This is a genomic window from Pseudomonas sp. CNPSo 3701 (genome assembly GCF_028674975.1).
GTDB classification, from domain to species: Bacteria; Pseudomonadota; Gammaproteobacteria; order Pseudomonadales; family Pseudomonadaceae; genus Aquipseudomonas; species Aquipseudomonas straminea.
This window is the reverse complement of the sequence record NZ_JAQZSI010000001.1, coordinates 566,818-680,169: the sequence shown is the minus strand read 5'-3', so window position 1 is coordinate 680,169 and position 113,352 is coordinate 566,818. Positions and strand designations below refer to the sequence as shown.

At 64.5% G+C, this 113,352-nt stretch carries 104 protein-coding genes, 1 other RNA gene and 3 pseudogenes (2 of these 108 cut by a window edge); 61 read left to right on the top strand and 47 right to left on the bottom strand.

Annotated elements, in window-relative coordinates; genetic code table 11:
- Both PVA39_RS03105 and PVA39_RS03100 read right to left on the bottom strand, forming a co-directional pair.
- Positions 1 to 618: the beginning of an inorganic phosphate transporter gene (locus PVA39_RS03105; RefSeq protein ID WP_274122782.1), read on the bottom strand. 648 nt of this gene lie to the left of the window's left edge; only the first 618 of its 1,266 coding nucleotides appear in the window; it begins with the start codon at positions 616 to 618; its stop codon lies off the left edge, out of view.
- Between the two features lie 38 nt (positions 619 to 656).
- On the bottom strand, positions 657 to 1,337 hold the full coding sequence (locus tag PVA39_RS03100) for a TIGR00153 family protein (protein WP_274122781.1): 681 nt from the start codon (positions 1,335 to 1,337) through the stop codon (positions 657 to 659).
- 299 nt (positions 1,338 to 1,636) lie between these two features.
- Here PVA39_RS03100 and PVA39_RS03095 point away from each other — a divergent pair, with 299 nt between their 5' ends.
- The 6 genes and pseudogenes from PVA39_RS03095 to PVA39_RS03075 all read left to right on the top strand — a co-directional run bounded on the left by PVA39_RS03095 (position 1,637) and on the right by PVA39_RS03075 (position 7,741).
- Positions 1,637 to 3,007: a CYTH domain-containing protein gene (locus tag PVA39_RS03095; protein ID WP_274122780.1), complete on the top strand. Its 1,371-nt coding sequence runs from the start codon at positions 1,637 to 1,639 to the stop codon at positions 3,005 to 3,007.
- A gap of 55 nt (positions 3,008 to 3,062) precedes the next feature.
- Positions 3,063 to 3,794 (top strand): DUF502 domain-containing protein, encoded by a 732-nt coding sequence (locus tag PVA39_RS03090; protein ID WP_274122779.1) that lies wholly within the window; start codon positions 3,063 to 3,065, stop codon positions 3,792 to 3,794.
- 90 nt (positions 3,795 to 3,884) lie between these two features.
- Complete coding sequence (locus PVA39_RS03085; protein WP_274122778.1) at positions 3,885 to 5,669, top strand: GspE/PulE family protein; 1,785 nt, start codon at positions 3,885 to 3,887, stop codon at positions 5,667 to 5,669.
- Positions 5,670 to 5,718: 49 nt separating this feature from the next.
- Positions 5,719 to 6,471 (top strand): annotated as a pseudogene (locus PVA39_RS23340) (HAMP domain-containing protein); the annotation flags it as partial.
- Positions 6,463 to 7,326, top strand: coding sequence for a methyl-accepting chemotaxis protein (locus PVA39_RS23335; protein WP_443200940.1), 864 nt, complete (start codon positions 6,463 to 6,465; stop codon positions 7,324 to 7,326). The pseudogene PVA39_RS23340 and the gene PVA39_RS23335, both read left to right, overlap by 9 nt.
- 112 nt (positions 7,327 to 7,438) lie before the next feature.
- On the top strand, positions 7,439 to 7,741 hold the full coding sequence (locus PVA39_RS03075) for a DUF2388 domain-containing protein (RefSeq protein ID WP_013789627.1): 303 nt from the start codon (positions 7,439 to 7,441) through the stop codon (positions 7,739 to 7,741).
- Positions 7,742 to 7,815: 74 nt separating this feature from the next.
- On the opposite strand, the gene gcvH is transcribed toward PVA39_RS03075, so the two are convergent.
- From gcvH to PVA39_RS03030, 9 genes are all read right to left on the bottom strand, one after another.
- The gene (gene gcvH / locus PVA39_RS03070) at positions 7,816 to 8,199 is read right to left on the bottom strand and encodes a glycine cleavage system protein GcvH (RefSeq protein WP_013789626.1); all 384 of its coding nucleotides are present in this window, start codon (positions 8,197 to 8,199) and stop codon (positions 7,816 to 7,818) included.
- An 82-nt stretch (positions 8,200 to 8,281) separates the two neighbouring features.
- Positions 8,282 to 9,376 carry a glycine cleavage system aminomethyltransferase GcvT gene (gcvT, locus tag PVA39_RS03065; RefSeq protein ID WP_274122774.1) on the bottom strand — a complete coding sequence of 365 codons (1,095 nt, stop codon included), beginning with the start codon at positions 9,374 to 9,376 and terminating at the stop codon, positions 8,282 to 8,284.
- 205 nt (positions 9,377 to 9,581) lie between these two features.
- Positions 9,582 to 11,135 (bottom strand): ABC transporter permease, encoded by a 1,554-nt coding sequence (locus PVA39_RS03060; RefSeq protein ID WP_443200939.1) that lies wholly within the window; start codon positions 11,133 to 11,135, stop codon positions 9,582 to 9,584.
- A gap of 169 nt (positions 11,136 to 11,304) precedes the next feature.
- Positions 11,305 to 12,306, bottom strand: coding sequence for an extracellular solute-binding protein (locus tag PVA39_RS03055; RefSeq protein ID WP_274122772.1), 1,002 nt, complete (start codon positions 12,304 to 12,306; stop codon positions 11,305 to 11,307).
- Positions 12,307 to 12,400: 94 nt separating this feature from the next.
- The gene (locus PVA39_RS03050) at positions 12,401 to 13,618 is read right to left on the bottom strand and encodes a 2-octaprenyl-3-methyl-6-methoxy-1,4-benzoquinol hydroxylase (RefSeq protein WP_274122771.1); all 1,218 of its coding nucleotides are present in this window, start codon (positions 13,616 to 13,618) and stop codon (positions 12,401 to 12,403) included.
- A gap of 13 nt (positions 13,619 to 13,631) precedes the next feature.
- Positions 13,632 to 14,114 carry a DUF4442 domain-containing protein gene (locus PVA39_RS03045; RefSeq protein ID WP_274122769.1) on the bottom strand — a complete coding sequence of 161 codons (483 nt, stop codon included), beginning with the start codon at positions 14,112 to 14,114 and terminating at the stop codon, positions 13,632 to 13,634.
- Entirely contained in the window at positions 14,111 to 15,301 is a 1,191-nt protein-coding gene (gene ubiH / locus PVA39_RS03040) for a 2-octaprenyl-6-methoxyphenyl hydroxylase (protein WP_274122768.1), read from the bottom strand. The genes PVA39_RS03045 and ubiH overlap by 4 nt, the downstream gene beginning before the upstream one ends.
- Positions 15,302 to 15,305: 4 nt before the next feature.
- A complete protein-coding gene (gene pepP / locus PVA39_RS03035; protein WP_274122767.1) occupies positions 15,306 to 16,640 on the bottom strand; it encodes a Xaa-Pro aminopeptidase in 1,335 nt (444 codons plus the stop codon).
- Between the two features lie 34 nt (positions 16,641 to 16,674).
- Positions 16,675 to 17,229, bottom strand: a complete 555-nt coding sequence (locus PVA39_RS03030; RefSeq protein WP_274122766.1) for a YecA/YgfB family protein — start codon at positions 17,227 to 17,229, stop codon at positions 16,675 to 16,677.
- Positions 17,230 to 17,373: 144 nt separating this feature from the next.
- Here PVA39_RS03030 and PVA39_RS03025 point away from each other — a divergent pair, with 144 nt between their 5' ends.
- From PVA39_RS03025 to PVA39_RS03010, 4 genes are all read left to right on the top strand, one after another.
- Entirely contained in the window at positions 17,374 to 17,583 is a 210-nt protein-coding gene (locus PVA39_RS03025; RefSeq protein WP_013789617.1) for a TIGR02449 family protein, read from the top strand.
- A complete protein-coding gene (locus tag PVA39_RS03020; protein ID WP_274122765.1) occupies positions 17,580 to 17,891 on the top strand; it encodes a cell division protein ZapA in 312 nt (103 codons plus the stop codon). The genes PVA39_RS03025 and PVA39_RS03020 overlap by 4 nt, the downstream gene beginning before the upstream one ends.
- A 33-nt stretch (positions 17,892 to 17,924) precedes the next feature.
- Positions 17,925 to 18,104: non-coding RNA, 6S RNA (gene ssrS / locus PVA39_RS03015), on the top strand.
- Between the two features lie 103 nt (positions 18,105 to 18,207).
- Positions 18,208 to 18,804, top strand: a complete 597-nt coding sequence (locus PVA39_RS03010) for a 5-formyltetrahydrofolate cyclo-ligase (protein WP_274122764.1) — start codon at positions 18,208 to 18,210, stop codon at positions 18,802 to 18,804.
- Between the two features lie 10 nt (positions 18,805 to 18,814).
- On the opposite strand, the gene PVA39_RS03005 is transcribed toward PVA39_RS03010, so the two are convergent.
- A complete protein-coding gene (locus PVA39_RS03005) occupies positions 18,815 to 18,976 on the bottom strand; it encodes a hypothetical protein (protein WP_155953370.1) in 162 nt (53 codons plus the stop codon).
- Positions 18,977 to 19,014: 38 nt separating this feature from the next.
- On the opposite strand from PVA39_RS03005, the gene PVA39_RS03000 reads away from it, so the two are divergent.
- Positions 19,015 to 19,464: an EVE domain-containing protein gene (locus PVA39_RS03000; protein WP_274122762.1), complete on the top strand. Its 450-nt coding sequence runs from the start codon at positions 19,015 to 19,017 to the stop codon at positions 19,462 to 19,464.
- On the opposite strand, the gene PVA39_RS02995 is transcribed toward PVA39_RS03000, so the two are convergent.
- Positions 19,465 to 19,884: a flagellar basal body-associated protein FliL gene (locus PVA39_RS02995; protein ID WP_274122761.1), complete on the bottom strand. Its 420-nt coding sequence runs from the start codon at positions 19,882 to 19,884 to the stop codon at positions 19,465 to 19,467.
- Between the two features lie 149 nt (positions 19,885 to 20,033).
- Between PVA39_RS02995 and PVA39_RS02990 the strand changes: the two genes are divergently transcribed.
- Positions 20,034 to 21,014, top strand: a complete 981-nt coding sequence (locus tag PVA39_RS02990) for an NADPH:quinone oxidoreductase family protein (RefSeq protein ID WP_274122759.1) — start codon at positions 20,034 to 20,036, stop codon at positions 21,012 to 21,014.
- Between the two features lie 53 nt (positions 21,015 to 21,067).
- On the opposite strand, the gene PVA39_RS02985 is transcribed toward PVA39_RS02990, so the two are convergent.
- The 4 genes from PVA39_RS02985 to trxA all read right to left on the bottom strand — a co-directional run bounded on the left by PVA39_RS02985 (position 21,068) and on the right by trxA (position 25,447).
- Positions 21,068 to 22,036, bottom strand: coding sequence for a CDP-6-deoxy-delta-3,4-glucoseen reductase (locus PVA39_RS02985; protein WP_274122757.1), 969 nt, complete (start codon positions 22,034 to 22,036; stop codon positions 21,068 to 21,070).
- Positions 22,036 to 23,502, bottom strand: coding sequence for a 4-hydroxy-3-polyprenylbenzoate decarboxylase (gene ubiD / locus PVA39_RS02980; RefSeq protein ID WP_274122756.1), 1,467 nt, complete (start codon positions 23,500 to 23,502; stop codon positions 22,036 to 22,038). The genes PVA39_RS02985 and ubiD overlap by 1 nt, the downstream gene beginning before the upstream one ends.
- A gap of 119 nt (positions 23,503 to 23,621) precedes the next feature.
- Positions 23,622 to 24,881, bottom strand: a complete 1,260-nt coding sequence (gene rho / locus PVA39_RS02975; RefSeq protein ID WP_013789609.1) for a transcription termination factor Rho — start codon at positions 24,879 to 24,881, stop codon at positions 23,622 to 23,624.
- 239 nt (positions 24,882 to 25,120) lie between these two features.
- Positions 25,121 to 25,447, bottom strand: coding sequence for a thioredoxin TrxA (gene trxA / locus PVA39_RS02970; RefSeq protein WP_013789608.1), 327 nt, complete (start codon positions 25,445 to 25,447; stop codon positions 25,121 to 25,123).
- 255 nt (positions 25,448 to 25,702) lie between these two features.
- Between trxA and ppx the strand changes: the two genes are divergently transcribed.
- The 8 genes from ppx (at position 25,703) to PVA39_RS02930 (ending at position 39,297) form a co-directional block, all read left to right on the top strand.
- Positions 25,703 to 27,208 (top strand): exopolyphosphatase, encoded by a 1,506-nt coding sequence (ppx, locus tag PVA39_RS02965; RefSeq protein ID WP_093501197.1) that lies wholly within the window; start codon positions 25,703 to 25,705, stop codon positions 27,206 to 27,208.
- A 122-nt stretch (positions 27,209 to 27,330) separates the two neighbouring features.
- Entirely contained in the window at positions 27,331 to 29,085 is a 1,755-nt protein-coding gene (locus tag PVA39_RS02960; protein WP_274122755.1) for a potassium/proton antiporter, read from the top strand.
- A gap of 137 nt (positions 29,086 to 29,222) precedes the next feature.
- Positions 29,223 to 32,567, top strand: coding sequence for a mechanosensitive channel MscK (mscK, locus tag PVA39_RS02955; RefSeq protein ID WP_274122754.1), 3,345 nt, complete (start codon positions 29,223 to 29,225; stop codon positions 32,565 to 32,567).
- Positions 32,564 to 34,027 (top strand): protein adenylyltransferase SelO, encoded by a 1,464-nt coding sequence (selO, locus tag PVA39_RS02950; protein ID WP_274122752.1) that lies wholly within the window; start codon positions 32,564 to 32,566, stop codon positions 34,025 to 34,027. The genes mscK and selO overlap by 4 nt, the downstream gene beginning before the upstream one ends.
- A gap of 90 nt (positions 34,028 to 34,117) precedes the next feature.
- The gene (locus PVA39_RS02945) at positions 34,118 to 34,531 is read left to right on the top strand and encodes a GFA family protein (protein ID WP_093500240.1); all 414 of its coding nucleotides are present in this window, start codon (positions 34,118 to 34,120) and stop codon (positions 34,529 to 34,531) included.
- Between the two features lie 70 nt (positions 34,532 to 34,601).
- Entirely contained in the window at positions 34,602 to 35,066 is a 465-nt protein-coding gene (locus PVA39_RS02940; RefSeq protein ID WP_147175583.1) for a hypothetical protein, read from the top strand.
- A 70-nt stretch (positions 35,067 to 35,136) separates the two neighbouring features.
- Positions 35,137 to 37,338, top strand: coding sequence for an OsmC domain/YcaO domain-containing protein (locus PVA39_RS02935; RefSeq protein WP_274122749.1), 2,202 nt, complete (start codon positions 35,137 to 35,139; stop codon positions 37,336 to 37,338).
- A 219-nt stretch (positions 37,339 to 37,557) separates the two neighbouring features.
- Complete coding sequence (locus PVA39_RS02930) at positions 37,558 to 39,297, top strand: BCCT family transporter (protein ID WP_274122748.1); 1,740 nt, start codon at positions 37,558 to 37,560, stop codon at positions 39,295 to 39,297.
- 158 nt (positions 39,298 to 39,455) lie between these two features.
- Here the strand turns inward: PVA39_RS02930 and PVA39_RS02925 are convergent, their stop codons facing one another.
- Complete coding sequence (locus PVA39_RS02925; protein ID WP_274122747.1) at positions 39,456 to 40,910, bottom strand: alpha/beta hydrolase; 1,455 nt, start codon at positions 40,908 to 40,910, stop codon at positions 39,456 to 39,458.
- 147 nt (positions 40,911 to 41,057) lie between these two features.
- Here PVA39_RS02925 and trxC point away from each other — a divergent pair, with 147 nt between their 5' ends.
- On the top strand, positions 41,058 to 41,492 hold the full coding sequence (gene trxC / locus PVA39_RS02920; RefSeq protein ID WP_274122745.1) for a thioredoxin TrxC: 435 nt from the start codon (positions 41,058 to 41,060) through the stop codon (positions 41,490 to 41,492).
- Positions 41,493 to 41,596: 104 nt separating this feature from the next.
- Positions 41,597 to 42,394, top strand: coding sequence for a universal stress protein (locus PVA39_RS02915; RefSeq protein ID WP_274122743.1), 798 nt, complete (start codon positions 41,597 to 41,599; stop codon positions 42,392 to 42,394).
- A 99-nt stretch (positions 42,395 to 42,493) separates the two neighbouring features.
- On the opposite strand, the gene PVA39_RS02910 is transcribed toward PVA39_RS02915, so the two are convergent.
- Positions 42,494 to 43,264: a ParA family protein gene (locus tag PVA39_RS02910; protein ID WP_274122742.1), complete on the bottom strand. Its 771-nt coding sequence runs from the start codon at positions 43,262 to 43,264 to the stop codon at positions 42,494 to 42,496.
- Between the two features lie 501 nt (positions 43,265 to 43,765).
- On the opposite strand from PVA39_RS02910, the gene PVA39_RS02905 reads away from it, so the two are divergent.
- The 22 genes and pseudogenes from PVA39_RS02905 to PVA39_RS02800 all read left to right on the top strand — a co-directional run bounded on the left by PVA39_RS02905 (position 43,766) and on the right by PVA39_RS02800 (position 62,577).
- Positions 43,766 to 44,479 (top strand): beta-ketoacyl synthase chain length factor, encoded by a 714-nt coding sequence (locus PVA39_RS02905; protein WP_274122740.1) that lies wholly within the window; start codon positions 43,766 to 43,768, stop codon positions 44,477 to 44,479.
- Positions 44,452 to 45,261, top strand: coding sequence for a lysophospholipid acyltransferase family protein (locus tag PVA39_RS02900; protein ID WP_274122738.1), 810 nt, complete (start codon positions 44,452 to 44,454; stop codon positions 45,259 to 45,261). Before PVA39_RS02905 ends, PVA39_RS02900 begins: the two co-directional genes overlap by 28 nt.
- Entirely contained in the window at positions 45,242 to 45,502 is a 261-nt protein-coding gene (locus tag PVA39_RS02895) for a phosphopantetheine-binding protein (protein WP_013789590.1), read from the top strand. Before PVA39_RS02900 ends, PVA39_RS02895 begins: the two co-directional genes overlap by 20 nt.
- An 11-nt stretch (positions 45,503 to 45,513) precedes the next feature.
- A complete protein-coding gene (locus tag PVA39_RS02890) occupies positions 45,514 to 45,771 on the top strand; it encodes an acyl carrier protein (protein WP_027903856.1) in 258 nt (85 codons plus the stop codon).
- Positions 45,768 to 46,313, top strand: a complete 546-nt coding sequence (locus tag PVA39_RS02885) for a hypothetical protein (protein ID WP_274122736.1) — start codon at positions 45,768 to 45,770, stop codon at positions 46,311 to 46,313. The genes PVA39_RS02890 and PVA39_RS02885 overlap by 4 nt, the downstream gene beginning before the upstream one ends.
- Positions 46,310 to 47,968: an acyl-CoA synthetase family protein gene (locus PVA39_RS02880; protein WP_274122735.1), complete on the top strand. Its 1,659-nt coding sequence runs from the start codon at positions 46,310 to 46,312 to the stop codon at positions 47,966 to 47,968. The genes PVA39_RS02885 and PVA39_RS02880 overlap by 4 nt, the downstream gene beginning before the upstream one ends.
- Entirely contained in the window at positions 47,965 to 48,708 is a 744-nt protein-coding gene (locus PVA39_RS02875; RefSeq protein ID WP_274122733.1) for a glycosyltransferase family 2 protein, read from the top strand. The genes PVA39_RS02880 and PVA39_RS02875 overlap by 4 nt, the downstream gene beginning before the upstream one ends.
- The gene (locus PVA39_RS02870) at positions 48,708 to 49,643 is read left to right on the top strand and encodes a glycosyl transferase (protein ID WP_274122731.1); all 936 of its coding nucleotides are present in this window, start codon (positions 48,708 to 48,710) and stop codon (positions 49,641 to 49,643) included. Before PVA39_RS02875 ends, PVA39_RS02870 begins: the two co-directional genes overlap by 1 nt.
- Positions 49,624 to 51,084: pseudogene (locus PVA39_RS02865) on the top strand (HAL/PAL/TAL family ammonia-lyase); the annotation flags it as partial. The gene PVA39_RS02870 and the pseudogene PVA39_RS02865, both read left to right, overlap by 20 nt.
- 41 nt (positions 51,085 to 51,125) lie before the next feature.
- Complete coding sequence (locus PVA39_RS02860; RefSeq protein WP_093500269.1) at positions 51,126 to 51,551, top strand: acyl-CoA thioesterase; 426 nt, start codon at positions 51,126 to 51,128, stop codon at positions 51,549 to 51,551.
- Positions 51,548 to 52,156 carry an outer membrane lipoprotein carrier protein LolA gene (locus PVA39_RS02855; RefSeq protein WP_274122728.1) on the top strand — a complete coding sequence of 203 codons (609 nt, stop codon included), beginning with the start codon at positions 51,548 to 51,550 and terminating at the stop codon, positions 52,154 to 52,156. Before PVA39_RS02860 ends, PVA39_RS02855 begins: the two co-directional genes overlap by 4 nt.
- Entirely contained in the window at positions 52,146 to 54,482 is a 2,337-nt protein-coding gene (locus tag PVA39_RS02850; protein WP_274122727.1) for an MMPL family transporter, read from the top strand. The genes PVA39_RS02855 and PVA39_RS02850 overlap by 11 nt, the downstream gene beginning before the upstream one ends.
- Complete coding sequence (locus PVA39_RS02845; RefSeq protein WP_274122726.1) at positions 54,479 to 55,627, top strand: sodium:proton antiporter; 1,149 nt, start codon at positions 54,479 to 54,481, stop codon at positions 55,625 to 55,627. Before PVA39_RS02850 ends, PVA39_RS02845 begins: the two co-directional genes overlap by 4 nt.
- On the top strand, positions 55,614 to 56,858 hold the full coding sequence (locus PVA39_RS02840) for an NAD(P)/FAD-dependent oxidoreductase (RefSeq protein ID WP_274122724.1): 1,245 nt from the start codon (positions 55,614 to 55,616) through the stop codon (positions 56,856 to 56,858). The genes PVA39_RS02845 and PVA39_RS02840 overlap by 14 nt, the downstream gene beginning before the upstream one ends.
- Before the next feature lie 10 nt (positions 56,859 to 56,868).
- Positions 56,869 to 57,591 (top strand): class I SAM-dependent methyltransferase, encoded by a 723-nt coding sequence (locus PVA39_RS02835; RefSeq protein WP_274122723.1) that lies wholly within the window; start codon positions 56,869 to 56,871, stop codon positions 57,589 to 57,591.
- Positions 57,588 to 58,067, top strand: coding sequence for a DUF3261 domain-containing protein (locus PVA39_RS02830; protein WP_274122721.1), 480 nt, complete (start codon positions 57,588 to 57,590; stop codon positions 58,065 to 58,067). The genes PVA39_RS02835 and PVA39_RS02830 overlap by 4 nt, the downstream gene beginning before the upstream one ends.
- Positions 58,064 to 59,257, top strand: coding sequence for a beta-ketoacyl-[acyl-carrier-protein] synthase family protein (locus PVA39_RS02825; protein ID WP_274122720.1), 1,194 nt, complete (start codon positions 58,064 to 58,066; stop codon positions 59,255 to 59,257). The genes PVA39_RS02830 and PVA39_RS02825 overlap by 4 nt, the downstream gene beginning before the upstream one ends.
- Positions 59,254 to 59,718: a hotdog family protein gene (locus PVA39_RS02820; RefSeq protein ID WP_274122719.1), complete on the top strand. Its 465-nt coding sequence runs from the start codon at positions 59,254 to 59,256 to the stop codon at positions 59,716 to 59,718. The genes PVA39_RS02825 and PVA39_RS02820 overlap by 4 nt, the downstream gene beginning before the upstream one ends.
- The gene (gene fabG / locus PVA39_RS02815; protein ID WP_013789574.1) at positions 59,718 to 60,446 is read left to right on the top strand and encodes a 3-oxoacyl-ACP reductase FabG; all 729 of its coding nucleotides are present in this window, start codon (positions 59,718 to 59,720) and stop codon (positions 60,444 to 60,446) included. The genes PVA39_RS02820 and fabG overlap by 1 nt, the downstream gene beginning before the upstream one ends.
- A gap of 16 nt (positions 60,447 to 60,462) precedes the next feature.
- Positions 60,463 to 61,689 carry a beta-ketoacyl-ACP synthase gene (locus PVA39_RS02810; protein WP_274122718.1) on the top strand — a complete coding sequence of 409 codons (1,227 nt, stop codon included), beginning with the start codon at positions 60,463 to 60,465 and terminating at the stop codon, positions 61,687 to 61,689.
- 27 nt (positions 61,690 to 61,716) lie between these two features.
- Positions 61,717 to 62,118, top strand: a complete 402-nt coding sequence (locus tag PVA39_RS02805; protein WP_274122717.1) for a hypothetical protein — start codon at positions 61,717 to 61,719, stop codon at positions 62,116 to 62,118.
- 18 nt (positions 62,119 to 62,136) lie between these two features.
- The gene (locus PVA39_RS02800) at positions 62,137 to 62,577 is read left to right on the top strand and encodes a hypothetical protein (RefSeq protein WP_013789571.1); all 441 of its coding nucleotides are present in this window, start codon (positions 62,137 to 62,139) and stop codon (positions 62,575 to 62,577) included.
- A 541-nt stretch (positions 62,578 to 63,118) separates the two neighbouring features.
- Here the strand turns inward: PVA39_RS02800 and PVA39_RS02795 are convergent.
- On the bottom strand, positions 63,119 to 63,646 hold the full coding sequence (locus PVA39_RS02795; protein WP_274122716.1) for a methyltransferase family protein: 528 nt from the start codon (positions 63,644 to 63,646) through the stop codon (positions 63,119 to 63,121).
- An 85-nt stretch (positions 63,647 to 63,731) separates the two neighbouring features.
- Between PVA39_RS02795 and PVA39_RS02790 the strand changes: the two genes are divergently transcribed.
- From PVA39_RS02790 to PVA39_RS02765, 6 genes are read left to right on the top strand one after another with little or no spacing between them, the layout of a single operon-like run.
- Positions 63,732 to 64,139 (top strand): beta-hydroxyacyl-ACP dehydratase, encoded by a 408-nt coding sequence (locus PVA39_RS02790; protein WP_274122715.1) that lies wholly within the window; start codon positions 63,732 to 63,734, stop codon positions 64,137 to 64,139.
- Complete coding sequence (locus PVA39_RS02785) at positions 64,132 to 65,016, top strand: ABC transporter ATP-binding protein (protein ID WP_274122714.1); 885 nt, start codon at positions 64,132 to 64,134, stop codon at positions 65,014 to 65,016. Before PVA39_RS02790 ends, PVA39_RS02785 begins: the two co-directional genes overlap by 8 nt.
- Entirely contained in the window at positions 65,013 to 66,200 is a 1,188-nt protein-coding gene (locus tag PVA39_RS02780) for an ABC transporter permease (RefSeq protein ID WP_274122713.1), read from the top strand. Before PVA39_RS02785 ends, PVA39_RS02780 begins: the two co-directional genes overlap by 4 nt.
- The gene (locus tag PVA39_RS02775; RefSeq protein WP_013789565.1) at positions 66,182 to 66,448 is read left to right on the top strand and encodes an acyl carrier protein; all 267 of its coding nucleotides are present in this window, start codon (positions 66,182 to 66,184) and stop codon (positions 66,446 to 66,448) included. Before PVA39_RS02780 ends, PVA39_RS02775 begins: the two co-directional genes overlap by 19 nt.
- Positions 66,445 to 67,551 (top strand): beta-ketoacyl synthase N-terminal-like domain-containing protein, encoded by a 1,107-nt coding sequence (locus tag PVA39_RS02770; protein ID WP_274122712.1) that lies wholly within the window; start codon positions 66,445 to 66,447, stop codon positions 67,549 to 67,551. The genes PVA39_RS02775 and PVA39_RS02770 overlap by 4 nt, the downstream gene beginning before the upstream one ends.
- Positions 67,548 to 68,099 (top strand): hypothetical protein, encoded by a 552-nt coding sequence (locus PVA39_RS02765; protein WP_274122711.1) that lies wholly within the window; start codon positions 67,548 to 67,550, stop codon positions 68,097 to 68,099. The genes PVA39_RS02770 and PVA39_RS02765 overlap by 4 nt, the downstream gene beginning before the upstream one ends.
- 421 nt (positions 68,100 to 68,520) lie before the next feature.
- On the opposite strand, the gene PVA39_RS02760 is transcribed toward PVA39_RS02765, so the two are convergent.
- Genes PVA39_RS02760 through PVA39_RS02745 form a run of 4 tightly spaced genes read right to left on the bottom strand, consistent with a single transcriptional unit; the run spans position 68,521 to position 72,011 of the window.
- The gene (locus PVA39_RS02760; RefSeq protein WP_274122710.1) at positions 68,521 to 69,522 is read right to left on the bottom strand and encodes a BtrH N-terminal domain-containing protein; all 1,002 of its coding nucleotides are present in this window, start codon (positions 69,520 to 69,522) and stop codon (positions 68,521 to 68,523) included.
- Positions 69,519 to 69,926: a hypothetical protein gene (locus PVA39_RS02755; protein WP_274122709.1), complete on the bottom strand. Its 408-nt coding sequence runs from the start codon at positions 69,924 to 69,926 to the stop codon at positions 69,519 to 69,521. The genes PVA39_RS02760 and PVA39_RS02755 overlap by 4 nt, the downstream gene beginning before the upstream one ends.
- Positions 69,916 to 71,073 (bottom strand): beta-ketoacyl-ACP synthase III, encoded by a 1,158-nt coding sequence (locus tag PVA39_RS02750; RefSeq protein WP_147175528.1) that lies wholly within the window; start codon positions 71,071 to 71,073, stop codon positions 69,916 to 69,918. The genes PVA39_RS02755 and PVA39_RS02750 overlap by 11 nt, the downstream gene beginning before the upstream one ends.
- 20 nt (positions 71,074 to 71,093) lie before the next feature.
- Entirely contained in the window at positions 71,094 to 72,011 is a 918-nt protein-coding gene (locus tag PVA39_RS02745) for a dialkylrecorsinol condensing enzyme (protein ID WP_274122707.1), read from the bottom strand.
- 84 nt (positions 72,012 to 72,095) lie between these two features.
- Here PVA39_RS02745 and PVA39_RS02740 point away from each other — a divergent pair, with 84 nt between their 5' ends.
- Positions 72,096 to 72,497 carry a DUF2141 domain-containing protein gene (locus PVA39_RS02740; RefSeq protein WP_167363080.1) on the top strand — a complete coding sequence of 134 codons (402 nt, stop codon included), beginning with the start codon at positions 72,096 to 72,098 and terminating at the stop codon, positions 72,495 to 72,497.
- 6 nt (positions 72,498 to 72,503) lie between these two features.
- Here the strand turns inward: PVA39_RS02740 and hemE are convergent, their stop codons facing one another.
- The 11 genes and pseudogenes from hemE to PVA39_RS02685 form a co-directional block, all read right to left on the bottom strand.
- Positions 72,504 to 73,571 (bottom strand): uroporphyrinogen decarboxylase, encoded by a 1,068-nt coding sequence (gene hemE / locus PVA39_RS02735; protein ID WP_274122705.1) that lies wholly within the window; start codon positions 73,569 to 73,571, stop codon positions 72,504 to 72,506.
- 133 nt (positions 73,572 to 73,704) lie between these two features.
- Positions 73,705 to 75,123, bottom strand: coding sequence for an FAD-dependent oxidoreductase (locus PVA39_RS02730; RefSeq protein ID WP_274122704.1), 1,419 nt, complete (start codon positions 75,121 to 75,123; stop codon positions 73,705 to 73,707).
- Between the two features lie 101 nt (positions 75,124 to 75,224).
- Positions 75,225 to 79,673, bottom strand: a complete 4,449-nt coding sequence (gene gltB / locus PVA39_RS02725; protein ID WP_274122703.1) for a glutamate synthase large subunit — start codon at positions 79,671 to 79,673, stop codon at positions 75,225 to 75,227.
- A 203-nt stretch (positions 79,674 to 79,876) separates the two neighbouring features.
- On the bottom strand, positions 79,877 to 81,493 hold the full coding sequence (locus tag PVA39_RS02720; RefSeq protein WP_274122702.1) for an AAA family ATPase: 1,617 nt from the start codon (positions 81,491 to 81,493) through the stop codon (positions 79,877 to 79,879).
- A 7-nt stretch (positions 81,494 to 81,500) separates the two neighbouring features.
- Positions 81,501 to 82,607, bottom strand: coding sequence for a 3-dehydroquinate synthase (aroB, locus tag PVA39_RS02715; RefSeq protein WP_274122700.1), 1,107 nt, complete (start codon positions 82,605 to 82,607; stop codon positions 81,501 to 81,503).
- Between the two features lie 51 nt (positions 82,608 to 82,658).
- The gene (gene aroK, locus PVA39_RS02710) at positions 82,659 to 83,177 is read right to left on the bottom strand and encodes a shikimate kinase AroK (protein WP_274122699.1); all 519 of its coding nucleotides are present in this window, start codon (positions 83,175 to 83,177) and stop codon (positions 82,659 to 82,661) included.
- A gap of 3 nt (positions 83,178 to 83,180) precedes the next feature.
- A pseudogene (gene pilQ / locus PVA39_RS02705) lies at positions 83,181 to 85,347 on the bottom strand (type IV pilus secretin PilQ).
- Positions 85,348 to 85,401: 54 nt separating this feature from the next.
- Entirely contained in the window at positions 85,402 to 85,920 is a 519-nt protein-coding gene (gene pilP / locus PVA39_RS02700; RefSeq protein ID WP_093500332.1) for a type 4a pilus biogenesis lipoprotein PilP, read from the bottom strand.
- Complete coding sequence (pilO, locus tag PVA39_RS02695) at positions 85,917 to 86,540, bottom strand: type 4a pilus biogenesis protein PilO (RefSeq protein WP_274122696.1); 624 nt, start codon at positions 86,538 to 86,540, stop codon at positions 85,917 to 85,919. The genes pilP and pilO overlap by 4 nt, the downstream gene beginning before the upstream one ends.
- Positions 86,537 to 87,109 carry a type 4a pilus biogenesis protein PilN gene (gene pilN, locus PVA39_RS02690; RefSeq protein WP_013789548.1) on the bottom strand — a complete coding sequence of 191 codons (573 nt, stop codon included), beginning with the start codon at positions 87,107 to 87,109 and terminating at the stop codon, positions 86,537 to 86,539. The genes pilO and pilN overlap by 4 nt, the downstream gene beginning before the upstream one ends.
- The gene (locus PVA39_RS02685; RefSeq protein ID WP_274122694.1) at positions 87,109 to 88,173 is read right to left on the bottom strand and encodes a pilus assembly protein PilM; all 1,065 of its coding nucleotides are present in this window, start codon (positions 88,171 to 88,173) and stop codon (positions 87,109 to 87,111) included. Before PVA39_RS02685 ends, pilN begins: the two co-directional genes overlap by 1 nt.
- A 184-nt stretch (positions 88,174 to 88,357) precedes the next feature.
- Between PVA39_RS02685 and PVA39_RS02680 the strand changes: the two genes are divergently transcribed.
- Complete coding sequence (locus PVA39_RS02680) at positions 88,358 to 90,793, top strand: penicillin-binding protein 1A (RefSeq protein ID WP_443200932.1); 2,436 nt, start codon at positions 88,358 to 88,360, stop codon at positions 90,791 to 90,793.
- Positions 90,794 to 90,908: 115 nt separating this feature from the next.
- On the opposite strand, the gene PVA39_RS02675 is transcribed toward PVA39_RS02680, so the two are convergent.
- The 4 genes from PVA39_RS02675 to rpmE all read right to left on the bottom strand — a co-directional run bounded on the left by PVA39_RS02675 (position 90,909) and on the right by rpmE (position 94,745).
- Entirely contained in the window at positions 90,909 to 92,177 is a 1,269-nt protein-coding gene (locus PVA39_RS02675) for a malic enzyme-like NAD(P)-binding protein (protein ID WP_274122689.1), read from the bottom strand.
- 101 nt (positions 92,178 to 92,278) lie between these two features.
- Positions 92,279 to 93,712, bottom strand: a complete 1,434-nt coding sequence (locus PVA39_RS02670) for a M48 family metalloprotease (protein WP_274122688.1) — start codon at positions 93,710 to 93,712, stop codon at positions 92,279 to 92,281.
- Positions 93,709 to 94,506: a thermonuclease family protein gene (locus PVA39_RS02665; protein WP_274122687.1), complete on the bottom strand. Its 798-nt coding sequence runs from the start codon at positions 94,504 to 94,506 to the stop codon at positions 93,709 to 93,711. The genes PVA39_RS02670 and PVA39_RS02665 overlap by 4 nt, the downstream gene beginning before the upstream one ends.
- A gap of 26 nt (positions 94,507 to 94,532) precedes the next feature.
- Complete coding sequence (gene rpmE, locus PVA39_RS02660) at positions 94,533 to 94,745, bottom strand: 50S ribosomal protein L31 (RefSeq protein ID WP_070885964.1); 213 nt, start codon at positions 94,743 to 94,745, stop codon at positions 94,533 to 94,535.
- 220 nt (positions 94,746 to 94,965) lie between these two features.
- Between rpmE and PVA39_RS02655 the strand changes: the two genes are divergently transcribed.
- From PVA39_RS02655 to PVA39_RS02615, 9 genes are all read left to right on the top strand, one after another.
- Positions 94,966 to 97,185, top strand: coding sequence for a primosomal protein N' (locus PVA39_RS02655; RefSeq protein WP_274122686.1), 2,220 nt, complete (start codon positions 94,966 to 94,968; stop codon positions 97,183 to 97,185).
- Positions 97,186 to 97,327: 142 nt separating this feature from the next.
- Positions 97,328 to 99,091: an arginine--tRNA ligase gene (gene argS, locus PVA39_RS02650; protein WP_274122684.1), complete on the top strand. Its 1,764-nt coding sequence runs from the start codon at positions 97,328 to 97,330 to the stop codon at positions 99,089 to 99,091.
- Complete coding sequence (locus PVA39_RS02645; RefSeq protein ID WP_093500349.1) at positions 99,092 to 99,796, top strand: SPOR domain-containing protein; 705 nt, start codon at positions 99,092 to 99,094, stop codon at positions 99,794 to 99,796.
- Between the two features lie 238 nt (positions 99,797 to 100,034).
- A complete protein-coding gene (hslV, locus tag PVA39_RS02640; protein WP_274122681.1) occupies positions 100,035 to 100,571 on the top strand; it encodes an ATP-dependent protease subunit HslV in 537 nt (178 codons plus the stop codon).
- Positions 100,572 to 100,595: 24 nt separating this feature from the next.
- A complete protein-coding gene (gene hslU / locus PVA39_RS02635) occupies positions 100,596 to 101,936 on the top strand; it encodes an HslU--HslV peptidase ATPase subunit (protein ID WP_274122679.1) in 1,341 nt (446 codons plus the stop codon).
- Positions 101,937 to 101,999: 63 nt separating this feature from the next.
- Positions 102,000 to 102,371 carry a DUF971 domain-containing protein gene (locus PVA39_RS02630; RefSeq protein ID WP_274122678.1) on the top strand — a complete coding sequence of 124 codons (372 nt, stop codon included), beginning with the start codon at positions 102,000 to 102,002 and terminating at the stop codon, positions 102,369 to 102,371.
- Positions 102,372 to 102,579: 208 nt separating this feature from the next.
- A complete protein-coding gene (gene phaC, locus PVA39_RS02625) occupies positions 102,580 to 104,259 on the top strand; it encodes a class II poly(R)-hydroxyalkanoic acid synthase (RefSeq protein WP_274122676.1) in 1,680 nt (559 codons plus the stop codon).
- A 32-nt stretch (positions 104,260 to 104,291) separates the two neighbouring features.
- A complete protein-coding gene (gene phaZ, locus PVA39_RS02620) occupies positions 104,292 to 105,152 on the top strand; it encodes a poly(3-hydroxyalkanoate) depolymerase (protein ID WP_027903906.1) in 861 nt (286 codons plus the stop codon).
- A gap of 30 nt (positions 105,153 to 105,182) precedes the next feature.
- Positions 105,183 to 105,806 carry a TetR/AcrR family transcriptional regulator gene (locus PVA39_RS02615; RefSeq protein WP_274122674.1) on the top strand — a complete coding sequence of 208 codons (624 nt, stop codon included), beginning with the start codon at positions 105,183 to 105,185 and terminating at the stop codon, positions 105,804 to 105,806.
- A gap of 51 nt (positions 105,807 to 105,857) precedes the next feature.
- Here PVA39_RS02615 and PVA39_RS02610 read toward each other — a convergent pair whose 3' ends face one another.
- The 8 genes from PVA39_RS02610 to hemC all read right to left on the bottom strand — a co-directional run.
- The gene (locus PVA39_RS02610) at positions 105,858 to 106,697 is read right to left on the bottom strand and encodes a phasin family protein (protein WP_274122673.1); all 840 of its coding nucleotides are present in this window, start codon (positions 106,695 to 106,697) and stop codon (positions 105,858 to 105,860) included.
- A 10-nt stretch (positions 106,698 to 106,707) separates the two neighbouring features.
- Entirely contained in the window at positions 106,708 to 107,136 is a 429-nt protein-coding gene (locus tag PVA39_RS02605; RefSeq protein ID WP_274122672.1) for a phasin family protein, read from the bottom strand.
- A 183-nt stretch (positions 107,137 to 107,319) separates the two neighbouring features.
- Entirely contained in the window at positions 107,320 to 108,447 is a 1,128-nt protein-coding gene (locus PVA39_RS02600; RefSeq protein ID WP_274122671.1) for an AlgP family protein, read from the bottom strand.
- Positions 108,448 to 108,586: 139 nt separating this feature from the next.
- Positions 108,587 to 109,048, bottom strand: coding sequence for an Rsd/AlgQ family anti-sigma factor (locus tag PVA39_RS02595; RefSeq protein ID WP_013789529.1), 462 nt, complete (start codon positions 109,046 to 109,048; stop codon positions 108,587 to 108,589).
- Positions 109,049 to 109,361: 313 nt separating this feature from the next.
- Complete coding sequence (locus PVA39_RS02590) at positions 109,362 to 110,639, bottom strand: heme biosynthesis HemY N-terminal domain-containing protein (RefSeq protein ID WP_274122670.1); 1,278 nt, start codon at positions 110,637 to 110,639, stop codon at positions 109,362 to 109,364.
- On the bottom strand, positions 110,636 to 111,772 hold the full coding sequence (locus PVA39_RS02585) for a uroporphyrinogen-III C-methyltransferase (protein WP_274122669.1): 1,137 nt from the start codon (positions 111,770 to 111,772) through the stop codon (positions 110,636 to 110,638). Before PVA39_RS02585 ends, PVA39_RS02590 begins: the two co-directional genes overlap by 4 nt.
- A gap of 16 nt (positions 111,773 to 111,788) precedes the next feature.
- Entirely contained in the window at positions 111,789 to 112,562 is a 774-nt protein-coding gene (locus tag PVA39_RS02580) for a uroporphyrinogen-III synthase (protein WP_274122668.1), read from the bottom strand.
- A protein-coding gene (gene hemC, locus PVA39_RS02575) for a hydroxymethylbilane synthase (protein ID WP_274122667.1) crosses the window boundary here: on the bottom strand, positions 112,559 to 113,352 show its 3' portion. 145 nt of this gene lie beyond the right edge of the window; the window shows 794 of its 939 coding nt (coding positions 146-939); its start codon lies beyond the right edge, outside the window; it ends in the stop codon at positions 112,559 to 112,561. Before hemC ends, PVA39_RS02580 begins: the two co-directional genes overlap by 4 nt.

Below are 113,352 nucleotides of genomic sequence, written 5' to 3'. Positions count from 1 at the left end.
GACGTGCTTGAGGCCCTTGGTGAAGGTCATCAGCGCCAGCATGAAGCCAGTCAGGAACATGTACACCGGAACCCAGCGCTTGGCGTTGCGGAACGGGTCTTCGGTGTCGATGATCAGCCACTGCACGCTCATGAACAGGCCGAATGCGACCAGACCGGAGATGAACGGGGTAACCACCCAGCTGGAGACAATGGGCACCAGGCCGCCCCAGTTCACCGCGTCGACCGACACGCTGACCGAGGCGAAGCCGATGATCGCGCCGACGATCGAGTGAGTGGTCGACACCGGCCAGCCGCGGGTGGAGGCGATCATCAGCCAGGTACCGGCGGACAGCAGCGAGGCCATCATGCCCAGCACGAACATGTCGGCAGGAATCACCGCCGCGTCGACGATGCCGTTCTTGATGGTTTCGGTGACCTGGCCGCCCGCCAGGTAGGCCCCGCAGAATTCGAAGACCATGGCGACCAGGATCGCCTGCTTGATGGTCAGTGCCTTGGCACCCACCGACGTACCCATGGCATTGGAAACATCATTGGCGCCAACGCCCCACGCCATGAACAAACCAAAGCAGCAGGCCAGCACGAGGAGTACGAAACCGTAGTCCGCGACAAGAGACATAGAGAATTACCTGTAAACCCAGAAAGGATGCTGGCGGCTCAGCGCGCCAGCAGTTGTTCCAGTCGGTTGCCCACGCGCTCGGCGCGATCGGCAATGTCTCCGACCCAGTCGATGATCCGATAGAGGAACATCACATCGACTGCGGGAAGATCCTTTTCCAGTTTGAACAAGGTGCGGCGCACCTCGATCTGCTGGCGGTCGGTTTCGCGCTCGATCTCCTCGAGCTCTTCGACCATGCGCTCGACCAGGGTGGCCTCACGACCGGCGAAACCGGCCTCGAGCAGCGAATCCAGCTCCTTCATTGCCTTGAGTGCCTGGGCACTGGCGTCCACGCAGCGCTGCACGTAAGCCAGCATCAGCGGCTGCAGATCGGTGGGAATGGTCATGGACCGGCCCAGCATCAATCCGGCGATATCCTTGGCGCGGTTGGCGACCTTGTCCTGAGTGCTCAGCAATTCCAGCAGGTCGGAGCGCGGCACCGGCAGGAACAGGCTCTTGGGCAGGTGCATGCGCACGTTCTTCTTGAGCTTGTCCGCCTCGTGCTCCAGACGCACCATCGCCTGTTGCACCTGCTCGACACGCGCCCAGTCTTCGGCCATCACCGCCTCGAAGAATGGCACCAGATTGGCGGCACATTCGTGAGCCTTGGCGATATGCTGTTGCATCGGCCCGATCGGTGAGCGGCCAAACAGGCTGCTGATGAACGGATTGCTTGGCATGGGGGTGACCCCTGTCTTTCAAAGAGGCGGCAAGTATACGGATGACATACAGACCAGACCAGCGCGTGTTATCGCTTGGTAATAAAGTCGTATTTAGTAGCCTATTTCCTGCGAAAAGCTGATCAAGATCAGCAAACATGGCGAGATGAATGTTACAGCCATGGAACCTTCGGGCGCTTGCGATGCGCGCCGACCTGCATCCGCCGCGCTTTTCCTCTACCCTGTACGGCCTGATGTGCGGGGCAACGCCTCGCACCGTGCAACCCCCGCCGCCGTCACCGCGTCACCGAGCCCTCGCAATGAATAAAGAAACCGAAATCAAACTGCGCGCCAGTCGCGAAACCCTGGCCGCCCTGCAAACCCATCCCCTGCTGAAGAAACGCAGCAAGGCCGGCTGGGAGACGAGCGAGCTGTTCAATCAGTACTTCGACACCGACACTCGCGACCTCGCAGGTGCCAAGGTTGCCCTGCGCCTGCGCAAGGATGGCGAGCAGATCATCCAGACCCTCAAGAGCCGTGGCCAGAGCGTGGCCGGGCTGTCCGAGCGCAACGAGTGGGACTGGTACCTGAGCAAGGCCAAACTGGACCTCAAGAAGCTTGATGACAGCTGCTGGCCGGCTGCCCTGGCCGAGCTGGACAAGAAGCAGCTCAAGCCGATCTTCACCACCGACTTCGTGCGCCAGCGCGCCGAGATCGCCTGGGGCCGCGGCAAGGCTCGGGTGGTCATCGAGGCGGCACTGGACCTCGGCAAGGTGATCGCTGGCAAGCAGCAGGAAGAGATCTGCGAGCTGGAGCTGGAGCTACGCCAGGGCGAGCCCGAAGCGCTGCTGGAGTTGGCCGCCGAACTGGCCGCCGATCTGCCGCTGATGCCCTGCGACATCAGCAAGGCCGAGCGCGGCTACCGCCTGTTCGACGAAACCAGCTACAGCCTGCAACTGCCCACTCCGCAACTGGAGGCCGAACAGAGCCTGGACGACACCGTGGCCGCCATCGGCTGGTTCCTGCTCGGCAGCAGCCAGCGCCTCGCCGAACAGTACCGCCACAACGGCCACTGGCGCCTGCTGGTCGACTGGCTGAACTGCCTGGTGGAGCTGCGCGCCCTGTTCGGCAGCCTTGGCCAGGCCGCACCGCGCGCCAGCACCAGCGAACTGCGCCAGGTACTCGACGCCCTCCTCGAAGACTGGCGCCCACGGGTGCAGGCCGGCCAGCAGGATGACGCTGCCCGCCAGCAAGCGCCCGCCCAGTTCGCCGCCGAGTTGGAGCAGACCCGCTGGGGCCTGTTCTCGCTGAACACTTCGCGCTGGCTGCTGACCCGCGCGTGGACCAGTGCCCGCAACAAGCGTGGCGATCGCCAGGGCGCGGCCGCCTTGCAAAGCTGGCTGCCGACCTTCTTCGCCGAGGAAGGCCGCGACCTGCAGCTCAAGCGCTACCAGCAGCAGCCCGAGGACCTGGCCGAACAGCTGCCGCGTATCGAGCGTCTGCTGCTCTGGCTGCACCTGGCCCGCGGCACCCTCGACATCGCCGAAACCGACCGCCTGTTCGGCGAGCTCAACAAACTGGCTGAACTGGCCAGGCGTCCGCTCAGTCCAGAAGAACTGGAAGCACGCATGACCCAGGCGCAGATCATCATGAGCCTCAAGCCCTGGAAAGCGCTGCTCAAGAACGGCTGAAGACACCGGCAGGTGGCGCACCCACCTGCCCCGCTCGACGACAGGACGCCCCTCGATGTTCAAACTCAGCCTGAAATCCATCGCCGCCACCTGGCTGACCGGCTTGCTGGCGCTGTTGCCACTGGCCCTGACCATGGTGGTGCTGGCCTGGCTGGTCAGCCTGCTCAACAACCTGATCGGCCCGTCCACGGCCATCGGCCGGCTGTTCGCCGCCCTCGGCACGCCCTTCGCCAGCAACCCGTACCTGGCCTATCTGCTCGGCACCCTGGTGCTGCTGATCAGCCTCTATCCCCTGGGCCTGGCGGTAAAGCTGGGCCTGCGCCGCCCGCTTGGCTGGCTGATCGACGTGACCCTGCGGCGCACGCCGCTGATCGGCAACTTCTACAACCTGGCCGACCGTTTCGTCGGCCTGCTCGACAAGAAGAACACCGATATCACCAGCATGCGCCCGGTGTGGTGCTTCTTCGGCGGCGGCGATGGCGTGGCGGTCCTGGCCCTGCAGCCGACCTCGGAAACCGTGGAGCTGGAAGGCCGTCCGCACCTGGCGATTCTGGTGCCTACCGCACCGATCCCGGTCGGCGGCGGTCTGCTCTACGTGCCGGCTGAATGGGTGAAGCCGGCCAATATGGGCGTCGATGCACTGACCAGCATCTATGTGTCCATGGGCCTCACGCCGCCGCCATCCTTGCCGGCGCAGAGCCTGGAAGATGGCCGCAACAGCGAGGCGCCAGCCACGCCGCAGCAGTTGCCGCCGGCTGACGAGCAACCGCCCAAGCCGCAGGCCTGATAGCCGAACCATGAACCGGCGCTTAGTCGGCGCCGGCGCAATCAGGCATGCTGCTAGCCTTATCCAAAGACGCCGCTATCAGGAGCCCGCATGTCCAGCCTTTCGCCTGCCGCCGCCGACCGCCAGCTGGACCTCAACGAGCTGTTGCGCGAACTGGTCGGCCAGGGCCGTATCGCCCAGGAAAGCGCCGAACAGTGCCTGGCGATCCGCCGCAGCGGCGCCAATACCGATCTGCACCCACTGGAATTTCTGGCTGCCCAGCAGCTGGATGACCTGACACGCCCCGGCCGCACTCTCGACCTGGAAACCCTGACCCAGTGGCTGGCACAGCTGGCCGGCCAGCCTTACCTGCGCATCGACCCGCTGAAGATCGACGCGGCGGCGGTCACCCCGCTGATGTCCTATGCCTTTGCCCAGCGTCACAAGATCCTCGCCGTGGCAGTCAGTGCCGAGGCGGTGACCATCGCCAGCGCCCAGCCGTTCATGCACAGCTGGGAAGCCAATCTCGTGCACGTACTCAAGCGGCCGATCAAGCGCGTGGTCGCCAACCCGGCGGACATCCAGCGCTTCACCGTGGAGTTCTATCGCCTGGCCCGCTCGGTCAGCGGTGCCACCAATACCGATGCGAAGATCAGCAACGTCGGCAACTTCGAGCAACTGCTCAACCTCGGTGCCCAGGACCAGGAACCGGATGCCAACGACGCCCACGTGGTGAACATCGTCGACTGGCTGTTCCAGTACGCCTTCCAGCAGCGCGCCAGTGACATCCACATCGAGCCGCGCCGCGAGCAGGGCAGCGTGCGTTTTCGCATCGACGGCGTGCTGCACACTGTCTACCAGTTCCCCGCCCAGGTCACCATGGCCATCGTTAGCCGCCTGAAGACCCTGGGCCGCATGAATGTCGCCGAAAAGCGCAAACCCCAGGACGGCCGGGTGAAGACCAAGACGCCGGCCGGCAACGAGGTGGAACTGCGTCTGTCGACCCTGCCCACCGCCTTCGGCGAGAAGATGGTGATGCGTATCTTCGACCCCGACGTACTGCTGCGCGGCTTCGACCAGCTGGGCTTCAGCCCGGACGACCTCAAGCGCTGGGAGAGCATGACCCGCCAGCCCAACGGCATCATCCTGGTCACCGGCCCCACCGGCTCGGGCAAGACCACAACGCTGTACACCACCCTCAAGCAGCTGGCCACCGAGGAAGTGAACGTGTGCACCATCGAAGACCCCATCGAGATGATCGAGGGCGCCTTCAACCAGATGCAGGTGCAGCACAACATCGACCTGACCTTCGCCAGCGGCGTGCGCGCGCTGATGCGCCAGGACCCGGACATCATCATGGTCGGCGAGATCCGCGACCTGGAAACCGCCGAGATGGCCATCCAGGCGGCGCTGACCGGCCACCTGGTGCTCTCCACCCTGCACACCAACGACGCACCGAGCGCCATCACCCGCCTGCTCGAACTGGGCGTGCCGCACTACCTGCTCAAGGCGACCCTGCTGGGCGTCATGGCCCAGCGCCTGGTACGCACCCTATGCCCGCATTGCAAGGCACCGGTGGAATTCGACGAGGCGGACTGGCAGGAACTCACGCGCCCCTGGAACGCCCCACTGCCGACCGGCGCGCACCGCGCCGTGGGCTGCGTCGAATGCCGGGAAACCGGCTACCGAGGGCGCGCCGGCGTTTACGAGATCATGCTGCTGAACGACAGCCTGAAACCGTTGATCAGCGCCGATACCGACCTCACGCCACTACGTCGCCAGGCGTTCAAGGATGGCATGCGCAGCCTGCGCCTTTCTGGTGCGCAAAAAATCGCTGCCGGGCAGACCACCCTTGAGGAAGTATTGCGCGTGACACCGCAAAGCGAGCAGCGCTAATCTCTGAAGACGCGGGCCTGGACGGCCCGTTCGTACCAGGAGCGCAGCCATGAATATCCGCCAGAAAATGCTCGCCTGTGGGGCCGTCAGCATCGTTGCCACGCTTCTGGTCGGAGGCATCGGCCTCTGGGGTCAGGCGCAGCTCAGCGAAGCCCTGGCCGCCAACGAAATCAACGCTAATGCCCTACGCCACCACATGGATGGCGACATGATGCACGACGCCCTGCGCGCCGACGTGCTGGCTGCCTTTTTGACCAACCCCGGCGATGCTGCCGCGGCGACCCAGGTGCGCGACGACCTCAAAGAACACAGCGAGCGCTTCCGAAAGGCCATGGCGGAGAATGCGGCCCTGCCACTGGCGCCCGAGATTCGCCAGGCCATCGACGGCGTCGGCCCGGTACTGGAGGCTTATATCCAGTCGGCCAGCCGCATCGTCGACCAGGCACTAGCCGACCCGGTTGCGGCGCGGGCGCTGATGGCCGACTTCGCGCGCAGCTTCACCGCGCTGGAAGAGCGCAACGAAGCGATCAGCGAGCAGATCGAGGCCGCCGTCGCCCAGACCCGCGCGCAAACCGAGACCACGGTGCAGCAGGCGTCCTGGTGGCAATGGGGCAGCCTGGGCCTGGCCTGCGTGCTGATCCTGGCAATCACCCGGCAACTGCTGCACTCGGTGTTGCGGCCGCTGGCGAAGATCATCAACGCCGCACGCAGCATGGCCCAGGGCAACCTGCGCGCGCCGATCAGTGTCGACAGCCACGACGAGGCCGGCCAGCTGCAACAGAGCCTGGCCGACATGCAGAACAGCCTGCGGCAGATGATCGAAACCATCCGCACCGAAAGCGAGGAGCTGCGCCGCGCCTCCCAGCACCTGAGCCAGACCTCCGGCGAGGTGGCGCGCGGCGCCAGCGAGCAGGCCGATGGCGCCACCAGCATGGCCGCTGCCATGGAAGAGATGATCGGCAACATCGCCCAGATCGCCGAGCACACACGCAGCGCTCGGGATATTTCCGAGCAGTCAGAGCAGCTGACCACCAGCGGCGGCCAGGTGATCGTCGGGGTGGTCGACGGCATGAATCACATCGCCGAGGCGGTGAGCCAGTCGTCTAAAACTGTCACCGTGCTGGGCCAGTCGTCCGAGGAAATCGACTCGATCATTCAGGTGATCCGCGGCATCGCCGAGCAGACCAACCTGCTGGCCCTCAACGCCGCCATCGAGGCCGCACGGGCTGGCGAAGCCGGTCGCGGTTTCGCCGTGGTGGCTGACGAAGTGCGCGGCCTGGCGGCGCGTACCGCGCAGTCGACCCAGGAAATCACCGGCATGATCCAGCGCATTCGCGAGTCCACCGCCCAGGCGGTGAAAAGCATGGACGCAGGGGTTAGCCGGGTCAGCGACGGCGTCGGCCTGGCCCGGCAAGCCAATGCCTCGATCACCGAGATTCGCCAGGGTGTGCAGCGCTCGGCGCAGATGGTCGACGAGATCGCCCACACCATCACCGAGCAGTCCAAGGCCAGCAACGAAGTCGCCGAGCGGGTGGAAATGATCAGCAAGGTGGCCCAGCGCAACAACCAGGCCATGCAGGAACTGGCGCACATGCTGGTGCAGATGGACAACTCCGCCCAGGCCATGCAGGCCTCGGTGCGGCGCTTCGAACTCTAGCTCTCTAGCGCGCAGGTGGCGGCAACCCTGGCTGTCGCCCTTGCAAGACGGTGGAACCACTGGCCCGTGGCCCGACTCTCAGAGAGAGGAAAACCCACAAGGAGTCATTGCCATGCGCCGTTCTAGTTCGCTGTTGATCGCCGGCCTGTTTCTGGCCGCTGCTACTCAAGCCCATGCCGTAAACCTGCGTGACGTACTGTCGTCGGGTGCGACCACGGCGTCGACCTACCTGACCTTCAAGGACAACAAGATGATCGTCCCCGCCCAGGATGATGCCAGCAGCTATATCGCCAGTAACGGCGAGATCCGCGGGCCATATCTTGAAGCGGCGCTGCAGAAGATCCGCACCGACAACCCGGATCTGCAAGCCAGCGACATGGAGCTGGCCACCGCGATTCTCACTGCTCAGCAGTAATCGATCGCCTCACTGCCCCGCAGTGACGAAAAAGCCGGCCCCAGGGCCGGCTTTTTCATGCCTCACATCACGGCTCAGCCGTCGATGCTCGCCTCGTAGCCTGCGCTGTCCAACAGCTTCTGCAGCTGCGACGCATCGCTGGGCTTGAGCTTGAAGAACCAGCTGCCGTACGGGTCGTTGTTGACGCTTTCCGGGCTGTCGGCCAGAGCTTCATTGATGGCGATCACTTCGCCGCCAACCGGCGCATAGATGTCGGAAGCGGCCTTCACCGACTCCACCACACCGGCTTCCTGGCCTGCATCGAGCACCTTGCCGATTTCCGGCAGCTCGATGAACACCACATCACCCAGCGCCTCCTGAGCATGATCGGAGATGCCCACGGTCACGCTGCCATCGGCTTCCAGGCGTGCCCATTCGTGGCTGGTGGCGTAACGCAGATCGGCGGGGATAGAGCTCATGTTGTCGTTCCTCATCTGACAGGACGGCGACCGCGCCGTCCGGGGAATTTAGCAGGTGCTTACGGACGCGTCAGCGTGGACGTCAGATCAGCACCTTGCCATGGCGTACGAAACTGGGCTGCACCACGCGCAGCGGGTACCACTTGCCACGAATCTCCACCTCGGCGCGGTCACCGGTCTTGGCCGGTACACGGGCTAATGCGATGGACTTGCCAAGGGTCGGCGAGAAACTGCCACTGGTGATCTCGCCTTCACCAACGCCGGCGACGCGCACCACCTGATGGGCGCGCAGCACGCCACGCTCTTCGAGCACCACGCCGACCAGACGCGGATAACCGCCGGCTTCGTGCTGACGCTGCAGCGCCTCGCGGCCAATGAAAGCACGCTCGCTCGGCTCCCAGGCCACCGTCCAGGCGAGGTTGCAAGTAAGCGGCGTGGACTGCTCGTCCATGTCCTGGCCGTACAGATTCAGGCCTGCTTCCAGACGCAGAGTGTCGCGCGCGCCCAGGCCGATGGGAGAAATACCGGCGCCGACCAGGTCGTTGAAGAACGCCACGGCTTCTCCAGCCGGCAGCATTATTTCCAGGCCATCTTCGCCAGTGTAGCCAGTACGGGCGATGAACCAGTTACCGTCGGGCAGGCCCTGGAAAGGCTTGAGTTCGTGGATCAGACTGGCGCGGGACTGGCTCACCAGCTCGGCAGTACGGGCGCGGGCCTTGGGGCCTTGCACGGCGAACATGGCGAAGTCGCTGCGCTCGCGCAGCTCGACGGCAAAGTCGGTGCTCTGCGCACGCAGCCAGACCAGATCCTTGTCGCGGGTGGCCGCATTGACCACCAGGCGGTAGGCCGGCACTTCAGGCGTGCCGAGCAGGTAGACGATCAGGTCGTCGATCACCCCGCCCTCTTCGTTGAGCATGGCGCTGTAGAGGGCCTTGCCCGGGCTTTGCAAGCGGCTCACGTCGTTGGCCAGCAAGCGCTGCAGATAGCGCTGGGCATCGGTGCCCTGCACGTCGACCACGGTCATGTGGGAGACGTCGAAGACCCCGCAATCGCGGCGTACCTGGTGATGCTCCTCGACCTGGGAGCCATAGTGCAGCGGCATGTCCCAGCCGCCGAAGTCGACCATCTTGGCGCCGAGCGCCAGGTGCAGGTCGTAAAGAGGTGTGCGCTGTCCCATGGGATCTCCTTCCGGGCGTTGCAAGGCTGGGCGCGCGTGGAGTGGGCCATTCCAGATGAATTTGGACATGGCTGCATGGCGGGCCGCAGCGAATGGCGCGCATTGTAGCCGCATGGTCGGGGCGGGTCATCTCGCACATTGGCAAGCGGTGTAACAAAGCGCCCGACAGACATCGGCGCGCGGCCCTGGGCCGCAGGCTGACCGCTTATCCGATTCGCTGCGCCGAGCGGCGAATCAGCAGGATCACCGGCAAAAGACCGACCAGCACCAGGGTCAGCGCCGGCAGCGCGGCACGTGCCCATTCGCCCTCGCTGGTCATCTCGAAGATGCGCACGGCCAGGGTGTCCCAGCCGAACGGACGCATCAGCAGCGTGGCAGGCATTTCCTTGAGCACGTCGACGAACACCAGCAGGGCCGCGGTCAGCACACCGGGCATCAGCAGCGGCAGGTACACACGCGCGAACAGCGGCAGGCCACCGACGCCGAGGCTACGCGAGGCCTGAGCAAGTGACGGGCGAATGCGTGCCAGGCTGGTTTCCAGCGGCCCATGAGCTACGGCCAGAAAGCGGATCAGGTAGGCGAGCAGCAAGGCGCCCAGGCTACCCAGCAACAGCGCCTTGCCGGCTCCGCCGAGCCATTTCGACAGGGGAATCACCACGCCGTTGTCCAGAGAGCTGAAGGCCAGCATGATCGCCACCGCCAGCATCGAGCCCGGCAGCGCGTAGCCGAGGTTGGCCAGGCCGACGGTAGCACCCATCAGGCGGTTCGGCGCCTGGCGCCGCGCGAAGGCCAGCAGCAGGGCGACGGCCACGGTGATCAGCGCCGCCAGGGCGCCCAGGTACAGGGTGTGCTGGATAAGCGCCAGGTAGCGCTCATCGAGATCAAAGCGCCCGCGCTGCCAGCACCACACCACGAGCTGCAGCACTGGAATCACGAAGGCGCAGGCGAACACCAGCAGGCACCACGCGCTGGCCGCCAGCGCGCGCAGGCCGGTCAGCCGGTACAGCGCGCCGCTGCGCGATCGCTCGACCGAGGGGCGCACGGCGCCGCGGGCCCGGCGCTCGCCATAGAGCACCAGCATCACCGCGAACAACAGCAGGCAGGCCAGCTGCGCCGCGCTGCCCAGGCTGTAGAAGCCATACCAGGTCTTGTAGATGGCGGTGGTGAAGGTATCGAAATTGAACACCGACACCGCACCGAAGTCGGCCAGGGTCTCCATCAGCGCCAGGGCCAGCCCAGCGCCGATAGCCGGCCGCGCCACCGGCAGGGCTACCCGCCAGAACGCCTGCAATGGCGTGAGGCCGAGTGTGCGCGCCGCCTCCGTCAGGCCCTTGCCCTGGGCCAGAAAGGCATTGCGCGCCAACAGGTAGACGTAGGGGTAGAACACCAGCACCAGAACGATGATCACCCCGGCGGTGGAGCGTACCCGTGGAAAGCGAATACCGCTGCCCAGCCACTCACGCAGCAGCGTTTGCAGCGGGCCGGAGAAATCCAGCAAGCCGACGAACACGAAGGCCAGCACGTAGGCGGGAATCGCAAAAGGCAGCATCAGCGCCCAATCCAGCCAGCGCCGGCCGGGAAACTCGCAGAGGCTGGTCAGCCAGGCCAGGCTCACACCCAACAGCGTCACGCCCACACCGACGCCGACCACCAGCGTTACGGTGTTGCCGATCAGCCGCGGCAGTTGGGTCTGCCACAGATGCGACCAGATCTGCAGATCCACCTCGTGCCAGCTCGCCAGCAACACCAGCAGCGGCATCAGCACCAGCAGGGCGACGGCAAAGGCGATGGGGTACCAGCGACGCTCGGTCGAATAGGCCACGCAAGCTCCAAAACGCGTAAAGCACGACGCCCCGGACAATGCCGGGGCGTCGCTTGCAGGCGCCTGGCTGGCCGCTAGCGGTTAGCTCGGGCGCAGCGGTCAGTGATCAGTTCCAGCCAGCGCGATCCATCAGGCGAATGGCTTCGGCCTGGCGCTTGCCGGCCACTTCGACGGCGATGCTGTCCGCCTTGAACTCGCCCCAGGACGCGACTTCCGCTGAAGGCTTCACCTTCGGGTTGGCCGGGAATTCCTTGTTGGCGTCGGCGAAGATGTTCTGCGCTTCGGCGCTGGTCATCCACTCGACCAGCTTCTGCGCGGCCTCGGGGTTCGGTGCATGCTTGGTCAGGCCGACGCCGGACAGGTTGACGTGCACGCCGCGGTCATTCTGGTTCGGCCAGAACAGCTTGGCTTTCAGGTCAGGCTTCTGCTCGTGCAGACGGCCGAAGTAGTAGGTGTTGACGATGCCCACGTCGCACTGGCCGGCGGCCACGGCGTTGATCACCGAGTTGTCGTCCGGGAACGGGTCGGTCGCCAGGTTGTTGACCCAGCCCTTGATGATCTCTTCGGTCTTGGCTTCGCCGTGGGTCTCGATCAGAGTGGCGGTGAGCGACTGGTTGTAGACCTTCTTGCTGGTACGCAGGCACAGCCGGCCTTCCCAGTTCTTGTCGGCCAGCGCTTCGTAGGTGGTCAGCTCGCCGTCCTTCACCCGCTCCGGCGAATAGACGATGGTGCGCGCACGCAGCGACAGACCAGTCCAGGCACCGCTGGCGGCGCGGTACTGGGCAGGAATGTTGGCCTCGACGACGCTGGATTTCATCGGCTGCAGAATACCCATCTGCTCGGCCTGCCAGAGGTTGCCTGCGTCAACGGTGATCAGCAGGTCCGCCGGGGTGTTCTCGCCTTCGGCCTTGATGCGCTCCATCAGCGGCGCTTCCTTGTCGGTGATGAACTTCACCGCGACGCCGCTCTTGGCGGTATAGGCGTCGAACACCGGCTTGATCAGCTCGTCGATACGCGAGGAATAGACCACGACTTCATCGGCGGCCTGCACCGCGCTGGCCAGCGTACTGAGAGTGAAAACGGCGAGAAGCGCACGGCGTACCGACATGACAGAGACCTTGTGATGAACGAGGGAGCGAGGATGATAGTGACTCGCATCTGCATCGCCCACCAGCAGGTCGTTGCCAGATATTACCGCGCCATCACGCCTTTGCCAGCTCCGGCAGGTCGCCGCTCAGGCCCAGGGCCTGGCGCACGAACAGCGCCTTGGCATCTTCCAGGCCGTCGACCAGATCCAGCCCAGCGTTGCGCACCAGGCGCAGCGCCAGAGAATCGCTCTGGAACAGGCGCTGAAAGCCTTCCATCGCCGCCATCATCGCCAGGTTGTGGGGCATGCGCCGGCGCTCGTAACGGCTCAGCACGCGCTCGTCGGCCAGGCGCTCGCCGCGTGCCGCCGCCTGCGCCAGTACTTCGGCGAGCACCGCGGCGTCGAGGAAGCCGAGGTTGACGCCCTGCCCGGCCAGCGGATGGATGGTGTGGGCGGCGTCGCCGATCAGCGCCAGCCCCGGTTCGACGTAGCGCTTGGCGTGCCGCTGGCGCAGCGGGATGCACAGGCGGCGATCCACCTGCAGCACCCGGCCCAGGCGATGCTCGAAAGCCTCGCCGAGGGCAGTGGAAAACCCGTCGTCACCCAGCACCATCAGCTGAGCGGCGTGCTCCGGCGTGGTCGACCAGACGATCGAGCACCAGTGCTCGCCATCGCGCTCGCCCAGCGGCAGGAAGGCCAGCGGGCCTTCGTCGGTGAAGCGCTGCCAGGCGGTGGCCTGATGGGCCTCGGCACAGCGCACGCTGGTGACGATAGCGTGGTGCAGGTAATCCCACTCGCGGGTTTCGCAGCCGGCCAGGCGGCGCACCGCGGAATTGGCGCCATCCGCCGCGATAATTAGTGACGTACGCAGCTCGCGGCCGTCGGCCAGGGTCAGCAGCCAGTCATCACCGGAGTGGCGCAAGCGCTCCAGGCGCGCATCGGCCAACAGCCCCACATCGCTGTCATGTAGGCGCTCGAGCAGGGCGTCCTGCACCACGCGGTTCTCGACGATATGGCCCAGGGTCAGCGCGTGCACGCTGCCGGCGCTAAAATGAATATTGCCGGTGCCGCTGCCGTCCCAGACATGCATGTCGCTATAGGGGCAGCTACGCCGCGCCAGCACGCCTGGCCAGGCGCCGAGGCGTTCGAGAATGCGCTGACTGGCCATCGACAAGGCGCTGACCCGCGGCTCGTAGCTTGCGCTGGCGTCGAACGGTTCGACCCGCATCGGGCCGCCATCGAGCACCAGGCATTCCAGGCCATGCCCGCGCAAGGCCAGTGCCAGGGCGCTGCCGACCATGCCGGCGCCCACGATGATAAGGTCTGCACGCATCTCGTTCATATCCTCAGGCTGCCTGTCGCACACGCGGCTTGAGCCGCACGTAGAGCGTCTTGTTGACCCGCGCCACCAGGGCGCCGCTGCCATCGCGCACCTCGACCGGCAATTCGGGCAGGTACTTGTCGCCACCGGCGGTGCGCTCGCGAACGTCGTCGATGAAGGCCTGATCGATGGCGAAAGAGGCGAATACGGGGCCGCGGCCCGGCGCGATGAAATCGATGCTGGCGGCCTTGTCCCAGACCACGTAATCGCCGCCCAGGTTCTCCATCAGCATCAGCATGTAGAAGGGGTCGGTCATCGAATACAGGCTGCCGCCGAACTGGGTACCGACATAATTGCGGTTGTACCAACCCAGACGCAGCTTCACGTCGACCTGACGGAAATCCGGAGCGATGCGGCGGATCCACACGCCAGCGCCCAGGTAAGGCGGATAAAGATTCATGATCCAGCGCAGCACACGGGCCTTGCGCGCCAGCCGGCGGGCGTTCATTGCGGGTTACCGCGGGTACCCATGCCCATGGCCTGGCGGGCGAACCAGCGCTTGGCCGGCGGCAGCAACTCCAGCCCGAGCAGGCCCAGGTTGCGGCCGGCGGCGAGCAACGGCTGGTCAGTGCTGAACAGCCGGGTGACCTGATCGGAAAAGGCCACGGTACGCGCCTGATCGCCGGCCTGAATGCCGGCGTAGCGCTGCAGGGTGGTCAGATCGCCCAGCGGCGCCGTGCTTGCCAGCAGCGTGTCGGCCAGGGCCCGCACGTCACGCAGCGACAGGTTGAAGCCTTGCCCGGCGATCGGGTGCAGGCTGTGGGCCGCATTGCCGAGCACCACCAGATTGGCGCGCACCTGCTCGGCGGCTTCGATCAGCACCAGAGGGTACGGCACCCGCGCGCCGACCTGTTTGAGCGCGCCAAGCCGATAGCCAAAAGCCTGCTGCAATTCGGCAAGAAAGGCGCGCTCATCGAGCTTGAGCAGCCGCTCGACCGCGCGGCTCGGGTGCGTCCACACCAGCGCACAGCGATTATCGGAAAGCGGCAACAGCGCCAGCGGGCCGGATTCGGTGAAACGCTCGAAGGCCTCGCCGCCATGGGCCCGCTCCGGGGTGATATTTGCGATCAACGCAGTCTGGTCATAGGGTCGCTGATTGACCACGATGCCCAGCTGCTCGCGCAACGACGAACGCCCGCCATCGGCGAGGATGGCCAGGGAGCAGTCGATCAGGGTTTCGTCGTCCAGGGTCAGGCGATAACCCTCTGCAGTGGGCTCCATGCGCTCGACTTGGGCCGGGCAGCGCCACTGGATCACTTCGGCGTCCAGTGCCTGCCACAGGCAGTGGCCGAGCCAGGCGTTTTCCACCACATAGCCCAGGGCCGGCACGTTTTCCTGATCGGCACTGAGCCGGGCTGCCGCGAAACGCCCACGGTCGGAGACGTGAATACGCTTGATGGCGGTGGCCTGTTCGGCAATCGCCGGCCACAGGCCGAGGCCTTCGTAAATCAGGCGCGAGCCATAGGACAACGCCGTGGAGCGGGCATCGTAACTGGGCTGGTAGCCGTCGCCAGGGGCGAACGGTTCGATCAGCGCGATACGCCAGCCGCGCTTGCGCGCCTCGCCCTGCAGCGCCAGCGCCAGGCTGGCGCCAACCAGGCCGCCACCGATGATCGCCACGTCGACTCGCAGCATGGCCTCAGGCTACCTGTGCACGGGCGGCGGCCATCAGTGCTTCGATCTCGTCGACGGCCTTGGGCACGTCGTTGGTGAGAATCTCGCAACCGGTCTTGGTCACCACCACGTCGTCCTCGATGCGCACGCCGATACCGCGCCATTTCTTGGCGACGTTCTGGTTGTCCACGGCGATGTAGATGCCCGGCTCGACGGTCATCGCCATGCCGACTTCGAGCACGCGCCATTCGCCGCCGACCTTGTATTCGCCGACATCGTGCACGTCCATGCCCAGCCAGTGGCCGGCGCGGTGCATGTAGAACGGCTTGTAGGCCTCGGCCGCGATCAGTTCGTCGACGTCGCCTTCCAGCAAACCGAGGTCGACCAGGCCTTTGGTGATGACCCGTACCGTGGCCTCGTGGGCCTCGTTCCAGTGGCGGCCGGGCGCGATGAACTTGAAGGCTTCCATGTTGGCGGCCAGGACGATCTCGTAGATGGCCTTCTGCTCGGGCGTGAATTTGCCGCTGACCGGAAAGGTACGGGTGATGTCACTGGCGTAGCAGTCGATCTCGCAACCGGCATCGATCAGCACCAGGTCGCCGTCCTTGAGCAGGGCGTCGTTCTCGCGGTAATGCAGGATGCAGGCGTTCTTGCCTGCCGCAACGATGGAGCCGTAAGCCGGCATCTTCGAGCCGCCCTTGCGGAATTCGTAATCGAGCTCCGCTTCCAGGTGATATTCGTAGAGCCCGGCGCGGCTGGCCTGCATGGCCTTGATATGGGCGCGGGCGGAAATCTGCGCCGCTTCGCGCATCACCTTCACTTCACCGGCCGACTTGTAAAGGCGCAGATCGTGCAGGAAGTGGTTGAGGGCGACGAACTCCTTGGGCGGCGACGCACCCTGGCGCGCCTTGGAGCGAATCACGTTGACCCACTCCATCAGGTGGCGGTCGAACTCGGGATTGGTGCCCACGGCGTAGTAAACGCGCTCACGGCCCTCGATCAGGCCCGGCAGGATGTCGTCGATATCGCCGATGGGAAAGGCATCGTCCGCCCCGTACTGGCTGATCGCCCCTTCCTGACCGGCACGCAAGCCGTCCCACAGTTCGCGCTCGGGGTCGCGCTCACGGCAGAACAGCACGTACTCGCCATGCTCGCGGCCGGGAATCAGGGCGATCACCGCCTCGGGCTCGGGAAAGCCGGACAGGTACTGGAAATCGCTGTCCTGGCGGTAGATGTGCTCGACGTCGCGGTTGCGAATGAACACCGGCGCCGCCGGCAGAATGGCGATGCTGTTCGGCTCCATCTGCGCCATCAGCGCCTTGCGACGGCGGGCGTATTCCGCTTTGGAGATGCTGGTCATGGGCAGGCTCGATTCAGGTCGGTGAAGGACGCGATCAGTGCAGCGAAGGCTTGGGCGCCGGGGCAGCCGGCTTGGCGCACTCGCTGAACAGCAGCAGCGGCGCCACGCGCAGGTACTCCATGACTTCCATGTAATCGTTCTCGCCGTCCTCGGACTCGTCCAGGGCATTCTGCACCTGGGCGATGGCGGACAAATCCTGCAGCACTTCCATGGCCTCGGCGCTCAACGCGGCGTCGCCGACGGTCAGCCCGAAGCCACCGAGAAAGCCCTGGCACCACTGACCCAGGGCCGCGGCGCGCTCGGCCAGGGGAGCCTCGTCGGAGGGCAGCAGCAGGACCACGGTGACGTCGTCACCGGTCAGCTCGCCACGCACCATTTCCTGCAGGCCGATCAGCGCCTGGCGGACGTTGTCCGGCGGTTCGACACCGAGCAGTTCGGTGGCGTCGACCAGCCAGGGGGCGGCTTCGAAGCCAGCGCCGGCGCAACTGCGACCCAGCAGCAGACCGTGCAATTCGGCAGGTGAAACGGAGGAGCCACCACTGGCGAGCAGGGCAGCGAAGGCAGCGTAGGGGGAACTGGAAGTCGGCATCGATCACTAGGCGCCAAGGGGCGCAATCACTAGAATGGAGGCTTTCTATCCTAGCACTGGCGCACGCGCCAAAACCATCGGCCGGTTTGCGCCGGCGAGCCGCTGGATCTATACACTGCGCACACCCTGCCAAAGCGAGAGCCAATGGAAGACGCCGATCTACACGCCCTGACGGCAAAGCTGGAACTGCTGATCCAGCGCGTCGAGCGACTCAAGGCACAAAACCGTCTCTTGCTGGAAAGCGAGCAGGCGTGGCGCGAAGAACGCGCTCATCTGATCGAAAAGAACGAAATGGCTCGGCACAAGGTCGAATCGATGATTTCGCGCCTCAAAGCCCTGGAGCAGGACTCATGACCCAATCGAATACCGTCACCGTTCAGATTCTGGACAAAGAATATTGCATCGCCTGCCCCGCCGATGAGCGTAGCAACCTGCAAAGCGCCGCCCGCTACCTGGACGGCAAGATGCGGGAGATCCGCAGCGGCGGCAAAGTCATCGGCGCCGACCGCGTCGCGGTGATGGCTGCTCTGAACATCACCCATGATCTGCTGCACAAGCAGCAGCACCTCGACAAGCAGGCCACCGTCACCCGTGACCACGTGCGCGACCTGCTCGGCCGGGTCGACAATGCCCTGCACGACGACACCGATGGGCGCGCCTGACCAACGGTCGGACTTTTTTGTTATACTCGCCGCAGCTCCCTGGAGTGTGCGCCAGTTGGTTGATGTCCCTGAGCCGATACGCACAACCCCGGGGGTTGTCAGTTGAGGCCGGTGTGCATGTCCGCTTGACGGAAAGCCTTAAGGTTTCCTGCAACCTCCACCTTGAACTTTCGGGTTCAAGGGCTAAACCGACAGCGGCATGCTGGGGAGTCATAAATTGCAGCCCGCTGCTGGCCAACGCCAGCAGCGGGCTTTTTATTGGCTGCGTGACAGCCATCGCGCCAGAATGCCGGGCTTGAAAATAAGGGATCTGCAGATGATCGAAGCCAGCAACCTGACCCGCGCCCAACTGCGCAAGACGCTGCGCAAAACCCGGCGCGAGCTGCCCAGATCAGCACAACGCCGGGCAGCCGCGGCGCTATATCGGCAGCTGGCGCAACATCCGGTATTTCGACGCGCGCGTAGCGTCGCTCTTTATCTGGCCAATGACGGCGAGATCGACCCGCACCTACTGATCAGAGCCGCCCATGCGCGCGGTAAGCAGATATTCCTGCCGGTGCTGAAATCCTGGCCGCGCACCAGCATGGTGTTCCAGCGCCTGGACGCGCACGAAAAGCTTGCCGCCAATCGTTTCGGCATCCCCGAACCGCGCCGCAACGCCAAGCGCCAGCGCAAGATCTGGACACTCGACCTGATCCTGCTGCCCCTGGTGGGCTTCGACAGACACGGCGGCCGCCTCGGCATGGGCGGCGGCTTCTATGACCGCAGCCTGGCCTACCGGGCACTGCGCAAAAATTGGCACAAACCGACCCTGCTTGGATTGGCCCACAGCTGCCAGCAAGTTGACCAACTGGCCATGGCCAACTGGGACGTACCGCTGGACGCCACCGTGACCGATGGCGGCTGGTACTGAAAAAACACCGTCAGCGCTCGGCTCGAAGCGCCTCGGCAATCGGTTTACCCTGTTGCCACTGGCTTTGCGTATAGCCAGTAGTCACCATGCCGAGGCCGAACACGAAGACCAGTACCCACAACAAATCAGGCTTGCGCCGCATACCCTTACCTCTTGCCAGATCATCCTTCACGCAGCCCCTGCAGCGCACCGACTCAGAGAGCAAAGTTCATGCCCTATTGGCTGATGAAATCCGAACCCGACGAACTGTCCATCCATGACCTGCAGCGCCTGGGCAGAGCTCGCTGGGATGGCGTGCGCAACTACCAGGCGCGCAACTTCATCCGCAGCATGCAGGCCGGCGATCAGTTCCTGTTCTATCACTCCAGCTGCCCGGAGCCTGGCGTGGCCGGCATCGCCCGCATCGAAGGCGTGCCCTATCCGGACCCAGCCGCGCTGGATCCGCAGAGCCACTACTTCGACGCCAAGGCCAGCGCCGAGAAGAATCCGTGGACGGCCGTCGACGTGAGCTTCGTCGAGGCGTTCAAGCAGGTCATCCCGCTCGCCGAACTGAAGGCGCAGACGGCGCTGGCGGAACTCTCGCTAATGCAAAAAGGCAGTCGCCTGTCGGTGATGCCTGTCACCGAGGCGCAGTGGACGGCGATCCTGCTGCTGAAGTGATCAGCCCTGCAGGATCAGGTTATTGAACAGCAGATCCTCGACCAGCGGCTTGCCTTCCTCGTCGGTGAGCACCTGCTGGACCTGCTTGAGGGCTTCCTGGCGCAGCTTTTCCTTGGCGTCCGGCGAGGCCAGGCTTTCCTCGGTCTGCTGGGAGAACAGCATCACCAGCTGATTGCGGATCAGCGGCTCGTGGTGGGTGACCTTGGCCTCGGCATCAGCGCCGGTGATGCGCAGCGCCACGTCGGCCTTGTAGTACTTGAGCTTGGGCCCGGCGCCATAGTTACCGACCAGCGCCGGTACCAAGCTGTAGTAGATCACCTGGGGCGCAGCGCCCTCACCTTCGCCTTCCTTCTTTTCCTCGTTGGCAAACGCCGGAATCGACAGTGCGCAGGCAAGCAGAAGCGTGATGAAGGTTTTCACAGGGCGATCTCCGTTGAGTTGCTGGCAAGCATAGCAACGCGCCGCGCAGATCCCAATGCTTATGGCGGCCTATCAGACCGGGCCATGCTCGTTGACCGACCGGGAGCCCCACCTAAACTGCAGGGCGACTCCGCTCAAGGTACATCGCGATGAAAGCACTGCTCTGCAAGGCCTTTGGCCCCGCCGAAACGCTGACACTGGAAGACATCGACAGCCCGCGCCCGAAAGGCAACGAAGTGCTGATCGAGGTGCAGGCTGCTGGAGTGAATTTCCCGGATACGCTGATCATCGAAGGCAAGTACCAATTCAAGCCGCCCTTTCCCTTCTCGCCCGGCGGCGAAGTGGCCGGCGTGGTTGGCGCCGTGGGCGACAAGGTCGCGCATCTGAAGACGGGCGAACGGGTGATGGCGCTAACCGGCTGGGGCGGCTTCGCCGAACAGGTCGCCGCGCCGGCCTACAACGTGCTGCCGGTGCCCGCGAGCATGGACCTGACCACGGCGGCTGCCTTCGGCATGACCTACGGCACCTCGATGCACGCGCTCAAACAGCGCGCAGCTCTCAAGCCCGGCGAAACCCTGCTGGTACTGGGCGCCGCCGGCGGTGTCGGTCTGGCAGCAGTAGAAATCGGCAAGGCCATGGGCGCTAAAGTAATCGCCGCGGCAAGCAGCGCCGAGAAGATCGAGGTAGCGCGCAGCGCTGGCGCCGACGAGCTGATCAACTACAGCGAGCAGAGCCTCAAGGACGAGGTGAAGAGACTCACCAATGGCCAAGGCGTCGACGTGATCTACGATCCGGTCGGCGGTCCGCTGTTCGAAGAGGCGTTTCGCTGCATGGCCTGGAACGGTCGTTTTCTGGTGGTAGGCTTCGCCGCCGGCGGTGGAATCCCGGCGCTGCCGGCCAACCTGCCGCTACTCAAGGGCGCCTCCCTGGTCGGCGTGTTCTGGGGCTCCTTCGCCCAGCGCCAGCCGGCGGATAACGCCGAAAACTTCCGTCAGCTGTTCGCCTGGCACGCCGAAGGCAAACTCAAACCGCTGGTCTCGCAAACCTTCCCGCTGGCACGCGGCGGCGAGGCGATCGATGCCCTCGGCCAGCGCAAGGCTGTCGGCAAGCTGGTGGTGACTATTCGCTGACGGGCGCACCAGCTCCTTAAAACAGCAAGCCGCCCGAGGGCGACTTTCTTCGTTCAGTCCCGCGGCGCGTAGGCGAATACGTCGGCGCGCATCTGGTGGGCGTCCATCCCCGCTTCGACCAGCGCATCCAGGGTCGCGTAGACCATGCTCGGCGAGCCGCTGGCGTAGACGCGCAGCGTGCTCAGGTCGGCGAAGTCCTCACACACCGCCTCATGCAGCAGGCCGCAGCGGCCCTGCCAGCCGCACTGGTCGCTGACCACCTGATGCAGAGACAGGTTGGGCAACGCCTGCCACTCGTCCCAATGTGGCAGTTGGTAGAAGTCCTCGGGCCGGCGTGCGCCCCAGTACAGATGCACCGGATGCTGGAAGCCGCGCGAGCGGCATTCTTCGATCAGGCTGTGCATCTGGGCCATGCCGGTGCCCGCGGCGATCAGCACCAACGGCCCGTCCGGCAGCTCGGCCAGGTGGGCGTTGCCGAATGGCAACTGCACCCGCGCAGTGCCCTGCTCGCGCAACTGCTGCAACAGGTTCAGCGCACTCGCTTCGCGCCCCAGAATATGCAGCTCCAAGTCGCGACCCTGCTGCGGCGCCGAGGCCAGGGAAAAGGCCGATTTCTCACCATCCAGACGCTCGATCAGCAGGTACTGGCCGGCGTGGTAACGCGGCGGCTTGCCGGCCGGCGCACGCAGCAGCACACGCCACACATCGCCGCCCACGTCGATGCAGTCCACCACCTGGCACCCCAGGCTGCGCACTGGTAGCTCGCCGGGCAGCAACACGCCGTCCCAGTGCAGCACGCAGTCCTGCAGGGGTTCGGCGATACAGGTGTACAGCTCGCCGTGGTCCAGCTCGGCGCCGTTCTGGCGCACGCGCCCCTCGATCAGCAGCGCGGCGCACACATGGCAATTCCCGTTGCGGCAGCTCTGCGGGCAGGTGTAGCCCAGGCGCCGCGCGGCATCGAGGATGGCTTCGCCGGCCTCGACATCGAGCACGGCGCCGGACGGTTGCAGGGTGACCTTCATCAATCGATTCCCAACTGGCGCCACATTTCATCGACCCGCTTGGTGACCGCTTCGTCCTTGACGATGGCGCGACCCCATTCGCGGTCGGTCTCGCCCGGCCACTTGTGGGTGGCGTCCAGGCCCATCTTCGACCCCAGGCCGGAGACCGGCGAGGCGAAATCCAAATAATCGATGGGCGTGTTCTCGATCATCACCGTATCGCGCTTGGGGTCCATACGCGTGGTGATGGCCCAGATCACGTCGTTCCAGTCACGGGCGTTGATGTCGTCGTCGGTGACGATCACGAACTTGGTGTACATGAACTGGCGCAGGAACGACCACACGCCCAGCATCACGCGCTTGGCGTGCCCTGGGTACTGCTTCTTCATGGTCACCACCGCCATGCGGTAGGAACAGCCCTCGGGCGGCAGGTAGAAGTCGGTGATCTCCGGAAACTGCTTCTGCAGGATCGGCACGAACACTTCGTTCAGCGCCACACCGAGAATCGCCGGCTCGTCTGGCGGCCGGCCGGTGTAGGTGCTGTGATAGATCGGGTCGCGACGTCGGGTGATGCGCTCGACGGTGAACACCGGGAAGGTGTCGACCTCGTTGTAGTAACCGGTGTGGTCGCCGTACGGGCCTTCCGGCGCGGTTTCGCCCGGATGGATAACGCCTTCGAGAACGATCTCGGCGCTGGCCGGCACCTGCAGCTCACTGCCGATGGCCTTGACCAGCTCGGTGCGATGGCCGCGCAAGAGACCTGCGAAGGCGTATTCGGAGAGCGTATCGGGCACCGGCGTCACGGCGCCGAGAATGGTCGCCGGATCCGCCCCCAGGGCCACGCACACCGGATAGGGTTTGCCCGGATGCTTCTGGCACCACTCGCGGTAATCCAGCGCGCCGCCGCGGTGGCTGAGCCAGCGCATGATCACCTTGTTGCGGCCGATCACCTGCTGGCGATAGATACCGAGATTCTGACGCTCCTTGTTCGGCCCCTTGGTGATGGTCAGGCCCCAGGTGATCAAGGGCGCCACGTCGCCCGGCCAGCAGTGCTGGATCGGCAACTTGGCCAGATCGACGTCGTCGCCCTCCTCGATCACTTCATGGCACGGCGCATCCTTGAGCACCTTGGGCGCCATGCTGATGACCTTCTTGAAGATCGGCAGCTTGCTCCAGGCATCCTTGAGCCCCTTCGGCGGCTCGGGCTCCTTGAGAAAGGCCAGCAGCTTGCCGATTTCGCGCAGCTCGGAAACGTCCTCTGCGCCCATGCCCAGCGCCACGCGTTTGGGGGTGCCGAACAGGTTGCCGAGTACCGGAACGCTGTGGCCGGTGGGGTTCTCGAACAGCAGTGCCGGGCCGCCCTTTTGCAGGGTTCGATCGCACACCTCGGTCATTTCCAGGATCGGCGATACCGGTGCTTTGATGCGCTTGAGCTCGCCGCGCTCTTCCAGGCCGCGGATAAAGTCGCGCAGATCGCGATACTGCATGCTGGAACCTCACTCGAATCGGGGCGCAAAGTTTAGCGCCGAAGTCGGACTTGCAGAACAGTCGATACTACAGACAAACAAAAGCCGGGTTTCCCCGGCTTTTTTGTGCCACCAGACCGTTACTTGCGCTTCATGGACATGAAGAACTCGTCGTTGGTTTTTGTGGCTTTGAGCTTGTCGATCAGGAATTCGATGGCAGCGATCTCGTCCATCGGGTGCAGCAGCTTGCGCAGGATCCACATGCGCTGCAGCTCGTCTTCGGCGGTCAGCAACTCTTCGCGGCGGGTACCGGCGCGGTTGATGTTGATGGCCGGGAATACGCGCTTCTCGGCGATACGACGATCCAGGGGCAGCTCCATGTTGCCGGTACCCTTGAATTCTTCGTAGATCACTTCGTCCATCTTCGAGCCGGTTTCGACCAGCGCGGTGGCGATGATGGTCAGCGAGCCGCCTTCTTCGATGTTACGCGCGGCGCCGAAGAAACGCTTCGGCTTCTCCAGAGCGTGGGCGTCGACACCACCGGTCAGTACCTTGCCCGAGCTCGGGATCACGGTGTTGTAGGCGCGGGCCAGACGGGTGATGGAGTCGAGCAGGATGACCACATCCTTCTTGTGCTCGACCAGGCGCTTGGCCTTCTCGATGACCATTTCGGCAACCTGCACGTGGCGGGTCGGCGGCTCGTCGAAGGTGGAGGCGACCACTTCGCCGCGCACGGTGCGCTGCATTTCGGTCACTTCTTCCGGGCGCTCGTCGATCAGCAGCACGATCAGATGGCACTCGGGATTGTTGCGGGTGATGTTCGAGGCGATGTTCTGCAGCATGATGGTCTTGCCCGCTTTTGGCGGGGCGACGATCAGGCCGCGCTGGCCCTTGCCGATCGGTGCGCAGAGGTCGATCACGCGGCCGGTGATGTCCTCGGTGGAGCCGTTGCCGGCTTCCATGGTCAGGCGCTGATTCGGGAACAGCGGCGTCAGGTTCTCGAACAGAATCTTGTTCTTGGCGTTTTCCGGACGGTCGAAGTTGATGCTGTCGACCTTGAGCAGGGCGAAATAACGCTCGCCTTCCTTCGGCGGGCGGATCTTGCCGACGATGGTGTCACCGGTACGCAGGTTGAAGCGGCGGATCTGGCTCGGCGAGACGTAGATGTCATCGGGGCCGGCGAGATAGGAGGCGTCTGCGCTGCGCAAGAAGCCGAAGCCGTCCTGGAGGATCTCCAGCACGCCATCACCGGAAATTTCTTCACCGCCTTTGGCGTGCTTTTTCAACAGCGAGAAGATGACGTCCTGCTTGCGCGAACGGGCCATGTTCTCGATGCCCATCTGCTCGGCCATTTCCAGCAGTTCGGTAATCGGCTTTTGCTTGAGTTCAGTCAGATTCATATAGGAATGACGTATTTATAGAGGAGGGAATGGTAAGCATTGAGCTTGAGAGGCCGCACCGCGGGGAGGCGACAGGCGCCCGCTTTGTTGTCGAAAGTTCGATTAGGAATGCGTCGGCAGCGGCGTGCAGGGGGTCGCTTAGAAAAAGCGACAGGCCCGAATGTAACATCGGCTTTGCGAAGGCGTCTAGCCTCCAGACAGAAAAAAGCCCCGTTGTCTACGGGGCTTTTCGGCGACGCTTACAGGTTGGCGTCGATGAAGGCGGCCAGCTGCGACTTGGACAGGGCGCCGACCTTGGTGGCTTCGACGCTGCCGTTCTTGAACAGCATCAGGGTCGGGATGCCACGCACGCCGTACTTGGGCGGGGTGTCCTGATTTTCGTCGATGTTCAGTTTGCAGACCTTCAGCTTGCCCTGGTACTCCTTGGAGATTTCATCCAGAACAGGAGCGATCATCTTGCACGGGCCGCACCACTCGGCCCAGTAGTCGACCAGTACCGGTCCATCTGCCTGGATGACGTCCTGATCGAAGCTGGCATCGCTTACATTGGTGATGAATTCACTCATGGGAAGTCTCCGTGTTGGCACGCAATAACGATAAAAGTGGCGGCCATGATAGCCCGGCTCGCGTGTCACAGGAAGGCGCCCGCCATTGAGCGTGGCCATATAGGCTATCGACGCCGCCAATGGTGCGAAGCCGCCGGGAGGCTCCGCACCAGCCGCCCGGAGACAGCTGGCGCAATGCCTGTACCGCGCGTATGCGTTGGCGTGCGCGGTCTATCGTGGCACGATGGCGGGGTTCTGCCTCGAGACTGATTGATCATGCCGCAAACCCATTCCGAGTCCTTTCCCCTGGTCGCCGCCATCGACCTGGGCTCCAACAGCTTCCACATGGTGCTGGCCAAGGCCGACCATGGCGAGATTCGCATCCTCGAGCGACTCGGCGACAAGGTACAGCTGGCGGCGGGCATCGACGAACAGCGCATGCTCAGCGAGGAAGCCATGCAGCGCGGCCTCGACTGCCTGAGCCGCTTCGCCCAGTTGACCACCAGCCTGCCCCAGGGCGCGGTGCGCATCGTCGGCACCAATGCCCTGCGTGAAGCGCGCAACCGCGCCGAATTCATTCGCCGCGCCGAGGCGCTGCTGGGCCATCAGGTGGAAGTGATTTCCGGGCGCGAAGAAGCACGCCTCATCTATCTGGGCGTTTCCCACACCATCGCCGACACACCGGGCAAGCGCCTGGTCGCTGACATCGGCGGCGGCAGTACCGAATTCATCATCGGCCAGCGCTTCGAGCCGTTACTGCGCGAAAGCCTGCAGATGGGCTGCGTCAGCTACACCCAGCGCTACTTCAAGGACGGCAAGATCACCCCGGCTCGCTACGCCCAGGCCTACACCGCCGCGCGCCTGGAAATCATGGGCATCGAACATGCGCTGACCCGCCTCGGCTGGCAGGACGCCGTGGGCGCCTCCGGCACCATCAAGGCCATCGGCCTGGCGATCCAGTCGGCGGGCCTGAGCAACAACGGCGAAGTCACCTCCGAGGGCATCGCCTGGCTCAAGCGCAAACTGTTCAAGTACGGCGATGTCGAGCGCATCGATCTGGACGGCGTGAAGCCCGACCGCCGGCCGATCTTCCCGGCCGGTCTGGCGATTCTCGAAGCCATCTTCGATGCCTGCGAGCTGAACCGCATGAGCCATTCCGAAGGCGCGCTGCGCGAGGGCGTGCTCTATGACCTGCTCGGTCGCCATCAGCACGAGGACGTGCGCGAGCGCACCCTCTCGGCGTTCATGGAGCGCTACCACGTCGACCAGGAACAGGCCGCCCGGGTTGAAGCCAAGGCGCTGTCGGCCCTGGACAAGGTCGCCAAGGACTGGGAGCTGACCGACGACTGGCACCGCGAGCTGCTCAGCTGGGCCGCCAAGGTTCACGAAGTCGGCCTGGACATCGCCCACTACCAGTACCACAAGCACGGCGCCTACCTGATCGAGCATTCCGACCTGGCCGGCTTCTCTCGCCAGGATCAACAGATGCTCGCCCTGTTGGTGCGCGGTCATCGCCGCAACATTCCCAAGGAAAAACTTACCGACTTCGGCGACGAGGGCGTCAAGCTGGTGCGCCTATGCGTGCTGCTGCGCTTCGCGATTCTTTTCCACCACATCCGCGGTAGCCAGAACATGCCCACCGTGCGCCTGAAAGCCGGCCCGTCGAGTCTGGCCATCGAGTTCCCGCAGGGCTGGCTGGCCGCCAATCCGCTGACCCAGGCGGATTTCGAAAGCGAAGCCGAGTGGCTCAAGCGCATCGACATGACCCTGACCGTCAGCTGACGGCTGCGCGCCGAACTGACGCAAAAGTGCTCGTAACGCAATGCAGCAAGTTGGTTTTGACAGGCGCATTTGCCGGCAGGATAGAATCCAGTCTTTTTGGTACGGCATAAACAGGGATAGATGTGGAAAGCGCGACGGTTAACAGCCTGTTTCTAATCGGTGCCCTGATGGTGGCGGCGAGCATCGCCGTCAGCTCACTGTCCACCCGGCTCGGCGTTCCCATCCTGGTCATCTTCCTCGGCGTAGGAATGCTGGCGGGCGTCGACGGCATCGGCGGCATCGGCGGCATCGTTTTCAACGACTACTCGCTCGCTTACCTGATCAGCAACCTCGCCCTGGCGGTCATCCTGCTCGATGGCGGCATGCGTACCCGCAAGGCGACCTTCCGCGTGGCATTATGGCCAGCGCTCTCCCTGGCCACGGTGGGCGTGGCCATCACCGCCGGGCTCACCGGCCTGGCCGCCGCCTGGCTGTTCAACCTGACGCTCATCGAAGGCCTGCTGATCGGCGCCATAGTCGGATCCACCGACGCCGCCGTGGTGTTCAACCTGCTCAACGGCAAGGACCTCAACGAACGGGTCGGGTCCACCCTGGAAATCGAGTCGGGTAGCAACGACCCGATGGCGATGTTCCTGACCGTCTCGCTGATCGCCATGCTGGCCAGCGGGCAAACCAGCTTCAGCTGGTCGCTGTTGACCGACCTGGCCTGGCAGTTCGGGGTCGGCATCGTGCTGGGGGCGGCTGGCGGCTGGCTGCTGCTGCAACTGATCAACCGACTGGTCATCGCCGATGGCCTCTACCCGCTGCTGGCGGTGAGCGGCGGCATCTTCATCTATGCGCTGTCCGGCACCCTGGGCGGCAGCGGCATTCTGGCCGTCTACGTCTGCGGCCTGCTGATGGGCAACCAGCCGATCCAGAACCGCAACGGCATCCTGCACATGTTCGACGGCCTGGCCTGGCTGAGCCAGATCGGCATGTTCCTGGTGCTCGGCCTGCTGCTCACCCCCAGCGATCTGCTGCCGATCGCCCTGCCGGCACTGGCCCTGTCGCTGTGGATGATTCTCTTCGCGCGGCCGCTGTCGGTGTTCGTCGGTCTGCTGCCATTCAAGATGTTCCACCTGCGCGAGCGGCTGTTCATCTCCTGGATCGGCCTGCGCGGCGCCGTGCCGGTGATTCTCGCGGTGTTCCCGCTGATGGCCGGGCTGGAGAACGCCCAGCTGTTCTTCAATGTCGCCTTCTTCATCGTGCTGGTGTCGCTGCTGGTGCAGGGCACCTCACTGGGCTGGGCGGCACGCAAGGCCAAGGTGGAGATTCCACCGTCACCCTCACCCATTTCGCGCAGCGGCCTGATGATCCACCGCACCAGCCAGTGGGAGATGTTCATCTACCGTCTGGGCGCCGAGAAATGGTGCATCGGCGCGCCGCTGCGCGAGCTGAACATGCCCAAGGACACGCGCGTTGCCGCGCTGTTTCGCAACAACGAACTGCTGCACCCCTCCGGTAGCACCAAGCTGGAGGCCGGCGACATGCTCTGCGTGATAGGCCACGAACATGACCTGCCCGCGCTGGGCAAGCTGTTCAGCCAGCCACCGAAGAAGGCTCAGGACCTGCGTTTCTTCGGCGACTTCGTGCTCGAGGGCGACGCCCAGCTCGACGCAGTGGCGGCTCTTTACGGCCTGCACATGGAGCCGGAAAACGCCGGCCAGTCACTGGGCCACTTCATCAGCGAGCTGATCGACGGCGAAACCGTGGTGGGCGATCAGATCGAGTGGCAGCACCTGACCTGGACCGTCGCCGAGATGGACGGGAACAAGATCCGCAAGGTCGGCGTCAGATTCCCCGAAGGCGCCCGCCCGGGCCCTGGCCTGTCGTTCTGACAGACCGCCCGCCAGCCGCCTGTCAACGCCCTGCCGAGCCGGCGGGGCTGATGCGCGGCGGCTTGTGACAGATCGCCGCGCGGGACTTCTCACCAGTCTGTAGACTCAGCAGGATTCCAGCCCCCGCGATCATGACCATGCACTCTTTCCGTCGTTTGCTTGCCGTTTTCCTGCTAGGCCTGTGCCTGGCCAATTCGCCTGCCTGGGCCGACGCCAACCCGACCGCCAGCGACGTGCAGCGCAGCCTGGATACCCTGGCCGACCGCAAGCTCGCCGAGCCCGAGCTGACCCAGGTGCGGCAGACGCTGGAAAAGACCCTCGATTCGCTAAACGCCCAGGCAGACAGCCAGCAGAAGCTCGCTGCTCTGGAAAAGCAGCTGGCCCAGGCCCCCCGGCAAACCCAGGATGCCCATCGCGAACTGGAGAAGCTCAAGGCCACCAAGGTGGTGCCCGTGGCGCAGCGCTATGCCGGCACCAGCGTCGCCCAGCTGGAGCAGATTCTCAGCGAACGCAGCGCGCAGCTCAGCGACTGGCAGAAGCAGCTCAACGACGCCAACACCCTGATCGTCACAGCCCAGACTCGCCCGGAGCGCGCTCAGGCCGAAATCAGCAGCAACCAGACGCGCGCCCAGCAGATCAATTCCCAGCTCAAGAGCGGTCGTGAAGAAAACAAGCCACTGGGCGCCGAGCGGGTCAATCAGCTCAAGGCCGAGCTCGGCGCGCTGAATGCGCTCAGCCAGCTGCGCCGCCAGGAGATGGCCGGCAACAGCGTGATGCAGGACCTGGGCAGCGCTCAGCGCGACCTGCTCGACGAGCGCATCAAGCGCCTGGACGTCGAGCTGCAGGACCTGCAGAACCTGATCAACGAAAAGCGCCGCGACCAGTCCGAACGCACCGTGGCCGAGCAATCCAAGGAAGCCGAGAAAGCCGGCGGCGACAGCCTGCTGTCGCGCGAGAGCGCCCTGAACCTCAAGCTGTCCGACTACCTGCTGCGCGGTACCGACCGCCTCAACGAATTGACCCAGCTCAACCTGCGCACCCAGCAGCAGCTCGACACCCTCAACCAGACCGACCAGGCCCTGGACGAGCAGATAAGCGTGCTGCAGGGCAGCCTGCTGCTCTCCAAGATCCTCTACAAGCAGAAGCAGTCACTGCCCAAGCTCAAGCTGGACAATGGGCTGGCCGATGAAATCGCCGATATCCGCCTCTATCAGTTCGAACTCAACCAGCAGCGCGAGCAGATTTCCAACCCCGGCGCCTATGTCGACAAGCTGCTGGCCAGCCAGCCACCGGAAAGCGTGACGCCCCAGCTGCGTGAAGCCCTGCTCGATCTGATCGATACCCGCCGCGACCTGCACGACCGCCTCAACCGCGAGCTCAATGCGCTGCTCAACGAGTCGATCACTCTGCAGCTCAACCAGAAACAGCTCAAGGACACCGCCACTACCCTGCGCGCGACCCTCGACGAGCAGATGTTCTGGATCCCCAGCAACAACCCGCTCAACCTCGACTGGTTCAGAACGGTGCCGAACCAGCTGCAGCGGCAGATTTCCGAACTGCCGTGGCTCGACAACATCAGCCAGCTCGCGGCTGGCCTGGTCGAGCGACCATTTCTGTTCCTGCCGCTGCTGCTGGTCATGGGCCTGCTGTTCTACAAGCGCCATTACCTGAGCCAGAAACTCACTGACCTGCACAAGGACATTGGCCACTTCAAACGTGACAGCCAACTGCACACGCCAGTGGCGATCTTCCTCAACATCCTGCTGGCCCTGCCCGGCGCGCTGTTCCTGGCGCTGTGCGGTTTCGCCCTGCAGATGGACGCCCGCGGCCTGAACGTCAACCTCGGTTCGGCCTTCCTCGGCATGGCCCAGGCCTGGCTGGTGTTCTACACCGTGTACCGCATCTTCACCCCGGGCGGCGTGGCCGAGCTGCATTTCCACTGGGCGCGCGCCCACGTCGCCTACCTGCACCGGCAGATCCGCTGGCTGGGCGTGGTGGTGATGGCGCTGGTGGCGGTGGTCACCGTCGCCGAGTTCCAGCCATCGAGCCTGTCCGATGACGTGATCGGCATCGCCGTGGTGCTGACCTGCTATGGCCTGATGATCTGGCTGCTGCAAAAGCTGCTGCTGCGCGGCCCTGCCCGGGAGAACGCCTCGACCTTCCGCATGTTCATCGGCGTGCTGTTCAGCGTGCTGCCTCTGGGCCTGTTCCTGGCGGTGTGCTTCGGCTACTACTACACCGCCCTGAAGCTCAGCGACCGGCTGATCGACACCCTCTACCTGCTGCTGATCTGGCTGGTGGTCGAGGCGATGTTCGTGCGCGGCCTGGCGGTCGCGGCGCGGCGCCTGGCCTATCAGCGCGCGGTGGCCAAGCGCGAGGCGCAGACTACCGAGGATGGCGAAGGTACGGAAATCCAGCTGGAAACGCCGCGGCTGGACATCGAGCAGGTCAACCAGCAGTCTCTGCGCCTGATCCGCCTGACCCTGCTGGGCAGCTTCATCGCCGCCATGTACTGGGTGTGGGCTGACCTGATCTCGGTGTTCGCCTACCTCGACAACATCACCCTGTACGAATACAACAGCAGCACCGTGGCCGGCAGCGCCGCCTCGCTGGTGCCGATCAGCCTGCTCGATGCGCTCTATGCATTGATCATCGCCGCCATCACCCTGGCCCTGGGGCGCAACCTGCCGGGCCTGCTGGAAGTGCTGGTGCTGTCGCGCCTGCGCCTGGCCCAGGGCAGCGCCTACGCCACCACCACGCTGCTGTCCTACGTGATCTTCGGCACCGGCATCGTGGTCACCCTGTCGACCCTCGGGGTGAGCTGGAACAAGCTGCAGTGGCTGGTCGCCGCGCTGTCGGTGGGTATCGGTTTCGGCATGCAGGAGATCTTCGCCAACTTCATCTCCGGCCTGATCATCCTGTTCGAGCGCCCGGTGCGCATCGGCGATCTGGTGACCATCGGCACCGTGACCGGCACGGTGAAGCGCATCCACATCCGCGCCACCCACATCATCGACAGCGATCGCAAGGAAGTGATCGTGCCGAACAAGACGTTCGTCACCAGCCAGTTGATCAACTGGACCCTGACCGATACCGTGACCCGCATCGTGCTGACCTTCAAGGTCAACCGCGGCGCCGATCTGGAGAAGGTACGCACTCTGCTGCTGCAGGCCGCCGAGGAAAATTCCCGAGTGATGCGCGACCCGGCGCCGACCGCCCAGCTCAGCCTGTACGCCCCCGATGGCCTGACTCACGAGCTGAAGATCTACGTCAAGGAACTGGGTGATCGCGGCATCGCCACCGACGAACTCAATCGCCGCGTCGACCAGCTGTTCGCAGATAACGACATCAACCTGTCCAGCACACCGAAGATGGACATCGTGCTCAGCCGCGCCGCCGCGCCCCACGACACGCTCAAGCTCGACGACCAGCAACTGGCGAGCGCCGAGCAAGCCGAGAACAAAGACGAGGCCAAACCGTGAAAACCCTCGACACCCTGACCTTCGACAATCGCTTCGCCGGCCTGGGTGACGGGTTTTCCACACACATACTGCCCGAACCCATCGCCGAACCGCGCCTGGTGGTGGTCAGCGACAGCGCCCTGGCCCTGCTCGACCTCGACCAGCGTGAAGCGCAGCGCGAAGTGTTCGCCGAACTGTTCTCCGGCAACCAGCTGTGGAGCGACGCCGAGCCGCGCGCCATGGTCTATTCCGGCCACCAGTTCGGCGGCTATTCGCCGCGCCTGGGCGACGGCCGCGGCCTGCTGCTCGGCGAAGTGCTCAACGACGCCGGCGAACACTGGGACCTGCACCTCAAGGGCGCCGGCATGACCCCCTACTCGCGCATGGGCGACGGCCGCGCCGTGCTGCGCAGCTCGATCCGCGAATTTCTTGCCAGCGAAGCATTGCACGCCCTCGGCATTCCCAGCTCGCGAGCCCTGTGCGTGACCGGATCGAGCACGCCGGTGTGGCGCGAGAAGCAGGAAACCGCCGCCATGCTGGTGCGCCTGGCGCCCAGCCATATCCGCTTCGGCCACTTCGAATACTTCTACTACACGCGCCAGCACGAGCAGCTCAAACAGCTCGCCGACTACGTGATCGAGCACCATTACCCGGCCTGCCTCGAACAGCCGCAGCCCTACGCGGCGCTGCTCAAGGCCGTGCTGGAACGCACCGCGGAGATGATCGCCTGGTGGCAGGCCTACGGCTTCTGCCACGGCGTGATGAACACCGACAACATGTCGATCCTCGGCATCACCTTCGACTTCGGCCCCTACGCCTTTCTCGACGACTTCGACGCCAAACACATCTGCAACCACTCCGACGACACCGGCCGCTACAGCTTCAGCAACCAGGTACCCATCGCCCACTGGAACCTCTCGGCCCTCGCCCAGGCGCTGACGCCCCTGGTGGAAGTCGACACCCTGCGCGAAACCCTCGACCTGTTCCTGCCGATCTACCAGGCCCACTACCATGACCTGATGCGCAAACGCCTGGGCTTCACCACGGCTGAAGACGGCGACGAAGAACTGATCCAGCGCCTCTTGACCCTGATGCAGGCCGGCAAGGCCACCGACTACTCGCAGTTCTTCCGCCACCTGGGTGACCAGGCGCCAGCCGAAGCACTGAAGGTGGTGCGCAACGACTTCGTCGACCTCACCGGCTTCGACGCCTGGGCCGCCGACTACCAGGCCCGCGTCGACCGCGAAGGCTTCGAACAGAGCGAACGCCAGACACGCATGCACGCGGTCAACCCGCTCTACGTGCTACGCAACTACCTCGCCCAAGAAGCCATCGCCGCCGCCGAAGCAGGCGACTACGGGCTGGTGCGTGAACTGCATCAGGTGCTGACCCGTCCCTTCGAGCAACAGCCGGGCAAACAGCATTACGCGCAGCGGCCGCCGGACTGGGGAAAGCATCTGGAGATCAGCTGTTCGTCGTGAGTTCGGATAACGCAGCTCAGCATGTCCTTTCCATGCTCACCCGCTAATAAAGCAGACTCGACTCCTCGCATCAGCCCATAGGTGATCACCATGAAAGTCCACGGTAGCTGCCACTGCGACGCCATTGCATTCGTCGCAGAAACGGACCCGCAACTGACCAGCGTTTGCCATTGCCACGACTGTCAGAAGCTCACCGGCACAGCATTCCGGGTGTCGACGCCGGCGCTGCCCGGTACGTTCTCACTGCTGCGCGGTAGGCCAAAGGTATACGTGAAGGTGGCGCAAAGCGGTTCGCGCCGTGCTCAGGCATTCTGCGGCGACTGTGGCTCGCAGCTGTTCACCTACGATGCCGACAACCCAACGGCCTATGGCCTGCGCGTAGGTGTGCTGGCCGAATCGCAGCAACTGCAGCCGACCTGGCAAAAGTGGTGCGAAGCGGCGCTGCCTTGGGTGCAGGATCTGTCGGCGCTGGACAGAGCGCCGCGCAACGATCGCGTGCGCTGAGCCCGCGTTTGCCGAACAGCGAGACCAGACAAGATCTCTACTTAGCCACCTATTGCAGCAGGCCGGCCCCATGCAACCCCATCAACTCATCCTGTTCGCCGACTACCACCAGTTCTACCTGCAGGACGAAGCGGCCTCTGGCGACCTGTCCAAAGCCTGGAGCCCGGAGGCCGTCGAACGGATGCTGGCCGTGGCCGATGGCGTCGTGGGTATCGGTACGTTGCGCAATATGGACGTTGGCGTGACGCTCGAAATTCTTGCCGAACCGCCAAGCGCCGATACCAACGGTTTCGATCATGTCGTCGAGGGATCGCTCGACGCGCGCTGCGGCACCCTGGTGGTCGCCGGCTGTACGGATTATTTCCCGGACGCAGCGCGCTTCGCCCTCGCACCTGGCTCCTACCGGGTTCGGCTGTCGATTTCCGGCGCCGATACGCTTTCCGAGGACGGGCTCGAGGGAGAGGATCACTACTTGGTGCAGCTCTGGCCTGCGCCGGCTGGTGCGACCGTCGTGCTCAAGCAAGGCGCATTCTGACCGGCGGCAAGACTTCCTGGCGAAAACCCGGATAATGCCGGCCATTCGTTTTGCTTGCCGGTGCCGCTCCATGGAAATCAAGGTCAATTTTCTCGACAACCTTCGCCTCGAAGCCAAGTTCGATGACTTCACGGTGATCGCCGATCAGCCGATCCGCTACAAGGGCGATGGCTCGGCGCCGGGGCCGTTCGACTATTTCCTGGCTTCCTCGGCGTTGTGCGCGGCGTATTTCGTCAAGCTGTACTGCCAGACGCGCGACATTCCCACCGAGAACATCCGTCTGTCGCAGAACAACATCGTCGACCCGGAAAACCGCTACGCGCAGATCTTCAAGATCCAGGTCGAGCTGCCGGCAGATATTTCCGAGAAGGACCGCCTAGGGATTCTGCGTTCCATCGACCGCTGCACCGTGAAGAAGGTGGTGCAGCAGGGCCCCGAGTTCATCATCGAGGAGGTGGAAAACCTCGACGCCGATGCCCAGGCGCTGCTGATGCCGGTGAGTGACACCACCACCTACATCCCGGGCAAGGATCTACCGCTGGAGCAGACCATCGCCAACATGTCGGGCATCCTCGCGGATCTCGGGATGAAGATCGAGATCGCCTCCTGGCGCAACATCGTCCCCAACGTCTGGTCCCTGCATATTCGCGACGCGCAGTCGAACCTGTGCTTCACCAACGGCAAGGGGGCGACCAAGGAAAGCGCCCTGGCCTCGGCCCTGGGCGAGTTCATCGAGCGGCTGAACTGCAACTTCTTCTACAACGACCAGTTTTGGGGCGAGGACATCGCCGCCGCCGAGTTCGTCCATTACCCCAACGAGCGCTGGTTCAAGCCGGGCCCGAAGGACGCGCTGCCCGCAGAAATTCTCGATGAGCACTGCCTGGCCATCTACAACCCGGATGGCGAGCTGCGCGGCTCGCACCTGTACGACACCAACTCCGGCAACACCCTGCGCGGCATCTGCTCGCTGCCGTTCGTGCGCAGGAGCGACGGCGAGACGGTGTATTTCCCGTCCAACCTGATCGAAAACCTGTACCTGTCCAACGGCATGAGCGCCGGCAACACCCTGGCCGAGGCCCAGGTGCAGTGCCTGTCGGAAATCTTCGAGCGGGCGGTCAAACGCGAAATCCTCGAAGGCGAACTGTGCCTACCGGACGTGCCGCAGGACGTGCTGGCCAAGTACCCAGGCATCGTCGCCGGCATTAAGGGCCTGGAGGAGCAAGGCTTCCCGGTGCTGGTCAAGGATGCCTCCCTCGGCGGTGAATTCCCGGTGATGTGCGTAACCCTGATGAACCCGCGCACCGGCGGCGTGTTCGCCTCCTTCGGCGCGCACCCGAGCCTGGAAGTGGCGCTGGAACGCAGCCTCACCGAACTGCTGCAAGGCCGCAGCTTCGAAGGCCTCAACGACCTGCCGCAGCCGACCTTCGACAGCCTGGCGCTGACCGAGCCGAACAACTTCGTCGAGCACTTCATCGACTCCAGCGGCGTGGTGTCCTGGCGCTTCTTCGGCGCCACACCGGACTTCGAATTCGTCGAGTGGGATTTCTCCGGCCAGGATGCAGATTCCAATGAACAGGAAGCCGCGACCCTGTTCGGCATCCTCGAAGACCTCGGCAAGGAAGTCTACGTCGCCACCTATGACGACCTCGGCGCCAACGCCTGCCGCATTCTGGTGCCCGGCTATTCGGAGATCTATCCGGTCGAGGATCTGATCTGGGACAACACCAACAAGGCGCTGCTGTTTCGCAAGGACATCCTCAACCTGCACGCCCTCAGCGACCGCGAGCTCAAATCGCTGCTGCGCAACCTCAACAACACCGAGGTCGACGACTACACCGACATCACCACGCTGATCGGCGTCGAGTTCGACGACAACACGGTGTGGGGCCAGCTGACCATCCTCGAGCTGAAGCTGCTGATCAACCTGGCACTGAAGAAATACGACGACGCCAAGGAGCTGGTCGAGGCCTTCCTGCAGTACAACGACAACACCGTCGAGCGCGGCCTGTTCTACCAGGCCGTCAATGCCGTGCTGGAGATCCAGCTGGACGACGAACTGGAGCTGGCCAACTACGAGCACAACCTGCGGCGTATGTTCGGCAACGAGCGCATGGATGCGGTGATCGGCTCGGTAGACGGCAGCGTGCGCTTTTATGGCATGACACCGACCAGCATGAAGCTGGAGGGCCTGGACAAGCACCTGCGCCTGATCGACAGCTACAAGAAACTGCACGCCGCCCGTGCCAGAGCCGCCGGCCTGGCCGGTCAATAAGCCAGCCACAAGCGTCAACGGGAAAGCACCTTCGGGTGCTTTCTGCGTTTTTGCGACCGCAAAAGGTCGCTACAAGAACGGCATGGGGCGTTCTCAGAAACAGAAATCAGGTGCCGGGTACGCATCATCGTGGGCGAACCGTGCAAACGCGACAAGCCAAGGCAGGCCGCCACTTGCGTGAGCAGACCAACAAGAACCCATAGAGGGCACTCAGCAGCCATGGCAACCCAAGGCAATCTGGAACCAAACGAGCTCGGCATCACCGACCCGTCACAGAGCGAAGAGGCCCGGCGCGACCGGCATCTGGAAGGTAAGCTAGACGGGGTGGTGTTCGGTTTCACCAGCCTGCTGGCCCTGGCTTTCGTGGCCTGGGGCTTTATCAGTCAGGCGGGTCTGGCGAGCAGCGCTGCCACGGCGCAGGCCTGGGTGATCGTCAATTTCGGCTGGTTCTTCGTGCTCACCTCGACCATCGTCGTGGTCTTCGTGCTGTGGCTGGCCGCCAGTCGCTACGGCAAGATTCCCCTGGGCAAGGACGGCGAAGAACCGGAATTTCGTACCCTGTCATGGATCGCCATGATGTTCAGCGCCGGCATGGGCATCGGCCTGATGTTCTTTGGCGTCGCCGAGCCGCTGTCGCACTACGTGAGCCCGCCGCCGGGCACCGCAGAGGCCCAGACCAACGGTGCCATGCAGATCGCCATGGCCACCACGCTGTTCCACTGGAGCCTGCACCCCTGGGCGATGTACGCCATCGTCGGCCTGGCGATCGCCTACGGCACCTTTCGCCGCGGCCGCTCGCAACTGATTTCCGCCGCCTTCCGACCACTGATGGGCGAGCACGCCAATGGCCCGGTGGGCCGCGCCATCGACATGATGGCGATCTTCGCCACCCTGTTCGGCTCGGCCGCCTCCCTGGGCCTCGGCGCCCTGCAGATCGCCGGCGGGCTGGAGCACAACGGCTGGGTCGAGCAGCCGGGCAAGCTGTTCTACATCGGCCTGATCAGCGTGCTGACCATCGCCTTCGTGGCCTCAGCGGTATCCGGCATCGACAAGGGCATCCAGTGGCTTTCCAACACCAATATGCTGTTGGCCTTGCTGCTGGCCGCCTTCGTGTTCGTGGTCGGCCCGACCCTGCTGATGCTCAACCTGCTGCCGACCACCCTGGGCGACTACATCAACCTGCTGCCGGAAATGATGGCGCGCACCAACGCCAGCGGCGACGAAAGCATGGACAACTGGCTGTCCAGCTGGACGGTGTTCTACTGGGCCTGGTGGATTTCCTGGACACCGTTCGTGGGCATGTTCATCGCCCGCATCAGCCGTGGCCGCACCATCCGCCAGTTCGTCACCGGCGTGCTGCTGGTGCCGAGCCTGGTCAGCCTGGTGTGGTTCGTGATCTTCGGCGCCGCCGGCATCGACGCCATGCGCGACGGCGTGTTCACCCTGAACAACGGCGCCGTGGACAGCAACATCGCCCTCTACGAACTGCTGGAAAGCTACCCGTTCACCTCCATCAGCTCGGTGCTGGTGATGGTTCTGGTGGGCATTTTCTTCGTCTCCGGTGCCGACGCGGCGTCGCTGGTGATGGGCACGCTGTCCGAGCACGGCACCACCGAACCGTCACGCGGCACCATGATCTTCTGGGGCGCACTGACCGGCGCGGTGGCCGCGATCATGCTGGCCATCGGCGACCCACGCGATCCCGGCGCGGCACTGACCGGCCTGCAGAACCTGACCATCGTGGTGGCGCTGCCCTTTGTGGTGGTGATGGCCCTGCTATGCATCGCCCTGTACCGCGACCTGCGCAAGGACCCGGTGATGCTGCGCGACCTGCGCGGCAGCGAACTGATCGAAAAGGCCGTGCTTTACGGCGCGGTGAAACACGGCGCAGAGTTCTACTTCGTGGTCAAGGAGAAGAAGGACAAGGGCAGTGCGACTGAGGGGCAGCCGAGTGCTTGAGATGATCGCCTGCAGACAGAGGCTTGAGAGTAACCGACTCTAGTAAGGCCGGCACGTTACCTGTGGGAGCGGGCGGGGACGCCTAGTCCATGCCCGCGAAAAAAGAATCGCGCGCATGGCGCGCTCCCACAGGGAGATCGCATTCCTTCCTCAATCAGCTAATTGCCCCGCAATCCCCCATGCTCCCGCAGCCGCTCGATCATGTACGGGTAGAAAGGATTCGACGTCACCCGCTGCAGCGCCTCCATGCTCACCAGCAGCACACCGCGCTCGCCGCGCACCGACAGCGCGCCGAGGTGAACGCCGTAATCCTCCGGCTCGTCCGGCTGCAGCCCGTACAGCGAATCGCCGACCGGAAACGGCAAGGCAACGTGGGACAGCGAGAACACCTCGCGCGGGAAGGCCAGCCCGATCGGCGTGACCTGCTCTTCGGTGGCGCCGGCCTCGGTGATGCGCGCCGAAACGTCCAGCGTTTGCGGCGAGACGTTGCCGATCAGCGTGGTGCGATAGCGGCGCGGCGCCGCGGGCAGTAGATCGCCTGGCGACTTGGCGTGGGCGCCGAGCAAGGGCCCGAAGTCGACGTAACGGTTGAGGTCGAACAGCACCAACTCGCTGCCATTGGCCGGCAGGTGCCCATAGAGCGCATCGACCACCGCCGGGGTACTGACGGTGTAATCGACCAGCGACTGGAATGTCAGTACCGGCGCCAGCTCACTCAGGGCACCGCGCCCGTCGAGCAGGACGAGCTGCTCCTGCAGGGCGGTGGTGAACAGGTACGACTGGCGCGCCGCATTGAGCGGGAAGGAGTTGTACTTGAACGGGTTGTACTCGGGCAACACATCCAGCCAGGCCGCCTTGGCGAACGCCGGGAACACCGCCGGCAAGCCGGCCAGGCCAGCGAAGCGGGCGTAACCGGCGACGCCGATCATCGGTGAGATCAGGGTCAGGCGCGTTGGCCGGGCCAGCTCCTTGTTGCCCAGCGCATCAAGGGCGTACTTGAGCGCCAGGCCGCCGCCGGCGGAATAACCGACCAGTTGCAACTCATCGCCCGGTGCGATCAGCCGCTGAGCCTCGCGCACAGCCAGGCGGGTGGCCGCGAGCCAGTCCTGCCAGTCCACGCGGGTCAGTGCGCCCGGCGTGGTGCCATGGCCGGGCAAGCGCAGACCGACCACCACGAAACCGGCATCGCGATACAGCTCGGCGATATGCCGCAGGCTGTAGGGCGAGTCGGTCAGCCCGTGCAGCATCACTGCGGCACCCTTGGGTTTGCCCTCGGGTTCCAGTACGTAGGAACGGTTCCAGTCGCGGTCGAAGCGCGAGGCGTTGAGCGGGCTGTCGGCGAAATAGCGGTTGTCTGGCACGCGCTCGGCATCGTCCAGGCGCTGGTAGACATTGCCGGGCAGCGCCGCGAACAACGCCTGCTCGGCAAGCAGATAATCCTGCCAGCTGGCGGCATCCAGCTCGTCGGCGCTCAGCTCGCGCGGCACGAAGGTATGCCAGGGACCGAGGTCGGGCTTGTTGTGGGCGTCGTAGATGCGCAGGGCGAAAAAGGTCAGGGCGATCACCGCCACCACCAGGCTGCCCAGACGCACCCACTTCTTCACCGCCTTCATGCTTAGCTCTCCACCGGCCGCCGCAAACGGCCCATCATAGCGCTCGCCCGGCAAAAGCGCTGGCATCGTCCGCCAGTCTGCGCGTCTTGCGATGGCACGCCACAGCCCATAGGCTTTCGGTCGATATTCTTCTGTTCGGAGCCCGTCATGAGCGACTCAGCGATCATCCCCTGCCCCAGCTGCAGCAGCCTCAATCGCATTCCCACCGCGCGCCTGGGCGAAACGCCGCGCTGCGGCCACTGCAAGGCCGAGGTGTTGCCGGGCTCGCCGTTCGATCTGCATCAGGGCAACTTCGCCAACCAATTGAAGGGCGACCTGCCGCTGCTGGTGGATGTCTGGGCCGCCTGGTGCGGGCCGTGCCGCAGCTTCGCACCGACCTTCGCCCAGGCGGCCAGCGAGCTGCGTACCCGTTGCCGGCTGGGCAAGCTGGACAGCGAAGCCAATCAGCAACTGTCCGCGCAACTGGGTATCCGCTCGATTCCCAGCCTAATCCTGTTTCGCGACGGTCAGGAAGTCGCCCGGCAAAGCGGCGCCCTGCCCCTGCCGCAACTGCTCGCCTGGCTGAACACTCAGGGGATTTGAAGCGTGTTGTGCTGACACCTGACCTTGCCACCGGTCAAAAATCCGACTAATCCAAGGAGGGATCATCAGGCGCAACGCCTGATGACGGTACGGCGGGAGGCGCCATGTTCAAGCACATTCTGATCGCCCATGACCTGCGCAGCACCGCCGACCTGGCGCTGCGCCGCGCGGCGCAACTGGCGGAGCAGCATGGCGCACGCCTGAGCGTGCTGCACGTGCTCGACCCGACCCAGAGCGAGCAGACCCACGACCATGCGCGCCAGGCGCTGGACGCCAGCATCAGCCAATACGCCCCGCCCGGCAGCGAATTGCAGTTGCGCAGCGGCAAGCCGTCGGAGGTGGTGCTGCAACATCTGCGAGAGAACGGTCACGACCTGCTGGTGTTGGGCGGCCATCTGGAGCGCCACGAATTCTTTTCCGGCACCAGCCTGGACCGCATCGCCCGCCACTGCCCGGTGCCGTTGCTGCTGGTCGCCCACCCAAGCCCCGGTCCCTATCAGCAGGCACTGGCCGCCATCGATTTTTCCCTGTGCGCCTGCAGCGCCCTGGCCGGCGCCTACGGGCTACTGCCGGAGAACGCCGAGCTGCACGCCGTACACGTGTTCGATCCGGGTAAGGCCAGCGGTGCGCAGATCGACAGTCAGCTGCAGATCCAGCAAGCGCTGATCGCCCAGTTGCTGGAGGATGAGGCCCGCCTGTTGCCGCAATCCGGCCCGACCATCAGCCATGCGGTACACCAGGGCGGCATCCTGCGCTGCCTGCAGGAGCAACTCAGGGCGCGCAACAGCGACCTGCTGGTGCTTGGCAGCCACGGTCGCGGCGCTCTCAGCCAGGCACTGCTCGGCAGCCTGGCCCAGCATTTCCTGCACAAGGCGCCATGCGACGTGTTCGTGGTGCGCTAGTAACGAACCCGGGTATCGCTCGCTCAACACCGGGCTACAGAAGGGACAAGGCCGTAGCCTGCGGTTGAGCGAAGCGATACCCAGGACAGCCCGTCCCGATTAGCTGCGCTGCAGCAGATCGTGCAGTTCGACGTACTGCTGGGTCAGCTTGTGGCGCGGGTCGAGGTAGATCAGCGGCGTGCAGGCTTGGTGGGATTCGCGCATCTTCACCGAACTCATCAGGTTGACCGGCAGCACCGGCAGGCCTTCTTCCACCAGCTCGTCGAGCAGTTGCTGCGGCAGCGAGGCGCGAGGCTGGAACTGGTTGACCACGATGCCCTCGACCTGCAGCTCCTCGTTGTGATCCTCCCTCAATTCCTCGATCTCGCGCAGCAGCCCGTACAGCGCATTGCGGGAGAAGGTGTCGCAATCGAAGGGAATCAATACGCGATCCGCGGCGATCAACGCGGAAACCGTGTAAAAGTTCAGCGCCGGCGGGGTATCCAGGTAGATCTGCTCATAGTCCTCGGACAGCTCTTCGAGCAGTTTGCGCAGCTTGTTGATCTTGTGCTTCTGCTCAAGCTTTGGCTGCAGCTCGGCCAGTTCGGGCGTGGCGGTGATCACGTGCAGGTTCTCGAAGGGCGTTTCATAGATGTCCACCTTGCCCTTCTTGGCGAACGGCCCGCTGGACAGCGTCTGCTTGAAGAAATCGGCGATGCCCATGGGAATCTCGTCGCAGGTCAGGCCTGTGAGGTAATGGGACGAATTGGCCTGGGCATCGAGATCGACCAGCAACGTGCGGTAGCCCTGCGAAGCGCTGACCGCGGCCAGATTGCAGGCAATGCTGGATTTGCCCACGCCACCTTTCTGATTGAACACCACACGCCTCATCCGAACCTCCCCCTAGGGTCTGTTGCCGTTTCACGCACGGCCGTGCCGGAGCCCCTTTTGTCGCGAGGCAAGGCACGAGCCGCGAAGTTTAGCGAGCTAAATGAGCCGGCGAGAAACGCCGCATCGCGACAAAAGGGGCCCGGCCCTTCGGGTTGTGCGGGAAATCTCGCCATGCGTCGTTGGAGGACTTGGCAGGGAACAACCATTCCCTGCGTCCTCTGCCTAGCCTGGCGAGATTTCTCGCGACAACGCGGCTCGCGCTGAAACGGCAACAGACCCTAATAACTAGTGCATTGATACTAGGCAAAACTTGATGACATTCACGGGAAACAAGCGAAACGGGTCATCCATCAGAAAATCGCTACTTAATGTTTGCGGGGTCTTGCCAAGCCCCGGATAATGGCCGGCGCAGCATCGCTACCCATCGACAAGGCTCTTGTCGCACAGGACAGTCGCACAGACAAGGAAATGCCCGGCGGGCCAAGCAGAGTTTCTTCAGAAATGCAGTTCAGGATCGATCAATGGCGTGCCTGGGCCCCCGGCCTGGACAGTACGGATGACTGGCTCGCCTGGAGCAAGGCGCCCGAACGCCTTGCCGATGGTGGTGAACAGCCCGATGTCGGCTTTCTGCCCGCCCTGCAACGCCGCCGCCTGAGCCGCCTGGCGCGCATGGTGTTCCAGGTCGCCTGGCCGCTGGCCGAAGGACATTCCGCGCTACCGCTGGTATTCGCCTCGCGACACGGCGAAACCCCACGCAACCTGGCTATTCTCAAGGACCTTGCGGTTAAAGAGCCGCTGTCGCCGACACAGTTCAGCCTTTCTGTGCACAACGCGATCATCGGTCAGTGGTCGATCATGCGCGGCGACACCAGCGAGATGACCGCCCTTGCCGGCGAAGGCGATGGTCTGGAAATGGCCATGCTCGAGGCCCTGAGCCTGCTGGCCGAGGGTGCACCGGCGGTTTTGCTGGTGATCGGCGAAGAAGCCCAGCCAGAGCCATATGCGCCGTTCATCGACGATGTCCCGTTCCCTTACGCCCTGGCCTTGCTGCTCAAACCCGGCGACGACTGGCGCCTGGCGCTGCACAACGCCAGCGGCCCGCGCAGCGCCTGGCCGCACCCGCTGAGCCTGATCCAGTGCCTGAGCAGCAACGGCACCTCCCTTCAACACACCTGGAAAGAGCGCCAATGGATCTGGTCACGCCAAAGCCTGTGAAGCGTTACAGCCCGCCATACTGGTGGCGCCTCATTGCCACGGCGGCCAGCTTCACGCTGTTCGGCATCGGCGGCGTGCTGCTGCGCATCCTGGTATTCCCGGTATTGTCGCTGCTGCCGGGCGACGCCGCCGCCCACCAGCGCCGCGCCCGCCGGGTGGTCAGCCTGACCTTTCGCACCTTCGTCGGATTCATGTACCGCAGCGGCGTGCTCACCTATGAAGTCGAAGGCGCCGAGCGCCTGGGCCGTCCCGGGCAGATGATCATCGCCAACCACCCTTCGCTGATCGACGTGGTGGTGACCATCGCCTTCACCCGCGACACCAACTGCGTGGTCAAGCAGAGCCTGTGGAACAACCCCTGCATGCGCGGGCCGATCCGTTCGGCCGGCTACATCAGCAACAGCGGCAGCATGGACATGCTCGACGAAGCCGCCGGCGCGCTGCAGCAGGGCCAGACCCTGGTGATCTTCCCGGAAGGCACGCGCACCACGCCGGGCCAGCCGCCGGAATTTCACCGCGGCGCCGCGGCCATCGCCCTGCGCGGCGCACGAATCATCACCCCGGTGGTGATCAGCGTCTCGCCCACCACCCTGACCAAGGCCGAGCCCTGGTACCGAATTCCCGCGCGGCGCTTCCACATCCGCCTGCGCGTCGGCGAAGACATCAACCCGGCGCACTTCGCCGCCATGGGCGCGGCGCCGGTCGCGTCGCGCAAACTCAACGATCATCTGCATCAGCATTTCATACAGGAGCTCGCCAAAGATGAGCGCTCTACAGCTTGAGATCAAAAACCTGATCATCGACTCCCTCGGCCTGGAGGATGTCACCCCTCAGGACATCGACGACGACATGACCCTGTTCGGCGAAGGCCTGGGCCTGGACTCGGTCGACGCCCTGGAGCTCGGCCTGGCCATCCAGAAGCGTTTCGGCATCAAGATCGACGCCGAAGCCAAGGACACCCGCACCCATTTCGCCAACGTGGCCAGCCTGGCAGCCTTCGTTGCCAGCCGCCAGGCAGCCTGAGGACGATGACCATGCAAACCCGTGAGGAAATCTTCGCCACCTTGCGCGACGCCCTGGTAGAGCTGTTCGAGCTGAGCCCCGAGCGCATCAGCCTGGACGCCAACCTGTACGAAGACCTGGAGATCGACAGCATCGACGCCGTCGACCTGATCGACCACATCAAGCGCCAGACCGGCAAGAAGATCGCCGCCGAGGCGTTCAAAACCGTGCGCACCGTCGGCGACGTGGTCGAGGCGGTTTATCAGATGGTCAACGCGGAACCGGCATGAGCCGTCTGTTCGGCCTATTGGTCGCGCTGGTCAGCGTGGCCTACCCGTTCGCCGTGTATTTCGGCGCCGGGCACCTGTCGCCAACGCTGTTCGCCGCCCTGCTCGGCGGCCTGTGGCTGGCGCGCCTGCTCAGCAACCCGGCTGACCGCAACAGCCGGCGCATGACCGGCGCCGTGCTGGTGTTCTGCCTGTTGCTGGTGCTGGCCGACGAGCCGGCGCTGCTGCGTTGGTATCCGGTACTGGTCAGCCTGCTGCTCGGCCTGCTGTTCGCCAGCAGCCTGAAGATCGGCATGCCGATGGCCGAACGCCTGGCGCGCCTGCGAGAACCCGAACTGCCCCCGGTGGCGGTGCGCTACACCCGCCGCGTCACCGAGGTGTGGGCCGCGTTCATGCTCAGCAACGGCCTGCTGGTGGTGGCGCTGAACCTCTGGGCACCGCTGTCCTGGTGGGCGCTGTACACCGGGCTGATTTCCTACCTGCTGATGGGCCTGCTATTCGCCGGCGAATGGCTGGTGCGTCAACGTGTAAGGAGAACCGCATGAGCTGGCTGAACCTCGAAGACCTGCTGCTAGAGGCCGACGCCAGCCGCCAGGTAACGCCCGAACTCGACCACGCCGAGCTGCGCCGCCGCGCCTTGTGCCTGGCCGCACATTGGCAGACCACTGGCGTGCAGCGCGTCGCACTGCATCTGCAGGACGCCGCCGAGCTGGCCATCGCCCTGCTCGCCGCCTGGCAGGCCGACATCCACGTGCTGCTGCCCGCCGATGCGCAGCCGCAGACCCGCCAGCGCCTGGGCACTCAGGTCGACCTGTGGGTCGAGCAGCTCGACGAAACGATTGTTGCCGCGCCGCTTGCCGCCAAGCGGCTGGACCGCGAGCGCTGCCGCCTGACCCTGTGCACCTCCGGCTCCAGCGGCGAACCCAAGCTGATCGACAAAAGCCTCGGCCAACTGGCCAACGAAGTCGAGGCGCTGCAAGCCCTTTGGGGCGAGCGCCTGGGTGATGCGCTGATCATCGGCAGCGTGGCCGCCCAGCACATCTACGGCCTGCTGTTCCGCGTGCTCTGGCCGCTGTGCGCCGGCCGCGTGTTCCTGCCCAAGGCTCAACCGTTCCCAGAAGACTTGCAGCTGGCTAGCCTGCCGCACCCGAACTTTGCCTGGATCACCAGCCCGGCGCTGCTCAAGCGCATGGGCGACAACCTCGACTGGGCGGCGCTGAGCCGCGTGCGCCAGGTTTTCTCCTCTGGCGGCGCACTGCCGGCCGACGCCGCCGTCTCGGTGCACGAGCGCCTGGACCAGTGGCCGACGGAAATCTACGGCAGCTCGGAAACCGGCGGCATCGGCTGGCGCCAGGGTGGCCAGCACTGGCAGCCATTCGCAGGCGTGCAGCTCGAGGTCAACAAAGAAGGCGCCCTGCGCCTGGGCTCGCCCTACCTGCCGACTGGGCATTGGGAGCAGATGGCCGATGCCGTGCAGATCGACGCTGACGGCCGCTTCACCCTCGGCGCGCGCCTGGACCGTATCGTCAAGCTGGAAGAAAAACGTATCTCCCTGCCCCTGCTCGAACAGGCCCTGGCCCAGCACGCCTGGGTCAGCGAGGCACGCCTGGGCGTGCTGCAGCAGGGTCGCGCCTTTCTCGGCGCACTGGTCGCCTTGTCGCAGGAGGGCATCCATACGCTGCGTAATCAGGGCCGTCGGCACTTGACCGAAGGCCTGCGCCAGCACCTGGCCGGCCACTGCGAGGCCATCGCCCTGCCACGCCGCTGGCGATTGCTGCCGCACCTGCCGTACAGCAGCCAAGGCAAGTTGGGCCAGGCCCAGGTCAACGACCTGCTGGCCGCCCCCCGCCCGACCCGCGTCGAGCCGGCCAGCGCCCGGGAAGAAGGCGGCGAATGGCATCTGGAGCTGGACGTGCCGCTGGACCTGGCCCATTTCAGCGGCCACTTCCCCGGCACCCCGGTGCTGCCGGGCGTGGTGCAGATCGACTGGGCCCAGCAACTGGCTCGCGAACTGATCAAAGACCTGCCGCCGCTGTTCGGCGGCATGGAAGTGCTCAAGTTCCAGCAGCTGGTGCGCCCCGGCGACCGCCTGCAACTGACCCTGCGTTTCGACGCCGAGCGCAGCAAGCTGTACTTCACCTTCCGCAGCGGCGAAGCCAATTGCTCGTCCGGGCGCATTCTGCTCAAGGCGGCGCCATGACTGCCGTGCAACACCGCCCCTGCGCGCTGATTCCGGTGTACAACCACGAGGGGCCTCTGCCTGGCGTGGTCGCCAGTTTGCTGGCTGCCGGCTTGCCGTGTCTGCTGGTCGACGACGCTTCAGGCCCAAGCTGCGCCGCGGTGATCGACCGCCTGGCTTGTGAAGCCGACACCCATCTGCTGCGCCTGCCGGAGAACCTGGGCAAGGGCGGCGCGGTGATGGCCGGCCTGCGTGAAGCGCAGCGCTTAGGCTTCACCCACGCCCTGCAGGTGGACGCCGACGGCCAGCACGACCTGCAGGCGGTGCGCGCCTTTCTTGACGAATCTCGCGCCCACCCCGAGGCCATCGTCTGCGGCTATCCGCAGTACGACGCCAGCGTGCCCAAGGGCCGCCTGTACGCGCGTTACCTGACCCACGTGTGGGTGTGGATCAACAGCCTGTCGCTGGAGATTCGCGACTCCATGTGCGGCTTCCGGGTCTACCCGCTGGCCGCCAGCGTGGCGCTGATCGACTCGGCGAAACTGGGCAAGCGCATGGATTTCGACTCGGAGATCCTCGTGCGCCTTTCCTGGCGCGGGCAGCCGATGCGCTGGCTGCCGACCCGGGTGCACTACCCCGAGGACGGCGTCTCGCACTTCCGCCTCTGGCAGGACAACGTGCTGATCTCGAAAATGCACGCCCGGCTGTTCTTCGGCATGCTCTGCCGCGCCCCCGTGCTGCTCTACCGACGGTGGCGCTGATGCAGCGTTCCAGCCACTGGGCCAGCCAGCGCGAGCGCGGCAGCTTCGCCCTGATGAAATTCACCGCCCTGGCCGCCCGCCATCTCGGCCGCCGGGCGCTGAGCCCACTGCTGTACCTGATCGTCGCCTACTTCTTCGTGGCCGGCGGCAAGGCGCGGCGCAGCATTCACCAGTACCAGCACAACCTCGCCGAGTGGAGCGCACGCCCCGACCTGCACCCGAGCCGCCGCTCGGTGTTCGCCCAGTTCATGGCCTTCGCCGACAGCCTGCTCGACAAGCTCGATGTGTGGAGCGGCCGCCTCAAGCTGAGCGACGTCGAGCTGGTCGACCCCCACGGCCTGCACGGGCAGATGAACGGCAGCCGCGGCCAGCTGCTGGTCGGCGCCCACCTGGGCAACCTCGAAGTGTGCCGCGCCCTGGCCGAGCTGAGCGCCCGGGTGCGCATGAACGTGCTGGTGCACACCCGCCACGCCGAACAGTTCAACCGCCTGCTCAATGAAAGCGGCGCCAGCAACCTGCGACTGATCCAGGTCAGCGAGCTGGACCCGGCAGTGATGCTGCGCCTGGCAGAGCACCTGGAGCGCGGCGAGTGGCTGGCGATTGCCGGCGACCGCGTGCCGCTGCACGGCGAACGTACCGTCGATGTCAATTTCCTCGGCCACTCGGCACCGCTACCGCAAGGCCCCTGGCTGCTGGCCGGGCTGTTGCGCTGCCCGGTCAACCTGATCGACTGCCTGAAGATCGACGGCCGCTATCAGGTCATGCTGCAGCCCTTTACCGACGCCGTGCAGTGGAAGCGCAGCGAGCGCCAGGCAGTGATTCAGGGCTGGGCGCAACACTACGCCGATCACCTCGCCGGACGCTGCCTGCAAGCCCCACAGCAGTGGTTCAACTTCTATCCGTTCTGGAACGACTATGACAACACAGCAGCCTGAAACCGTGAATTTCGGCGCGCAGCCTCTGCGTCTCGAGCAGATCGTCAGCCTGGCCCAGCGCCGCGCGCGCGGCGTGCTCGACGACAGCCCCGCCTGGCGCGAGCGCATCGCCCGCGGCGCGCGTTTCGTCGACCGCCTGCTAGACCGTGAAGGCATGATCTACGGCATCACCACCGGCTACGGCGACTCCTGCGTGGTGGCCGTGCCGCTGCACCAGGTCGAGGCGCTGCCGCGTCACCTGTACACCTTCCATGGCTGCGGCCTGGGCAAGCTGCTCGACGAGCAGGCCACCCGCGCGGTGCTGGCCGCGCGTTTGCAGTCGCTGTGCCAGGGCATGTCCGGCGTGCGCCTGGAACTGCTCGAGCGCCTGCAGGCGTTTCTCGACCACGACGTGCTGCCGCTGATCCCGGAAGAAGGCTCGGTGGGCGCCAGCGGCGATCTGACGCCGCTGTCCTATATCGCCGCGACCCTGTGTGGCGAGCGTGAAGTCATGTACCGCGGCGAGCGCCGCAGCGCCGCTGACGTGCACGCCGAACTGGGCTGGACACCCCTGGTGCTGCGCCCCAAGGAAGCCCTGGCGCTGATGAACGGCACCGCGGTGATGACCGCTCTGGCCTGCCAGGCCTATTCGCGCGCCGACTACCTGCTCAAGCTGGCCACGCGCATCACCGCGCTCAACGTCATCGCCCTGCAGGGTAACCCGGAGCACTTCGACGAGCGCCTGTTCGCCGCCAAGCCGCACCCGGGCCAGAACCAGGTCGCCGCGTGGATCCGTCAGGACCTGGCCATCGACGCGCCGACCGCGCCGCTGCATCGCCTGCAGGACCGCTACTCGATCCGCTGCGCGCCCCACGTGCTCGGCGTGCTGGCCGACAGCCTGGGCCTGCTGCGCCAGTTCATCGAGAACGAACTGAATAGCGCCAATGACAACCCGCTCATCGACCCGGACGAAGAGCGCGTGCTGCACGGAGGGCACTTCTACGGCGGGCATATCGCCTTCGCCATGGACAGCCTGAAGAACCTGATCGGCAACCTCGCCGACCTGCTAGACCGCCAACTCGCCCTGTTGGTCGACACCCGCTACAACCACGGCCTGCCGAGCAACCTATCCGGCGCCCCCGTGGAAACCGCGATGATCAACCACGGCTTCAAGGCCGTGCAGATCGGCGCCAGCGCCTGGACCGCCGAAGCCCTGAAGAACACCCTGCCGGCCAGCGTGTTTTCGCGCTCCACCGAGTGCCACAACCAGGACAAGGTGAGCATGGGCACCATCGCCGCCCGCGACGCCCTGCGCAGCCTGGAGCTGGCCGAGCAGGTCGCGGCCGCCACGCTGATCGCCGCCAACCAGGGCGTATGGCTGCGCCAACGTGCCGAAGCCACCGTGCTGCCCGCAGCCCTGGCCGAGATGCACGGGCAACTGGGTGAAGACTTCCCGCCGCTGAGCTCCCACATTCCATGTCATGACAGAGGAGCTCATCGCCCATGCGCGCTAAAGGCGTTCTGCAGGCCGAGGTGGAAATCCTCGTGCCGTTCTTCGACGTGGACATGATGGAGATCGTCTGGCACGGCCACTACGTCAAATACTTCGAGCAGGCGCGCTGTGCCCTGCTCGACAAGCTCGACCACGGCTACCCGCAGATGCGCGACAGCGGCTACGCCTGGCCGGTGATCGACCTGCAGTTGCGTTACATCCGCGGCGCCACCTTCGGCCAGCGCATCAGCGTATGCGCCGATCTGGTGGAGTGGGAAAACCGCCTGAAGATCCACTACCTGATCAGCGACACCGCCACCGGCGAACGCATGACCCGCGGCAGCAGCGTGCAGGTCGCAGTGGAAATCGCCAGCCGCGAAATGCAGCTGGCCTCGCCCAAGGTGTTTGTCGATGCCGTGCAGCGGGTGATTGGATGAGAGCCCTGGCGCGTTTCTCATTGCTGATCGGCCTGCTGTTCACCGCGTTGGTCAGCCAGGCCGATACCTTCACCCTCGATGCCCTGAGCCAACAGCTCTCGCAACACCCCGTGGTGCGTGGTCCATTCGTGCAGGAAAAGCACCTGCGCGCCCTCCCGCAACCGCTGACCAGCAGCGGCACCTTCGTGCTGGCCGCCGATGCCGGCCTGCTTTGGAAGCTGGAAAAACCGCTCAAGCAGGATTACCGCATCGACGCCAACGGCATCGCCAAGCGCACCGCCGATGGCTGGCAGATGCAGCCGGGGCGCGACGTGGCGGCCCAGCAGAGCAAGCTGTTTCTCGACGTGCTCAAGGGCAACCACAGCGGCTTGGCACGCAATTTCGAGCTGCAGTTGAGCGGCGATGCCGAGGCCTGGAACCTGACCCTGACGCCGACCTCGCTGCTGCTCAAGCAGGTGTTCAGCCGCATCGACATCGGCGGTGGCGAGCTGGTCGAGCGTATCGAACTGCACGAAGTCCAGGGCGACCGCACGCTGCTGCGCATGCCCGCCAGCATCGCCGGCGATGTCTTGAGCGCCGAGGAGCGCAGCGATTTTGCGCACTGAGTACCGCCTGATCGAACGCCGCCTGCCGCGGCTGTTCGCCGTGCTGCTGTTGGCGCTGCTGGCGCTGACCGCCTGGCAGTGGCGCAACGGCCCGCCGGTGGCGGCGAGCATCCTCGCCCTGTTGCCCAGCGGCGCCGGTGACGCGCGCCTGCAACAGGCCGAAGCGCGTATGCAGGAGCCGATTCGGCATGACCTGTTGGTGCTGGTCGGCCATCCGCAGCGCGAACGGGCGATCGCCCTGGCCGGCGAGCTGGGCCGGCAATGGCAGGAAAGCGGTCATTTCGGCCAGGTGCGCTGGCAGCTCGACAGCGACCTCGACGCCCTGCGCCAGCACCTGCGCGAAAGCCGTCTGAACCTGCTGTCTGCCGCCGACCGCCAGTTGCTGGTCGAGCAGCCGGACGCCTTCATCGAGCAACGTGCCGCGGCACTTTTCGACCCCTTCGCCTCGTTCAGCCTGCTGCCGCCGGAGCAGGACTGGCTAGGCCTGGGCGCCCGCGCCCAGCAGGCCCTGAACTTCGGCGGCCGGGTGCAGCCGGACCTGGCCAGCGGCGCGCTGCTGGTCAGCGAGCCCAGCATGACTTGGGCCGTGCTGCACCTGCGCAGCCGTGGCGACGCCTTCGACATGCAGTCACCGCTGGTCATCGCCCAGGGCATCGAGGCGGCTCGCCAGCGCGTCGAGGCCGATGGCGGCCAACTGCTCGCCACCGGTGGCGCGCTGTATGCCGCCGCCGGCCAGAGCAAGGCGATGAGCGAGATGACCCTGATCGGCGGCGCGGCCAGTCTCGGCACCCTGTTGCTGTTGCTGATCGGTTTCCGCCGCCCGCGGGTGCTGCTCAGCCTGCTGCCCATCGGTGTGGCGCTGGTGGCCGGTTGCGCCGCCTGCGTGCTGATCTTCGGGCAGATCAACGCCCTGACCCTGGTGCTCGGCGCCAGCCTGATCGGGGTGGCCGCCGACTACCCGCTGCATTACCTGAGCAAGAGCTGGGGCCACGCCGAATGGCGCAGCTGGAGCGCCCTGCGCAGCACCCTGCCGGGCCTGAGCCTGAGCCTGGGCACCAACCTGATGGGCTACCTGGCGCTGGCTTTCACGCCGTTTCCGGCGCTGACCCAGATCGCCGCGTTCTCGGCCGCCGGGCTGATCGGCGCCTACCTGTGTTCGGTATGCCTGCTGCCCGCTTGGCTCAACGGCATGCAGCTGCGCCCAGCGCCGCGCCTGCTGGCCCTGGCCACGCGTACGCTGAGCTGGCATGGCCGCCTGCGCCAGGGTCATGGCACCTATTGGCTGCTGGCGCTGTTCCTGGCCTTCTGCGCCGGCGGTATCTGGCAGCTGCACAGCCAGAACGACCTGCGCCAGTGGCTGGGCAAGGACCCCGCGCTGTTCGCCCAGTCGCAACGTATCGTCGAACTCACCGGCCAGCAGCCCACCAGCCAGTTCTTCCTGGTGCGTGCATCCGATGAAGCGCAGTTGCTGCAGCGCCAGCAGGCGCTCGGCGCACGGCTCGACGGCCTGGTCAGCAGCGGCCAGCTGCGCAGCTACCTGTCGCTCAATCAGTTGCTCGCCCCCGCCGACCAATTGCAGGCCACCCGCACAGCCCTGCGTACGCTGCCGGCGCATTGGCAGCCACTGCTGGCGCTGGGCATTCCCGTCGAGGCCTTGCAGGCCGAGCTGCAGCAACTGCTGGAGCAACCCCAGACCAGTCTGGAACAGGCCCTCGCCAGCCCACTGGCCGAGCCCTGGCGGGCGCTGTGGCTGGGCTGTGACGAACAGGACGTGGCCGCCATCGTCAGCCTGCAGGGGCAGACCGATAGCGCCGTGCTGCAAGGTGCCGCCGATGGCCTGGACGGTGTGCAGCTGGTCGACCGCCTCGGCGAGCTGAACCGCCTGTTCGCCGCCACCCAGGTCAGCGCCGCCGAACTCAAGCTGATTTCCTGCCTGGCCATCGTGTTGCTGCTGTGCATCCCGTTCGGCATCGGCGGCGCCTTGCGGGTGGTCTGCCTGCCGCTGCTGGCCGCGCTGGCGGCATTGGCCTGCCTGGGTTGGCTGGGGCAGCCGCTGACGCTGTTCAGCCTGTTCGGTTTGCTGCTGATCACCGCCATCGGCGTCGATTACGCCATCCTGATGCGCGAGAACATCGGCGGGCCGGCGGTCAGCCTGCTCGGCACGCTGCTGTCGGCGGTCTCCAGCTGGCTATCGTTCGGCCTGCTGCTGATCAGCCAGACGCCCGCCATCGCCAACTTCGGCCTGGCCATCAGCCTGGGCCTGATGTTCTGCTTCCTGCTCTCGCCCTGGGCGGCGCCGCGCCACACTGCGGAGGCCCAGCCATGAGCGTGCTCGGCTTCTGGCTGCTGGCGCTGGCGCTCTATGCCCTGGTCGGCATCCTCGGCGGCCGCCGGCTGATTCCCATCGTCGGCCAGTTGCTGGTCGCCAGCCTGGCGATTCCTGTCCTGCTGCTCGGCTGGGCGGAGCCTTACCTGCAGCTCACGGCGGCCGATCTGCTGGCGCCGACCTGGGTCGACCTGCTCTACGGTCTGTGCTTCGCCCTGCTGCTGGGCTACATCCTCAGCGACGTGATCGACCTGGAGCTGAGCCCGGTGTGCCTGAAGATCGCCCTGCCGAGCTTTCTCATTCCGCTGCTGGCCGGCCTGGCCTGCGCCCTGTGGGTGCTGCCGGGTGATTACAGCTGGCTGAGCGCGGTCGGTATCGGCCTGCTGTTCTCGATCACCGCGATTCCGGTGCTGTACCTGTTCCTGCAGAGCATCGGCTACCCGCAGGCGGCCACCAAACGCCTGCTGCACGCGGCGATTCTCATGGACTTCATGTGCTGGAGCCTGTTCGGCCTGGCCCAGGGCAGCAGCCATCCGGCCAGCCTGCTGTGGCCACTGCTGGCCGCGGCGCTGCCGCTGGCGCTGAATCTGCTCAAACTTCGTCAGCCGCTGTTCTACAGCCTGCCGTTCTTCGCCCTGATGGTGCTGCTGCACAGCATGGCACTCAACGCCCTGGTGTTCGGCATCGCCTATATGCTGTGCCTGGCGGCGATTCGCATACCCTTCAAGCTGCCCTTGCCGCAGCGCCAGTGGAAGCTGCTGATGAACGGCCTGGCGGTACCGCTGATCCTCACCTGCGGCGTACTGCGCGTGGACTTTCACGGCATCGGTGCGGCCGACTCCTGGTTCGCCGTCGGTGTACTGCTGGTGGCGCCGGTGCTCAGCAAGGTGCTCGGCAGCTGGCTGGGCCTGCACTGGGCCGAGCCGCAGGCGCCGGCGCGGATCAAGTGGCAGGAAAGCCTGCTGCTGAACATCCGCGGGCTGACCGAAATCGTATTCCTCAATTTGCTCCTGCACCTGCAGCTGATCGACGCCATGGTGTATTTCGGACTGCTGCTGATGAGCCTGTTCTCCACCCTGCTGCCCGCCGTGATGGGTCGGCGCGCTTACCCGAGCGAGGCGAAAAGCCGTTATGAAATCTCCTGAATTCCAACAGCATCAGATCGTCGTAGCCGGTGCCGGCCCGGCCGGCGCGATTGCCGCCGCCATCCTCAAGCGCAAGGGCCACGAGGTGCTGATCCTCGAACGCCAGCGCTTCCCGCGCTTCTCGATCGGCGAGAGCCTGCTGTCGCACTGCCTGGACTTCGTCGAGGAAGCCGGGATGATCGACGCGGTGCGTGCGGCGGGCTTCCAGACCAAGCACGGCGCGGCCTTCGCCTGGGGTGATCGCTACACCGACTTCGATTTCCGCGAGACCTTCACCAAGAGCTTCGGCTCGACCTACCAAGTGCAGCGTGCCGATTTCGACAAGGTGCTGGCCGACGAAGCCGAGCGCCAGGGCGTGACCATTCGCTACGAAGAAGAAATCGTCGCCGTGGACTTCAGCGGCGAGCAGCCGCTGCTGTCGGTACGCCGCCTGACCGACGGCCACGAGTACCAGGTGCGCTGCACCTTCGTGCTCGACGCCAGCGGCTACGGTCGCCTGCTGCCGCGCCTGCTGGATCTGGAACTGCCGTCCAACCTGCCGATGCGCAAGGCGCTCTTCACCCATATCGAAGACCGCATCGACCACCCGGGCTTCGACCGCGAGAAGATCCTCATCACCACCCACGCCAGCCTGCGCGACGTGTGGTTCTGGACCATTCCGTTCAGCAACGGCCGCTGCTCCCTCGGCGTGGTCGGCCTGGCCGAGCGTTTCGACGGCTACCCCGAGGACATGGACGCTGCGCTCAAGCAGTTCGTCGCCGAAACGCCGAGCCTGGCCAAGGTGCTCGGCAATGCCGTGTGGGACACCCCGGTGCGCGAGATCAAGGGTTACTCGGCCAACGTCAAGGCACTGCACGGCAAAGGCTTCGCGCTCCTGGGCAACGCTGCCGAATTCCTCGACCCGGTATTCAGCTCGGGCGTGACCATCGCCATGCGCTCGGCGAGCATGGCCGCCAACCTGCTGCACCGCCAGCTGAGCGGCGAGACCGTGGACTGGGAGCAGGACTTCGCCATCCCGCTCAAGCGCGGCGTCGACACCTTCCGTGTGTACGTCGAAGGCTGGTACGACGGCAGCTTCCAGGACGTCATCTACTACCCCAAGGCTTCGCCGGATATCCGCGTCATGATCAGCTCGATCCTCGCTGGCTACGCCTGGGACCAGCGCAACCCCTATGTCGCCGAGCCCAAGCGCCGCCTGCGGGTGCTCGCCGAAGTGTGCGCCAATGCCTGAGGAGATCGCGATGGATCGCGCCGCACCCACCTACGTCGAGGAAACCGGTTTCGGTTTCTGGTTCCTGCGCAGCCACGTGTGGCAGCACCATGTGCTGCGCGTGGCCATCGATGACCTACGCGGGCTGATCGACGGCCCGCTGCCGATCGCGCCGGTGCTGCTTGATGCCGGCTGTGGCCAGGGCAAGTCGTTCGGCCTGCTGCAGCGCGCCTTCAACCCGGCGCGCATCATCGGCCTGGACGCCGACCCGCACAGCCTCGAATGCTCGGGCGCCGAGGCTGAGCGCCTGGGCCTGGACGTGCAACTGATCGCCAGCGACTGCGCGGCGATCAGGTTGCCCGACGCCAGCGTGGATATCGTCTTCTGCCATCAGACCTTCCATCATCTGGTCGAGCAGGAGCAGGCGCTGGCCGAGTTCTGGCGCGTGCTCAAGCCCGGCGGCCTGCTGCTGTTCGCCGAGTCGACCAAGTACTACATCGACACCTGGGTGATCCGCTGGCTGTTCCGCCACCCCATGGAGGTGCAGAAGAGCGCCGACGAGTACCTGGCCATGCTGCGCCAGCAGGGCTTCGAACTCAGCGAACGCAACGTCTCCTATCCGTACCTGTGGTGGAGCCGCTCGGAGGATTTCGGCCTGCTGGAGCGCTCAGGTCTGCGCAAGGCCAAGCCGTTCGGCCAGCGCAACGAAACCCTGGTCAACGCCGCGGTGCGCAAACCGCTGGAGCCTGCATGAAACGCCTGCTGACCCTTGCCTGCATCCTGCTGCTGACGGCCTGCGCCGCCCGCACGCCGCTGCCCGCCACCACGCCGCAGTTGGCGCAGCCGCTACCGGTGTCGCTGCAGGTCAGCACCGCCGACGGCCAGGACTGGCTGCTGGTGATCCAGGCCGAGGGCGCGGCCCTGCGCTGGTCGCTGTTCGACCCGCTCGGCGTCCCACTGGCCCGGCAATCGCTGGCCGGCGGCGTCTGGCACAATGACGGCCTGCTGCCACCCAACCCCGCGGCCCGCGAGCTGTTCGCCGCCCTGCTGTTCGCCCTCACCCCGGATGCTCAACTGGCCGGCAGTTATGCCGATAAAGGCTGGCGACAAGGCGCCGAGGGCCGTCAACTGGCCCCGGACTGGCGCATCCGCTATGGCGCCGGGCAGGCCATCGAACTGAGCAATACCACGCAGCAATACCGCGTGCGCCCCCTGGAGACGCAACCATGACCGCTCGACTCGACGCCCTCGGCGTGGTCTGCGCCCTGGGCCAGGGCAAGCAGGCAGTGGCCGAGGCCCTGTTCGCCGGCAGCACCCACGGCATGCAACCCCAGGCCGGCTGGATCCCCGAGCGCAACGTAACCGTCGGCGCGGTGGCTGCGCCGCTGCCGGAGATGCCGGCGGGCTTCGAGGAGGCCGACAGCCGCAACAATCGGCTGCTGCTGGCCGCCGCCCTGGAAATCCATGATAACATCCAGGCCGCCATCGCCACCTACGGCGCCAGTCGCATCGCCGTGGTGCTCGGCACCAGCACCTCGGGCATCGCCGAAGCCGGCGAGCATATCGCCGAGTACGTGCACAGCGGTGAGCTGCCGGCCGCCTACCGTTACAGCCGCCAGGAGATCGCCGCGCCGGCCAATTTCCTGGCCGATTGGCTGGGCCTGACTGGCCCGGCGTATTGCCAGTCCACCGCCTGCACCTCCAGCGGCCGCGCCCTGCTCGCCGCCCAGCGCCTGCTGCGCATGGGCGTGTGCGATGCGGTGCTGTGCGGCGGCGTGGACAGCCTGTGCAAACTGACCCTGAACGGCTTCGCCAGCCTGGAAGCGGTGTCCGACGAGCGCTGCAACCCGTTCTCGGCCAACCGCCACGGCATCAATATCGGCGAGGCTGCCGCGCTGTTTCTGATGACCCGCGCCGAACAGGGCCCCGGCATCGGCCTGCTCGGTGGCGGCGCCACCTCCGACGCCCACCACATTTCCGCGCCGCATCCCGAGGGCCTCGGTGCCCAGCAGGCGATGCGCCAGGCGCTGGCCGCCGCCGGAGTAGCCGCCGAGCAGATCGGCTACCTCAACCTGCACGGCACCGCCACGCCGCACAACGACGCCATGGAAAGCCTGGCGGTAGCGCAGCTGTTCCCGGCCGGTGTGCCCTGCTCGTCGAGCAAGCCGCTAACCGGCCACACCCTGGGCGCTGCCGGCGCGCTGGAGGCGGCCTTCTGCTGGCTGACGCTATCGACCTACAACACCGCCAACCGCCTGCCGCCGCACGTCTGGGACGGCCAGGCCGATCCAGCGCTGCCACGCCTCAAGCTGGCCGGCGCTGGCGAGCAGTTGCCGGCGGCCGAGCGGCGTTATCTGATGAGCAATTCGTTCGCCTTTGGCGGCAACAACATTTCCTTGATCCTGGGAGACCTGCCGTGAGTGTCTGGCCCGTCGCCGAGCTGGTGCCCCACGCTGGCGACATGATTCTGATCGACGAGGTGCTGGCGTTCGGCGCCGACCATATCGACACCCGCCTGGTGGTGCGCCCGAACAGCCTGTTCAGCCAGGCCGACGGCAGCCTGCCCGCCGCGGTCGGCATCGAGCTGATGGCACAGAGCGTGGCCGCGTTCGCCGGTTGCCATGCCCGTGAACAGGGCCTGCCGGTGGAGCTGGGCTTTCTGCTCGGCACCCGCAACTTCAGCTGCAACGTCGACCGTTTTCCGGCCGGCAGCACCCTGCTGATCCACGCCAACCGGTCCCTGCAGGACGACAACGGCATGTGCGTATTCGAATGCCGCCTCGAAGGCCCGGGCATTCTGGTCGAGGCGCGGCTCAACGTGTTCCAGCCCCGCGACGTGTCCACCTATATCCAAGAACCCCCACTTCAGGAGCCCTCTTAATGAGCGAGACCATTCTGGTCACCGGATCGAGCCGCGGTATCGGTCGTGCCATCGCCCTGCGCCTGGCGCGCGCCGGTTTCGACCTGGTGCTGCACTGCCGCTCGCGCCGCGACGAGGCCGAAGCGGTGCAGCGCGAGATCGAGGCCATGGGCCAGAAGGCGCGCATCCTGCAATTCGACGTCGCCGATCGGGCAACCTGCCGCAACGCCCTGGAAGCCGACGTGGAAAGCCACGGCGCCTACTACGGCGTGGTGTGCAACGCCGGGCTGACCCGCGACGGCGCCTTCCCGGCCCTCGGCGAGGAAGATTGGGATGTGGTGCTGCGCACAAACCTGGATGGTTTCTACAACGTGCTGCACCCGCTGACCATGCCGATGGTGCGTCGCCGCAAGCCAGGGCGTATCGTCTGTATCACCTCGGTTTCCGGGCTGATCGGCAACCGCGGCCAGGTCAACTACAGTGCCTCGAAGGCCGGCATCATCGGTGCCGCCAAGGCCCTGGCGATCGAGCTGGGCAAGCGCAAGATCACCGTCAACTGCGTGGCGCCGGGGCTGATCGACACCGAGATTCTCGACGAGCACGTACCGCTCGAGGAGATTCTCAAGATGGTGCCGGCCGCGCGCATGGGCACCCCCGAGGAAGTGGCCGGCACGGTGAATTTTCTGATGTCCGAAGAGGCGGCCTACATCACCCGCCAGGTGATCGCCGTGAACGGCGGTCTGTGTTGAAAGAGAGCGAAGTGGCATGAAACGCGTAGTCGTAACCGGCATGGCCGGCATCACCTCCCTGGGCGACAGCTGGGACAGCATCGCGGCGAATTTCCGCGCCAACCGCAGCGGCATCCGCGTGATGCACGAGTGGAATCGCTTCAGCGAGCTGAACACCCGCCTGGGCGGCCCGGTGGACGACTTCGTCGTGCCATCGAGCTGGACCCGCAAACAGCTGCGCAGCATGGGCCGCGTGTCGCGCCTGTCGGTGTACGCCGCCGAACGCGCCCTGGCCGATGCCGGCCTGCTGGATGACGACAGCATAAAGGACGGGCGCATGGGCGTGGCCTGCGGCTCGTCCACCGGCAGCACCGAGGAGATCAAGGCATTCGGCAACATGCTGCTCAATTCGGTGGCCGACGGCCTCAACGCCAACTCCTACATCCGCATGATGCCGCACACCACGGCGGCCAACATCAGCATCTTCTTCGGCCTCACCGGCCGGCTGATTCCCACCTCCAGCGCCTGCACCAGCGGCAGCCAGGGCATCGGCTACGCCTACGAGGCGATCAAGTTCGGCCGCCTGCCGCTGATGCTCGCCGGCGGCGCCGAGGAGCTGTGCCCGACCGAAGCGATGGTGTTCGATGCGCTGTATGCGACCAGCCTGAAAAACGACGCGCCGCACACCAGCCCGCGCCCCTACGACAGCGGCCGTGACGGCCTGGTGATCGGTGAGGGCGCCGGCATGCTGGTGCTCGAGGAGCTGGAGCACGCCCTGGCACGCGGCGCCATCATCCACGCCGAGATCGTCGGCTTCGGCTGCAATGCCGACGGCCAGCACGCCACCAAGCCGGTGCAGAGCACTATGCGCCGGGCCATGGAGCTGGCCCTGGAAGATGCCGCGCTGGCGCCCGAGGCCATCGGCTACGTCAATGGTCACGGCACCGCCACCGAACAGGGCGACGTCGCCGAAACCCAAGCCACCAGCAGCCTGTTCGGCCCACGCATGCCGATCAGCTCGCAGAAGAGCTACTTCGGCCACACCCTGGGCGCCTGCGGCGCGCTGGAGTCCTGGTTCAGCATCGAGATGCTCAACCGCGACAGCTACGTGCACACCCTCAACCTGGATCACATCGACCCGGCCTGCGGCGAGCTGGACTACCTGCGCGGCGAATTCCGCGAGATGAGCCACGAATACGTGATGAACAACAATTTCGCTTTTGGCGGGGTCAACACCTCGCTGATCTTCCGCCGCTGGCGCTGACCTTTCTCAAGACAAGGACCAAGGATGATGTCTCGTTTCAACCGCTTCGCCCTGCTTGCCGTACTGCTGCTGGGCATTGCCGCCTGTAGCGCCAAACCCGTGATGAACATCAACAGCAGCGTGCCCCCTACCGTGGCGAAAGGCGAGGACGACATGCGCCGGGCAATCCTCACCGCCCTCGAGCGCCGCAAGTGGAAGGTGGAGCGCGCCGACCGCGGGCAGATCATGGCGCAGTACACGCGCCGCGGGCACCAGGCCGACATCACCATTCCCTACACAGCGTCGACCTACGCGATCCAGTACCGCGACAGCCAGAACCTCGATTATCACGACGGCACCATCCACCGCGCCTACAACAAATGGGTGCGCAAGCTCGACCGCACCATCCAGCAGGAAGTGCACCGTCCTTCCCTTCCAAAGACCCAGTGACACCCCAGGAGAAACCCGATGAACGCGAAACGTTTGACCGCTGCTGCTCTGCTTACCGCCGCCCTGCTGCCTGCAGTCAGCCAGGCCCGTGACACCGCCCACTTCCTGGACTTCCAGTCGGTGGTCAACGAAGCCACCCAGGCCGGCCGCCTGGACGGCTCGGTGAAGTTCTACCTGAACAAGACCCCGGCCGGCGCCAAGATCATCAACGCCAACGTCACCACCAGCCAGAAGACCAACGCCTTCAACAAGACCGACGAAGAAGCCTGCCGCTGGGTGCTGCAATCGGCCCTGATCAAGCTGCAGAACTCGGCCAAGGCCGCCGGCGCCAACGCCGTGGTCGACCTGGCCAGCAACTACAAAAACCAGGAATACCGCGACAACAGCAAGTTCGAATGCCACGCCGGCGCCATCATGGCGGGCGTCGCGCTGAAGGGTAAGTACGCGAGCGTCAAGTAAGCCCGTGATGCGCCGCAAGCTCAGCCTTGCGGCGCGTCGGCTCAGAACCTGTTCAAGATCTTTGCGCATGAAGCGGCAACTTCAAGGCAGAAGCGGCCGTTCGGCCGCTTCTGCTTTTGGTGCTCCTCATGCCACAAAATTAGCAAGCGACACCAATCGCCCCTTCAGGAGGCCGAATGGAATCGTTGTGTAGGGGGACGAGCCGCATGGATGCGGCGAGAGGCCTGATGGGCCAGGGATGGCCCTTCCAGGCCGGCCCCCGGAACGACGATGCAATGAGGGAACCCCAGCGCAGCTGGGGCCGGATGTCGGGGCTAGACCTTTTGGTTACTTTTGGGGCGATGCCAAAAGTAACCCGCTCGTCAGAGCGGAACCGAGCACATAGGCAACTCGGTAGTGCTGGCGAACCCATCGTGGGAATGGGCTATGCCCATTATTTTCGCGGGCATGGCCCGCTCCCACAAATAGAGGTCTTACCTCCACTCCCGCCACTTAGCTGCCAAAATCGGCGAATCTGTAGCGAAACAATATAAACGGGCTTTCAGAAGATATAGGGCACGAACATCCGGCTGCGCGCCATATAGGCACGATAGGCGTCGCCGAAATAGGCCAGCGACTCGCGTTCCTCAACGCGCGCGGCGAGCCATAGCAGCACGCTGGCCACCACGGCCAGCAGCATGACCAGGGCACCTGGCTGCTTCCAGGCGATGCCCCAGGCCAGCAGCAGCAGCGAGCAGTACATCGGATGACGGATGTAGGCGAAGATGCCGCTGGTGACCAGTTGCGAGGTGCGTTCGAAGGCGAACAGCTCGTCATCCTGACGGCGCTCGTCGGCCCGCCCGAAGCGGCGCATCTGGGATACGCCGGCGAACAGCACCGCCAGCGAGGTGGTCAGCAATACCCAGGAAATCTGCTGATGCACGGCGGCGCGGTTCTCGAACCAGAATGGCGCGTTGAGCACCAGCATCACCAGCATCACTTCCCAGGCGAAGTAGCGATAGAAGCCATGGCTACGCGGGTTGCCCAGAGAGCGCCAGGATACGAGCGTCAGGGCAATGCTCAGCCCCACGAAAACCACCAATTGCCAACCGCCCACTCGCTTGCCCCCCAATTCCCTCTGTTACACTGCTGCGCTCGCATGCCAGACGCCCGCCATGGATCGCACCCAACTGCACTCACTGCTGCCGCACCAGGGCCAGGCGCTCTGGCTGGACGCCCTGCTCGACCACGACGCCACTGGCATTCGCGGACTGAGCGACTGGCATTACCTCGAGAATCTTGGCGAAAACGCCTCGCCCTGCCTGCTGTTCGAGGCAGCGGCCCAATTATGTGCCGCGCATGGTGCCTTATACGGCAACGACTGCGCCATCGAAATGGCCCTGGTCGGCAAACTCTCGCAGGTGCAGCTGCACTATCAGCCCACACAGCGTGACGGCGCCCTGCTGGTCAGCGCGACCCAGGAAGCATTGAGCCCGGCGGGCGCCCTTTACGGCTTCAGCCTGTGCGAAGGTGATCGCCTGTTGCTCGACGGCAAACTGCTGCTGGTGCTCGTCCGTGCTTGAACTCAGCAAGCTTGCCTACCGCTACCCCGGTGCCGTGCAACCGGCGCTGCAGGATATCGACCTGCATCTGCAGGCAGGCCAGTGTTTAGGCTTGCTCGGCAGCAACGGCGCCGGCAAGACCACCCTGCTGTCGCTTCTCAGCAACGTGCTGCAGCCGCTTAGCGGCGAGATCGTCTGGCAGGGCGAGCGACGCCTGGGCCTGGTGCCGCAGCAACTGGCCTTCTACGCCGGGCTGAAGGTGAGAGAAAACCTCGCGCTGTTCGCCGATCTCTATGGGTTGCGCGGCAGCGAGCGGAGCCAGCACCTGGATCGCTGCATCGCCAGCACGGCCCTGGAAGACAAGCTCGAACGCCGGGCGCAGCGGCTGTCCGGCGGCGAGCAGCGGCGCCTCAACTTTGCCATCGGTCTGCTGCAACCGGCCCAGCTGTACCTGTTCGACGAGGCCACCGTGGGCGTCGACGCCGCCAGCCGGCAGTTGCTGCTCGACGCTGTGCAGCAGCTGACCGCCGATGGCAAGGCGGTGATCTACACCAGCCATTACCTGGATGAAGTGGAAAAGGTCGCCGACCGCATCCTGCTGCTGCACGAAGGCCGTGTGCAGCTGGATGTCGACACGCGCCAGTTGCTCGGCGACCAGCCGGGGCTGTTTCTGGAATGGCCCGAGGGTGTGCCGCAAGCCTTGCCGGCGCTGCTGGCCGAGCTCGGGCTGAGCGCCGAGCCCACGCCGGATGGCCTGCGCGTCGCCGCGCTGAACGTCGAACAGCTGCTGGCGATCACCCGCCTCATCGCCGCACAGCCGCAAGCGCCCAGCCTGCTGCGCTTCGGCCGGCCGTCCCTGGAGCAGCTGTACCTGCGTCTCAACGGAGGTCGCCTATGAGACTGCGCGCCCTGATTCGCAAGGAAATCCTCCTGCTGGCGCGCGACCCTCACGCCCTGGCCGTGCTGTTCCTGATGCCGACGCTGTTTCTGGTGATCATGGCCGGCGCCATGTCCAGCTACCTGCAGGACCGTCTGCCGCCACTGCAGCTGGTGCTGGAAGCCCCGCAGCAGAGTGAGTCCAGCCGCTTCTTCCACGACGCCCTGCAGGCGCAGCTGCCGGACAGCCAGTTGCTCGAAAACGGCCCGGCGCAGATGGCGCGCATCAGCCTGCCCGAAGGCTTCGACCAGCACTTGCTGGATACGCCGCATCAGGGCCCGACCCTGAGTTTCCCCGCCCAGTTCGACCGCCTCTCGCGCCAGCGTCTGCATGGCGCGGTGACCATCGCCCTGGCGCAGACCCGGCTGCTCGCCTATCTGCAGGACAGCGGCGCACTGCAGGACGGCCTGTCCCGCTCCGAGCAGCTCGAACTGATCCAGCAACGCACCGAAAGCCGCATCGACGAGCAGGAACGCCTGGCCAGCGGCGACCTCAGCGCCCAGGCCAACGCCACGCAGATGAGCGTACCGGCCTGGCTGATCTTCGGCATGTTCTTCGTGATGCTGCCAATGGCCGGCAGCTTCCAGCGCGAGCAGCAGAGCGGCGCGCTGCTGCGCTTCCGTTGCCTGGGCCTGGGGCTCGGCACCCTGGCGACGAGCAAGGTGCTGCCGTATCTGGCCATCAATCTGGTGCAGTTCGCGGTGCTGCTGAGCATCGGCGTGCACGGCTTGCCACTGGTCGGCCTGCCGGCGCTGGAACTCAACGGCAGCCTGCTTGCCTATGCCTGGCTGGCCATCAGCGTGGCCCTGGCCACCACCAGCCTGGGCCTGCTGTTGGCCGCCCTGGCGCGCAGCAGTGAACAAGCCCTATTGCTTGGCGGCGGGATCAATATCATCCTCGCAGCCATCGGCGGCATCATGGTGCCCAAGAGCGTGATGCCCGAGGCCATGCGCCAACTGGCAGAAGTATCTCCGATGAGCTGGGCACTGGACGCCTTTCTCACCCTGCTGGTGGGCCACGGCTCACTGAACGACGTAGCCCCCTGGTGCGCGCGCCTGCTGCTGTTTGCAGCGATAGCCGGCATCAGCGGCCTGTTCCTGTTTCACCAACGAGTACAGCAAACGCAATGGACCACACACTACTAGAAGAAAAGCTCAAGCAATTGCTGATTCGCGAGTGCGACAAAGAAGACGATATCGACTGGCAGAGCATTACCGACGACGAACCGCTGTTCGGCCAGCAGAGCCGCATCCAGATGGACAGCCTCGACGCCCTGCAGGTCTCCCTGGCGCTGCAGCAGCACTACGGGGTGCGCATCGAAGGCGCCCAGGATGGCCGCCGCATTCTCAATAGCATCGCCAGCATCGCGGCTTTTATCAGGCAACAGGCGTGACGCCCGTTTACCTGCAGCGCGGCGCCCTGCACAGCGCGCTCGGCGCCGACCTGCCCGCCGCCAACGCCGCGCTGCGTAGCGGCGTGCGGCCAACTGCCGACACCCTGATGCTGCACGAGCTGCAGGAGCCACGGCCTTACCTGGCCGTGACTAGCGACGAAACCCCAAGCGAGCATTTCGACCGGCTGATCCGCGAAACCCTGGGCGACGCGCCCGGCGCGCTGGACGACTGTCTGCTGATCGTCGCCAGCACCAGCCTGGATATCGACGAATTGGAGGCCCAGGCCGCCGCAAATGGCGGCTTTCACCCGGACCACTCGACCTCCCTCGACCTGATCGCTGACCGCTTGCGCCAGCGTTGGGGCTTCAATGATGCCTTCACCCTCAACACCGCCTGCACCAGCGCCGCCAACGGCCTGCTCTACGGCGCCCGGATGCTCGCTGCCGGGCCCTATCGGCGGGTGCTGGTGCTGGCCTTCGAAACACCCAGCGCCATCGCTCAGCAGGGCTTTGGCGCTCTGGGCCTGGTCTCGCCAAGCGGCGAGTACCGGCCTTTTCATCCGCAACGCGATGGCCTGGTGCTCGGCGAAGCCTACGCGGCCACCCTGCTGGCCCTGGAGCCCGGCCCGGCGCCGCTAGCACGCCTGCTTGGCGGCTTCAGCGCCTGCGACACCAGCAGCCTGACCAATACCCGCGAAGACGGCAGCCATATCGAATGGGTGATGCGCCAAGCCCTGCGCAGCGCTGGCGTGGATGCCACGCAGATCGGCCTGGTCAAGCCCCACGGCACCGCCACCGGCGCCAACGACCGCGCCGAAAGCAACGGCGTAAGCCTGCTGTTCGGCGACGCGCTGCCGCCGCTCTGTGTACTCAAGCCCTGGCTCGGCCACACCCTGGGCGCCTGCGGCCTGACCGAAACCCTGCTGCTGGTGGAAAACCTCGCCCACCTGCCCGCCTGCAATTACGCTGGTGACGCGCTGCTGCCGCTGCCGAGCGAACCACTGGCGATCAGCGAAGGCAGCCTGCTGCTGGCCAACTACTTCGGCTTCGGCGGCAACAACGCCAGCCTGGTGTTGCAACGCGGCGCGGGAGACGCACCATGAATCCAACCATCGCAGCCTGCAGCGTAAGCGGCGACGCACAGGACACCGACAAGGACCTGAAAGCCGCGCTGATCAACTGGCTGCCGACCACACCACGTCGCATCGATCGGCTGATCCTCCAGGCGCTGCTATGCACCGCGCCGCTCAAGACCAAGATCCGCCGTGACTGCGGCCTGTACCTGGCCTCCTGCCATCCGGCGCGGGCCACCATGGGCTCGCTGCTCGACAGCGTGTGCGTGCACCAGCTGCAACCCAAGCCCTTCGAATTCGTCAACAGCGTCAGCAACGCCGCCGGCTTTCACGTCGCCGCGCAACTGGGCCTGGAAGGCCCGAACCTGTTCATCGGCGCCGGCCCCAATGTGTGGAAACATCTGCAGGCCCTGGCCAGCCTCGACCTGGCCGACGGCCTGATCGGCCAGGCGCTGCTAGTGATGATCGATGAAGACGACAAGTTCGAGGCCCAGGCGGTACTGATCGAAGGGCCAAGCCGGGCGGTGGATTTTGCCGAGCTAACAGCGGGGATCGATGTGCTGGAGTTGCAGCTGTAAAGCGGCGGGCGTTTGGTGGCGGAAGCGGCCGTTTAGCCGCTTTGGCTTTTAGTGCTTCTTAAGCCACAAAATTAGCAGGCGACACCAATTGCCCCTTCAGGAGGCCGAGTTGAATCGGTGTGGAGAGGGTTGAGCGACATGGATGTCGCGAGAGCCGCGATGGGCCAGGGATGGCCCTTCGCGGCGGGCCCTTGGAGCAGCGATGAAGCGAGGGAACCGCGGCGAAGCCGGGGCCGGATGTCGGGGCTAGACCTTTTGGTTCCTTTTGGGGCAATGCCAAAAGGAACCCGCTCGTCAGAGCGGAACCGAACGCAAGAACGATGCGATAACTCGGGCAAATCACAGCTCAAGCATATGAAGCGGGCTGTTCAGAAAACTCGAGGCTGAAGCCTCTCCTAAACTACCTTCTTATTGCCTTATCTCAACCCTTGCGCTTGGCCCAAGCCCCCAGCTCTTTCATCAACACTCGCTCCTGACCGGCAATCCCCCGCAGCATCTCGGCAATCGGCCGGAAGTCCGGCGCTTCGCCCTTGCTGCGGCTGGCGCGCACGCAGGCAGAGGCGAACTGGCGCCAGTCGTCGCCAACGGTGGTCAGGCGCGTCGAGGCTTCGCGCAAGGTGGCATCACCAATCATCTCGCCGGCCTCCTGCAGGAAACTCGCATACATGAAGCGAAAGCCGGCGCCGCCGGTGCCGATCTCTTCCTGCATGCGCACGATATGGGTCAGATACAGGCGGTTGTACTTGGCCTGGGCCGGGTCGAGCTTCTCCACGCAGTTGGCAAGGTGGCGGATACCGCGAATGCCGATCCACGGCAGCGGCAGGCCATCGAGGATGCGCGAGGTGGACAGCACGCTCTGGCGGATCAGCTTTTGCCAGTCCTGCTCAGGCGGCACATCGTTCAGGTAATACATCAGCCCCTTGGCCGCCAGTGCGCCCTTGGCGAAGCGCGCTTTCTGCAAGTCCGCTGCGGCGCAGCGCACCGGCGCCTCGAACACCGGGTCGCTGAGCAGGTAGTCGTCGCCCTCGCGCCCATAGGCCAGCAGGTTGTGGGCGTTGAAGTGAAAGCGCATCTCCGGCGGGAAGTACGGCAGCCAGAACACCGAGCTCTGCAGCCCGACCAGGCGGCCGCTGTCCAGCGCCGCGTCGAGGGCCTGACGGCCCTGCTCGGGGTTGTTGAAGGTGCGGCTGGTCAGGCGCACGCCGAGGCGCTTGCTGAGCGTCTTGATCAGGTGCCGCGGCGGCATGCGGTAGGCGATCAGCGGCATACCACCGAGCTTGACGATCGGCAGGTAGGCGAACGCCAGGCCCGAGGCCAGGCCGAAAGCCATCGGCTCGCTCATCGGCAAGCCGGCCTGGCTCAGCAGGCTGGCCATCACGCCGCTTTCGCAGTGAGCGCTCTGGCGGTGCTCGAACGCGCTCATGGCAATTCCTTCTGGTAACGACGCAACTCGTCGATGGTCAGGCCGAAGGCTTCGGCATAGCGGGCCAGCAGCGAATCGCTCAGGCGTCGGTAGATTTCGGGGCGGAAATGCCGGCGCACGCGCCATTGCCAGAGCCCGGCAATCTGCGCCAGGGCGGGCAGATCCATGCGGTAGCGGTACATCAGGCACTCGAGCGGCGACGCTTCGCCGCGCTGCCAGGCGGCGTGAGCCTCGGCTTCCTGGGCCTGCAGCTCGGCGACGGCCAGCTGGGTGGAATAGGACTCGGGCTCCCAGCCGGCGCTCGGCGCGCCCTGATACTGGCCCTTGTCATCGACGGCATAGAGCAGTTTGCTGTGCCCGCCGTAAGCGGAATCCGGGTCCTGGGGAACCTCGTCAAGCTTCATCGCCAACCACCGTCAGGTGCATGAACGCACTGGAGAAACGCCCGCTTTCCGGCACGTAGCAGAGCAGCTTCTGGCCACTGCGCAGATGCCCGCCGTTGAACAGTTCTTCTAAGATGATGAAGATCGACGCTGCGCCGGTATTGCCCTTGCTCGTCAGGTTGGTGAACCAGCGCGCCATGGGAATCGGCAGGTCGACCTCGGCCAGGCCGGCCGCCAGGCGCTCGCGGAAGAATTCGGACGAGTAATGCGGCAGGAACCAGTCGATGTCCGCCACACGCAACTCGCGGCGCGCCATGATGCGGCGCAGCGCCTCGACCACGGTGAGGCGCACGATGTTGTCGTTGAGCAGTTTGACGTCCTGCTTGACCGCCATCACCGAGCGCTGCGCGCGCTGCTCGGCGTCATAGCTTGTCCAGCCACGCAGCTCGCCACCTTCCATCTCCGCACCGGCATACATGCAGGCCGACATCTGATCAGCGAAGGAGACGATGTCCAGCCAGTCGATGCGCAGGCTCAGGCCCTTCGAATTGGGGCGGTCCTGCAGCAGCACCGCGCCGGCGCCGTCGGAGAGCATCCAGCGCAGAAAGTCCTTCTCGAAGGCGATTTCCGGGTGCGTCTCCAGCTCGTCGACACGGCTCTCGTATTCGGCGTTGAAGTTACGCGCCTGCATCATCGCCGAGGCCACCTCCGAGCCGCAGGCCACGGCGTTGCAGCTCTGCCCGCTGGCCACGCTCATCCAGGCGTATTTCAGGGCAGTCATCCCGCACACGCAGATGCCGGCAGTGGTTGCCACTTCGCAGGGCGGGTTGCCCAACTCGCCATGCACCATCACCGCATGGCCGGGCATCACCTGGTCAGGCGACGAGGTACTGGCCACCAGACACTCAAGCGTATTCAGGTCGAAGCCATCGCCGGCCAGGCCGCGAATCGCCTCGGCGCTGAGCTGGGCGTTGTTCATGCTCGGCTCGCCGGTGCGCGGATCGATGACGTAGTGGCGCTGCTGGATGCCGTTGCGACGCAGGATCAGCTTGCGCGCCCGTGACGGCTTGTCGCCGACCATGCCGAGGCGTGCTTCCATCTGTTCGTTGTCGACTGGCTCGTGGGGCAGGCAGGTACTGATGCGATTGATGAATACGGGTGTAGCCATAAACTTGTCCTCGGCCTGCGTCACTCGCCAGAAGGCTCGGCGAAATAGGCCTTTTCACGCTGGATGCGCGCCTGGAACAGCGGCGCCAGCAACTTCTTCAGCACCGCGGTGATCGGCACCACGGTGATGATCAGGCAGATCAGAAAAACGATGTAGACCACCAGTCCGGCACCACGGCGTCGGCTTTGCTGCGGCCCGAGCGCCGACAGCAGGCGGCTCCACAGGGTGAAGCTGCGATTGCCGACCTTCTCGCTGGCGATCAGCTTCTCGTCCACTTTCACCGCGCCCAGGCCGCTGAGCATCGGCTGCTCGATAGGCTGCTGGTCCGCCAGCAGGCGGCGCGACATGGCCTTGCCAAAGCGGCTGGCGGCGGCCATTTCCGTCTCGTCGATACCGGCGCGCGGCACCCAGCTGTAGGGCTTCTGCCGGCCGGTGAACATCCACAGCGGCGTAGCCAGAAAGCTGGCCGCCGTGCCGCAGGCATCGGTCAGCACCACGTTGTCGACCAGTTTCGCACCCAACGCCTGCAGGCGCGCCTTGACCTTTTCCTGGGCCATCAGCCACATGTTGCGGCAACCGATCAGGGTCACCACCGGCGTGCCTTTGAGCAACTGCGCGGCCTCGGGAGCGGCGAGAAAACTGGTGCAGGGCAGCGAGGGCGACAGGAACCACACCTGGTAGGCGAGAATGATCAGGTCATAACGCTTGTCGGGGTCGACAGCCAACGGCAGCAGCGGCTGTGGTTTCATCAGCACGGTTTCCGGGAAGATCCGGAAGAAGCCGAGAAAGGGCCAGGGAAAGGGAAACGGCTGGGCGGGTTGCAGGGCCAGGAAGTCGACCTGCACGCCGTCACTCGCCTGCAAGGGCGCACAGACCGATTGCACCAGGCGGTTCAATTGGCCAGTCTGTGAGAAGTGAACGACGAGAACCTGACGCATTTTTTAAGCGAATCCCTGCAAAATAGGCGGATTATGCCACAGAGACTTCTTCAAATCGTAACCAAACGCTGCGCGGCATGCGCAGTGGTTCTCCTGTTTGGCACGTTGTCGGCCCAGGCGGGGGATCTCTTGGTGCGCGTGCAAGGCAAGCAGAGTGATGCGCCGCTGTACTTGGGGCTGGTCGCCGCTGACCAGCCCGACTGGGAGCCGCTGCTGCGCACCCAGCAGGGCAACGGCGAACAGCTGATCGTCAAGGACGTGCCGCCCGGGCGGTTTGCCCTGCAGCTGTATCAGGACAGCAACGGCAACGGCAGGCTCGACCTCAGCCCCCGCGGCATTCCGCTGGAGCCGGTCGGTTTTTCCAGCAACCCGACCTTGCTCAAGGGCAAGCCTGCGCCCGAGGCGGCGCAGTTCGGGCATGGCGAAGACGACACGCTGATCGACATCCGCCTGCACTCGCCTCGCGGCAAGCCACAGGCGAACTGACCAGGATCAGCCGTGGTATTGGGCCGACAGCTCGTGCACCGCTTCGAGGAAGGCGCCAGCATGAGCCGGATCCACTTCAGGAGTAATGCCATGGCCCAGGTTGAAGACATGGCCTGTGCCATTGCCATAGCTCTCGAGAATGCGCGCGACTTCGGCGCGGATCGCAGCCGGTTTGGCATACAGCACGGTCGGGTCCATGTTGCCCTGCAGGGCCACCTGGCTGCCGACGCGGCGGCGCGCTTCGCCGATATCGCAGCTCCAGTCCAGGCCCAGCGCATCGGCGCCAGTAGCGGCCATGGACTCCAGCCACAGGCCGCCATTCTTGGTGAACAGGATCACCGGAATCTTGCGGCCATCCTGCTCGCGGATCAGCCCGTCGACGATCTTCTGCATGTAGGCCAGGGAGAAGGTCTGATATGCGGCTGATGACAGGTTGCCGCCCCAGGTATCGAAGATCTGCACCGCCTGGGCACCCGCGCGAATCTGCCCATTGAGGTAGACGGTCACCGATTGCGCCAGCTTGTCGAGCAGCGCGTGCATGGCCTCGGGCTGGTCATAGACCATCGCCTTGATCTTGCGGAAGTCCTTCGACGAGCCGCCCTCGACCATGTAGGTCGCCAGCGTCCAAGGGCTGCCGGAAAAGCCGATCAGCGGCACCCGGCCGTTCAGCGCCGACTTGATGGTGCGCACCGCATCCATCACGTAGCCCAGATCCTGTTCCGGATCGGGAATCGGCAGCGCATCGATATCCGCCGCGCTGCTGATCACCTTCCTGAAGCGCGGACCTTCGCCGGTTTCGAAATACAAGCCCTGGCCCATAGCGTGGGGAATGGTGAGGATGTCCGAGAAAAGGATCGCGGCGTCGAGCTGCGGGTAGCGGTCCAACGGCTGCAGGGTGACTTCGCAGGCGAACTCGGGGTTCATCATCAGGCTCATGAAGTCCCCGGCCTTGGCGCGGCTGGCGCGGTATTCGGGCAGGTAACGACCGGCCTGGCGCATCATCCATACAGGCGTGACGTCGACGGGCTGCTTGAGCAGGGCACGAAGGAAGCGGTCGTTCTTCAGGGCAGTCATGGCAGCATCCAACGAAAAAAGTGTGGGCATTTTCGCAGAGCGCCAAGCAAAAGGCACGGCGAGTGCCGTGCCTTTTCTCTATCGGGTCAATTTGTCGCGGGCAACTGCCTGACGGCTCGCCGAGCGCTGTCGCTTAAACGCCCAGATAGTCGAGGATGCCTTCGGCAGCATTGCGCCCCTCATAGATGGCAGTGACCACGAGGTCGGAGCCGCGCACCATGTCACCGCCGGCGAACACTTTCGGGTTGCTGGTCTGGTGCTTGAAGGTGGCCTTTTCCGGTGCGACCACACGGCCCTGGGTATCGATACGGATATCGAACTCCTCGAACCACGGCGCCGGGCTCGGGCGGAAGCCGAAGGCGATCAGCACGGCTTCGGCCGGGATGATTTCCTCGGAGCCCGGGATCGGCTCGGGGCTGCGACGGCCACGGGCATCCGGCTCGCCAAGACGGGTCTCGACGACCTTGACGCCCTCGACCCGATCTTCGCCGACGATGGCGATGGGCTGGCGGTTGAACAGGAACTTCACGCCCTCTTCCTTGGCGTTCTTCACTTCCTTGCGCGAGCCCGGCATGTTCGCTTCGTCGCGACGGTAGGCACAGGTCACCGCCTTGGCGCCCTGGCGGATCGAGGTGCGGTTGCAGTCCATCGCGGTGTCGCCACCGCCGAGCACCACGACGCGCTTGCCCTTCATGTCGACGAAGTCTTCCGGCGACTTCTCGAAGCCGAGGTTGCGGTTGACGTTGGCGATCAGGAAATCCAGGGCGTCGTGGACGCCTGGCAGATCCTCCCCCGGGAAGCCGCCTTTCATGTAAGTGTAGGTGCCCATGCCCATGAACACGGCATCGTACTCATCCAGCAGCTGCTGCAGGGTGACGTCCTTGCCGATTTCGGTGTTCAGGCGGAACTCGATGCCCATGCCGGTGAATACTTCGCGGCGGTTGCTGAGCACACTCTTTTCCAGCTTGAACTCGGGGATGCCGAAAGTCAGCAGACCACCGATTTCCGGGTTCTTGTCGAACACCACCGGGGTCACGCCGTTGCGCACCAGCACGTCGGCACAGCCCAGCCCAGCAGGGCCGGCACCGATCACAGCAACGCGCTTGCCGGTCGGCTTGACCTTGGACATGTCCGGGCGCCAGCCCATGGCGAAGGCGGTATCGGTGATGTACTTCTCCACCGAACCGATGGTCACCGCGCCAAAACCGTCGTTGAGGGTACAGGCGCCCTCGCAGAGACGATCCTGCGGGCATACGCGGCCACAGACTTCCGGCAGGGTGTTGGTCTGGTGGCTCAGCTCGGCGGCGGCCAGGATGTTGCCTTCGGAAACCAGCTTCAACCAGTTGGGGATGAAGTTGTGCACCGGGCACTTCCACTCGCAATACGGGTTGCCGCAACCCAGGCAGCGGTGCGCCTGGTCGCTGGCCTGGGCCGGCTTGAAGGTGTCGTAGATCTCGACGAACTCTTTCTTGCGCTGGCGCAGCAGCTTCTTCTTCGGGTCTTTACGCCCGACTTCGATGAACTGGAAGTCGTTATTCAGACGTTCAGCCATGTCATAAACCTCTTAGCAGCAGCACCGGGCGACACGCTCGATGCTGCAAGACAATCACGTTGAGCGGCGGCCCTTTGGTCGGGCGCGCCGCTTGAAGCTGCTTATTGCGGGTTGGCGCGGATGCTGGAAAGCAGCGACTTGAGGTTCGCGGCCTTGGGCTTGACCAGCCAGAACTTGCGCAGGTAGTCGTCCAGATTTTCCAGCAGGTTACGGCCCCACTCGCTCGACGTCTCTTCGACGTATTCGACCAGCACGCGCTCCAGGTGGCTACGGTAGGCCTCCATGGACTCGCTGTTGATGCGCTGGATTTCCACCAGTTCATGGTTCACGCGGTCGTAGAAGCTGTTGTCCAGGTCGAGCACATAGGCGAAGCCGCCGGTCATGCCGGAACCGAAGTTGTAGCCGGTCTTGCCAAGTACGCAGACGAAACCGCCAGTCATGTACTCGCAGCAGTGGTCGCCCACGCCCTCGACCACCGCATGGGCGCCGGAGTTGCGCACGGCGAAACGCTCGCCCGCGGTACCCGCGGCGAACAGCTTGCCGCCGGTGGCGCCGTACAGGCAGGTGTTGCCGATGATGGCGCTGTCCTGGGTGGCGAACGGGCTGCCCTTGGGCGGCACGATCACCAGCTTGCCGGCGGTCATGCCCTTGCCGACGTAGTCGTTGGCGTCGCCTTCGAGGTACAGGTTCAGGCCGCCGGCGTTCCACACGCCGAAGCTCTGCCCGGCCGTGCCCTTGAAGCGGAAGGTGATCGGCGCCTTGACCATGCCCTGGTTGCCATGCACCCGAGCGATCTCGCCGGACACGCGGGCCCCGATGGAACGGTCGCAGTTGCAGATGTCGAGTTCGAACTCGCCGCCGGTGGCGCCATCGATGGCCGACTTGGCCATGGACAGCATTTCCTCGGCCAGCAGGCCCTGGTCGAACGGCGGGTTGCGGTCGACTTCGCAGAACTGCGGCTTGTCCGCCGGGATGTGGTCGCTGCCCAGCAGCGGGGTCAGATCCAGGTGGTTCTGCTTGGCGCTTTCGCCCGGCAGCACGTCGAGCAGGTCGGTACGCCCGATCAGCTCGCCGAGGCTGCGCACGCCCAGCTTAGCCAGCCACTCGCGGGTTTCCTCGGCCACATAGGTGAAGAAATTCACCACCATGTCGACGGTGCCGATGAAGTGGTCCTTGCGCAGCTTGTCGTTCTGGGTGGCCACACCGGTGGCGCAGTTGTTCAGGTGGCAGATGCGTAGGTACTTGCAGCCCAGGGCGACCATCGGCGCGGTACCGAAACCGAAGCTCTCGGCGCCGAGAATAGCGGCCTTGATCACGTCCAGGCCGGTCTTCAGGCCGCCGTCGGTCTGTACCCGCACCTTGCCGCGCAGGTCGTTGCCGCGCAGGGTCTGGTGGGTTTCCGCCAGGCCCAGTTCCCAGGGGGCGCCGGCGTACTTGATGGAGGTCAGCGGCGACGCGCCGGTACCGCCGTCATAGCCGGAGATGGTGATCAGGTCGGCGTAGGCCTTGGCGACACCGGCGGCGATGGTGCCGACGCCGGCTTCGGAGACCAGCTTCACCGAGACCAGGGCGCTGGGGTTGACCTGCTTGAGGTCATAGATCAGCTGCGCCAGGTCTTCGATGGAGTAGATGTCATGGTGCGGCGGCGGCGAGATCAGCGTCACGCCCGGCACCGCATAGCGCAGCTTGGCGATCAGACCATTGACCTTGCCGCCAGGCAGTTGACCACCCTCCCCCGGCTTGGCGCCCTGGGCGACCTTGATCTGCAGCACTTCGGCGTTGACCAGGTATTCCGGGGTCACGCCGAAACGGCCAGTGGCAATCTGCTTGATCTTCGAACTCTTGATAGTGCCGTAGCGCGCCGGGTCTTCGCCGCCCTCACCCGAGTTGGAGCGAGCGCCCAGGCGGTTCATCGCCTCGGCCAGCGCTTCGTGGGCCTCCGGAGACAGCGCGCCGAGGGAAATGCCGGCAGCGTCGAAACGCTTGAAGATCGACTCTAGCGGCTCGACGTCGTCGAGGCTCAGCGGCTGGTCGGCCAGCTTGACCTGCAACAGATCGCGCAGCATCGACACCGGGCGAGTATCCACCAGCGCGGTGTACTCCTTGAATTTCTCGTAGCTGCCCTGCTTCACCGCAGCCTGCAGGGTGTTGACCACGTCCGGGTTGTAGGCGTGGTATTCGCCGCCATAGACGAACTTGAGCAAACCGCCCTGCTGGATGGCCTTGCGGTTGTTCCAGGCTTCGCCAGCCAGGGCCTTCTGTTCGGCTTCCAGATCGACGAAACGTGCGCCCTTGAGGCGGCTCGGTACACCGCGGAAGCACAGGTCGGTGACCTCGTCGGCCAGGCCAACGGCCTCGAACAGCTGGGCGCCGCGGTAGGAACCTACGGTGGAAATGCCCATCTTCGAGAGAATCTTCAAGAGGCCCTTGGAGATGCCCTTGCGGTAGTACTTGAAGACTTCGTACAGATCGCCCAGCACTTCGCCGGTACGGATCAGGTCGCCGAGCACTTCGTAGGCCAGGAACGGGTAAACCGCCGAGGCGCCGAAACCGATCAGCACCGCATAGTGGTGCGGGTCACGGGCGGTGGCAGTTTCCACCAGAATGTTGCAGTCGCAACGCAGGCCGGTCTCGGTCAGGCGGTGGTGCACCGCGCCGGTAACCAGTGCGGCGTGGGCCGGCAGTTTGCCGGGCGCGATATGGCGGTCGCTGAGCACCAGCAATACCTTGCCGGCACGCACGGCTTCTTCGGCCTGATCGGCCATGTTGCGTACGGCCGCTTCCAGACCAATCGACTCGTCGTAGTTGAGGTCGATGATCTGCCGCTCGAAACCCGGGCGGTCCAGGTTCATCAGGGTGCGCCACTTGGCCGGAGAGATTACCGGCGAGCTGAGGATCACGCGAATGGCGTGCTCGGGCGATTCCTCGAAGATGTTGCGCTCGGCACCGAGGCAGATCTCCAGCGACATGACGATGGCTTCACGCAGCGGGTCGATCGGCGGGTTGGTGACCTGGGCGAACTGCTGACGGAAGTAGTCGTACGGCGAGCGTACGCGCTGACTCAGCACGGCCATCGGCGTGTCGTCGCCCATGGAGCCGACCGCTTCCTGGCCCTGCTCGGCGAGCGGACGCAGCACCTGGTCACGCTCCTCGAAGGTGACCTGGAACATCTTCATGTATTGCTTGAGCTGATCGGCCTCGTAGAAGGCCGAGCCATGGTCGTTGTCTTCCATGGTCGCGCGCACACGCAACGCACTCTTGCGCAGCCACTGCTTGTAGGGGTGGCGCGACTTGAGACGGTTGTCGATGTCGTCGGTGGTCAGCACCTGGCCGGTTTCGGTGTCCACGGCGAGGATCTGGCCCGGGCCGACACGGCCTTTGGCGACCACGTCCTCGGGCTGGTAATTCCACACGCCGATTTCCGAGGCCAGGGTGATGTAGCCGTTGGTGGTGGTCACCCAGCGCGCAGGCCGCAGGCCGTTGCGGTCGAGCAGGCACACGGCATGACGACCGTCGGTCAGCACCACGCCAGCCGGGCCATCCCAAGGCTCCATGTGCATGGAGTTGTATTCGTAGAACGCGCGCAGGTCGGCGTCCATGGTCTCGACGTTCTGCCAGGCCGGCGGAATGATCATGCGCACGCCGCGGAACAGGTCGATGCCGCCGGTGACCATCAGCTCGAGCATGTTGTCCATGCTCGAGGAGTCGGAACCGACACGGTTGACCAGCGGGCCGAGTTCGCCGAGGGCCGGGATCTGGCCATTTTCGAACTTGGTACGACGCGCCTGGGCCCAGTTGCGGTTGCCGGTGATGGTGTTGATCTCGCCGTTGTGGGCGAGGAAACGGAACGGCTGAGCCAGCGGCCACTTCGGCAGGGTGTTGGTGGAAAAGCGCTGGTGAAACACGCAGATGGCGGTCTGCAGGCGCTCGTCACCCAGGTCCGGGTAGAACTGCTGCAGGTCGGCCGGCATCATCAAGCCTTTGTAGATGATGGTCTTGTGCGAGAAGCTGCAGATGTAGTGCTCGGTGTCGGCGGCATTGGCCACCGAGGAACGGCGACGGGCGCAGAACAGCTTGATGGCGAATTCCTGATCGCTCAGGCCTTCACCGCCGATGAACACCTGCTCGATCTGCGGCAAACGCTCGAGCGCCAGCTGGCCAAGCACGCTGGTATCCAGCGGTACCTTGCGCCAGCCGACCAGGTTCAGGCCGGCAGCCTGGATCTCGCGGTTCATGTTCTCGCGGGCAATGCTGGCCTTGGCGTCATCCTGGTTGAGGAAGACCATGCCGACGGCATATTGCTTGGGCAGTTCGACGCCAAAGGTGTCCTTGGCGATGGCGCGCAGGAACAGATCGGGCTTTTGAATCAGCAAACCACAACCGTCACCGGTCTTGCCATCGGCGTTGATGCCACCACGGTGGGTCATACAGGTCAGTGCTTCGATCGCCGTCTGCAACAGATGATGGCTGGCCTCACCTTGCATGTGGGCGATCAGGCCGAAGCCGCAGTTATCCTTGAACTCATCAGGACGGTACAAACCTGCTTTCATAAGGGACTCTCACCAGACAGCCTTTCTCAGGCGTTTTCTCTAATCCGCGCGCAGGTCTAGACGCCGCGTTGCGCCGGCAAACGGAGGGCATTGTACATAGCGAGATAGACGTCACAAAGAACAATGTGACGAAAAACGGGAATAAAATGTCGCAAAAACGAAAGAGCCCGTTACGTCAGTTTCTGCGTAACGGGCTCTTTCGATCAGTTGGCCATTTCCTGGGTGACGCTGGCGAAGGTCTTCGGCCAGGGCTTGCCGGCCTGAACCTTGGCAGGCAGGGTCTTCACGGCAGCCTGGGCGGCATCGCGGCTGGCAAAACTACCATAAGTGATGACGAAAAGTGGCTTACTCTGGTGCATCTTCTTGAAGTAACGGTACTGCGCGCCGTTCTGGCTGACGAAGGAGCGTGCCGCGGCTTCCGTGCTGGTACCCAGCACCTGAAGGGTAAAGTGGGCCTTGTTCTGCGACGCGTACCAGCCATTGGCTTGCGAACCGCCTGCCGCAGCCGGTGCCTGGGTGGCGGGAGCCGGCCGGGCAGCCTGCGCAGGCTGGGTTGCGGGTTTGGGTTGCTCAACCGGTTTCGGCTGCTGAGCGACTTTGGGCTGTTCGGCTGGCTTCGGTTGCGGCGCGGCCGGCGTGGTCACTTGTGGGGCCGGAGTCGGCGCCGGTGCATTTTGCGTGGGCGGCAGGGTCACCGGCGCGGCCGGCGTGGACTCGGGCAACTCCACATTGGCCTCACCATCCGTTTCGCCAGCCGCCTGGGCCAGCGGCTGACGGATCACCGGCTGGGACTGGCCTACCAGCGGCAGCGGCAACGGCTGGTTGCTGCCGGCAAACTCGATCGGCGGCTTGCCATCAGCGCCCTGCTCGGCAGTTACCGGAGCGCTTGGCGCCGTTTGCGGCTGTGGTGCACTACCCATGGGCAACTGAGCCTGGGTCGGCGCCGGGGCCTGTGCATCGGTCGGTTCGGAGCGACCCTGCATAAGCAGCGCAGCAGCTACACCGACAGCGACCACGCCAAGGGCCAGCAGGTGCTTCTTCGGCAGTTTGAGCGCCAAGCCACCGGCCTTAGCCGCGCCACGGCGCGAAGCCATGGCGTCGATCAGCACGTCGCGTGCAACCCGATTGATCTCACCTGGCCAGCCGCCGGAGCGCTCGTGGATCAGCTCGACCTGCTCGCCAGACAAGAGCTCGATGCCCTGGGCCGCGCCCTCAAGACGAACGGCCAGGTACTCGCGGGTTTCTTCTTCGCTATACGGCTCAAGCTCAATGACGTGGAAGGACTCTTCGCCGTTGCTCAGGGTATCCAGACGCGCGATCAGATCGGTGTCGGCGAACAGGAAAACGTGAGGGCGGCCTTCGCCATTGCCCTGCGCCAATACCAGCAGTTCGTCGATCGCCGCGTCGCTGAGTTCTTCAGCGTCGTCGATCAGCAGGTACACCTCCTGCCCGGTCAGCGACAGCTGGCCGACCTGACCGAGCAGTGAGGTGCGGTCGGTCTGCTGGGTGTTGAGGCCCTGGGCAATATGGCGCATCAGGGTCGCAGGATCGGCAGCACCCTGAGCCGAAACGACCACATTGTGCACGGCCTGCTTGTTGGTGCTGGCGACCAGCGCCTGACGTAGCAGGGTCTTGCCGCTGCCCTCGGGACCGGTCACCACCAGCAGCAACTGACTGTAACGCGCCAGGTGATGCAGCTGCCCCAACACCGGCTTGCGTTGCGCCGGGAAGAACTTGAAGCCGGGTACCCGCGCCGCGAAGGGATCGTGGGTGAACTGGTAGTGATCGAGAAATGCTTCGTCGGCGTGCAAACTGGTCATTGAATACTCACTGATTGTTAAGCCGGGCCACCAGCGCCGGGTAGTCGGCAGCCAGGGTGGCACTCAATATGTCTGCCGGGTAATCGCTGGTCACCACCGCTTCGCCGAGCGAGCGCAGCAGCACCAGGCGCAATTGACCATCCAGCACCTTCTTGTCCACGGCCATGTGCTCCATGAACTGCGCAGGCGTCATCTCCTGCGGTGGCACCACAGGCAGCCCTGCCGCCTGGAACAGACGAATACCACGATCACGCTCGTCGGCATTGATCCAGCCCAGGCGATGAGACATCTCGAGGGCCATCACCGTTCCGGCCGCCACGGCCTCACCATGCAGCCAGACGCCATAGCCCATCTGCGTCTCGATGGCATGACCGAAGGTATGGCCCAGGTTCAGCGTGGCGCGCACGCCGGTTTCCTTCTCGTCGGCACCGACAACCCGCGCCTTGGCGGCACAGGAGCGCTCGATTGCCTCGGTCAGCGCAGCCTGATCCAGGCTGCGCAGGGCGGCCATGTTCTCCTCGAGCCAGTCGAGAAACGGCGCGTCGCAGATCAGCCCGTACTTGATTACTTCCGCCAGGCCCGCCGACAGCTCGCGCGGCGGCAAGGTATCCAGGCTGCGCGTATCGATCAGCACGGCCTGCGGCTGGTAGAAAGCACCGACCATGTTCTTGCCCAGCGGGTGGTTGATGCCGGTCTTGCCGCCCACGGACGAGTCGACCTGGGACAGCAGCGTAGTCGGCAACTGAATGAAGTTAACGCCGCGCTGATAGCAGGCTGCAGCGAAGCCGGCCATGTCACCGATCACCCCGCCGCCCAAGGCCAGAACGGTCGTGCGCCGGTCATGGCGAGCGCCGAGCAGGCCATCGAAGATGCTCTGCAGGGTTTCCCAGTTCTTGAACGCCTCGCCATCGGGCAGCACGATCGGGGTGACGCGGTAATTCGCCAGGGTGTCCTGCAGTTTTTGCAGATACAGCGGCGCGATGGTCTCGTTGGTGACGATGGCCACCTGACGGCCGACGATATGCGGCGCCAGCAAGTCGGCGCGGCTCAGCAGGCCAGCCCCGATATAGATGGGGTAGCTGCGCTCAGCGAGATCAACATGAAGTGTTTGCATGGAGCCCCCGATTGAAAAAGGGCTCTAGGATAGCGCAGTTCTGCCCTGTCATTAACGGGGCGCCAGCGCTTCCAGCCGCTCGAGAATTTCCTGAACCACCATTCGCGGCGGACGCTCATCGGTCTCGATGATCACATCGGCGATTTCCCGATACAGCGGATCACGAATGGCCAGCAGATCAGCCAGCACCTGCCCGGGATTGGGCGCACGCAACAAGGGACGATTGCGATCACGGGCTGTGCGGTCGATCTGCTGCTCCACGGAAGCATGCAGATAAACGACTCGACCACTGCTTCGCAACGCCTGACGATTTTGCGGGCGCAATACCGCACCACCGCCGGTCGCCAGAACGAGACCATCGACTTCACAGAGCGAGCAGATCACTGCTTGCTCGCGCTCGCGAAAGCCCTGCTCGCCCTCGACATCGAAAATCCAAGGTATATCGGCACCGGTACGCTGTTCGATCTCCTTGTCGGAGTCCTTGAATGGCAACCGCAACTCTTTGGCAAGCAAACGCCCGATGGTGCTTTTACCAGCACCCATCGGGCCGACAAGGATCAGATTACGCACAAATTACCGACTCACGGCCACCGCAGAGGTGTTCATGATGCGCGGAGTGATGAAAACCAGCAACTCGGTCTTGTTGTCCTGCACGATATCACGACGGAACAAACGCCCCAGATACGGTACATCTCCAAGGAATGGTACCTTCTCCGTGGATTTGGTTTGAGTATTCTCGAACACTCCACCAATCACTATCGTTTCACCATCAGCAACGAGAACTTTTGCATTGACCTCGTTCTTGTTGATTGGCGGAACATTGTTGACGGCATTGGCGAAGTCAGGCGCATCCTTGGTTACCTTGACCTCCATGATGATGCGATTGTCAGGAGTAATCTGCGGGGTAACTTCAAGAGACAAGGCCGCCTCTTTGAAAGAAGTAGAGGTGGCGCCACTCGAGCTTGCTTCTTGGTAAGGCACTTCTTGCCCCTTGAGAATCTTCGCAGTCTCTTTATCAGAGGTAACGACTTTTGGTTGAGAAACAATCTCACCGTTACCCGAACTTTCCATCGCCGACAACTGAAGATCCAAAACCACATTGTTGCTGAGGAACCCGATGCCCACACCAGATGTGCTGCTAGCTACACCCATATCGACAAAAGGCAGATTGGTCACACCATCGTCCAGTGTGGTGTTCCCTACTTGGTCAGTCCCTACATTTATGCGCTGACCTGTATCCGAATCGAAGGCCTGAACACCATCCTTGCCCGTAAGATCCCAACGCCCTTTTCTTGCCTGCCCTCCCCACCGTACGCCCAAGGCCTTGTCGTAGTTAACCCTGGCCTCAACAATCCGCGCCTCAATCATCACTTGACGTACTGCTACGTCTAGCTGAGCAACAATACGACGCAGTTCGTCCAGGCGCTCCTGAGTTTGGTAAGCAATGATGCTGTTGGTACGCTCATCGACAGTAATCGAACCACGATCATCGGCGACACCACCATTCGCACTGGTCACCGACTGGAACAGTTTGGCCATGTCGGCAGCCTTGGCGTAGTTGACCTGAATCAGCTCACGACGCAGCGGCGCCAGTTCGGCGATCTGCTTCTGCGACTCCAGCTCCTGCTTCTCACGGGCAGCGATTTCTTCGGCAGGCGCGACCAGCAATACGTTTCCGACCTGGCGCTTGTCCAAGCCCTTGGTTTTCAGCACCAGATCCAGCGCCTGATCCCACGGTACGTTCTGCAGACGCAGAGTGATATTGCCCGCCACCGTGTCACTGGCCACCAGGTTCAGGTCGGTGAAGTCGGCGATCAACTGCAGCACCGAACGCACGTCGATGTCCTGGAAGTTCAGCGACAACTTCTCGCCGGTATAGGCGAAGCGATCAGCCTGACGCTTCTCGGCATCTTCCTGGGTTAGCGGCTTGACGCTGAGGGTCAGCTTGTTTTCGGTCTGGTAGGCCAGGTAGTCGAAGGCTCCCACCGGCTCGATGACGATGCTGGCATCGTCGCCCTTGCCAGTGGCACTGACGAACTGCACCGGCGTGGCGAAGTCCTTGACGTCCAGGCGCACACGCAAGGCTTCAGGCAGTTGGGTGCGATTGAAGTTGAGGATGATCTTGCCGCCGCGCTCCTGAATGTCGGGGCTGACGGACGCATCGGACAGGTTGATGACAACATTGCCCTCACCCTGCTCACCGCGCTGGAAGTCGATATTGCTGATCGACTTGTTCACGGCGCCGAATACCTTCGGAGCGGCCGGCGCGGAAACTGGCGCTGCAGCCTCAGCAGGACGCGGGGCCGCTGCGGCGGGCGCAGTCACGGGCGCTGCAGCGGTCGTGGTCGCCGACGTGGCCACGCCGGTGCCAACCTGCACGAACAGATTATTGCCTTCGGTGCGAGTGTTGTAAGGCGACAGGTTGGTCAGGTTGATGATCAGCCGCGTACGATCCTTGGCCTCCACAACCGTGACGCTGCGCGCATTGCCCATGCCCAGCTCGCGATTCTTCACGCCCAGCTTGTTGGATACGCCCGGCAGATCCAGGGCGATACGCGCCGGCTGCTCGATGGTATAGCCACGCGGCGCTGCCACCGGCTCATCATAAAGACAGTTTCAACTCGACACGGTCACCCGGCAGAGCAGCCACATCCAGCGCCTGCAGATTGGCGGCCAGAACGGCAGGAGAGAGCATAGCCAGCAGCAGCGAAATGCTGAGGCGAGAGAGGGAGCTGTTCATGCTTGGGTTCCGTTTGGCAGACCGGTTATTTCTATTCATGGATCACCTCGCTCCTCAGGAGCGCTCCTTCAGAGTGAGGGTGCGAGGACGCTCGAGCCAGCCGCCCTCACCGTCCGGGACGATCTCGACCACGTCGATCTTGGCACTGTCGATGGCAACGATGCGGCCCTCATTGCGCCCCAGGTAATCCCCGACCTTGACGCGATGGACACCACCTGCACCGCTTACCAATGCGAACGAGCCTTTGTCGTTGGCCAGGGTGCCGACCATCTCGAACAGCTCGATATTGAACCCTTCGAGGAACTGCTTGACGCGCGTCTCGTCGGGCTTGATTTCCTTGCTGCCTTTCGCCCGGGCGACCATATCGATCTTCACCGGCGGCTGGAAAGGGCTACGCAGAGCAGCGGCACTGTAGGTAAAGCTTTCGTAGGGCTCGGGTTGCGGCAGGGGCTCTATCTGCCCTTTCGGCCGTGCCCGCACTTCATCCATGTAGGCTTGCAGATCACTGAAGTCACCACCGCCGCAGCCACTCAGGGTCACCAGCAGCAGGCCGGGTAAGAGGACACGTTTCATTGGTGTGCCCCTTTGTCGTTGTAGCGATAGGTCTTGGCCAGAACGCTCATACGCAGCTTGGAGGTGCTGCTCTGCTCGGCCGGCACCAGCTCGAAGTCATGCAGGGTGACGATTCGCGGCTGACTGGCCACGCCACTGACGAACGTCGCCAGATCGTGATAGCCACCCACCACTTTGATCTGAATTGGCAGTTCGATGTAGAAGGGCTGGGTCACTTCCGGCAGCAACTTGATTTCCTCGAACTCCAGGCCGCTATCGAGGCCGATACGGGTGATGTCTTCGAGCAGGCCCGGCACTTCGGTATCGCTGGGCAGCTGCTTGAGCAGGGCGCCGAATGAGGTTTCAGCCTCCTTCATCTGCTCGCGGTAAGCCTCAAGGTTGGCGGCCTGAAAAGCCTTGGTGGAGAACTGCTCCTTGAGCGTTTCCTCATCCAGCCGCTGCTGATCCAGCGTGGCCTGCAGATCCTTGAGGTGAAAGTTGTAACCGAGTGCCAGCACCAGTACGACGGCCAGAATGCCGGCGATCACCTTGACCGCGGCAGGCCAGGAGCCGATGTTGTTCAGATCCAGATCATTGACGTCGATCTTGCGCAAACTGGCCAGAGAATCGTTCAGGCTCATGGCTTGACCTCCGCCTGATCCTTGCCCGGCTGCGCTTGCTGCACGGTCAGCTGAAAGGTATTGGCCTGATCCACTGCACCGGCGGTGACGGCCTTGACCTCGGTCAGGTTGGGGGCGGTCAGCCAGTCGGAAGCATCCATGTCACGCATCAGTTTGGAAACTCGGCTATTGGATTCCGCGGCGCCGACAATGGCGATGGTCTTGCCGGTCATTTTCACCCCGGTGAAATACACACCATCGGGCAGCGTTCGCACCAACTGGTCGAACACATGGCCGATGATCGGGCGGTTGCCCTGCAGATCCTGAATGATCTTCATCCGCTCCAGCAGCTGCTGGCGGCGGGTGCGCAGCTCGCTGATCTCCGCGATACGGGTATCGAGCACAGCAATTTCCTTGCGCACGAAGTCGTTACGGGCCTGCTGATTCTCGATTTCGCCATTCAGATACTGGTCGCCGAGGAAAACCAGCGCCGCAGCAGCGACCAAAAGGCCGCCCAGCGAAACCAGGAAGCGCTGCTTGCGTTCTTCGCGAAGCTGCTCACGCCAGGGAAGGAGGTTAATCCGCGCCATCAGTCGAAACTCCTCATCGCCAGGCCACAGGCAATCATCAGTGCCGGCGCGTCACTGGCCAGCGCTCCCGCGTTGACCTTGCCGCTCAGGGCCATATCGGCGAAGGGGTTGGCGACCAGTGTCTGGGTGCCAATCTTCTGCTGGATCAGGCGATCGAGATCCGGGATGGAGGCAGTTCCGCCGGCCAGCAGGATGTAATCCACATCGTTGTACTGCCCCGCAGCGAAGAAGAACTGCAGCGAGCGGGACACCTGCTGTACCAGAGCGTCCTTGAACGGCTGCAGCACTTCGCTTTCGTAATCGTCGGGCAGGCCGCCCTGCTTCTTGGCAAGCCCGGCTTCGTCGACGGAGAGGCCGTAGCGGCGCTGAATCTCTTCGGTCAGCTGACGCCCGCCGAACAGTTGCTCGCGGGTATAGATGGTGCGGCCATTGTGCAGCACGCTGAGGGTGGTCATGGTCGCGCCGATATCGACGACCGCCACGGTTAGCTCGTCGTGCGCGCCCCCCAACTGCTCGACAAGCAGCTCGTAGGCACGCTCAAGGGCATAGGCCTCGACATCGACGACCTTGGCAGTCAGGCCGGCAAGCGCCAGGGCTGCCTCACGAACTTCGACGTTTTCCTTACGACAGGCCGCCAGCAGCACTTCGACCCGATCAGGGTTGCGCGGCGAAATACCCTGAACTTCGAAGTCGATCGCCACCTCTTCAAGAGGGTACGGAATGTACTGGTCGGCTTCGAGCTTGAGCTGGTTTTCCAGTTCGTCGTCGGTCAGGCCTGCTTCCATTTCCACGGTCTTGGTAATCACCGCGGAGCCGGCAACGGCAACGGAAACCGAGCGCACGCTGGTCTTGGCCTTGGCGAGCACCCGCGACAACGCCTGCCCGACACCCTCGAGTTCGGCGATGTTCTTTTCAACCACAGCATTGGCGGGGAGCGGCTCGACAGCGTAGGCCTCTACCTTGTAGCGGCTACCTGAGCGACTCAATTCGAGGAGCTTGACGGAGGTCGAACTTATATCGATCCCCAAAAGCGTATTCGCTTTTTTACTGAAGAGCCCTAGCACGACCGATTTCCTATTCACATCCATAACTTACGGATGATTTATGTTTTTCCACATTAAATAGCAGACTTGACAGAAGCGCAAATGGCTCCCCAGCAAAAAAAACGCTTATAATGTGATCAGCTTTTGCCTTTTCAATTTGCCTTCCGCTTAACTCATTCTTTTATCTGGAAATCCAAAAATCTTGATGCGTTTGCTGAAGTTTTTCTGCTGGTCCGTCATCGCCGTTTTTTGTGCGCTGGTACTCGCCGTCAGTGGTGCTTTCCTCTACCTGAGCCCGACCCTACCCTCTGTCGATGCCTTGCGCAGTATAGAGCTGCAGATACCGCTTCGCGTGTACACAAGCGATGGAAAACTCATCGCCGAATTCGGCGAGATGCGTCGCTCGCCCATCGCCTTCGCCGATATTCCGCCCGACTTCACCAGCGCCCTGCTGGCAGCCGAAGACGATAACTTCGCAAATCATTATGGCGTCGATCTTACGAGCCTGATGCGCGCTGCCACGCAATTATTAAAAACAGGTCAGATTCAATCCGGTGGCAGCACCATCACCATGCAGGTGGCGAAGAACTTCTTCCTCACCAGCGAGCGCAGTTTTTCGCGCAAGATCACCGAGATCCTCCTCGCCCTGCAGATCGAGCGCGAGCTGAGCAAAAACGAAATCCTCGAGCTGTACGTCAACAAGATCTATCTGGGCCACCGCGCCTACGGCATCGAAGCCGCCGCACAAGTCTATTACGGCAAGTCCATCCGAGACTTGAGCCTTTCGCAGCTTGCGACGATAGCCGGTCTTCCCAAGGCGCCGTCGGCGTTCAACCCGCTGACCAATCCCACGCGCGCCAAGGAGCGCCGCGACTGGATCCTCGGCCGCATGTTCCGCCTTGGCCGCATTGACCAGGCGCGCTACCAGGCCGCCCTGGCCGAGCCAGTGGATGCCAGCTACCACGTCGCGACGCCTGAAGTGTCGGCGCCCTACGTTGCCGAGATGGCCCGCGCCGAAATGGTCGGCCGCTATGGCAGCGACGCCTACACCCAGGGCTTCAACGTCACCACCACGGTGCCCAGCAACCTGCAGGTGATGGCCAACAAGGCGCTGCGCGACGGATTGATCGAGTACGACCAGCGCCACGGCTACCGCGGCCCGGAGAGCCGCCTGCCCGGCATGACCCGGGAAACCTGGCAGACCGAACTGAGCAAGCAAGGCCTGCGTGGTGGCCTGGAGCCGGCCATCGTCACCCAGGTCGAGAAGAGCGGCATTCTGGTGCTGACTCGCCGCGGCGACGAAGAAGCCGTGTCGTGGGACAGCATGAAATGGGCGCGCCCGTTCCTCAATACCAACAGCCTGGGGCCGCGCCCGCAGCAACCGGCGGACGTGGCGCAGATCGGTGACCTGATCCGCGTGCAACGCCAGGACGACGGCAGCCTGCGCTTTGCGCAACTACCCAGTGCGCAAAGCGCCCTGGTTTCACTCGACCCGCAGAACGGCGCCATCCGCGCCTTGGTCGGCGGCTTCTCGTTCGAACAAAGCAACTACAACCGCGCCGTGCAGGCCAAACGTCAGCCCGGCTCGAGCTTCAAGCCGTTCATCTACAGCGCCGCGCTGGATAACGGCTACACCGCCGCCAGCCTGGTCAACGACGCGCCGATCGTGTTCGTCGATGACTACATGGATCAGGTCTGGCGCCCGAAGAACGACAACAACACTTTCCTAGGCCCGATTCGCTTACGCGAGGCGCTGTACAAGTCGCGCAACCTGGTGTCGATCCGCCTGCTGCAGGCCATGGGCATCGAAAACACGCTGAGCTACATCGAGCGCTTTGGCTTCAATCGCCAGGACCTGCCGCGCAACCTGTCGCTGGCACTCGGCACCGCCAACCTGACGCCCATGGAAATCGCTACCGGCTGGACGGCGTTCGCCAACGGCGGCCACAAGGTGCAGCCGTACCTGATCCAGCGTATCGACAACCGTCATGGCGACCCGCTGTTCGTCGCCAATCCGCCGAGCGTACCGAACGCCGCCAAGGTCGAAGTGCCGCCGCCGGTCAACGAAGAAGGCGTGATGAACCCGGCCGAAGCGGCGCCCGAACAATTGCCGGACGCACCGCAGCCAGCCGAGGCCGAGCGCATTCTTGATGAGCGCACCGCCTACATCATGACCAGCATGCTGCAGGACGTGATCAAGCGCGGCACCGGACGCCGGGCTATGGCCCTGGGCCGCAACGACCTGGCAGGCAAGACCGGTACCACCAACGAATCCAAGGACAGCTGGTTCTCCGGCTACAACGCCGATTACGTGACCACCGTGTGGGCCGGCTTCGACCAGCCGGAAAGCCTGGGCCGAAATGAATACGGCGGCACCGTGGCGCTGCCGATCTGGATGAATTACATGGGCGCCGCACTCAAGGACAAGCCCAATCACGCGCCCACCGAGCCGGATGGCATCCTCACCCTGCGTGTCGATCCGCACAGCGGTCGTGCCGCCGTGCCAGGCACGCCGGATGCGTATTTCGAGCTGTTCAAAAGCGAAGACTCGCCGCCGCCCATGAACGAGCTCGACCCAGGCATGGGCGCGCCGAACAGCCCACTGCCAGCCGACGAGAGCGCGCCGATCGACCTGTTCTAAGGGCAACGCCAGCAGCCCAGCTGCTGGCGGAACCTCTCGCGGCACGCATCAACGACTCGAAACGCGCCCAACAAAAAACCCGCCGAAGCGGGTTTTTTGTTGCCGGCTGAATCACTCAGCCTTTGAACACGTCGGCTACCGACTGCAGCGGGTAGTGCTTCGGATACGGCAGGGTCGCCACACCGCTTTCGATAGCAGCCTTGGCCACCGCGTCGCACACCACGTTGATCAGACGAGCATCCATCGGCTTCGGAATGATGTACTCACGGCCGAATTCCAACTTGATACCGCCGTAGGCGTCGCACACTTCCTTAGGAACCGGCAGCTTGGCCAGCTCGCGTAGGGCGTTGGCGGCAGCGATCTTCATCTCTTCGTTGATGCGGGTGGCGCGAACGTCCAGTGCTCCACGGAAGATGAACGGGAAGCCCAGCACGTTGTTGACCTGGTTCGGGTAGTCGGAACGACCAGTGGCCATGATCACGTCGCTGCGGGTGGCGTGCGCCACTTCGGGCTTGATTTCCGGGTCCGGGTTCGAGCAGGCGAACACGATCGGGTTCGGCGCCATCAAGTTGAGACCTTCAGGGCTCAGCAGGTCCGGGCCGGACAGGCCGACGAACACGTCAGCGCCGGTCAGCGCGTCATCCAGAGTGCGCTTGTCGGTTTCGGTGGCGAATACCGCCTTGTACTGGTTCAGATCGTCGCGGCCGGCGTGAATCACGCCCTTGCGGTCGATCATGTAGATGTTCTCGACCTTGGCGCCCATGCTCACCAGCAGCTTCATGCAGGAGATGGCCGCAGCACCGGCGCCCAGGCAGACGATCTTGGCTTCTGGCAGAGTCTTGCCGGCGATTTCCAGGGCGTTGAGCATGCCGGCCGCGGTGACGATCGCGGTGCCATGCTGGTCATCGTGGAAAACCGGGATGTCGCACTGCTCGATCAGCGCGCGCTCGATCTCGAAGCACTCGGGCGCCTTGATATCTTCCAGGTTGATGCCACCGAAGGTGATGGAGATGCGCTTGACGGTGTCGATGAAGGCTTGCGGGCTTTCGGCATCGACTTCGATATCGAACACGTCGACGCCTGCGAAACGCTTGAACAGGACGCCCTTGCCTTCCATGACCGGCTTGGAAGCCAGCGGGCCGAGGTCGCCCAGGCCGAGGATTGCGGTGCCGTCGGAAATGACCGCTACCAGGTTGCCTTTACCGGTGTAGCGGTAGGCGAGCTCCGGATCGCGAGCGATCTCGCGCACTGGCTCGGCGACACCCGGGCTGTAGGCCAGCGACAGGTCACGGGCAGTGGCGGTGGGCTTGGTGAGCTCGACGCTCAACTTACCCGGACGGGGCTTCTCATGGTATTCGAGAGCGGCAGTTTTCAGATCAGACATAGTGGCGTTCCGCTTTTTTTGGGCTATTGACTGGCAGTCGGCGAGGATACGCAATGTGCAGGGGCCTGCACAAGACTATGCAGTCAGCCTGCAAACGTGCCTCAGCGAACCGTTTTGAACCATTCCCCCGGGCGAGGCTCGCCCTGTGGATAAAGAGTGTTGAGCAACCGCAAGGTAGCCTCTGCATCACTGGCCAGGCCGCTACCTGCGGCAAATGACTTGACCGTTTGACCCGGCGTTATGCGCACCAACTGCAACCTCAGCGGCTCGGCCAGCTTGCGCTCGGCCGGCTGAAGTGGCCGGAAGCTATTGATCGTCGCGAGCATCTGCGCATCTTCCGCGGCACTGGCAGCGCGGCCTTTGACCGCCCCCACGAACAGGTAGGCCCTGCCACCCTTGAGGATCACCGCCACCCGACGCGGCACGTTGCCCTCGACCAGGCCGGTATAGCCCTGTAACCCGGTTTGTTGCAGTGCCTCGCCAGCGAGCAGACGCCGGCCACCGATGCGCTGCTTGAGCAGGCTGGCAGCATCGAGACCACGCGGATTGTCCTCCAGCGTCATAGCGACGAGCACCTGCTTGTCGGGCGACTGGCCAACAAGTTGCTGCGGCTCGTTGATGATGCTCCAGTCCTTGGCGAACGCCAGGGTGAAATCCAGATCGCGGTGATAGAAGCGCTCGCCGCGGCGAATGCCGCTCTCGGCCGAATCGCCGAACGGCAGGCCCTGCAGATGCTTGAGAAAGGCCTCGCGGTTGACCTCCTGTTGCCCGCCGACCAGTGCCCGCGCCGGGCCGATCACCTGCTGCAGCCGCCGGTCGTTGTCCGGGTGAGTGTCGAACAGACCGTGATAGCTGCCCACTGGCTGCTGCTCACCACGCGCAGCGGCCTGGTCGCGGGCGAAGTCCTCCTGCAACTTGAGCACCTTGACCACCTCGATCATCGCCTGCGGGTCGTAACCAGCGCGGGCCAGGTACTGGGCGCCAAGGCCATCGGCCTCCAGCTCCATGTCACGGCCATAGCCGCGCACCACGGCATTGCCCAACACACCGGTCACGTCCGCCGCCGCCCCTACGCCGGTGCCCATGGCCACCGCCTGGCCGAGGATTCCCCAGGCGGTCGACTGGCTTTGCTGGCGCACACCGTGGCGGGCGATCACGTGGCCGACCTCGTGGCCGAGCACGGCCGCCAGCTCGGCCTCGGAACTCAGGTAGGCCATCAGCCCGCGGTGGATATAGATGTAGCCGCCTGGCAGGGCGAAGGCATTGATGTCCGGACTGTCGATCACCGTGAAGTGATAATCCAGCTGCCCGCGGTGGCTGTGTCGCGCCACGCGCTCGCCGACCTGCTGCACATAGGCCTGCAAGGCTTCATCGGGATAACGCGGGTACTGCTTGAGAATCTGCTGATGGGCGTCGCGACCGATGGACAGTTCCTGAGATTCGCTCATCATCACGAAATCGGTGCGCCCGGTCGCGGGATTCACCGCGCAGCCGGCCAGGGTCGCCAACATCAGAATCAGCAGGCACAGCCTCATCGCTGCACCTCCAGCATGGCGCTGTGGGTCAGCGGCAACAGCCAGCGCGCCTGGCCGACCTTGAGGCCGCCGCCGCGGGAGCGGTCGACCACCCAGCCACGCGCTTCTACGCGCTTGCCCTGTAGACCGCGAAGATCCGCTGCGGCAAAGGTATCCAGCACCTGAGGTGCAATACGCAGCACCACCGAGTTGCCCAGCTCGATCCACAAGCCGCCACGATTACGATCGACGCGCTGCACCTGGCCTTCGAGCAACACGAAGCCGCCACTGCGTATCGCGCGGGCCGGCAACGGCCGCAGCTGCGCCCAAAGCCCTGCGCGAGCACTGCGCGCCTGGCGCTCGGCTTCACGCTGGCAGTTCACCAGGCTGACATTGGGGGTGATCGCTACCAGCTGGCCATAGCCCTCGGCGAGCAGTTGCGCCTCCAGATTGTTGCCGGCGCGGTCGTAGAGATGGGCCAGGGTACGCCCATAGCGATCCTGCCGCTCGGCACCGACCTTTACACCCACCCGGCCACCATTGGCGGCGACCAGCGCGGTGAGGCGCTCACGGGCGGCCTCGGCGAAGGGCTCGGCCGGCCTGCCCATGCGCGCCAGTTCGGGGGCGTTGATGCCGATCAGCCGCACGCTGCGACCATCGGCCAGGCGCACGGTATCGCCATCCACCACCCGCTGCACCTTGGCCTGGGGCAGCTTGCCGGGCGCCGGGCAGAACGCATGAGCGGGAAGACAAAAGACAGAAACGAAAAAGGCGCCCACCAGGGACGCCTTTTTCAATGATGCGAAAACAGCCATGTGGGCCTCTTTCGCTGCTCGGTCGCTTACTTGGCGCCGAACACACCGAAACGCTGCTTGAAGCGATCGATACGGCCGCCGGTGTCCAGCACCTTCTGCTTGCCGGTGTAGAACGGGTGGCACTCGGAGCACACGTCCAGGCTCAGGGGCTTGCCCAGAGTGGAGCGGGTCTTGATGACATTACCGCAGCTGCAGGTGGCGTCGATGGCGACGTATTCCGGATGGATATCGGCTTTCATGATTCTTCCTCAGGTTTTGTGCCGCCACCCGACACTATTGTCAGGTACCGCACTTAGGTTGGCCGCGGATCATACCAGAGCCGGCCCATGATGCAACTCGCCCGCCGCTACCGACCGTCGCACCAACCTATCACACGCCCTGACCTCAGGCTGTGAAAGCAGCGTAGGTTGTTTTTCAGGGGCCTGCTAAGATCGCGCCTCGCCTGCCTGGAGCCCTTGCGTGCCTGACGTCATCCTGCGACTCGCCCTGCCCTCACCACTGCGCCGGCTGTTCGACTACCTCGCCCCGCGTGGCGTATCGGCCCGCGACCTGCAGCCCGGTGCGCGGCTGCGCGTGCCTTTTGGCCGCCGCGAGATGATCGGCGTGTTGATCGAGGTCAGCGATCACAGCGAGGTGCCGGCCGACAAGCTCAAGCCCGCCCTTGAGCTGCTCGATCTGCAAGCCCCAGTGCCGCCAGCGCTGATGCGCCTGTGCCAATGGACCGCACAGTATTACCAGCACAGTCTTGGCGACACCCTGAGCTGGGCGCTGCCGGTGCTGCTGCGCCAGGGCGAACCGGCCGAAGCGCGCCAGGAACGCTTCTGGCTGATCGCCAAGGACGCTCGCCTGGACGACCCACGCCTGGCCCGCGCGCCGCGTCAGCGCGAAGCCCTGAAGACCATCGCCCAGCACCCCCACGGCGTCGCCCACCAACTGCTCAGCCAGCTGCAGATCAACCGCGACAGCCTGCAATTGCTGCAGGAGAAGGGCCTGGTGCGTGTCGAAGTGCGCCGCCTGAGCAGCCCGGAACGCCACGGCAACTGGCTGGCCCAACCGGAGCTGCCGCTCAATACAGAGCAGCGCGCGGCCGCGGAGGCGGTGCGCGCCGGCTTCGACGGGTTCAATGCCTTCCTGCTGGCCGGCGTGACCGGCAGCGGCAAGACCGAGGTCTACCTGCAACTGATCCGCGAGACTCTGGAAGCCGGCAAGCAGGCGCTGGTGCTGATTCCCGAAATCAACCTGGGCCCGCAGACCCTGGCGCGCTTCGAGCGGCGCTTCAATGCGCGCATCGCCCTGCTGCACTCGGCGGTCAACGACCGCGAGCGCCTGGATGCCTGGCTGGCAGCGCGCGACGGCGAGGCCGACATTATCATCGGCACCCGCTCGGCGCTGTTCACGCCCATGAAGCGTCCGGGGCTGATCATCATCGACGAGGAGCACGACGCCTCCTATAAGCAGCAGGAAGGCCTGCGTTATCACGCCCGCGATCTGGCCGTGGTGCGCGCCCACCAGGAAAACGTACCGATCGTGCTCGGCTCGGCCACCCCCTCGCTGGAAAGCCTGCACAATGCCCACAGCGGCCGCTACGCCCTGCTGCGCATGAACCAGCGCGCCGGCGGCGCCCAGCCGCCACGCTTCCTGCGCCTGGACATCAAGAGCCGGCCGCTCGACGCCGGCATGTCGCCGCCGCTGCAGCAGGCCATCACCCAGACTCTGGCCGCCGGCCAGCAGGTGCTGGTGTTTCTCAACCGCCGCGGCTTCGCGCCGACCCTCTTGTGCCACGAATGCGGCTGGCTGTCCGAATGCCCACGCTGCGATGCGCGCATGACCGTGCACCAGCGCAGCCGCGAGCTGCGCTGCCACCATTGCGGCCACACCGAGCGCCAGCCGAGCAACTGCCCGAGCTGCAACAACGTCGACCTGCGCCCGGTGGGCGCCGGCACCGAGCGCGCCGAAGAAAGGCTGGAGATTCTCTTCCCGGACGTTCCCGTACTGCGCGTCGACCGCGACAGCACCTCGCGCAAGGAGGCGATGAATACCCTATTCAACACCGTACAGCGCGGCGAACCCTGCATCCTGGTAGGCACCCAGATGCTCGCCAAAGGTCACCACTTCCCACGCGTCACCCTGGTGGCGATCCTCGATGCCGACGGCGGCCTGTTCTCCGCCGACTTCCGCGCCAGCGAACGCATGGCCCAGCTGATCGTCCAGGTCGCAGGCCGCGCAGGCCGCGCCGAGGAGCCGGGCAAGGTGATCATTCAAAGCCATCTGGCCGACCACCCGCTGCTCGTACAGCTGACCGAGCAAGGTTATTTCGCCTTTGCCGACCAAGCGCTGAGCGAACGCCGCGCCGCCGGCCTGCCTCCGTTCTGCCATTTGGCGCTGCTGCGTGCCGAAGCGCACAAGCCCGGCCAGGCCGAAGGCTTTCTCGATGAGGCCTGCAGCGAAGCCGAGCACTTGCTGGACGAACTGGCGCTCAGCGGCATCGAACTGCTGGGCCCGGTGCCCGCGCCCATGGAGCGCCGCGCCGGGCGCTACCGCGCGCAATTGCTGCTGCAGGGCAACGCCCGTGCGCCGCTGCACAAGCTGCTGGCGCACTGGCTGCTGATCCTGGAGAGCCTGCCCAGCGGCCGCGCGGTGCGCTGGTCGCTGGATGTGGACCCGATCGACCTGTTCTGAGCACCCGACTCGCATCCAGAGACAACTGCCACGCGCTTTTCCTTGCCGCCGGTGGCCTGCAACCTACGGCTGCTTTTATAATGCGCAGTTTTCCACCCACGCTTTCGAGCGGCGCCGCACCTAGCGGCCGAACGAGCAGACCATGAAAGACAGCATTCGCCACCTGATCCAGCAAGCCCTGACCCGCCTGACCGCCGAAGGCGTGCTGCCCGACGGCCTGAGCCCGACGATTCAGGTGGAGAACACCCGGGACAAGACCCACGGTGACTTCGCCAGCAACATCGCCATGATGCTGGCCAAGCCGGCCGGCATGAAGCCGCGCGACCTGGCCCAGAAGCTGATCGACGCGCTGCCTGCCGACGTGCAGATCAGCAAGGTCGAGATCGCCGGCCCCGGCTTTCTGAATTTCTTCCAGAACAGCGACGCCCTGGCCGAACGCCTGGAAGCGGCCCTGGCCGACGAGCGCCTCGGCGTTCGCAAGAACGGCCCGACGCAGCGCGTGGTCGTCGACCTGTCCTCGCCGAACCTCGCCAAGGAAATGCACGTCGGCCATCTGCGCTCGACCATCATCGGCGACGCCGTGGCGCGGGTGCTGGAATTCCTCGGCGACGAGGTGATCCGCCAGAACCACGTGGGCGACTGGGGTACCCAGTTCGGCATGCTGCTGGCCTTCATGGAAGAGAATCCGGCCGCCGCAGAAAGCGAGCTGGCCGATCTGGAGGGTTTCTACCGCGCCGCCAAGAAACGCTTCGACGAGTCTCCGGAATTCGCCGAGCGCGCTCGCGCCCTGGTCGTCGAGCTGCAGGCCGGTGAGCCGGAATGCATGCGCCTGTGGAACCGCTTCAACGCCATTTCCCTGAGCCACTGCCAGAAGGCCTACGACCGCCTGGGCGTGAAACTGACCCCGGCCGACGTCAAGGGTGAGAGCGCCTACAACGCGGATCTCGCCAACGTGGTCGCCGACCTGCGCAGCAAGGGCCTGCTCACCGAAGACAATGGCGCCCAGTGCGTCTTCCTCGACGAGTACAAGAACGCCGAAGGCAACCCACTGCCGGTGATCGTGCAGAAGGCCGGCGGTGGCTATCTGTACTCGACCACCGACCTGGCGGCCATGCGTTACCGCAGCCAGGTCCTCAAGGCTGACCGCGCACTGTACTTCGTCGACCAGCGTCAGGCCCTGCACTTCCAGATGGCTTTCGAAGTCGCCCGTCGCGCCGGTTTCGTACACGAAGGCATGGACCTGGAACACATGGGCTTCGGCACCATGAACGGCGCCGATGGCCGCCCCTTCAAGACCCGTGACGGCGGCACCGTGAAGCTGATCGACCTGCTCGACGAAGCTGAGTCGCGCGCCTACGAGCTGGTCAAGGAGCGCAACGACCAACGTACTGCGAAGGGTGAAACACCATTCGAAGAAGCTGAGCTACGCCAAATCGGGCGAGTTGTGGGCATCGCGTCGGTAAAGTACGCCGATCTTTCCAAGCATCGCACCAGCGACTACAGCTTCAACTTCGAGCTGATGCTGAGCTTCGAGGGCAACACCGCGCCTTACTTGCTGTACGCCTACACCCGTACCGCGAGCATCTTCCGCAAGCTGGGCAAGGGTATCGAGGACATCGATGGCCACATCGAACTTCATGCCCCTCAGGAAATCGAACTGGGCGGCAAGCTGGCGCAGTTCGGTGAAGTGCTGGGCAGCGTCGCCGACAAGGGCACGCCGCACCTGCTGTGCGCCTACCTGTACGACGTCGCCGGGCTGTTCTCCAGCTTCTACGAGCATTGCCCGGTACTCAGCGCCCAGGACGAAGGCACCCGCCAGAGCCGCCTGCGCCTGGCCGGCCTGACTCGCCGCACCCTCAAGCAAGGCCTGGAACTGCTGGGCCTGGAAACCCTGGAGCGCATGTAAGTGGCAGCCCGCAAGAAGCCAGCACCCAAGCGCGGCGCCAGTCGCTACAAGGCCCCGAGCAAACGCCCGGTACCCGGCTGGATCTGGCTGGCCTGCGGCCTGGCCGTGGGCGTGTTCGTCACCCTGCTGCTCAACCTCAAGCCGGGCGACGACGCAGTCAAACGCGAAAAGCCCCAGCCTGAGCGCAGCACCGCCGCCAAGCCCAAACCGACGCCGACCACCAGCAGCCAGGAGCCGGGCAAGCCCAAGTACGACTTCTACACCCTGCTGCCGGAGTCGGAGGTCATCGTGCCGCCCGATGCCGTACCGCCACCTACTACGCCGACGCCCGAGCAGAAGCCAGTCACGCCCGAGGAAGCCGCCAAGATCGATGCCGCACGCGCCCAGGCCGCGCTCAACGGCGAAACCCCGCCGCCCGCGCCTCCGGTCACCAAGCCGGCGGAAGCGAGCCAGGCGCCGCTGACCACCCAGTTCTTCCTGCAGGCCGGCTCCTTCCCGAGCAAGGACAAGGCCGAAAGCATGCGCGCGCAGATCATCCTGCTCGGCCAGAACGTGCGCGTGGAATCCGGCACCGTGCAGGACAAGACCTGGCACCGCGTGCTGGTCGGCCCCTTCGCCAACCGCGAGCAACTGGCCAGCGCCCAGAAGACGCTGGCGGCCGGCGGTTTCGGCAATCTGCTTTTACAGCAGCGCCAGCTACGCTGATCGCCTTTAACAGGCGATTGAAAAACTACCTGCGTTGCCGCTGCTTCGTTAAAACAGGCTAAAAAATGCTCATTTACAACACGTAAACTGCGCTTTTTTAGCCTGTTTTGCCTCGCATCGGCGGCCTCGCCTACGCTTTTCAATGGCCTGCTAACCCGCCGCCGGTTGAAAAACCGCGGCGGGCCCCCATCTGAGTTTTCATCAGGGCCATTTCGCCCCGCAGCGTGGAGACTCTCCCTTGACCACCATCGTTTCAGTCCGCCGCCATGGCAAAGTCGTCATGGGTGGCGACGGCCAGGTTTCGCTCGGCAACACCGTGATGAAGGGCAACGCCAAGAAGGTTCGTCGCCTCTACCACGGCCAGGTGATCGCCGGTTTCGCCGGTGCCACTGCCGACGCCTTCACCCTGTTCGAGCGTTTCGAAGCGCAACTCGAGAAGCACCAGGGCCATCTGGTGCGCGCCGCCGTCGAACTGGCCAAGGACTGGCGTACCGATCGTTCCCTCAGCCGCCTGGAAGCCATGCTCGCCGTGGCCAACAAGGACGCCTCGCTGATCATCACCGGCAACGGTGACGTGGTCGAACCCGAGCACGGCCTGATCGCCATGGGCTCTGGTGGCGGCTTCGCCCAGGCTGCGGCCCTCGCGCTGCTGCAAAAAGGCAGCGACGAACTGGGCGCCCGCGAGATCGCCGAAACCGCGCTGAACATCGCTGGCTCGATCTGCGTGTTCACCAACCAGAACCTGACCATCGAGGAGCTGGGCTCGGCTATTTAAGCCAGTCCGGATCGGAGCCCGCCCATGTCCATGACACCCCGCGAGATCGTTCACGAACTCAATCGCCACATCATTGGCCAGGACGACGCCAAGCGCGCCGTGGCCATCGCCCTGCGCAACCGCTGGCGGCGCATGCAGCTGCCGACCGAGTTGCGCGCCGAGGTCACGCCGAAGAACATCCTGATGATCGGCCCAACCGGCGTCGGCAAGACCGAAATCGCCCGCCGCCTGGCCAAGCTGGCCAACGCGCCGTTCCTCAAGGTCGAAGCCACCAAGTTCACCGAGGTCGGCTACGTCGGCCGTGACGTCGAGTCGATCATTCGCGACCTCGCCGATGCCGCCTTGAAGATGCTGCGCGAGCAAGAAATCATCCGCGTGCGTCACCGCGCCGAAGACGCCGCCGAAGACCGCATCCTCGACGCCCTGCTGCCACCGGCACGCACCGGCTTCGCCGAGGAAGCGGCGTCGGGCAGCGACTCGAACACCCGTCAGCTGTTTCGCAAGCGTCTGCGCGAAGGCCAGCTGGACGACAAGGAAATCGACATCGAAGTGGCCGACAGCCCGGCCGGCATCGAGATCATGACCCCACCCGGCATGGAAGAAATGACCAGCCAGTTGCAGAACCTGTTCTCCAACATGGGCAAGGGCAAGAAGAAGAGCCGCAAGCTCAAGGTCAAGGACGCCCTGAAACTGGTGCGTGACGAGGAAGCCGGTCGCCTGGTCAACGAAGAAGAACTCAAGGCCAAGGCCCTGGAGGCCGTCGAGCAGCACGGCATCGTGTTCATCGACGAGATCGACAAGGTGGCCAAGCGCGCCAATGCCGGCGGCGCCGACGTGTCCCGCGAAGGCGTGCAGCGCGACCTGCTGCCGCTGATCGAAGGCTGTACCGTGAACACCAAGCTGGGCATGGTCAAGACCGACCACATCCTGTTCATCGCCTCAGGCGCCTTCCACCTCAGCAAGCCGAGCGATCTGGTGCCGGAGCTGCAGGGCCGCCTGCCGATTCGTGTCGAGCTCAAGGCCCTGAGCCCAGAGGACTTCGAGCGCATCCTCAGCGAGCCCCATGCGTCGCTCACCGAGCAGTACGTGGCGCTGCTGCAGACCGAGGGCCTGGGCGTCGAGTTCGTCGACGAGGGCATCAAGCGTATCGCCGAGATCGCCTGGCAGGTCAACGAGAAGACCGAAAACATCGGTGCTCGTCGCCTGCACACCCTGCTCGAGCGTCTGCTCGAAGAGGTGTCGTTCAGCGCGGCGGACCTCGCCGGCCAGCAAAGCGGCGAGACCATTCGCATCGACGCCGCCTATGTGAACAGCCACTTGGGCGAGTTGGCCCAAGACGAAGACCTGTCCCGCTACATTCTCTGATAGCCTGACCCTGCACGGCGCCGCCCGGCGCCGTGCAGTCTTTCAGCCCGCCTGGAGCCCGTGGTGCTCATCCCCACTTCGATCAAGCTGCACAAGGCCTCGCGCATTCTGGAGCTGCATTACGGCAGCGACAGTTATCGGCTGCCCGCTGAGTTTCTGCGCGTGCATTCGCCGTCGGCCGAAGTGCAGGGCCACGGCAAGCCCATCCTGCAGACCGGCAAGCTGAATGTCGCCTTGATTGGCATCGAACCGGCCGGCAACTACGCCCTCAAGCTGACCTTCGACGACGGCCACGACAGCGGGCTGTTCAGCTGGGATTATCTGCACCAACTGGCTCTGCGCCAGGACGAACTCTGGCGTGATTATCTGGACGCCCTGGCCGCAGCCGGTCAGTCCCGCGACCCGAACGAGTCGGTCGTACGCCTGATGCTCTGACGCCGTTCAGATCTTCGTTTTCCCACCCCGCCCCCACCTGGCCGATCTTGCGCTAGCGTCTAAACTCGGGTAACCAGAGCACTTCAGGTTCACCCGCCATCCTCTGGATGCTGCAAGCGCCACTACCACTGCCAATCGCAAGCCTCGCCAGGATCGACGTCATAGCTAAAGCCAATGGCTGCCTGCGCGGGCAAAGGGAGCGTTGTCGATGAGTGAAAAGCAGAACGATGACCTGAAATACAAGCCGACCAAGAGCACCATGGGGATCAACCCGGTCATCGGTATACGCGGCAGGGATCTGCTGACCTCCGCCCGTCTGGTGCTGACCCAGGCCATGCGCCAGCCACTGCACAGCGCCCGGCATGCCGCCCACTTCGGCCTCGAGCTGAAGAACGTGCTGCTCGGCCAATCCAAACTGCAGCCCGACGACACCGATCGTCGTTTCAATGACCCGGCCTGGAGCCAGAACCCGCTATACCGCCGGTACCTGCAAACCTATTTGGCCTGGCGTCAGGAACTGCACGACTGGGTCGAGCACAGCTCGCTGTCCGAGCAGGACGTCAGCCGCGGCCACTTCATCATCAACCTGCTGACCGAGGCGATGGCGCCGAGCAACAGCCTGGCCAACCCGGCAGCGGTCAAACGCATCTTCGACACCGGCGGCAAGAGCCTGCTCGATGGCCTTTCGCACATGGCCAAGGACCTGCTGAACAACGGTGGCATGCCCAGCCAGGTGGACATGAAGGCCTTCGAAGTGGGCCGCAACCTGGCCACCACCGAAGGCGCCGTGGTGTTTCGCAACGAGGTGCTGGAGCTGATCCAGTACACGCCGGTCACGGAGCAGGTCTACAAGCGCCCGCTGCTGGTGGTGCCGCCACAGATCAACAAGTACTACGTATTCGATTTGTCGCCGGAAAAGAGCCTGGCGCGTTTTCTGTTGCGCAGCCAGGTGCAGACCTTCATCGTCAGCTGGCGCAACCCAACCAAGGCCCAGCGCGAATGGGGCCTGTCGACCTATATCGAGGCGCTCAAGGAGGCCGTCGAGGTGGTCTGCGCGATCACCGGCAGCAGCGATGTAAACGTGCTGGGCGCCTGCTCCGGCGGCGCCACCACCGCCTCGCTGCTCGGCCACTACGCAGCCATCGGTGAACAGAAGGTGCATGCCCAGACCCTGCTGGTCAGCGTGCTGGATACTCAGCTGGACAGCCAATACGCGCTGTTCGCCGACGAGCAGACCCTGGAGGCCGCCAAGCGCCGCTCCTACCAGGCCGGCGTGCTGGAAGGCAGCGACATGGCCAAGGTGTTCGCCTGGATGCGCCCCAACGACCTGATCTGGAATTACTGGGTCAACAACTACCTGCTCGGCAACGAGCCGCCGGTGTTCGACATCCTCTACTGGAACAATGACACCACTCGCCTGCCAGCCGCTCTGCACGGCGAATTCATCGAGATGTTCCAGGCCAACCCACTGACCCGCGCCGGCGCGCTGGAAGTCTGCGGCACGCCCATCGACCTCAAACAGGTAACCTGCGATTACTACGTGGTGGCCGGCAGCAACGATCACATCACGCCCTGGACGTCCTGCTACAAGTCGGCGCGGCTGTTCGGCGGGCAGTGCGAGTTCGTGCTGTCCAGCAGCGGGCATATCCAGAGCATTCTCAACCCGCCGGGCAACCCCAAGGCGCGCTACATGACCAACCCCGACATGCCGGCCGACCCTAAGGCCTGGCAGGAGGACGCCACCAAGCACGCCGATTCCTGGTGGCTGCACTGGCAGCAATGGCTGACCGCCCGCTCCGGAGAAACCAAAAAGGCACCCGCCAAGCTGGGCAACAAGCGCTACCCGGCAGCCGAGGCGGCGCCGGGCACCTACGTGCACGAACGCTAAGCGTGCGCGACGACCACCGACAGGGGCGCCACATGTCATCAGCCTTCGTGTTTCGCACCATCGTGCTGGATCAACAGACGATCCGCACCGCTGTGCGCCCTGGCAGCCCGGACAAGGTGCCGCTGCTGATCTTCAACGGCATCGGCGCCAACCTCGAGCTGGTCATGCCCTTCGTCAACGCCCTGGACAAGGATCAGGAAATCATCGCCTTCGATGTGCCGGGCGTGGGCGGCTCCTCCACGCCGAGCATTCCCTATCGTTTTCCCGGCCTGGCCAAGCTCGCGGCGCGCATGCTCGATTACCTGGACTACGGCCAGGTCAACGCCATCGGCGTATCCTGGGGCGGGGCCCTGGCCCAGCAGTTCGCCCGCGACTACCCGGAGCGCTGCAAGAAACTGGTGCTGGCCGCGACCTCGGCAGGTGCGGTGATGATTCCGGGCAAGCCCAAGGTGCTCTGGCGCATGGCCAGCCCGCGCCGCTATCTGCAGCCGTCCTACGGCGTGCATATCGCCGCCGATATCTATGGCGGCGCCTTCCGCCGCGACCCGAAACTCGCACTTTCCCACGCCAGCAAGGTGCGCTCGGGCGGCAAGCTCGGCTACTACTGGCAGCTGTTCGCCGGCATGGGCTGGACGAGCATTCACTGGCTGCACAAGATCCGCCAGCCGACCCTGGTGCTGGCCGGCGACGACGACCCGATCATCCCGCTGCTCAACATGCGCCTGCTGGCCTGGCGCATCCCCAACTCCGAACTACACGTGATCGACGACGGCCACCTGTTTCTGGTGACCCGCGCCGAGGTGGTGGCACCGATCATCATGAAATTCCTCGCCGAGGAGCGGCAGCCGGCGATCATGCATCCCCAGAACGTGACGGCTCGTGGGCAGCACTGAATACCGCCCGCACAAGGACGCGCTGAACGGATGAAAACCCGTGACCGTATCCTCGCCGCCACCCTGCTGCTGTTCAACGAGCGCGGCGAGCCCAACGTTTCGACCCTGGAAATCGCCAACGAGCTGGATATTAGCCCGGGCAATCTCTACTACCACTTCCACGGCAAGGAGCCGCTGACCCTGGCGCTTTTCGAGCAGTTCCAGGCCAAGCTGGCGCCGCTGCTCACGCCCCCTGACGATGTCGATCTCGATGCACAGGACTACTGGCTGTTCCTGCACCTGATCGCCGAAGGCATGTCGGCCTATCGTTTCCTGTTCCAGGATCTCTCCAACCTCAGCGGGCGCCTGCCCAAGCTGGCTGCTGGCATGCGCCACTGGCTCGCCAGGCTGCGACATACGCTCACGGCGCTGCTGGCCAATCTAAAGGGCCGGCGAGTACTGATCAGCGAGGGCAAAGCCTTGCAGCAACTGGTCGAGCAAATCGTGCTGACCCTGCTGTTCGCCCAGGATTACCAGCGCATCGTCGCCCAGCCAGCCGACAGTCGACTGGTGGTTTACCACGTGATGATGCTGGTCGCCCCGCACCTGCAGGACGAAGCGCGCCACACCACTGAACTAATGGCTCACAGTTACCTGCACGAGAGCGCTGGCTGAATACAAAAACGCCCGATACGGGATCGGGCGTTTTCGAGGCGACTTACCGACTCAGGACTGAGTGCCGGAAGAAGTCGGAGGGGTAGTGGCTGGAGTCGTCGAGGCCGCTGGCGTGGTTACCGGCGTCGCCGCTGCCGTAGTGGCCTTGCTGGCCGCCGGCTTCTTCGCCGCTGGTTTGCTGGCGGCTTTGGCGGCCGGCCCGGATGCCGGTTTGGCCGCAGGCTTGGCAGCAGGTTTAGCTGCGGCTTTTGCCGGGGTTTTCGCGGTAGAGGCTGGCTTGCTCGCCGCCACCTTGCTCACCGGCGCTTTCTTGGCTGCTGCCGGTTTAGCCGCAGCCGGCTTGGCGACGGGTTTCGCTGCTGCCGTGCTGGCTGCCTTGCTGGCCGGCGCCTTACTCGCGGTCGCCGGTTTGCTGGCCGGCTTGGCCGCGGCTTTCTTCACCGCTGGCTTGGCGGTCGATTTGCTGGATACCCCCGTCAGCGTCTCCAGTTGCCGGGTCAGCAGGTCGACCTTGTCATTGAGCGCCTTGACCTCGTTGCGGCTCGGCACACCCAGCCGCGAGATCGCATTGTTGAGACGCTTGTCGAACGCTTCCTCGAGCTCGCTCCACTTGCCGATCGCCTTGCCTTTCACCTCGTCGACACGCGAGCGCGCACTGCTGACGGACGAATCGACCGACGACTTCACCGCATCGGCCTGCTTATCGACGTTGCTCTTGGCGGCTTTCTCGGCCTTTTCGCCATCCTTGACCAGCGTGTCGAACAGCTTGGTGCCGTCCTTGCTGACCTTGGAATATGCGCCCAGGCCTGCCAACCAGATCTGCCGCGAGTACTTTTCAACCTCGCCGATCCACGAGCTGGTCTGTTTCTCGGTTTTCTTTTTGACAGCCATCCTGCTCTCCTTATTGAGTACGCGCGACACGCTCGAGCAACGCGCTCAGCTCATCCAGCTTAGCAGACAGGGCCTGGATATCCTGTCGGGCGGGAATGCCAAGACGGTTCAGTGCACCAGCCACGCGCGAGTCGAAGGCCTGCTCGATCTTCTCGATTCGGGCGGCGACCTGGTTCTTCACAACGGACACTCTGCTTCTGGCTTCGTCGATCTGGCCATTGGCCGCATCGACCTGTTCATTGACCTGCTCACGGCCGCGCCGTTCCGCCAGCTCCCCGAGGCGTACTAGGGAGTGGAAATAATCCAGCCCTTCCTGTCCCGCCTTGGCATAGGCACCCAGACCGGCGAGCCACAGCTTTCTGACTCCCGAGGGTTCATCGGTGGAGGTAGAGCGACGAATAGAGACGAGCGGCTTCTTGCTGACGGTAGCGTTGGACATGGTGCACCTCACAGTAGCTTGGGAGATGGCCTGCACGACACAGGCTTAACAAGCACCGTAAAGAGCAAAACTAGAAAACGCATACTAATCGGCGCGACCAGGATTGCGCGGAGCGTTCAGGTGAAACGAGGAGGGTTCGTGCGAAGCCTGCGAGCGCACGGCTCGCAGGCTTGGGACAGCCTATCAGTTGCTGGCTGGCGGCGTTGCGCCGTTGGCAGCTGGAGTCGAGGCAGCGGCTGGCTCGGTCGCCGGCTTGCTGGCGGCGGAAGCGGCTGGCTTGCTGGCTTCAGGCTTTGCGGCTGGCTTGGCTGCAACCGGCTTGCTCGCAGCCTTGGCGGCAGGTTTGCTAGCCGCTGGTTTGGCTGCCGCCTTGGCAGCGGTCGCAGGCTTGGCAGCCGTTTGGGCTGATGGCTTAGCGGCTGCTTTGCTCGCTGGCTTGGCAGCAGGTTTGGCTGCGGTCTTGGTCGCAGGTTTAGCAGCAGCGGGCTTGGCGGCAGCCTGCGTAGCCGGTTTGGCTGCAGGCTTCGCTGCGGCCTTGGCCGTGGCGGGCTTCGCAGCTGCCTTAGCGGCAGGCTTGGCTGCAGCCGGTTTAGCCGCGGTTTTGGCGGCAACCGGTTTCGCAGCGGACTTGGCCGCTGGCTTGGCAGCAGTCTGCGCAGCCGGCTTAGCTGCGGGTTTCGCCGCAGCTTTAGCCACGGCAGGTTTGGCAGTTGCCTTGGCAGCCGGCTTAGTTGCAGCCGGTTTGACTGCGACTTTGGCAACAGCCGGTTTTGTGGCGGACTTGGCCGTTGGCTTGGCTGCGGGTTTCGACGCCACCTTAGCCAGAGCAGGTTTTGCAGCCGCTTTGGCAGCAGGCTTGGCTGCGGCCTTAGAAGCAGCCGGCTTGGCCGGAGCCTTGTCACGGCTGGACAGTGCCTTGCCGGCTGCTTCACGCACCTTGCCAACGCCCTGGGCCAGCTTCAGGCTTTCCTGGGCATCGCGCTTGAGTTGCACGATGTACTGACGGGTTTCGGTCTGGCGTGCCTGCAGCGCATCGAGCGCGCCTTCCAGCTCATCCACCACGACCTTGGCTTTGGACTGCGCCTTGGCCTTGCCATCGGCGACGGCCGACTGCAGCTTGCCACGCGCTTTGTGCAGTTTTTCCTGAGCGCTACCGCGCTGTTTTTCCAGCTTGGCGAGAATTTTCTCGGCGTCTACGAGCGCTTGCGAGCAGGCGTTTTCGAGGTGCTCGAGCAAGCTGCCAGAGAGTTGCTGCAACAGATGCAAAGGGGTGGTGACCGCTTTTTTCTTCACGTTTTTTGTGGCCGGCATGACGCGCCTCCAGGCGGATGGGTAAAGCCATACTTAGGTGGGGTGAAATTTGCGCCCGCCCGCTGCGCTTTGCAAGCACCTGCGCACGGCTGGCGAAAGCCAGAAACGACGAGGCCGCGAATGATCGCGGCCTCGTGGCTCATACGGCAGCGGCGGTCGCCTGCTGCTTGTGGGCGGTATGCAGCACTTCGATCAGGCAGTCTTCGAGCTCGAAGCGCTCGTGCAGCATCTTGCCGAGGCGTTTGAGCTCCAGGCTCACCGCATCGGGATCGCCGCAATCACCTTCGTCGCAACGGTCGTTAAAGGCCAGGGCCGCTTCGGTGATCACCTCGATACGCGGATAGATCTGCTTGGCGAGCTCCAGGCCACGCTGATCACCAAACGCCCGGGCTTCTTCGGTGAGCTGCTGGTAGACCTCGAAATGTCCGGCGGACACGTAGTCGACGAGGTATTCGCAGAACCGCTGCATCACCACCTTGTCACTGACGTCGTCGATGGCAGCATAGGCCTTGATCAGTTCGGCACGTTCCTGCAGCCAGCGATCAATCATCAGGTGTACGCCACCCCACCGCTCCTGCGCATTCTGGCAACTTTCGAGCATGGTGATCCGCTCCCTTTGAGTAAGTCCTGTAGGCATCGGGGCTCAGAACATCGTTCAACCTGTCTTCGCCACGAATCGGAAGTTGGCTGGTCACCGGGCCATTTCCCACTGGCCGAAAGTCGATGCCGGACAAGGCGGGCAAAGACGGCAACGCACCACGAGTCGATCCCTGAACGTGCAGCCGAGTCCGGACACTAGCACGATTCGAACTGCAGTCCGACCACTCATTTCGTCTCAGGTTATGCCTGCTTCCAGCACCCTTCAAGCCGCATCGCAAGTGGCGCCGACCAAAAGGCCGGCGCCCCTAAAAACCTTAGCCGCGGCCGGCCGTGGGCTGCGGCTCAACGGCGGTGGTTACCGGCGGCACGCTCACTGCCTGACCACTCAGGCGCCGGTCAAGCAGGCCCAGGCCTTCCTGAAACAGGCGGTTACTACGTTCCACCTCACCCAGCTGGGCGAGCAGGCGCGCCAACTCGGCGCAGGTTTCCGGGTGCCGCTCGAGACGCAGGCTGGTTTCGAAGTAATCGCGAGCCTTGCCCCACAGTTGGTTGTGCAGGCTCAGCCGGCCCAAAGTGAGCAGCAGACCGGCATCGTTCGGATGCTGCTTGAGCCACCCTTCGGCGGCCTGCAACTGCCTGGCCGAGTCGCGGCCACGCAGCAGGCCGTAGAGACGCGCCAGGCGGCTATCGTATTCACGATTAAGCGCCTTGTGCAGCAACTCCTCGGCGCCCGGCTCGGCGCCCAGTGCGCGCAAACGATCGGCATAAACCGCCAGCAATTCGGGCTCGCCACGCAGGTTTGGCGACAGACGTTCCCAAGCCTGGGCCAGAGACGGCAGCGCCCCGTCGCCGGCATCATCGAACTCCAGCGCCAGCAGATATTCGCGCCAGGCACGTCGCTCCAGTGCCATCAGTTCGGCCGGCGCCATGGCCTTTTCCTTACGCAGCACCGGCAGCAATTTGAGCACCGCCTGCCAGTCGCCGCGGGTCGCGTAGAGTTCCTGCAGTTGGCGCAGCACCTGTGGGTTGTGCGGATGACGCTCGTGCATCACCAGCAGTGTCTCCTGGGCACTATCGACTTCACCACGCGCCAGTTGCAGCTCGGCGTGGGTCAGCGCGATGGCCAGTTCGGCATTGGGCTGGCGCTGCAGGGCCTCCTCCAGCAGGGCGTCGCTTTCCTGATAATGCTCGAGGTTATGGGCCGCGCGAGCGGCGCCTAGGTAATGGATTAATGGGCGCGGCTCGTTGCGTGCGATGCGGCTCAGGTGCGTCTGCGCCTTGTTCCAACGCCCTTCGATCAGTTCCTGGAAGCCATGCTCGGAAGCACTGCGCACGCGGCGCTCGCGGTGCAGCCGCGACCAGGGGTTGATCAGCCCGACCGAGACCAGCAGCGCACGAATCAGCACGCGCAGCAACCACAGCGCCAGCACGACTGCGACGAGCAATAGCACAAAGGCCCACAGCGTCGACTCGTAGCGAAAGCCCTTGTAGGCGAACAGCACGTAGCCCTGATGCTCGGAGATGGCCAGGCCCAGAAGCGCCAGAGCGCCGATCACCAGCACGGTGAGCAACAGCAGGTAAACGCGCTTCATGGGCGCTCCTCCGCACCGTCCTCGCCCGGCGCATCCTTGAGGCGCTCACGCGCCGACTGCTTGTGTTCGATATAGGCCTGCACGGCGTTGAGCGACTCGCTGAGCTCGGGCGCCTTGACCTCGATCGGCCGCTCGACCAACTCGCCGACGCGCGCACGCAGGGCGCGGCTGTCGGGGTTGTCGCGGTTGAAGTTGGCGTCCAACACCTCGGCAGCCTGTTGCAACGCCTGCCGGTAAACCTGGGTCTGCCCATGCAGCGCGGCCCACTGGGCCTGCTCAAGCGCCAGGCTCAGGGCCAGGCGCACTTGCGTCAGACTTTGCCCGGCGAGCAGCGGACGCACGTTCTGGTCAGCGTTGAAATCGAGACGGAAATACTGCGAGAGCTTGTGCAGAGCCTGGCCCCACCAGGTGCCGGGCTCGCTTTCGGCGGCCAGTTCGCCGAGCACGCCGCCATCGGCGACGAACTTGGGATTGAGCGAGTTGAGCTGCGCGGCCTGCTCTCGCAATGCGCCGAGCTGCAGGAACAGACCGGTGCGATCGGGGTTGTCGGTGGCGCGCAAGGCCTCCAGGCTCCTGGCCAGCTGCTCGCGAGCGGCGAAGGCGGCGGGGTCGTCCTGGTCACGAAGGATCTCGTCGGCCGCCTGGACCAGCGCCGTGGCGCTATTGATGTCCTGCAACGCCGACAGACGCAGGCTGGCCAGACGCAGCAGGTGCTCGGCCTCGGCCAGGCGCCACTCCTGGCGGCTGGCGCCCAGCACGGTTTCCAGGCGGCGATTGAGTAACTGCTGGTCGCCCTGCAACTGCGCTACCAGTTGGCGGCGCTCTTCGAGCTCCTGCACGCTGGGCAGTTGCTGAAGACGATCATCGAGACTTTCGGTGCGCTGGTTCAGTGCCTGGGCCTGGCTGCGTGCCTGCTCGAGCTGGCTGGACTGCTGCCGGGTTTCGCTCTGCAGCGCACGCAGCTGCCAGGCACTCCAGCCGCCAACGCCGACACCAACGGCGCCGACCAGCAGGGCCACGGCGGCAATGGCCGAGCCACGTGCCGCGGGCTTGGCCTCGGCAGCGACTGGGGAAGATTCGGGGGCGGTCAGCACAGGCTGTTCCTGCTCTTTCGGGGGAGTCGCTTCGCTCACGTATCCATCCTTTGCTTCAAGAGTCGGGCGAAGCCTGCGCACGCAAGGCCGCCAACAACGCCGTGGTGTCGGCACCACGGCAATCCACAACATCAACCGCACCCAACTCGCGGGCCATTTCGGCGACGCGCGGGCTGGGCACGAACAAGGGTAGCTGCGCCAGCGTGGGCCAGTCATCCGCCGCCAGTTGCTGCAGATGCGTCAAGCCCTGCCCACTGCTGACCACCAGGCCATTCAAGCGTTCCACCTGTATCAGCCGCTGCAGCGTGCCGGCCGGGTAGGTAGGCAGCATCCGGCGGTAGACCGGCAGATAGTCCACCTGGACGCCCTGGGCCCGCAAGCTGTCAGCAAGCAGGGTACGGCCATCCTCGCCGCGGATGATCAGCGCCCGTGGGAACATCGCGGCCTTGAGGGGTTCTTGCAGCTCGGGCAGCTCCAGCAACGCTTCACTATCGTCGCCGTTTTTCGGCCAGAACACCGTCAGGCCGTAGTCGGCGAGGATCTGCCCGGTGCCGGCACCAACGCTGAACCAGGGCTGATCGGATAGTGGCTGCGGCCAATACCGATCGAGCAGTTCGAGGCCGAAGCGGGCCGCGGGCTTGCTCACCACGATCACTGCCGTGTAGCGGTGCAGGTCGCAAATGGTCGCGCCATGCTGAGGCGTTTCTGGCAGTTGCTCGATACCCAGCAGGGGCAGGCAGGCGCCGTGGATGCCTTCACTGGCGAGCGTTTGGGCCAGTGCCTGGCACTCCTGCTCGGGGCGGGTCAGCAGCAGGCGCCAGCCGCTCACTCGGCAGCGGCCTCGCCGTAGATGGCCTTGAGTATGTCACCAGCGCCCTGGGCGAGCAGCGCTTCGGCGACCTCGATGCCCAGGCGCTTGGCATCTTCGGCCGAGCCGCGCTGTTCGGCGCGTAGCAAACGGGTGCCATTCGGCTCGCCGACCAGGCCACGCAGCCACAGCTGCTCGCCTTCGAGAATGGCGTAGCAGGCAATCGGCACTTGGCAGCCGCCGTTGAGGCGCTTGTTCATGGCGCGCTCGGCGGTGACGCGCAGCGCCGTCTCGGTGTGGTTGAGCGGCGCCAGCAGTTGCTGCAATTCGGCATCGCCGACCCGGCATTCGATACCCACCGCGCCCTGCCCGCCCGCCGGCAGGCTGTGCTCGACGGCAATGGAGGCGCGGATGCGATCTTCGAAACCGAGGCGGATCAGCCCCGCAGCAGCCAGGATGATGGCGTCGTACTCGCCGGCATCCAGTTTGGCCAGACGAGTGTTGACGTTGCCACGCAGAAAATGGATTTTCAGATCCGGGCGACGCGCCAGCAGCTGGGCCTGGCGACGCAGGCTGGAGGTGCCGACCACGCTGCCGGCCGGCAGCGCGTCGAGGCTTTCATAGGTATTGGAAACGAACGCATCGCGCGGGTCTTCACGCTCGCAAATGCAGAACAGGCCGAGCCCTTCCGGGAAATCCATCGGCACGTCTTTCATCGAATGCACGGCGATGTCGGCCTGGTCTTCGAGCAGCGCGGTTTCCAGTTCCTTGACGAACAAGCCCTTGCCACCAATCTTGGCCAGCGGCGCGT

Excerpts from the sequence above, each read along its gene's own strand:
- PVA39_RS02605 (WP_274122672.1), bottom strand. The coding sequence starts at position 107,136 with ATGTCCAACGCTACCGTCAGCAAGAAGCCGCTCGTCTCTATTCGTCGC.
- phaZ (WP_027903906.1), top strand. The coding sequence starts at position 104,292 with ATGTCATCAGCCTTCGTGTTTCGCACCATCGTGCTGGATCAACAGACG.
- PVA39_RS02880 (WP_274122735.1), top strand. The coding sequence starts at position 46,310 with ATGAGCTGGCTGAACCTCGAAGACCTGCTGCTAGAGGCCGACGCCAGC.
- PVA39_RS02765 (WP_274122711.1), top strand. The coding sequence starts at position 67,548 with ATGAATCCAACCATCGCAGCCTGCAGCGTAAGCGGCGACGCACAGGAC.
- PVA39_RS02940 (WP_147175583.1), top strand. The coding sequence starts at position 34,602 with ATGCAACCCCATCAACTCATCCTGTTCGCCGACTACCACCAGTTCTAC.
- PVA39_RS02755 (WP_274122709.1), bottom strand. The coding sequence starts at position 69,926 with ATGAAGCTTGACGAGGTTCCCCAGGACCCGGATTCCGCTTACGGCGGG.
- PVA39_RS02935 (WP_274122749.1), top strand. The coding sequence starts at position 35,137 with ATGGAAATCAAGGTCAATTTTCTCGACAACCTTCGCCTCGAAGCCAAG.
- PVA39_RS02835 (WP_274122723.1), top strand. The coding sequence starts at position 56,869 with ATGGATCGCGCCGCACCCACCTACGTCGAGGAAACCGGTTTCGGTTTC.
- gltB (WP_274122703.1), bottom strand. The coding sequence starts at position 79,673 with ATGAAAGCAGGTTTGTACCGTCCTGATGAGTTCAAGGATAACTGCGGC.
- mscK (WP_274122754.1), top strand. The coding sequence starts at position 29,223 with ATGCACTCTTTCCGTCGTTTGCTTGCCGTTTTCCTGCTAGGCCTGTGC.
- PVA39_RS02680 (WP_443200932.1), top strand. The coding sequence starts at position 88,358 with ATGCGTTTGCTGAAGTTTTTCTGCTGGTCCGTCATCGCCGTTTTTTGT.
- PVA39_RS02670 (WP_274122688.1), bottom strand. The coding sequence starts at position 93,712 with ATGAGGCTGTGCCTGCTGATTCTGATGTTGGCGACCCTGGCCGGCTGC.
- PVA39_RS02600 (WP_274122671.1), bottom strand. The coding sequence starts at position 108,447 with ATGCCGGCCACAAAAAACGTGAAGAAAAAAGCGGTCACCACCCCTTTG.
- PVA39_RS02830 (WP_274122721.1), top strand. The coding sequence starts at position 57,588 with ATGAAACGCCTGCTGACCCTTGCCTGCATCCTGCTGCTGACGGCCTGC.
- PVA39_RS02675 (WP_274122689.1), bottom strand. The coding sequence starts at position 92,177 with ATGTCTGATCTGAAAACTGCCGCTCTCGAATACCATGAGAAGCCCCGT.
- PVA39_RS02890 (WP_027903856.1), top strand. The coding sequence starts at position 45,514 with ATGCAAACCCGTGAGGAAATCTTCGCCACCTTGCGCGACGCCCTGGTA.
- PVA39_RS02870 (WP_274122731.1), top strand. The coding sequence starts at position 48,708 with ATGCAGCGTTCCAGCCACTGGGCCAGCCAGCGCGAGCGCGGCAGCTTC.
- PVA39_RS03045 (WP_274122769.1), bottom strand. The coding sequence starts at position 14,114 with ATGAACGCCCGCCGGCTGGCGCGCAAGGCCCGTGTGCTGCGCTGGATC.
- PVA39_RS03000 (WP_274122762.1), top strand. The coding sequence starts at position 19,015 with ATGCCCTATTGGCTGATGAAATCCGAACCCGACGAACTGTCCATCCAT.
- pilP (WP_093500332.1), bottom strand. The coding sequence starts at position 85,920 with ATGAAACGTGTCCTCTTACCCGGCCTGCTGCTGGTGACCCTGAGTGGC.
- PVA39_RS02925 (WP_274122747.1), bottom strand. The coding sequence starts at position 40,910 with ATGAAGGCGGTGAAGAAGTGGGTGCGTCTGGGCAGCCTGGTGGTGGCG.
- PVA39_RS02750 (WP_147175528.1), bottom strand. The coding sequence starts at position 71,073 with ATGGCTACACCCGTATTCATCAATCGCATCAGTACCTGCCTGCCCCAC.
- ppx (WP_093501197.1), top strand. The coding sequence starts at position 25,703 with ATGCCGCAAACCCATTCCGAGTCCTTTCCCCTGGTCGCCGCCATCGAC.
- phaC (WP_274122676.1), top strand. The coding sequence starts at position 102,580 with ATGAGTGAAAAGCAGAACGATGACCTGAAATACAAGCCGACCAAGAGC.
- aroB (WP_274122700.1), bottom strand. The coding sequence starts at position 82,607 with ATGCAAACACTTCATGTTGATCTCGCTGAGCGCAGCTACCCCATCTAT.
- ubiD (WP_274122756.1), bottom strand. The coding sequence starts at position 23,502 with ATGCAGTATCGCGATCTGCGCGACTTTATCCGCGGCCTGGAAGAGCGC.
- PVA39_RS02900 (WP_274122738.1), top strand. The coding sequence starts at position 44,452 with ATGGATCTGGTCACGCCAAAGCCTGTGAAGCGTTACAGCCCGCCATAC.
- PVA39_RS02910 (WP_274122742.1), bottom strand. The coding sequence starts at position 43,264 with ATGAGGCGTGTGGTGTTCAATCAGAAAGGTGGCGTGGGCAAATCCAGC.
- PVA39_RS02895 (WP_013789590.1), top strand. The coding sequence starts at position 45,242 with ATGAGCGCTCTACAGCTTGAGATCAAAAACCTGATCATCGACTCCCTC.
- PVA39_RS02775 (WP_013789565.1), top strand. The coding sequence starts at position 66,182 with ATGGACCACACACTACTAGAAGAAAAGCTCAAGCAATTGCTGATTCGC.
- PVA39_RS02885 (WP_274122736.1), top strand. The coding sequence starts at position 45,768 with ATGAGCCGTCTGTTCGGCCTATTGGTCGCGCTGGTCAGCGTGGCCTAC.
- PVA39_RS02990 (WP_274122759.1), top strand. The coding sequence starts at position 20,034 with ATGAAAGCACTGCTCTGCAAGGCCTTTGGCCCCGCCGAAACGCTGACA.
- ubiH (WP_274122768.1), bottom strand. The coding sequence starts at position 15,301 with ATGCTGCGAGTCGACGTGGCGATCATCGGTGGCGGCCTGGTTGGCGCC.
- PVA39_RS02720 (WP_274122702.1), bottom strand. The coding sequence starts at position 81,493 with ATGACCAGTTTGCACGCCGACGAAGCATTTCTCGATCACTACCAGTTC.
- gcvH (WP_013789626.1), bottom strand. The coding sequence starts at position 8,199 with ATGAGCTCTATCCCCGCCGATCTGCGTTACGCCACCAGCCACGAATGG.
- PVA39_RS03095 (WP_274122780.1), top strand. The coding sequence starts at position 1,637 with ATGAATAAAGAAACCGAAATCAAACTGCGCGCCAGTCGCGAAACCCTG.
- PVA39_RS02810 (WP_274122718.1), top strand. The coding sequence starts at position 60,463 with ATGAAACGCGTAGTCGTAACCGGCATGGCCGGCATCACCTCCCTGGGC.
- fabG (WP_013789574.1), top strand. The coding sequence starts at position 59,718 with ATGAGCGAGACCATTCTGGTCACCGGATCGAGCCGCGGTATCGGTCGT.
- PVA39_RS02780 (WP_274122713.1), top strand. The coding sequence starts at position 65,013 with ATGAGACTGCGCGCCCTGATTCGCAAGGAAATCCTCCTGCTGGCGCGC.
- PVA39_RS03020 (WP_274122765.1), top strand. The coding sequence starts at position 17,580 with ATGACCCAATCGAATACCGTCACCGTTCAGATTCTGGACAAAGAATAT.
- PVA39_RS02825 (WP_274122720.1), top strand. The coding sequence starts at position 58,064 with ATGACCGCTCGACTCGACGCCCTCGGCGTGGTCTGCGCCCTGGGCCAG.
- PVA39_RS02800 (WP_013789571.1), top strand. The coding sequence starts at position 62,137 with ATGAACGCGAAACGTTTGACCGCTGCTGCTCTGCTTACCGCCGCCCTG.
- PVA39_RS02805 (WP_274122717.1), top strand. The coding sequence starts at position 61,717 with ATGTCTCGTTTCAACCGCTTCGCCCTGCTTGCCGTACTGCTGCTGGGC.
- PVA39_RS02730 (WP_274122704.1), bottom strand. The coding sequence starts at position 75,123 with ATGGCTGAACGTCTGAATAACGACTTCCAGTTCATCGAAGTCGGGCGT.
- PVA39_RS02945 (WP_093500240.1), top strand. The coding sequence starts at position 34,118 with ATGAAAGTCCACGGTAGCTGCCACTGCGACGCCATTGCATTCGTCGCA.
- PVA39_RS03090 (WP_274122779.1), top strand. The coding sequence starts at position 3,063 with ATGTTCAAACTCAGCCTGAAATCCATCGCCGCCACCTGGCTGACCGGC.
- PVA39_RS03030 (WP_274122766.1), bottom strand. The coding sequence starts at position 17,229 with ATGCCGACTTCCAGTTCCCCCTACGCTGCCTTCGCTGCCCTGCTCGCC.
- hslU (WP_274122679.1), top strand. The coding sequence starts at position 100,596 with ATGTCCATGACACCCCGCGAGATCGTTCACGAACTCAATCGCCACATC.
- argS (WP_274122684.1), top strand. The coding sequence starts at position 97,328 with ATGAAAGACAGCATTCGCCACCTGATCCAGCAAGCCCTGACCCGCCTG.
- PVA39_RS02875 (WP_274122733.1), top strand. The coding sequence starts at position 47,965 with ATGACTGCCGTGCAACACCGCCCCTGCGCGCTGATTCCGGTGTACAAC.
- PVA39_RS02590 (WP_274122670.1), bottom strand. The coding sequence starts at position 110,639 with ATGAAGCGCGTTTACCTGCTGTTGCTCACCGTGCTGGTGATCGGCGCT.
- PVA39_RS02615 (WP_274122674.1), top strand. The coding sequence starts at position 105,183 with ATGAAAACCCGTGACCGTATCCTCGCCGCCACCCTGCTGCTGTTCAAC.
- PVA39_RS03025 (WP_013789617.1), top strand. The coding sequence starts at position 17,374 with ATGGAAGACGCCGATCTACACGCCCTGACGGCAAAGCTGGAACTGCTG.
- PVA39_RS02860 (WP_093500269.1), top strand. The coding sequence starts at position 51,126 with ATGCGCGCTAAAGGCGTTCTGCAGGCCGAGGTGGAAATCCTCGTGCCG.
- PVA39_RS03100 (WP_274122781.1), bottom strand. The coding sequence starts at position 1,337 with ATGCCAAGCAATCCGTTCATCAGCAGCCTGTTTGGCCGCTCACCGATC.
- pilN (WP_013789548.1), bottom strand. The coding sequence starts at position 87,109 with ATGGCGCGGATTAACCTCCTTCCCTGGCGTGAGCAGCTTCGCGAAGAA.
- trxC (WP_274122745.1), top strand. The coding sequence starts at position 41,058 with ATGAGCGACTCAGCGATCATCCCCTGCCCCAGCTGCAGCAGCCTCAAT.
- rpmE (WP_070885964.1), bottom strand. The coding sequence starts at position 94,745 with ATGAAAGCCGATATCCATCCGGAATACGTCGCCATCGACGCCACCTGC.
- PVA39_RS02610 (WP_274122673.1), bottom strand. The coding sequence starts at position 106,697 with ATGGCTGTCAAAAAGAAAACCGAGAAACAGACCAGCTCGTGGATCGGC.
- pepP (WP_274122767.1), bottom strand. The coding sequence starts at position 16,640 with ATGACCAGCATCTCCAAAGCGGAATACGCCCGCCGTCGCAAGGCGCTG.
- PVA39_RS02845 (WP_274122726.1), top strand. The coding sequence starts at position 54,479 with ATGAGCGTGCTCGGCTTCTGGCTGCTGGCGCTGGCGCTCTATGCCCTG.
- PVA39_RS03010 (WP_274122764.1), top strand. The coding sequence starts at position 18,208 with ATGATCGAAGCCAGCAACCTGACCCGCGCCCAACTGCGCAAGACGCTG.
- PVA39_RS02745 (WP_274122707.1), bottom strand. The coding sequence starts at position 72,011 with ATGCGTCAGGTTCTCGTCGTTCACTTCTCACAGACTGGCCAATTGAAC.
- PVA39_RS02985 (WP_274122757.1), bottom strand. The coding sequence starts at position 22,036 with ATGAAGGTCACCCTGCAACCGTCCGGCGCCGTGCTCGATGTCGAGGCC.
- PVA39_RS03085 (WP_274122778.1), top strand. The coding sequence starts at position 3,885 with ATGTCCAGCCTTTCGCCTGCCGCCGCCGACCGCCAGCTGGACCTCAAC.
- PVA39_RS02915 (WP_274122743.1), top strand. The coding sequence starts at position 41,597 with ATGTTCAAGCACATTCTGATCGCCCATGACCTGCGCAGCACCGCCGAC.
- trxA (WP_013789608.1), bottom strand. The coding sequence starts at position 25,447 with ATGAGTGAATTCATCACCAATGTAAGCGATGCCAGCTTCGATCAGGAC.
- PVA39_RS02790 (WP_274122715.1), top strand. The coding sequence starts at position 63,732 with ATGGATCGCACCCAACTGCACTCACTGCTGCCGCACCAGGGCCAGGCG.
- PVA39_RS03050 (WP_274122771.1), bottom strand. The coding sequence starts at position 13,618 with ATGCGTGCAGACCTTATCATCGTGGGCGCCGGCATGGTCGGCAGCGCC.
- PVA39_RS03075 (WP_013789627.1), top strand. The coding sequence starts at position 7,439 with ATGCGCCGTTCTAGTTCGCTGTTGATCGCCGGCCTGTTTCTGGCCGCT.
- PVA39_RS02840 (WP_274122724.1), top strand. The coding sequence starts at position 55,614 with ATGAAATCTCCTGAATTCCAACAGCATCAGATCGTCGTAGCCGGTGCC.
- PVA39_RS02595 (WP_013789529.1), bottom strand. The coding sequence starts at position 109,048 with ATGCTCGAAAGTTGCCAGAATGCGCAGGAGCGGTGGGGTGGCGTACAC.
- PVA39_RS02905 (WP_274122740.1), top strand. The coding sequence starts at position 43,766 with ATGCAGTTCAGGATCGATCAATGGCGTGCCTGGGCCCCCGGCCTGGAC.
- PVA39_RS23335 (WP_443200940.1), top strand. The coding sequence starts at position 6,463 with ATGCAGAACAGCCTGCGGCAGATGATCGAAACCATCCGCACCGAAAGC.
- hemE (WP_274122705.1), bottom strand. The coding sequence starts at position 73,571 with ATGACTGCCCTGAAGAACGACCGCTTCCTTCGTGCCCTGCTCAAGCAG.
- PVA39_RS02760 (WP_274122710.1), bottom strand. The coding sequence starts at position 69,522 with ATGAGCGCGTTCGAGCACCGCCAGAGCGCTCACTGCGAAAGCGGCGTG.
- PVA39_RS02930 (WP_274122748.1), top strand. The coding sequence starts at position 37,558 with ATGGCAACCCAAGGCAATCTGGAACCAAACGAGCTCGGCATCACCGAC.
- PVA39_RS02665 (WP_274122687.1), bottom strand. The coding sequence starts at position 94,506 with ATGGCTGTTTTCGCATCATTGAAAAAGGCGTCCCTGGTGGGCGCCTTT.
- PVA39_RS02855 (WP_274122728.1), top strand. The coding sequence starts at position 51,548 with ATGAGAGCCCTGGCGCGTTTCTCATTGCTGATCGGCCTGCTGTTCACC.
- rho (WP_013789609.1), bottom strand. The coding sequence starts at position 24,881 with ATGAATCTGACTGAACTCAAGCAAAAGCCGATTACCGAACTGCTGGAA.
- pilO (WP_274122696.1), bottom strand. The coding sequence starts at position 86,540 with ATGAGCCTGAACGATTCTCTGGCCAGTTTGCGCAAGATCGACGTCAAT.
- gcvT (WP_274122774.1), bottom strand. The coding sequence starts at position 9,376 with ATGGGACAGCGCACACCTCTTTACGACCTGCACCTGGCGCTCGGCGCC.
- PVA39_RS03060 (WP_443200939.1), bottom strand. The coding sequence starts at position 11,135 with ATGCCGCTGCTGGTGTTGCTGGCGAGCTGGCACGAGGTGGATCTGCAG.
- PVA39_RS03055 (WP_274122772.1), bottom strand. The coding sequence starts at position 12,306 with ATGTCGGTACGCCGTGCGCTTCTCGCCGTTTTCACTCTCAGTACGCTG.